This is a genomic window from Microbacterium sp. NPDC077184 (assembly GCF_040687055.1).
Lineage (GTDB): Bacteria > Actinomycetota > Actinomycetes > Actinomycetales > Microbacteriaceae > Microbacterium.
In genome coordinates this window covers 513,576-627,149 of the sequence record NZ_JBFBMM010000001.1, presented here as the reverse complement: position 1 = coordinate 627,149, position 113,574 = coordinate 513,576, and the positions used below count along the sequence as shown (strand labels likewise).

Annotated in this window: 109 protein-coding genes, 4 tRNA genes and 1 other RNA gene (1 of these 114 cut by a window edge); 43 read left to right on the top strand and 71 right to left on the bottom strand. The window is 71.3% G+C overall.

Translation table 11 applies throughout. The annotated features are described in order from the left end of the window. Positions 1-25: 25 nt before the first annotated feature. Entirely contained in the window at positions 26-511 is a 486-nt protein-coding gene (locus tag AB0O93_RS02965) for a GNAT family N-acetyltransferase (protein ID WP_363340350.1), read from the top strand. A gap of 6 nt (positions 512-517) precedes the next feature. Here the strand turns inward: AB0O93_RS02965 and ispD are convergent, their stop codons facing one another. Both ispD and AB0O93_RS02955 read right to left on the bottom strand, forming a co-directional pair. Continuing rightward, positions 518-1,726: a 2-C-methyl-D-erythritol 4-phosphate cytidylyltransferase gene (gene ispD / locus AB0O93_RS02960; protein ID WP_363340348.1), complete on the bottom strand. Its 1,209-nt coding sequence runs from the start codon at positions 1,724-1,726 to the stop codon at positions 518-520. A 36-nt stretch (positions 1,727-1,762) separates the two neighbouring features. After that, positions 1,763-2,245, bottom strand: a complete 483-nt coding sequence (locus AB0O93_RS02955; protein WP_053547905.1) for a CarD family transcriptional regulator — start codon at positions 2,243-2,245, stop codon at positions 1,763-1,765. Positions 2,246-2,393: 148 nt separating this feature from the next. Between AB0O93_RS02955 and AB0O93_RS02950 the strand changes: the two genes are divergently transcribed. After that, positions 2,394-2,912: a DNA modification methylase gene (locus AB0O93_RS02950; RefSeq protein WP_363340345.1), complete on the top strand. Its 519-nt coding sequence runs from the start codon at positions 2,394-2,396 to the stop codon at positions 2,910-2,912. 61 nt (positions 2,913-2,973) lie between these two features. On the opposite strand, the gene AB0O93_RS02945 is transcribed toward AB0O93_RS02950, so the two are convergent. Together AB0O93_RS02945 and AB0O93_RS02940 are read right to left on the bottom strand one after the other, a co-directional pair. Continuing rightward, the gene (locus AB0O93_RS02945; RefSeq protein WP_301135031.1) at positions 2,974-3,657 is read right to left on the bottom strand and encodes a response regulator transcription factor; all 684 of its coding nucleotides are present in this window, start codon (positions 3,655-3,657) and stop codon (positions 2,974-2,976) included. Beyond that, on the bottom strand, positions 3,654-4,889 hold the full coding sequence (locus AB0O93_RS02940; protein ID WP_363340340.1) for an ATP-binding protein: 1,236 nt from the start codon (positions 4,887-4,889) through the stop codon (positions 3,654-3,656). The genes AB0O93_RS02945 and AB0O93_RS02940 overlap by 4 nt, the downstream gene beginning before the upstream one ends. A 167-nt stretch (positions 4,890-5,056) precedes the next feature. Between AB0O93_RS02940 and phoU the strand changes: the two genes are divergently transcribed. Next, positions 5,057-5,749 carry a phosphate signaling complex protein PhoU gene (gene phoU / locus AB0O93_RS02935; protein ID WP_363340338.1) on the top strand — a complete coding sequence of 231 codons (693 nt, stop codon included), beginning with the start codon at positions 5,057-5,059 and terminating at the stop codon, positions 5,747-5,749. Positions 5,750-5,815: 66 nt separating this feature from the next. Here the strand turns inward: phoU and AB0O93_RS02930 are convergent, their stop codons facing one another. After that, on the bottom strand, positions 5,816-6,565 hold the full coding sequence (locus AB0O93_RS02930) for a phosphoglyceromutase (protein ID WP_363340336.1): 750 nt from the start codon (positions 6,563-6,565) through the stop codon (positions 5,816-5,818). Between the two features lie 79 nt (positions 6,566-6,644). On the opposite strand from AB0O93_RS02930, the gene AB0O93_RS02925 reads away from it, so the two are divergent. Then, positions 6,645-7,469, top strand: a complete 825-nt coding sequence (locus AB0O93_RS02925) for a class I SAM-dependent methyltransferase (protein WP_363340334.1) — start codon at positions 6,645-6,647, stop codon at positions 7,467-7,469. A 16-nt stretch (positions 7,470-7,485) separates the two neighbouring features. Here the strand turns inward: AB0O93_RS02925 and AB0O93_RS02920 are convergent, their stop codons facing one another. The 4 genes from AB0O93_RS02920 to AB0O93_RS02905 form a co-directional block, all read right to left on the bottom strand. Further along, the gene (locus AB0O93_RS02920) at positions 7,486-8,565 is read right to left on the bottom strand and encodes an FUSC family protein (RefSeq protein ID WP_363340332.1); all 1,080 of its coding nucleotides are present in this window, start codon (positions 8,563-8,565) and stop codon (positions 7,486-7,488) included. 71 nt (positions 8,566-8,636) lie between these two features. Further along, entirely contained in the window at positions 8,637-9,749 is a 1,113-nt protein-coding gene (locus tag AB0O93_RS02915) for a glycine cleavage T C-terminal barrel domain-containing protein (protein ID WP_363340330.1), read from the bottom strand. Further along, on the bottom strand, positions 9,749-10,345 hold the full coding sequence (locus AB0O93_RS02910) for an FABP family protein (protein ID WP_363340328.1): 597 nt from the start codon (positions 10,343-10,345) through the stop codon (positions 9,749-9,751). Before AB0O93_RS02910 ends, AB0O93_RS02915 begins: the two co-directional genes overlap by 1 nt. Before the next feature lie 133 nt (positions 10,346-10,478). Next, on the bottom strand, positions 10,479-10,769 hold the full coding sequence (locus AB0O93_RS02905) for a hypothetical protein (RefSeq protein ID WP_363340326.1): 291 nt from the start codon (positions 10,767-10,769) through the stop codon (positions 10,479-10,481). 128 nt (positions 10,770-10,897) lie between these two features. Between AB0O93_RS02905 and AB0O93_RS02900 the strand changes: the two genes are divergently transcribed. The 7 genes from AB0O93_RS02900 (at position 10,898) to pstB (ending at position 18,973) form a co-directional block, all read left to right on the top strand. Beyond that, on the top strand, positions 10,898-11,596 hold the full coding sequence (locus AB0O93_RS02900) for a response regulator transcription factor (RefSeq protein WP_363340324.1): 699 nt from the start codon (positions 10,898-10,900) through the stop codon (positions 11,594-11,596). 49 nt (positions 11,597-11,645) lie between these two features. Beyond that, positions 11,646-13,808: an RNA degradosome polyphosphate kinase gene (locus AB0O93_RS02895; protein ID WP_363340322.1), complete on the top strand. Its 2,163-nt coding sequence runs from the start codon at positions 11,646-11,648 to the stop codon at positions 13,806-13,808. Continuing rightward, a complete protein-coding gene (locus AB0O93_RS02890; protein ID WP_363340320.1) occupies positions 13,805-14,743 on the top strand; it encodes an NUDIX domain-containing protein in 939 nt (312 codons plus the stop codon). Before AB0O93_RS02895 ends, AB0O93_RS02890 begins: the two co-directional genes overlap by 4 nt. A 173-nt stretch (positions 14,744-14,916) precedes the next feature. Next, positions 14,917-16,035, top strand: coding sequence for a phosphate ABC transporter substrate-binding protein PstS (locus tag AB0O93_RS02885; protein WP_363340318.1), 1,119 nt, complete (start codon positions 14,917-14,919; stop codon positions 16,033-16,035). A 73-nt stretch (positions 16,036-16,108) separates the two neighbouring features. Then, entirely contained in the window at positions 16,109-17,047 is a 939-nt protein-coding gene (pstC, locus tag AB0O93_RS02880) for a phosphate ABC transporter permease subunit PstC (RefSeq protein WP_363340316.1), read from the top strand. A 1-nt stretch (position 17,048) separates the two neighbouring features. Further along, positions 17,049-18,155, top strand: coding sequence for a phosphate ABC transporter permease PstA (gene pstA, locus AB0O93_RS02875; RefSeq protein WP_363340314.1), 1,107 nt, complete (start codon positions 17,049-17,051; stop codon positions 18,153-18,155). A 38-nt stretch (positions 18,156-18,193) separates the two neighbouring features. Further along, positions 18,194-18,973, top strand: coding sequence for a phosphate ABC transporter ATP-binding protein PstB (gene pstB, locus AB0O93_RS02870; RefSeq protein WP_353998043.1), 780 nt, complete (start codon positions 18,194-18,196; stop codon positions 18,971-18,973). Between the two features lie 9 nt (positions 18,974-18,982). On the opposite strand, the gene AB0O93_RS02865 is transcribed toward pstB, so the two are convergent. The 4 genes from AB0O93_RS02865 to sigK all read right to left on the bottom strand — a co-directional run bounded on the left by AB0O93_RS02865 (position 18,983) and on the right by sigK (position 22,155). Beyond that, positions 18,983-19,870: an aminodeoxychorismate lyase gene (locus AB0O93_RS02865; protein ID WP_363340312.1), complete on the bottom strand. Its 888-nt coding sequence runs from the start codon at positions 19,868-19,870 to the stop codon at positions 18,983-18,985. Positions 19,871-20,040: 170 nt separating this feature from the next. Further along, entirely contained in the window at positions 20,041-20,679 is a 639-nt protein-coding gene (locus AB0O93_RS02860; RefSeq protein ID WP_363340310.1) for a DNA-directed RNA polymerase subunit beta, read from the bottom strand. A gap of 52 nt (positions 20,680-20,731) precedes the next feature. Then, positions 20,732-21,571: an anti-sigma factor gene (locus AB0O93_RS02855; protein ID WP_363340308.1), complete on the bottom strand. Its 840-nt coding sequence runs from the start codon at positions 21,569-21,571 to the stop codon at positions 20,732-20,734. After that, complete coding sequence (gene sigK, locus AB0O93_RS02850; protein WP_363340306.1) at positions 21,568-22,155, bottom strand: ECF RNA polymerase sigma factor SigK; 588 nt, start codon at positions 22,153-22,155, stop codon at positions 21,568-21,570. The genes AB0O93_RS02855 and sigK overlap by 4 nt, the downstream gene beginning before the upstream one ends. A gap of 206 nt (positions 22,156-22,361) precedes the next feature. On the opposite strand from sigK, the gene AB0O93_RS02845 reads away from it, so the two are divergent. The 3 genes from AB0O93_RS02845 to AB0O93_RS02835 all read left to right on the top strand — a co-directional run bounded on the left by AB0O93_RS02845 (position 22,362) and on the right by AB0O93_RS02835 (position 24,619). Next, entirely contained in the window at positions 22,362-23,027 is a 666-nt protein-coding gene (locus AB0O93_RS02845; RefSeq protein WP_363340304.1) for a fasciclin domain-containing protein, read from the top strand. Between the two features lie 235 nt (positions 23,028-23,262). After that, complete coding sequence (locus AB0O93_RS02840) at positions 23,263-24,501, top strand: serine/threonine-protein kinase (protein WP_363340302.1); 1,239 nt, start codon at positions 23,263-23,265, stop codon at positions 24,499-24,501. Positions 24,502-24,543: 42 nt separating this feature from the next. Further along, a tRNA-Lys gene (locus tag AB0O93_RS02835) sits at positions 24,544-24,619 on the top strand. Between the two features lie 62 nt (positions 24,620-24,681). Here AB0O93_RS02835 and AB0O93_RS02830 read toward each other — a convergent pair. The 13 genes from AB0O93_RS02830 to AB0O93_RS02770 form a co-directional block, all read right to left on the bottom strand. Further along, the gene (locus tag AB0O93_RS02830; RefSeq protein ID WP_363340300.1) at positions 24,682-25,134 is read right to left on the bottom strand and encodes a GNAT family N-acetyltransferase; all 453 of its coding nucleotides are present in this window, start codon (positions 25,132-25,134) and stop codon (positions 24,682-24,684) included. Beyond that, entirely contained in the window at positions 25,131-25,709 is a 579-nt protein-coding gene (locus AB0O93_RS02825; protein WP_363340298.1) for an isochorismatase family protein, read from the bottom strand. Before AB0O93_RS02825 ends, AB0O93_RS02830 begins: the two co-directional genes overlap by 4 nt. Before the next feature lie 31 nt (positions 25,710-25,740). Beyond that, the gene (locus tag AB0O93_RS02820) at positions 25,741-26,139 is read right to left on the bottom strand and encodes a hypothetical protein (protein ID WP_363340296.1); all 399 of its coding nucleotides are present in this window, start codon (positions 26,137-26,139) and stop codon (positions 25,741-25,743) included. A gap of 1 nt (position 26,140) precedes the next feature. Continuing rightward, positions 26,141-26,216 (bottom strand) — tRNA-Thr (locus AB0O93_RS02815). Between the two features lie 84 nt (positions 26,217-26,300). Continuing rightward, positions 26,301-27,860, bottom strand: a complete 1,560-nt coding sequence (locus AB0O93_RS02810) for an alpha/beta hydrolase (protein ID WP_363340294.1) — start codon at positions 27,858-27,860, stop codon at positions 26,301-26,303. Beyond that, on the bottom strand, positions 27,857-29,014 hold the full coding sequence (locus AB0O93_RS02805) for a DNA polymerase III subunit delta' (RefSeq protein WP_363340292.1): 1,158 nt from the start codon (positions 29,012-29,014) through the stop codon (positions 27,857-27,859). Before AB0O93_RS02805 ends, AB0O93_RS02810 begins: the two co-directional genes overlap by 4 nt. Positions 29,015-29,045: 31 nt before the next feature. Continuing rightward, on the bottom strand, positions 29,046-29,708 hold the full coding sequence (gene tmk, locus AB0O93_RS02800) for a dTMP kinase (protein ID WP_363340290.1): 663 nt from the start codon (positions 29,706-29,708) through the stop codon (positions 29,046-29,048). Then, a complete protein-coding gene (topA, locus tag AB0O93_RS02795) occupies positions 29,705-32,413 on the bottom strand; it encodes a type I DNA topoisomerase (protein ID WP_363340289.1) in 2,709 nt (902 codons plus the stop codon). The genes tmk and topA overlap by 4 nt, the downstream gene beginning before the upstream one ends. An 85-nt stretch (positions 32,414-32,498) precedes the next feature. Continuing rightward, positions 32,499-32,819: a helicase gene (locus AB0O93_RS02790; RefSeq protein ID WP_363340287.1), complete on the bottom strand. Its 321-nt coding sequence runs from the start codon at positions 32,817-32,819 to the stop codon at positions 32,499-32,501. Next, entirely contained in the window at positions 32,819-33,112 is a 294-nt protein-coding gene (locus AB0O93_RS02785) for a TadE family type IV pilus minor pilin (protein WP_363340285.1), read from the bottom strand. The genes AB0O93_RS02790 and AB0O93_RS02785 overlap by 1 nt, the downstream gene beginning before the upstream one ends. An 83-nt stretch (positions 33,113-33,195) precedes the next feature. Continuing rightward, positions 33,196-33,429, bottom strand: a complete 234-nt coding sequence (locus AB0O93_RS02780; RefSeq protein ID WP_363340283.1) for a DUF4244 domain-containing protein — start codon at positions 33,427-33,429, stop codon at positions 33,196-33,198. A gap of 41 nt (positions 33,430-33,470) precedes the next feature. Beyond that, a complete protein-coding gene (locus AB0O93_RS02775; protein WP_363340281.1) occupies positions 33,471-34,463 on the bottom strand; it encodes a type II secretion system F family protein in 993 nt (330 codons plus the stop codon). Next, positions 34,448-35,389 carry a TadA family conjugal transfer-associated ATPase gene (locus tag AB0O93_RS02770; RefSeq protein ID WP_363340988.1) on the bottom strand — a complete coding sequence of 314 codons (942 nt, stop codon included), beginning with the start codon at positions 35,387-35,389 and terminating at the stop codon, positions 34,448-34,450. Before AB0O93_RS02770 ends, AB0O93_RS02775 begins: the two co-directional genes overlap by 16 nt. A 666-nt stretch (positions 35,390-36,055) precedes the next feature. On the opposite strand from AB0O93_RS02770, the gene acs reads away from it, so the two are divergent. Beyond that, a complete protein-coding gene (acs, locus tag AB0O93_RS02765) occupies positions 36,056-38,029 on the top strand; it encodes an acetate--CoA ligase (RefSeq protein ID WP_363340279.1) in 1,974 nt (657 codons plus the stop codon). Positions 38,030-38,090: 61 nt separating this feature from the next. On the opposite strand, the gene AB0O93_RS02760 is transcribed toward acs, so the two are convergent. Both AB0O93_RS02760 and AB0O93_RS02755 read right to left on the bottom strand, forming a co-directional pair. Next, entirely contained in the window at positions 38,091-38,558 is a 468-nt protein-coding gene (locus AB0O93_RS02760) for a RidA family protein (protein ID WP_363340277.1), read from the bottom strand. A 4-nt stretch (positions 38,559-38,562) separates the two neighbouring features. Beyond that, entirely contained in the window at positions 38,563-38,775 is a 213-nt protein-coding gene (locus AB0O93_RS02755) for a DUF4177 domain-containing protein (RefSeq protein ID WP_053547872.1), read from the bottom strand. A gap of 104 nt (positions 38,776-38,879) precedes the next feature. Between AB0O93_RS02755 and AB0O93_RS02750 the strand changes: the two genes are divergently transcribed. The 5 genes from AB0O93_RS02750 to AB0O93_RS02730 all read left to right on the top strand — a co-directional run bounded on the left by AB0O93_RS02750 (position 38,880) and on the right by AB0O93_RS02730 (position 45,017). After that, on the top strand, positions 38,880-41,474 hold the full coding sequence (locus tag AB0O93_RS02750; protein ID WP_363340274.1) for a transglycosylase domain-containing protein: 2,595 nt from the start codon (positions 38,880-38,882) through the stop codon (positions 41,472-41,474). Continuing rightward, on the top strand, positions 41,475-42,404 hold the full coding sequence (locus tag AB0O93_RS02745) for a metallophosphoesterase (RefSeq protein ID WP_363340272.1): 930 nt from the start codon (positions 41,475-41,477) through the stop codon (positions 42,402-42,404). Between the two features lie 130 nt (positions 42,405-42,534). After that, the gene (locus AB0O93_RS02740; protein WP_363340270.1) at positions 42,535-44,064 is read left to right on the top strand and encodes a hypothetical protein; all 1,530 of its coding nucleotides are present in this window, start codon (positions 42,535-42,537) and stop codon (positions 44,062-44,064) included. Positions 44,065-44,080: 16 nt separating this feature from the next. Further along, a tRNA-Pro gene (locus AB0O93_RS02735) sits at positions 44,081-44,154 on the top strand. A 95-nt stretch (positions 44,155-44,249) separates the two neighbouring features. Further along, positions 44,250-45,017, top strand: coding sequence for an HAD-IIB family hydrolase (locus AB0O93_RS02730; protein WP_363340268.1), 768 nt, complete (start codon positions 44,250-44,252; stop codon positions 45,015-45,017). Between the two features lie 9 nt (positions 45,018-45,026). Here the strand turns inward: AB0O93_RS02730 and AB0O93_RS02725 are convergent, their stop codons facing one another. The 8 genes from AB0O93_RS02725 to AB0O93_RS02690 form a co-directional block, all read right to left on the bottom strand. Then, positions 45,027-46,280 (bottom strand): alpha-hydroxy acid oxidase, encoded by a 1,254-nt coding sequence (locus tag AB0O93_RS02725; protein ID WP_363340266.1) that lies wholly within the window; start codon positions 46,278-46,280, stop codon positions 45,027-45,029. A 32-nt stretch (positions 46,281-46,312) separates the two neighbouring features. After that, positions 46,313-47,029 (bottom strand): FCD domain-containing protein, encoded by a 717-nt coding sequence (locus AB0O93_RS02720; protein ID WP_363340264.1) that lies wholly within the window; start codon positions 47,027-47,029, stop codon positions 46,313-46,315. An 86-nt stretch (positions 47,030-47,115) separates the two neighbouring features. Beyond that, positions 47,116-48,135, bottom strand: a complete 1,020-nt coding sequence (gene galE, locus AB0O93_RS02715) for a UDP-glucose 4-epimerase GalE (RefSeq protein ID WP_363340262.1) — start codon at positions 48,133-48,135, stop codon at positions 47,116-47,118. Positions 48,136-48,161: 26 nt separating this feature from the next. Continuing rightward, a complete protein-coding gene (locus tag AB0O93_RS02710; RefSeq protein ID WP_363340260.1) occupies positions 48,162-48,815 on the bottom strand; it encodes a thymidine kinase in 654 nt (217 codons plus the stop codon). Between the two features lie 80 nt (positions 48,816-48,895). Beyond that, the gene (locus AB0O93_RS02705; protein WP_363340258.1) at positions 48,896-51,805 is read right to left on the bottom strand and encodes an immunoglobulin-like domain-containing protein; all 2,910 of its coding nucleotides are present in this window, start codon (positions 51,803-51,805) and stop codon (positions 48,896-48,898) included. A gap of 132 nt (positions 51,806-51,937) precedes the next feature. Beyond that, positions 51,938-53,413 (bottom strand): malate:quinone oxidoreductase, encoded by a 1,476-nt coding sequence (locus AB0O93_RS02700; RefSeq protein WP_363340986.1) that lies wholly within the window; start codon positions 53,411-53,413, stop codon positions 51,938-51,940. Between the two features lie 57 nt (positions 53,414-53,470). Beyond that, positions 53,471-54,541, bottom strand: coding sequence for an aspartate-semialdehyde dehydrogenase (locus AB0O93_RS02695; protein WP_363340256.1), 1,071 nt, complete (start codon positions 54,539-54,541; stop codon positions 53,471-53,473). 75 nt (positions 54,542-54,616) lie between these two features. Beyond that, on the bottom strand, positions 54,617-55,903 hold the full coding sequence (locus tag AB0O93_RS02690) for an aspartate kinase (RefSeq protein WP_363340253.1): 1,287 nt from the start codon (positions 55,901-55,903) through the stop codon (positions 54,617-54,619). Positions 55,904-56,163: 260 nt separating this feature from the next. On the opposite strand from AB0O93_RS02690, the gene AB0O93_RS02685 reads away from it, so the two are divergent. After that, positions 56,164-57,513: a threonine/serine exporter family protein gene (locus tag AB0O93_RS02685; protein ID WP_363340251.1), complete on the top strand. Its 1,350-nt coding sequence runs from the start codon at positions 56,164-56,166 to the stop codon at positions 57,511-57,513. Here the strand turns inward: AB0O93_RS02685 and recR are convergent. The 7 genes from recR to ffs form a co-directional block, all read right to left on the bottom strand. Beyond that, positions 57,510-58,103, bottom strand: a complete 594-nt coding sequence (recR, locus tag AB0O93_RS02680) for a recombination mediator RecR (protein ID WP_363340249.1) — start codon at positions 58,101-58,103, stop codon at positions 57,510-57,512. The two genes, AB0O93_RS02685 and recR, sit on opposite strands and share 4 nt — an antisense overlap. A gap of 2 nt (positions 58,104-58,105) precedes the next feature. After that, on the bottom strand, positions 58,106-60,244 hold the full coding sequence (locus AB0O93_RS02675) for a DNA polymerase III subunit gamma and tau (RefSeq protein ID WP_363340247.1): 2,139 nt from the start codon (positions 60,242-60,244) through the stop codon (positions 58,106-58,108). Between the two features lie 40 nt (positions 60,245-60,284). Continuing rightward, a complete protein-coding gene (locus tag AB0O93_RS02670) occupies positions 60,285-62,798 on the bottom strand; it encodes a glycosyl hydrolase family 65 protein (RefSeq protein ID WP_363340245.1) in 2,514 nt (837 codons plus the stop codon). Beyond that, positions 62,795-63,526, bottom strand: a complete 732-nt coding sequence (locus AB0O93_RS02665) for a beta-phosphoglucomutase family hydrolase (protein WP_363340243.1) — start codon at positions 63,524-63,526, stop codon at positions 62,795-62,797. Before AB0O93_RS02665 ends, AB0O93_RS02670 begins: the two co-directional genes overlap by 4 nt. Before the next feature lie 102 nt (positions 63,527-63,628). After that, entirely contained in the window at positions 63,629-64,855 is a 1,227-nt protein-coding gene (locus tag AB0O93_RS02660) for an acetate kinase (RefSeq protein WP_363340241.1), read from the bottom strand. Beyond that, on the bottom strand, positions 64,852-67,011 hold the full coding sequence (gene pta / locus AB0O93_RS02655; RefSeq protein WP_363340239.1) for a phosphate acetyltransferase: 2,160 nt from the start codon (positions 67,009-67,011) through the stop codon (positions 64,852-64,854). The genes AB0O93_RS02660 and pta overlap by 4 nt, the downstream gene beginning before the upstream one ends. Before the next feature lie 51 nt (positions 67,012-67,062). Then, positions 67,063-67,159, bottom strand: an RNA gene (gene ffs / locus AB0O93_RS02650) — signal recognition particle sRNA small type. Between the two features lie 258 nt (positions 67,160-67,417). Between ffs and AB0O93_RS02645 the strand changes: the two genes are divergently transcribed. The 4 genes from AB0O93_RS02645 to AB0O93_RS02630 all read left to right on the top strand — a co-directional run bounded on the left by AB0O93_RS02645 (position 67,418) and on the right by AB0O93_RS02630 (position 72,043). Continuing rightward, the gene (locus AB0O93_RS02645; protein WP_363340984.1) at positions 67,418-68,338 is read left to right on the top strand and encodes an AAA family ATPase; all 921 of its coding nucleotides are present in this window, start codon (positions 67,418-67,420) and stop codon (positions 68,336-68,338) included. Beyond that, complete coding sequence (locus AB0O93_RS02640) at positions 68,338-69,630, top strand: DUF58 domain-containing protein (protein WP_363340237.1); 1,293 nt, start codon at positions 68,338-68,340, stop codon at positions 69,628-69,630. The genes AB0O93_RS02645 and AB0O93_RS02640 overlap by 1 nt, the downstream gene beginning before the upstream one ends. Continuing rightward, positions 69,617-71,929: a DUF3488 and transglutaminase-like domain-containing protein gene (locus AB0O93_RS02635; protein WP_363340234.1), complete on the top strand. Its 2,313-nt coding sequence runs from the start codon at positions 69,617-69,619 to the stop codon at positions 71,927-71,929. Before AB0O93_RS02640 ends, AB0O93_RS02635 begins: the two co-directional genes overlap by 14 nt. A 26-nt stretch (positions 71,930-71,955) precedes the next feature. Next, positions 71,956-72,043 (top strand) — tRNA-Ser (locus AB0O93_RS02630). Between the two features lie 351 nt (positions 72,044-72,394). On the opposite strand, the gene AB0O93_RS02625 is transcribed toward AB0O93_RS02630, so the two are convergent. The 10 genes from AB0O93_RS02625 to AB0O93_RS02580 all read right to left on the bottom strand — a co-directional run bounded on the left by AB0O93_RS02625 (position 72,395) and on the right by AB0O93_RS02580 (position 80,032). Further along, positions 72,395-72,754, bottom strand: a complete 360-nt coding sequence (locus AB0O93_RS02625) for a monovalent cation/H(+) antiporter subunit G (RefSeq protein WP_363340232.1) — start codon at positions 72,752-72,754, stop codon at positions 72,395-72,397. After that, the gene (locus AB0O93_RS02620) at positions 72,751-73,008 is read right to left on the bottom strand and encodes a monovalent cation/H+ antiporter complex subunit F (protein WP_363340230.1); all 258 of its coding nucleotides are present in this window, start codon (positions 73,006-73,008) and stop codon (positions 72,751-72,753) included. Before AB0O93_RS02620 ends, AB0O93_RS02625 begins: the two co-directional genes overlap by 4 nt. Further along, positions 73,005-73,379 (bottom strand): Na+/H+ antiporter subunit E, encoded by a 375-nt coding sequence (locus tag AB0O93_RS02615; RefSeq protein WP_363340228.1) that lies wholly within the window; start codon positions 73,377-73,379, stop codon positions 73,005-73,007. The genes AB0O93_RS02620 and AB0O93_RS02615 overlap by 4 nt, the downstream gene beginning before the upstream one ends. Beyond that, complete coding sequence (locus AB0O93_RS02610; RefSeq protein ID WP_363340226.1) at positions 73,376-74,953, bottom strand: monovalent cation/H+ antiporter subunit D family protein; 1,578 nt, start codon at positions 74,951-74,953, stop codon at positions 73,376-73,378. Before AB0O93_RS02610 ends, AB0O93_RS02615 begins: the two co-directional genes overlap by 4 nt. Beyond that, positions 74,950-75,348 carry a cation:proton antiporter subunit C gene (locus AB0O93_RS02605; protein ID WP_363340224.1) on the bottom strand — a complete coding sequence of 133 codons (399 nt, stop codon included), beginning with the start codon at positions 75,346-75,348 and terminating at the stop codon, positions 74,950-74,952. Before AB0O93_RS02605 ends, AB0O93_RS02610 begins: the two co-directional genes overlap by 4 nt. Further along, positions 75,345-78,131 carry a DUF4040 family protein gene (locus AB0O93_RS02600; RefSeq protein WP_363340222.1) on the bottom strand — a complete coding sequence of 929 codons (2,787 nt, stop codon included), beginning with the start codon at positions 78,129-78,131 and terminating at the stop codon, positions 75,345-75,347. Before AB0O93_RS02600 ends, AB0O93_RS02605 begins: the two co-directional genes overlap by 4 nt. Positions 78,132-78,210: 79 nt before the next feature. Beyond that, on the bottom strand, positions 78,211-78,348 hold the full coding sequence (locus AB0O93_RS02595) for a hypothetical protein (RefSeq protein WP_310891409.1): 138 nt from the start codon (positions 78,346-78,348) through the stop codon (positions 78,211-78,213). 39 nt (positions 78,349-78,387) lie between these two features. Further along, the gene (locus AB0O93_RS02590) at positions 78,388-78,666 is read right to left on the bottom strand and encodes a hypothetical protein (protein ID WP_363340220.1); all 279 of its coding nucleotides are present in this window, start codon (positions 78,664-78,666) and stop codon (positions 78,388-78,390) included. After that, positions 78,666-79,079, bottom strand: coding sequence for an arsenate reductase ArsC (locus tag AB0O93_RS02585; RefSeq protein ID WP_363340218.1), 414 nt, complete (start codon positions 79,077-79,079; stop codon positions 78,666-78,668). Before AB0O93_RS02585 ends, AB0O93_RS02590 begins: the two co-directional genes overlap by 1 nt. A gap of 35 nt (positions 79,080-79,114) precedes the next feature. Beyond that, positions 79,115-80,032 carry a metalloregulator ArsR/SmtB family transcription factor gene (locus AB0O93_RS02580; RefSeq protein WP_363340216.1) on the bottom strand — a complete coding sequence of 306 codons (918 nt, stop codon included), beginning with the start codon at positions 80,030-80,032 and terminating at the stop codon, positions 79,115-79,117. 45 nt (positions 80,033-80,077) lie between these two features. On the opposite strand from AB0O93_RS02580, the gene AB0O93_RS02575 reads away from it, so the two are divergent. After that, positions 80,078-80,800: an MIP/aquaporin family protein gene (locus AB0O93_RS02575; protein ID WP_363340214.1), complete on the top strand. Its 723-nt coding sequence runs from the start codon at positions 80,078-80,080 to the stop codon at positions 80,798-80,800. Between the two features lie 3 nt (positions 80,801-80,803). Here AB0O93_RS02575 and AB0O93_RS02570 read toward each other — a convergent pair whose 3' ends face one another. The 3 genes from AB0O93_RS02570 to AB0O93_RS02560 are packed head-to-tail and all read right to left on the bottom strand — an operon-like array spanning position 80,804 to position 82,496. Then, a complete protein-coding gene (locus tag AB0O93_RS02570; protein ID WP_363340212.1) occupies positions 80,804-81,316 on the bottom strand; it encodes a bifunctional nuclease family protein in 513 nt (170 codons plus the stop codon). A 14-nt stretch (positions 81,317-81,330) separates the two neighbouring features. Continuing rightward, a complete protein-coding gene (locus AB0O93_RS02565) occupies positions 81,331-81,846 on the bottom strand; it encodes a GNAT family N-acetyltransferase (protein ID WP_363340210.1) in 516 nt (171 codons plus the stop codon). Beyond that, positions 81,843-82,496 carry an SDR family oxidoreductase gene (locus tag AB0O93_RS02560; RefSeq protein WP_363340208.1) on the bottom strand — a complete coding sequence of 218 codons (654 nt, stop codon included), beginning with the start codon at positions 82,494-82,496 and terminating at the stop codon, positions 81,843-81,845. Before AB0O93_RS02560 ends, AB0O93_RS02565 begins: the two co-directional genes overlap by 4 nt. A 144-nt stretch (positions 82,497-82,640) precedes the next feature. On the opposite strand from AB0O93_RS02560, the gene AB0O93_RS02555 reads away from it, so the two are divergent. The 4 genes from AB0O93_RS02555 to AB0O93_RS02540 are packed head-to-tail and all read left to right on the top strand — an operon-like array spanning position 82,641 to position 85,833. Then, on the top strand, positions 82,641-83,465 hold the full coding sequence (locus AB0O93_RS02555; protein ID WP_363340206.1) for an ATP-binding cassette domain-containing protein: 825 nt from the start codon (positions 82,641-82,643) through the stop codon (positions 83,463-83,465). Beyond that, complete coding sequence (locus AB0O93_RS02550) at positions 83,462-84,145, top strand: ABC transporter permease (protein WP_363340204.1); 684 nt, start codon at positions 83,462-83,464, stop codon at positions 84,143-84,145. Before AB0O93_RS02555 ends, AB0O93_RS02550 begins: the two co-directional genes overlap by 4 nt. Then, on the top strand, positions 84,142-84,864 hold the full coding sequence (locus tag AB0O93_RS02545) for an ABC transporter permease (RefSeq protein ID WP_363340202.1): 723 nt from the start codon (positions 84,142-84,144) through the stop codon (positions 84,862-84,864). Before AB0O93_RS02550 ends, AB0O93_RS02545 begins: the two co-directional genes overlap by 4 nt. 42 nt (positions 84,865-84,906) lie before the next feature. After that, entirely contained in the window at positions 84,907-85,833 is a 927-nt protein-coding gene (locus tag AB0O93_RS02540; protein WP_363340200.1) for an ABC transporter substrate-binding protein, read from the top strand. A 94-nt stretch (positions 85,834-85,927) separates the two neighbouring features. On the opposite strand, the gene AB0O93_RS02535 is transcribed toward AB0O93_RS02540, so the two are convergent. Together AB0O93_RS02535 and AB0O93_RS02530 are read right to left on the bottom strand one after the other, a co-directional pair. After that, positions 85,928-87,244: an LLM class flavin-dependent oxidoreductase gene (locus AB0O93_RS02535; protein ID WP_363340198.1), complete on the bottom strand. Its 1,317-nt coding sequence runs from the start codon at positions 87,242-87,244 to the stop codon at positions 85,928-85,930. Continuing rightward, positions 87,241-88,590, bottom strand: a complete 1,350-nt coding sequence (locus AB0O93_RS02530) for an aminotransferase class V-fold PLP-dependent enzyme (RefSeq protein WP_363340196.1) — start codon at positions 88,588-88,590, stop codon at positions 87,241-87,243. Before AB0O93_RS02530 ends, AB0O93_RS02535 begins: the two co-directional genes overlap by 4 nt. Before the next feature lie 210 nt (positions 88,591-88,800). Between AB0O93_RS02530 and AB0O93_RS02525 the strand changes: the two genes are divergently transcribed. After that, positions 88,801-89,673 (top strand): hypothetical protein, encoded by an 873-nt coding sequence (locus AB0O93_RS02525; protein ID WP_363340194.1) that lies wholly within the window; start codon positions 88,801-88,803, stop codon positions 89,671-89,673. Here the strand turns inward: AB0O93_RS02525 and AB0O93_RS02520 are convergent. From AB0O93_RS02520 to AB0O93_RS02510, 3 genes are read right to left on the bottom strand one after another with little or no spacing between them, the layout of a single operon-like run. Next, entirely contained in the window at positions 89,663-91,207 is a 1,545-nt protein-coding gene (locus tag AB0O93_RS02520) for a tripartite tricarboxylate transporter permease (protein ID WP_363340192.1), read from the bottom strand. The two genes, AB0O93_RS02525 and AB0O93_RS02520, sit on opposite strands and share 11 nt — an antisense overlap. Next, on the bottom strand, positions 91,207-91,878 hold the full coding sequence (locus AB0O93_RS02515) for a tripartite tricarboxylate transporter TctB family protein (RefSeq protein WP_363340190.1): 672 nt from the start codon (positions 91,876-91,878) through the stop codon (positions 91,207-91,209). Before AB0O93_RS02515 ends, AB0O93_RS02520 begins: the two co-directional genes overlap by 1 nt. Next, complete coding sequence (locus AB0O93_RS02510) at positions 91,875-92,855, bottom strand: tripartite tricarboxylate transporter substrate-binding protein (protein ID WP_363340187.1); 981 nt, start codon at positions 92,853-92,855, stop codon at positions 91,875-91,877. Before AB0O93_RS02510 ends, AB0O93_RS02515 begins: the two co-directional genes overlap by 4 nt. A 162-nt stretch (positions 92,856-93,017) precedes the next feature. Here AB0O93_RS02510 and AB0O93_RS02505 point away from each other — a divergent pair, with 162 nt between their 5' ends. The 3 genes from AB0O93_RS02505 to AB0O93_RS02495 all read left to right on the top strand — a co-directional run bounded on the left by AB0O93_RS02505 (position 93,018) and on the right by AB0O93_RS02495 (position 95,676). Beyond that, positions 93,018-94,298, top strand: coding sequence for an ATP-binding protein (locus AB0O93_RS02505; RefSeq protein WP_363340185.1), 1,281 nt, complete (start codon positions 93,018-93,020; stop codon positions 94,296-94,298). Next, positions 94,295-95,044, top strand: a complete 750-nt coding sequence (locus AB0O93_RS02500; RefSeq protein ID WP_363340183.1) for a response regulator — start codon at positions 94,295-94,297, stop codon at positions 95,042-95,044. The genes AB0O93_RS02505 and AB0O93_RS02500 overlap by 4 nt, the downstream gene beginning before the upstream one ends. 206 nt (positions 95,045-95,250) lie before the next feature. Continuing rightward, on the top strand, positions 95,251-95,676 hold the full coding sequence (locus AB0O93_RS02495) for a DNA starvation/stationary phase protection protein (RefSeq protein WP_363340982.1): 426 nt from the start codon (positions 95,251-95,253) through the stop codon (positions 95,674-95,676). A gap of 12 nt (positions 95,677-95,688) precedes the next feature. On the opposite strand, the gene AB0O93_RS02490 is transcribed toward AB0O93_RS02495, so the two are convergent. Continuing rightward, positions 95,689-97,125, bottom strand: coding sequence for a cryptochrome/photolyase family protein (locus tag AB0O93_RS02490; RefSeq protein WP_363340181.1), 1,437 nt, complete (start codon positions 97,123-97,125; stop codon positions 95,689-95,691). Positions 97,126-97,212: 87 nt separating this feature from the next. On the opposite strand from AB0O93_RS02490, the gene AB0O93_RS02485 reads away from it, so the two are divergent. Together AB0O93_RS02485 and AB0O93_RS02480 are read left to right on the top strand one after the other, a co-directional pair. Then, positions 97,213-99,393: a glycosyltransferase gene (locus AB0O93_RS02485; protein ID WP_363340179.1), complete on the top strand. Its 2,181-nt coding sequence runs from the start codon at positions 97,213-97,215 to the stop codon at positions 99,391-99,393. Then, on the top strand, positions 99,390-100,703 hold the full coding sequence (locus AB0O93_RS02480; RefSeq protein WP_363340177.1) for a glycosyltransferase: 1,314 nt from the start codon (positions 99,390-99,392) through the stop codon (positions 100,701-100,703). Before AB0O93_RS02485 ends, AB0O93_RS02480 begins: the two co-directional genes overlap by 4 nt. Positions 100,704-101,113: 410 nt before the next feature. On the opposite strand, the gene AB0O93_RS02475 is transcribed toward AB0O93_RS02480, so the two are convergent. After that, positions 101,114-102,046: a multidrug DMT transporter permease gene (locus tag AB0O93_RS02475; RefSeq protein ID WP_363340175.1), complete on the bottom strand. Its 933-nt coding sequence runs from the start codon at positions 102,044-102,046 to the stop codon at positions 101,114-101,116. After that, entirely contained in the window at positions 102,043-102,384 is a 342-nt protein-coding gene (locus AB0O93_RS02470; RefSeq protein ID WP_363340173.1) for a DUF2200 domain-containing protein, read from the bottom strand. The genes AB0O93_RS02475 and AB0O93_RS02470 overlap by 4 nt, the downstream gene beginning before the upstream one ends. Before the next feature lie 158 nt (positions 102,385-102,542). Here AB0O93_RS02470 and AB0O93_RS02465 point away from each other — a divergent pair, with 158 nt between their 5' ends. Beyond that, entirely contained in the window at positions 102,543-103,532 is a 990-nt protein-coding gene (locus AB0O93_RS02465; RefSeq protein ID WP_363340171.1) for a lytic transglycosylase domain-containing protein, read from the top strand. A gap of 108 nt (positions 103,533-103,640) precedes the next feature. Continuing rightward, complete coding sequence (locus AB0O93_RS02460; RefSeq protein ID WP_363340169.1) at positions 103,641-103,991, top strand: HNH endonuclease signature motif containing protein; 351 nt, start codon at positions 103,641-103,643, stop codon at positions 103,989-103,991. 32 nt (positions 103,992-104,023) lie between these two features. Here the strand turns inward: AB0O93_RS02460 and AB0O93_RS02455 are convergent, their stop codons facing one another. Beyond that, positions 104,024-104,578 (bottom strand): XRE family transcriptional regulator, encoded by a 555-nt coding sequence (locus tag AB0O93_RS02455; RefSeq protein ID WP_363340167.1) that lies wholly within the window; start codon positions 104,576-104,578, stop codon positions 104,024-104,026. A 69-nt stretch (positions 104,579-104,647) separates the two neighbouring features. On the opposite strand from AB0O93_RS02455, the gene AB0O93_RS02450 reads away from it, so the two are divergent. From AB0O93_RS02450 to AB0O93_RS02440, 3 genes are all read left to right on the top strand, one after another. Beyond that, the gene (locus AB0O93_RS02450; protein WP_363340166.1) at positions 104,648-106,207 is read left to right on the top strand and encodes a bifunctional NAD(P)/FAD-dependent oxidoreductase/class I SAM-dependent methyltransferase; all 1,560 of its coding nucleotides are present in this window, start codon (positions 104,648-104,650) and stop codon (positions 106,205-106,207) included. Between the two features lie 92 nt (positions 106,208-106,299). Then, entirely contained in the window at positions 106,300-106,452 is a 153-nt protein-coding gene (locus tag AB0O93_RS02445; RefSeq protein WP_363340164.1) for a hypothetical protein, read from the top strand. After that, complete coding sequence (locus AB0O93_RS02440; protein WP_363340162.1) at positions 106,449-106,676, top strand: DUF2945 domain-containing protein; 228 nt, start codon at positions 106,449-106,451, stop codon at positions 106,674-106,676. The genes AB0O93_RS02445 and AB0O93_RS02440 overlap by 4 nt, the downstream gene beginning before the upstream one ends. A gap of 8 nt (positions 106,677-106,684) precedes the next feature. Here the strand turns inward: AB0O93_RS02440 and AB0O93_RS02435 are convergent, their stop codons facing one another. The 3 genes from AB0O93_RS02435 to AB0O93_RS02425 form a co-directional block, all read right to left on the bottom strand. Beyond that, on the bottom strand, positions 106,685-108,058 hold the full coding sequence (locus tag AB0O93_RS02435; protein ID WP_363340160.1) for a Cpe/LpqF family protein: 1,374 nt from the start codon (positions 108,056-108,058) through the stop codon (positions 106,685-106,687). A 104-nt stretch (positions 108,059-108,162) separates the two neighbouring features. After that, complete coding sequence (locus AB0O93_RS02430; protein ID WP_363340158.1) at positions 108,163-108,876, bottom strand: hypothetical protein; 714 nt, start codon at positions 108,874-108,876, stop codon at positions 108,163-108,165. Further along, positions 108,863-109,447 (bottom strand): sigma-70 family RNA polymerase sigma factor, encoded by a 585-nt coding sequence (locus tag AB0O93_RS02425; protein WP_363340156.1) that lies wholly within the window; start codon positions 109,445-109,447, stop codon positions 108,863-108,865. Before AB0O93_RS02425 ends, AB0O93_RS02430 begins: the two co-directional genes overlap by 14 nt. A gap of 154 nt (positions 109,448-109,601) precedes the next feature. Here AB0O93_RS02425 and AB0O93_RS02420 point away from each other — a divergent pair, with 154 nt between their 5' ends. Next, on the top strand, positions 109,602-110,312 hold the full coding sequence (locus AB0O93_RS02420; protein ID WP_363340154.1) for a CHRD domain-containing protein: 711 nt from the start codon (positions 109,602-109,604) through the stop codon (positions 110,310-110,312). Continuing rightward, positions 110,309-110,983, top strand: coding sequence for a class F sortase (locus AB0O93_RS02415; protein WP_363340152.1), 675 nt, complete (start codon positions 110,309-110,311; stop codon positions 110,981-110,983). The genes AB0O93_RS02420 and AB0O93_RS02415 overlap by 4 nt, the downstream gene beginning before the upstream one ends. Before the next feature lie 51 nt (positions 110,984-111,034). Here the strand turns inward: AB0O93_RS02415 and AB0O93_RS02410 are convergent, their stop codons facing one another. The 3 genes in view from AB0O93_RS02410 to AB0O93_RS02400 are tightly spaced (at most 31 nt apart) and all read right to left on the bottom strand, a layout consistent with a single transcriptional unit that may run on beyond the window. After that, entirely contained in the window at positions 111,035-111,820 is a 786-nt protein-coding gene (locus AB0O93_RS02410; RefSeq protein WP_363340150.1) for a polyprenol monophosphomannose synthase, read from the bottom strand. A 31-nt stretch (positions 111,821-111,851) separates the two neighbouring features. Continuing rightward, entirely contained in the window at positions 111,852-112,502 is a 651-nt protein-coding gene (locus AB0O93_RS02405) for a sortase (protein ID WP_363340148.1), read from the bottom strand. Beyond that, on the bottom strand, positions 112,499-113,574 hold the 3' portion of the coding sequence (locus AB0O93_RS02400; protein WP_363340146.1) for a glycosyl hydrolase family 8. The gene runs 97 nt beyond the window's last position; only the last 1,076 of its 1,173 coding nucleotides appear in the window; its start codon lies beyond the right edge, outside the window; its stop codon occupies positions 112,499-112,501. The genes AB0O93_RS02405 and AB0O93_RS02400 overlap by 4 nt, the downstream gene beginning before the upstream one ends.

The following is a 113,574-nucleotide window of genomic DNA, read 5'->3' as shown; positions in this document are numbered from 1 at the left end:
AACAGTGCTGTGGGACGCTGAACGGATGCCGACACCGACGATCGTCGTCGACGACCTCAGCTCGCGCGAGACTCGCGACCTCCTCGCCCGCCATCAGGCGGCGATGCGCGCGCAGACTCCGGAGGACAGCTGCCACGTCCTGGACGTCGAGGCTCTGCGGGATCCCTCCATCACGGTCTGGGCCGCGTACCTCGAAGGGGAGCTCGCCGGCGTCGGCGCGCTGAAGATGCTCGACGCCGCTCGCGGGGAAGTGAAGTCGATGCGGGTGGAGGAGAGGTTCCTCGGTCGGGGCGTCGGACGCGCACTCCTCCGGCACATCGTGTCGCAGGCGCGCGGCCGCGGCCTGCAGAGCCTGTGGCTCGAGACGGGGTCGGGTGCGGACTTCATCGCCGCGCGGTCGCTCTACGTGAGCGAGGGCTTCACCGCGTGCGCGCCGTTCGACGACTACGTCGCCGACCCGCTCTCGGCCTACTTCACCCGCCGCCTCGAGGACGGTCACGTCACCGTCTGAGGCGGGTCAGGCCGGCAGCACCAGGGCCACGGCGAACGCCGAGACCCCGTCGCCACGACCGGTGAAGCCGAGACCGTCCGTCGTCGTGGCCGACACCGACACGGGGGCGCCCCCGAGCGCGGTCGATAGAACCCGCTCGGCCTCCTCGCGTCGTGTTGCGAAGCGGGGGCGACGCGCCTGGACCTGGACCGAGACGTTCCCGATCCGCCATCCCGCCTCCGCCAGCAGGGCGCGGGTGCGACCGAGGAAGGCGTCGGCATGGGCTCCCGCGTACTCCGGCTTGTCGGTCCCGAAGTGCGTCCCGATGTCACCGAGGCCCGCCGCGGAGAGCAGCGCATCGACGATCGCGTGCGCGATGGCGTCGCCGTCGGAGTGTCCCGACAGCGCGGACTCCCCCGGCCAGTGCAGACCGGCGAGCCAGAGGTCGCCGGCACCCCCGAACGCGTGCACGTCGCTGCCGAATCCGACCCGCGGGATGTCGGTCGGCGACGGCGCGATCGGCGCGGTGCCGCGTGGGAGCGGCGCGTCCTCGATGAGCGCGCGGGCGCGCAGCAGATCGGCGGGGGTGGTGATCTTGAAGGCGCGATCGTCGCCGGCGACCACGACGACCGTCTCGCCGCGGTCGGCGACGAGCGCGGCGTCGTCGGTGAACTCCGCCTCCGCGGCGGCGTAGGCGGATGCGAGGATGTCGCGCCGGAACCCCTGGGGCGTCTGGGCGGCGACGAGGTCGGAGCGGTCGATCGAGGCGACGACGCGCCCGTCGGCGACGCGCTTGACGGTGTCGACGACGGGCAGGGCGGGAACAGCGGCGGTGGCCCCCGCCTCGATGGCCGCGACGACCCGCGCGAAGACCTCGGGCGGTGTCAGCGCCCGCGCGGCATCGTGGACGAGGACGACCTCGACGTCGGCCCAGAGCGCACCGAGGCCCGCGGCGACGGATGCCTGACGTGTCTGGCCGCCGACGACCACGGTGACGCGGTCTCGACGGTCGCCGGCGGTCGCTGCGACCTCGGTGAGCGTGTCACCTTCGCGCCCCTCCGGTACCACGACCACCACCTGCGCCTCCGGAGCGTCGAACACTCCGCGCAGGGCGTGGTGGAGGATCGACCGGTCGTCGATACCGACGAAGGCCTTCGGTCCGCCCGCGGCGAGGCGGGCGCCGGAACCGGCGGCGACGACGATGACGGCCAGACGCGGAACGGGTGCGATGCTCACACCTGTCACGCTACCGGGGCGTGGCGACCGTGGCGGTCAGGACGCGAGGACCTCGTCGAGGATGACGCTCGCGCGCTCCTCGTCGGTCTTCTCGGCCAGGGCGAGCTCCGAGATCAGGATCTGCTTCGCCTTCGCGAGCATCCGCTTCTCCCCCGCGGACAGGCCGCGGTCCTGGTCGCGACGCCACAGGTCGCGGACGACCTCGCTGACCTTGATCACGTCGCCGGAGGCGAGCTTCTCGAGGTTCGCCTTGTACCGACGCGACCAGTTGGTCGGCTCCTCGGTGAAGGGGGCACGCAGGACCTCGAAGACGCGGTCCAGACCCTCCTTGCCGATGACGTCGCGGACGCCGACCAGGTCGACGTTCTCGGCAGGGACCTCGATGACGAGGTCTCCCTGGGTGACGTTGAGCTTCAGGTACTTCTTGGTCTCGCCCCGGATGATCCGGTCTTTGACCTCGATGATCGTCGCCGCCCCGTGGTGCGGGTAGACAACGGTCTCGCCAACCTCAAAAAGCATGGAGTTATGTCCTTTCGGCAAACTCCAGACTACCACAGCGTTTATACGCTAAGGTTCTCCGCCCCACCGCCCGGGCGTGCCACGCGGCCGCGCGGATCCAGCCCCTAGAATGCATGGGGAAGCCGTCACCCCCACATCAGGAGGATCCGTGATCTCGACACGCCGCCGCATCGGCGAAGGACGCCCCGCCAGGAGCCCGCGCCTGATCGCGTCGGTGGCGCTCGGCGCCGCCGTGGTCCTCGGCGCCACGGGGTGCACCTTCCTCACCCCGCAGTCCACAACCATCCAGTACTCGGCCGCCGAAGGCGTCAACGTCTTCGACTCCGGGCCGCTGGAGGTGCGCAACGCGTTCATCGTCGCCGACGAGACCGGCGCGGTCGGCAACTTCGTCGCCGCCGTCGTGAACCCGACCGACACCGCGCACACCCTCGTCGTCGAGCTGGGCGAGGGATCGACCATCGACCTCGAGCTGCGTGTCCCGGCCCGCACGACCATCAGCCTCGGGGCCGACGGCGAAGAGCCTCTTCTGGTCGAAGGGCTCGACACTCCTCCGGGTGCGAACATCCCGGGATACTTCCAGTCCGGCGATGCCGAGGGAATGCTGCTGGCCGTCCCGGTCCTCGACGGCGAACTCGAGTACCTCGCGCCCCTCGTCCCCCGCGACTGACATCCACACGAAGGGGCCGGCATCCACACGGATGCCGGCCCCTTCGTCGTCGCGGTCCGGGTCAGCCCTCAAAGCGGTAGCCGAGGCCGCGCACGGTGACCAGCATCGTCGGCGAGCCGGGGTTCTCCTCGATCCGCGAGCGGATCCGCTTGATGTGGACGTCCAGCGTCTTGGTGTCGCCGAAGTAGTCGCTCCCCCACACGCGGTCGATCAGCTGACCGCGGGTCAGGACCCGGCCGGCGTTTCGCATGAGAACCTCGAGGAGCTCGAACTCCTTGAGCGGCATGTTGATCTCGCGTCCGTCGACGGCCACCGTGTGCCGGTCGATGTCGAGGACGACGCGCCCGCCCTCCAGGACGCGTTCGTCGAGCTCGGCCTCCCGCTGGGAGAAGCGCCGCAGGACGGCACGCATCCGCGCGAGGAGCTCTCGCGACGAGTACGGCTTGGTGACGTAGTCGTCGGCTCCGAGCTCCAGACCGACCACGATGTCCACCTCGGAGTCCTTGGCGGTGAGCATCACGATCGGAACGGTCGCGCTGGAGCGGATCTGGCGGCAGACCTCCGTCCCCGGCATCCCGGGCAGCATGAGATCCAACAGCACGATGTCGGCCCCGCGCTCGCGGAAGGCGGCGAGCGCGGCGGGTCCGTCCTCGGCGATCTCCACGTCGTAGCCCTCGCGCCGCAGGAGATAGGCGAGCGGGTCGGCGAGGTCGGGCTCGTCCTCCACGATCAGGACGGCGGTCATGCGGTGTCTCCGTTCTCGATGCCCGACGGCGAAGCCGCCGGCACGGTCGTGGCGACCTTGCGCGCGCGCTTGGGGCGGCGGTCCGGTCGCTCGGGGCGGTCGTCGACGGGGGCGTCGACAGCCGGCAGTCGGATGGTGAAGGTCGAGCCACGGCCGGGGCGCGACCACAGCCGGACCTCGCCGCCGTGGCGCTGGACCGCGTGCTTGACGATGGCGAGCCCGAGCCCCGTCCCCCCGGTACGCCGGGCACGAGCCGGATCGGCACGGTAGAACCTCTCGAAGACGCGTTCCTGCTCGCCCTCGGCGATGCCGATCCCGCGGTCGGTGACCGCGATCTCCACGACGGCGTCGACGAGAGTGATCCCGACGCCGACCTTCGATCCGCGCGGCGAATAGGCGATGGCGTTCGCGATGAGGTTGCTCACCGCCTCGCCGAGGACCTGGGCGTCACCGCGCACGTACAGTCCGCGCTCGCCTCCGCGCACGACGCTGACCCCCGCAGAATCCGCGAGGATCGCGGTGGCGTCGACCGCGGAGGCGACGACCTCGTCGATGGCGACATCGCGTTCGTCGGTGAGCTCGTCCGAGGCCTGCAGGCGCGACAGGTTCAGGATGCGCGAAGTCAGCTGCGACAGGCGCGACGCCTCCGCCGAGAGCCTGCCGGCGAAGATCCGCACCTGGGGCGGATCGTCCGCCGCGGACTCGATCGCCTCGGCGAGAAGGCTCACCGCGCCCACGGGCGTCTTCAGCTCGTGGCTGGTGTTCGCCACGAAGTCCCGGCGCATCTGCTCGACGCGCTCCCGCTCGGTGATGTCGTGCAGCACGAGCAGGGTGAGCCGCGGGGAGATGCGGGTCGCCCGCGCGGCGACGAGCCGAGGCTCGGCAGGCGGCGCGCCGCGCTGGAGACGCAGCGACCCGGACCAGGAGGACTCGCCCCCGCGGATCACCCGGATCGCGTCCCGGAGCTCTTCGCTGGCGAGGGATCCGCCGCGGGCGAAGTGGAACGAGGCGGCGGACGGCGAGAGGGCGAGCACCGTGAAGGAGGCGTCCACGACGAGGGCGGCGTCATCCATCCCCTGGAGGACCTCTCGCACCCCCTCGGGGATCTCGCGTGACGTCTCGGCCCGCGCCCGATCCCTGACCCGGAGCGATGTCACCACGAGTGCGGCGAGGGAGCCCCCGATGACGATGCCGGCGAGGAGGGCGAGCAGCGCGAGCTGCAGCGAATCCATGGTCACAGCGTAAGGGTGCCGGCGCGCTCCGCGCGGACGGTCTCCCGGGCACCGTCCGGGGGTGCGGGTACTATTCACCGGGCAGGCACCGCCCGTTAACCTTCGCCGGTGATGATCGCCAGCGTCGCCAGGCGCACGCCTGCCCGGAATCCAGAAAGGTGCCACGGATGCGCGAAGTCTTCCACCAGTCCCTCGAGGACGTGCAGAACCGCCTCGTCGAGATCTCCGAGCTCGTCACCATCGCCATCGACAAGGCCACCCGCGCGTTCGGCACGAGCGACGTCGCCCTGGCCGAAGAGGTCATCGACGCCGACGCCGTCATCGACGAGAAGGCGCTCGCGCTCGACGAGATGGCCATCGAGATCCTCGCCCGCCAGCAACCGGTCGCCCGCGACCTCCGGATCGTCGTCAGCGCGCTGCGGATGTCGGCGTCGCTCGAGCGCATGGGCGACATCGCCGAGCACATCGCCCAGCTCACCCGCATGCGCTTCCCGGAGCGGGCCATCCCCAAGGGACTGAAGTCGACGTTCCTCAAGATGGGCGAGCTCGACGTCGAGGTGGCGCGCCGCCTGACCGAGCTGCTGCGCACGCAGGAGCTCGCGCTCGTCGAGGAGATCCGCAACGCGGACGACGATCTCGACGACCTGCACGTCGCCGTCTTCGAGAAGGTCCTCAGCGACAGCTGGCAGGGAGAGGCGGCAGCCACCGTGGATGCCACCCTCGCGAGCCGCTACCACGAGCGTTTCGCCGACCACGCCGTGTCGGTCGCCAAGAAGGTCGCCTACCTCTCGACGGGCGATTGGACCGCCCCCACCGGCGCGCTGGACGTCTCGACGGAAACCGTCACGGGCCTCGCCTGACACCCTGACGGAACGACGGAGCCGGATGCCTCGCGAAGAGGCATCCGGCTCCGTCGTTCCGTCAGGTCAGTTCTTGCCCTGGTTGGCCACCGCTGCGGCTCCCGCCGCTGCAGCCTCGGGGTCGAGGTACTCACCCGGACCGAGCGGGACGAGGTTCTCGTCGAGGCGGTAGACCAGCGGGATGCCGGTCGGGATGTTCAGCTCGGCGATGTCGGCGTCACTGATGCCCTCGAGGTGCTTCACGAGCCCGCGCAGCGAGTTGCCGTGTGCGGTGACGAGAACCGTCTTTCCCGAGCGCAGGTCCGGCGCGATCGCCTCGTCCCAGTACGGCAGCAGGCGGTCGATGACGAGCTTGAGCGACTCGGTGCGGGGCACGTCCCCGTCGATGCCGACGTAGCGGGGGTCGCCCACCTGGCTCCACTCGCTGTCGTCGGCGAGCTCGGGCGGCGGCACGTCGAACGAACGACGCCAGAGCATGAACTGCTCGGGACCGAACTCCTCGAGCGTCTGCGCCTTGTCCTTGCCCTGCAGGGCGCCGTAGTGACGCTCGTTGAGGCGCCACGAGCGGGTCACGGGGATCCAGAGGCGGTCGGCGGCGTCCAGGGCGATGTTGGCGGTCTGGATCGCACGGCTGAGCAGCGAGGTGTGCAGGATGTCGGGGAGGAGACCCGCCTCGGCGAGCAGCGAGCCGCCGCGAGCGGCCTCGGCCTTGCCCTGCTCGGTCAAGCGGACATCGACCCAACCGGTGAAGAGGTTGAGCTCGTTCCACTCGCTCTGGCCGTGGCGGAGGAGGATCAGCGTGTGAGGCGCAGTCATGCGCCCCATGATATCGGGCGCCTGCGCCGCGTCCCGGCGTCCGGCGGCGGCCCGACCGGCGCGCTGTCATGATGGGGGGATGGCGTCTGCTCGCGGTCCCGTGGGCCGCATCACGCGCGGGACGACCCACACCAATCGGCTCCGCCGCATCGATCGCTGGATCACCACGCGTCCCGAGCTGCGCCGACTCGAGGACCCCCTGGTGGTCGACCTCGGCTACGGCGCGAGCGGCGTGACCGCGCTGGAGCTGCACGCCCGCCTGGCCCGGGCGCGGCCGGACGTCGAGGTCAGAGGGCTCGAGATCGACCCCGAGCGGGTGGAGCGCGCGCGGACGCAGCTCGCCGAGGTCCGGGCGGGGCGGACGGCGTTCGCCGCGGATGCCCGCGTGGACTTCTCCCGCGGAGGATTCGAGGTGCCTCTCCCCGGCGGCCGACCGGCCGGGATCATCCGCGCCATGAACGTGCTCCGGCAGTACGACGAGTCGGATGTCGCGGCGGCGTGGGCGCAGATGGCCGGACGCCTCGCACCCGGCGGTCTGCTCCTCGAGGGCACGTGCGATGAGCGGGGACGGGTGTGCGCCTGGATCGCAATGGACGCCGCGGCCCTCCCCCGCACCCTGACGCTGTCCCTGCGCCTCACCGATCTCGAGACACCGCTGGTGGCCGCCGAGCGGCTGCCCAAAGCACTGATCCATCGCAACGTCCCCGGCGAAGGAGTGCACGGCTTCCTCGCCGACCTGGACGCCGAATGGGAGCGCGCCGCCGGGCTCGGCGCCTTCGGACCGACGCAGCGCTGGGTCGCCGCGGTGGCCGCCGTCGCCGCGCGCGGATGGCCGCTCCGCGAAGGTCGTCGGGCCCGTCTCGGAGAGATCACGGTGGCGTGGGAGGCCGTCGCTCCGCGGTGACGGCCGGCTCCGCGATTCAGATGCGCGGAACGGCGGCGCGGGCCTCATCCGGCGGCATCCCGGTGGCGACCAGGAGGTCGACCACGAAGGGCCGGATGGCGGCGATGAGGTTCTGGTCCCCGAGCGACGCGCCGGGTGTCACCTCGGCCGGGTCGAGGTGCGCGGCGACCGCGGCGAGCTGCGACCGCGCGACCGGCTCGAGCGAGATGTCGTCGAGGGCGTCGGTGAGCACCCGGACGGCGCGGAGCGTCTCGGCGAGGATGTCGGCGGCCACGGGCCGCGGAATGCCGTCGTCGCAGAGGTAGACCACGCGCCGGGCGATGACGCGCAGATTCCTCCCCGCCAACTCCACCGACTCCCGTACGCGCTCGTGGCGCGCGAGCTCCGAGCGCTGGCGACGCAGGAACGGCGAGATCCGCGCGATCGCGAGGCCCGACTCGACCGACGCCCGCCACCCGTCGGCGATCGGCTGGATCGCCCGGGCCTTCTCGAGACCGCGTTCGGCGCGACGCCGGTCGCCGCGGCGCAGGGCCTGGACGAGCGCGGTTCCGGCCCCCTCGATCGCCCCCAGCACGGCCCGCGCGTCGCGCACTTCGATGCGCACCGTGTCGCGCGGGATGAGGGCGGTCGCGAGCAGCGCCGCGACACCTCCGATGAGGCCGTCCACGAGCCGGAGGAAGGGGGCGTTGGCGGGGACGATCATGACGATCAGAGATTGGATCGCCGCCGCGATCGCGAATGCGGCCTGCGCGGAGAGGAAGCGGGCGACGACGAGGGTCACTCCGAGGGCGAGGGCGAGCTGCCACCACCCCGACCCCGCCACCAGAAGAAGGAGCTCGGCGACGATGATGCCCACGAGCATCCCGATCACGGTCTCGAGGACGCGACGCGGTCGCGCGTCGCGGACGAGGCCGAGACTCGACACGGTCACGGTCGCCGCCAGGAGCGGGGCGGGATGCCCGAAGACGTACGCGGCGACGGCGTACGCGGCGGTGGCGGCCACGACGATCTGGACGATGGGGATCGCGGAGTCCCGCACGCGGCGGAGCGCCGGTGTCGGGTCGAGGCGTGCCTGCCAGCCCGTGCGGATCGGCACGGTCACAGGTGCGGGGCCCTGCGGATCGGCGCCCCGGGCGCCGGTTCCGTCTCGCGAGCCGCGCCGCGGACTCACGTCGCCCGTGCGCGACGCGAGAGCCGGGTGATCCGCGGCACGTTCGCCGTCGCACCGGCATCCGGCGGCACGATGACCTCCTGCGCGGCGGCGATCCGCGCATCCTCGACGTCGACGGTCAAGGCCGCGTCGACGGGGACGCCGCGACGCAGCACCGCCAGCGCGATCGGCCCTTCCTCGAAGTGCCGGGCCGCCGAGGTGACGACGCCGACCTCGTCGCCCTCGCGGCGCACGGCGGCACCGCGCACGGGGAGGCCCGAGTCGCTGCCGTCGAGCTGCAGCGCGACCATCCGGCGGGGCGGATGGCCGAGGTTGTGCACCTTGGCCACGGTCTCCTGACCGCGGTAGCACCCCTTCGACAGATGGACGGCGGTGCGCATCCAGTCGGACTCGTGCGGGATCGCGCGCTCGTCGACCTCGCCGGACCAGCGCGGACGCCACGCGGCGACCCGCAGGGCGTCGGCCGCGAGGACGCCGGCGATGTCGACGGCGCCCGATGCCGCCTCCCGGGCGAACCGCCCGAGCTCCTCGACCGGGACCAGGGCTTCGGCCCAGCTCCGTTCGGCGCCGGGGTGCGGTTCGACGGCGGCGTATCCGTGTCCGCCCGCGCCGATCGCAGGCCACGGGTCGCGCCAGACGAGGGGAACCCCCGCCGGCGACGCGGGCGTGAGCCGGGCGAGGGCCTCGGGGTCCCCTCCGACGACGGCGACCTCGGCATCCGCCGACCGGGGCTGGACCCGCAGCCGGAAGCGCATCCGGGTGAGCCAGACGAGGAGACCCTCGGCGTCGGCGCGATCGACGATGAGCCACGCGGTCGCTCCGTCGTCCACCACGGCGGCGACGTGCTCGATACGTCCCTGCGGATCGAGCACGAGGAGCTCGGTGGACTCTCCCGGCGCGAGCCGTGCGAGAGCCTGCGAGGTCAGGGAGTCGAGCCAGGTGAGCCGGTCCTCGCCGTCCACGGCGATCACCGCGCGATCACCCAGCGGCGCCAGCGCGGTGCCGCGCGCGAGGGCGCGCTGCTCGGCCATCGGATTCCCGACGTGCTGAAGGACGTCGTCGACGATCACGGCGCCGGGAACGGCGGAGAAGGCGGCGGCGTGGGCCATCAGGCGACCTTCGCCAGACGGGCGGACGCGTGGGAGGCGAGTTCGTGGCCCAGAGCGGCGACATCCCACGCCCACAGCAGGTGCCCGTCGACCAGCCCGTACATGCGCGTCGCGGCCGCATAGGCCTTGGCCGTCGCGGGACGGACGACGGCGTCGGTGGCCAGGTCGATCCGCGGGCCGCGGATCTGTCCGAGATAGAGCTCGCTGATCCCGTCGGAGTGCACGATCGCGGCCTCGATGTCGAACCCGTCGGCGTCGTTGCGCAACCGCTCGACGTCCTCGACGGTCCGCGGATCCGCGGTCGCCGACGGCGGGAGCAGAGCGGGACCCGCATCCGCGTCACCGGCGGTCCGCGACAGACGCCAGTATCCGACCTCGGACACCAGGGGCGTCCGGCCGCCGTCCTCACGGTCGATCCACGCGGACGCCGCGTAGTTCAGGTAGTCGCCGCCGTCATGGCTGAAGCTCACGCGGTGCGTGAACTCCCCCGACATTCCGGCCCCGGCGTAGTCGATGACACCGCTCCCCTCCCACACGCCGATGAGCCAGGAGAGGGGGACGAGGTCGGCGGGCAGGTCGGTCGGAAGCTCGATCACGACGGCCTGCTCAGCGCTGGCCGCGGTAGAGGTTCTTCACCACCACACCGGAGACGAACACGATCCCCACCGATGCCAGGCCCAGAAGCCCCAGGAAGAAGATTTCGAGCGCGAGAAGGTCCATGTCGCTACTTTAGCCCGGCACGACCGCCGCCAGCCCGAATCCGAGGCTGACGATCCCGAGCACGGCGAGGGCGCCGACGACGCTCGCAGCGACCCGCACCGTGAATCCGTGCGAGCGCCCACCGGCGAGCTGGACCGCGAACGCGAGCAGGAGGCACGCGCCGAGGGCGACCGCCATCCACGCCGCGCGCAGGTCCGACGGGACGAAGAGGCCGATCGCGAGTCCCGCCACCGCGGCGGCGACCCACACGGAGAGGATGCCGGCGCGCGAACGACGCGGAATGATCTCGGTCACGGTCATCTCGCTATTGTCTCCCACGACGCTTCTCGCGCGCACCCCCCGGGAGGGCGCCCGCGCCGGACCGTTCGCGCGAACGTCCTAGACTGATCGCACACGACGCATTCCCCGAAGAGCCCGGAAGGCGACTTTTGGCCCAGCTGCTCGTCCTCAGCTCCGCACACGGCGGCGGCCCCGCCCTGCCTGCGCTCGAGCTGCTCAGTCACCGGGTGCGCCAGATCCCCGCCGAGCCGGCGCAGCTGGTGAACGCACCCAGCGCCGACATCATCTTCGTCGACGCACGCGTGGATCTCGTCGGCGCGAAGTCGCTGTGCAAGATCCTCAACACCACGGGCCTGGACGCACCGCTCATCCTCATCGTCACCGAGGGCGGCCTCACCGCCGTCTCCCCCGACTGGGGCGTGGACGACGTCATCCTCGTCACCGCCGGCCCCGCAGAAGTGGATGCCCGCGTCCGACTGGCCGTGGGACGTCAGAACGCCGAGCAGGTGTCGACCCGCATCCAGACCTCGGGCATCACCATCGACGAGTCCTCCTACTCCGCCAAGGTGCACGGCAAGCCGCTGGACCTGACGTACAAGGAGTTCCAGCTCCTCCACTTCTTCGCCACGCACCCGTCGCGGGTCTTCACGCGCGAGCAGCTGCTGAGCGAGGTGTGGGGCTACGACTACTTCGGAGGCACGCGCACCGTCGACGTCCACGTCCGACGCCTGCGGGCCAAGCTCGGCGACCTGGAGCAGCTCATCGGCACCGTCCGCAACGTCGGCTACCGCTTCAACGTCTACGAAGAGGATCAGCTCCCGGCACCGCGCGAGACCACCGGCGCCTGAGGCGGCATCCGTTCACACATTCGTCACCCGACCCTGACATGATGTGGGGGTGATCGAACAAGAGGTTCTCGACCCCGGAATCGACGCGGATGACGACGATTTCGACGTCTCCGAAGAGGCCGACGCGCTCCTCCCCGAGCATCGCTACCTCGACCGCGAGGTGAGTTGGCTCGCGTTCAATCAGCGTGTGCTCGAGCTGGCCGAGGATCCGAACCTCCCCGTCCTCGAGCGGGCGAACTTCCTGGCCATCTTCGCCAGCAACCTCGACGAGTTCTTCATGGTCCGCGTCGCCGGTCTCAAGCGCCGCATCGTCACCGGTCTCGCCGTTCCCACCAATGTCGGACGCTCCGCGGCGGATGTCCTCTCCGACATCTCCGCCGAAGCGCACCGACTGCAGCTCCGCCACGCCGAGGCGTGGACCTCGGCGGTCAAGCCCGCCCTCGCGGACGCCGGCATCCAGGTGGTGGCGTGGGACGCGCTGGGAGAAGACGACCGGGAGCGGATGTACGACTACTTCCACTCGCAGGTCTTCCCCGTCCTGATGCCGCTCGCCGTCGACCCGGCGCACCCGTTCCCGTACATCTCGGGACTCTCGCTGAACCTCGCCATCCGCATCCGCAACGCCCGCACCGGCCGGCAGGAGTTCGCACGCCTGAAGGTCCCCCCGATGCTCCCGCGCTTCGTCGAGCTCGTCCCGCAGGACGGCGTCGTCCGGTACCTCCCGCTGGAAGACCTCATCTCCAACCACCTGGACGACCTCTTCCCGGGGATGGAGGTGCTCGACCACCACGCCTTCCGCCTCACCCGCAACGAGGACGTCGTGATCGAGGAGGACGAGACCGAGAACCTCATCCAGGCTCTCGAGGCGGAACTCCTCCGCCGTCGCTTCGGCCCGCCGATCCGCCTCGAGATCACGGACGACATGGACGAGCTCACGCTCGATCTGCTGCTGAAGGAACTCGACATCACCGCGCAGGAGGTCTACCGCCTCCCCGGGCCGCTGGATCTCCGCGGGCTGTTCGACCTCGCGCGCATCGATCGGCCGGATCTGCACTACAAGCCGCACCTGCCGACGACCCCGGTGGCCTTCCAACCGGGTGACAACAACGAGCGGGCCGACATCTTCGCCTCCATCCGCAAGGGCGACGTCCTGGTCCACCACCCGTACGAGTCGTTCGCGACGAGCGTGCAGGCCTTCCTCGAGCAGGCGGCCAAGGACCCCCACGTCCTCGCCATCAAGCAGACGCTCTATCGCACGTCCGGCGACAGCCCGATCGTGCAGGCCCTCATCGACGCCGCCGAGGCGGGCAAGCAGGTCCTGGCGCTGGTGGAGATCAAGGCGCGTTTCGACGAGGCGAACAACATCCTGTGGGCCCGCAAGCTCGAGAAGGCCGGTGTGCACGTCGTGTACGGCCTCGTCGGCCTGAAGACGCACTGCAAGCTCGCCCTGGTCATCCGCGAGGAGAACGGGGTGCTCCGCAGCTACAGCCACGTGGGCACGGGCAACTACAATCCGAAGACGAGCCGGATCTATGAGGACTTCGGCCTTTTCACCGTCGACGATCAGGTCGGGCGGGATCTCACGCGCCTGTTCAACGAGCTGTCCGGGTACGCCATCGAGAAGAAGTTCAAGCGCCTGCTGGTCGCTCCCCTCCACCTGCGGAAGGGGCTCCTGAGACACATCGACAAAGAACGGCACAACGCCCAGGAGGGCAAGCCCGCGCGCGTGCGCATCAAGGTCAACTCCATGGTCGACGAGCAGATCATCGATGCGCTGTATCGCGCGAGCCAGGCCGGCGTCACCGTCGAGGTGTGGGTGCGCGGCATCTGCTCGCTCAAGCCCGGCGTCCCGGGGATGAGCGAGCACATCACGGTCCGGAGCATCCTCGGACGCTATCTCGAGCACTCCCGCATCTTCGCGTTCGACAACGACGGCGACCCGCAGGTGTTCATCGGCAGCGCCGACATGATGCACCGGAACCTCGACCGCCGGGTCGAGGCTCTCGTGCGCGTCGTGGATCCCGCACACGTGAAGGAGCTCTCCTCCCTGTTCGATCTCGCCATGAGCGACAAGACGAGCTCGTGGCATCTCGGTGCCGACGGCGAGTGGATCCGCCACAGCACGGATGCCGAAGGGAAGCTGCTCGTCGACATGCAGGATCGGTCGATGTCGGCGGTGCAGCGCCGCCGCCGTGCCCGGGCGGTGCGATGACGGAGACCGCGATCTACGCGGCCGGCGGCGTCGTGTGGCGGATCGTGGACGGCAAGCTCCGCGTGCTGCTGATCCACCGGACGAAGTACCGCGACGTGACGCTCCCCAAGGGGAAGGTGGATCCCGGCGAGATGCTCGCCGAGACCGCTGCCCGCGAGATTCAGGAGGAGACCGGCATCCGTGTGAATCTCGGAGTGCCGGTCGGCGTTTCCCGCTACCGTCTGCCGAGCAAGCGAACGAAGATCGTGCACTACTGGTCGGCCGAGGCGACCGAACCCGCCATCCGCGCGTCGTCGTTCGTTCCGAACAAGGAAATCGCAGCTCTCGAGTGGGTGAGCCTGAAGAAGGCCCGCGCTCGCCTCAGCTACCCCGTCGACGTGGAGATCCTGGAGAACTTCGCGCGTCTCGTCGATGAGGGCGTCCTGCAGACCTTCCCGATCATCGCCCTCCGCCACGCCAAGGCGCTCCCGCGGGAAGAGTGGGAGGGGAATGACGCGGCGCGACCCCTCGCTCCGCGGGGGAAGAAGCAGTCGCAGTCCATCGTCGGCCCGCTCCTGGCCTTCGGCGCACGGAAGATCATCTCGTCCCCCGCTGTGCGCTGTCACAAGACCGTCGTTCCGCTGGCGGCGGCGACGGGCAAGAAGATCGAGACCACACCGCTGATCAGCCAGGACGCGTGGGAAGAGGGGCGCTCCGACGCGCGCTCGGTCATCGGCGCACGCGTGCGGGCCCGCAAGCCCGCGATCCTCTGCTCGCACGGTCCGGTGCTCCCCGACATCCTCGCCGAGCTCGCGCTGGCGACGGGGACCCTCCGCGGGTCGTATCTCGGCAGTGCGTCGGCGCTGGAACCGGGTGCGTTCTCGGTCGTGCATCTGTCGGTCCAGAACCCCGGCTCGGGCATCGTGGCGATCGAGACGCACGCGCCGAAGGTGTGATCGCGCGCGCCGCGACGGCGCGGAACGGATCGCGGCCGGCCGTTCACCTTCCGTTCACCCGCACAGCGCACGCTCTTAAGAGTCCGTGCTTACCGTCAGGTCGTGCCCTGCACCGGGCCTCAACCCGAAACCCGATCGGGTTTCGTTTCTCTGACACGTGAAGGATTCACACAGTGAAGATCTCCCGCTTCGCCCAGGTCGGCGCCCTCGCCGCCGTCGCCTCTCTCACCCTCGCCGGCTGCGCCGCGAACGAGGGTGGCGGCTCGACCGACGCCGGCACCGGCACCGACACCGGCTCGAGCCTCTCCGGCACGCTGTCGGGCGGTGGCGCCTCCTCGCAGGAGGTCGCCGTCCAGACCTGGACCGCCGGCTTCCAGACCGCCAACGCCGACGTCACCGTGAACTACGACCCCGCCGGCTCCGGCGCGGGCCGCGAGTCGTTCCAGGCCGGCGCCTTCCAGTTCGCGGGCTCCGACCGCGCGTTCACCATGGACGAGATCGCCGAGGGCCCCTTCGACGGCTGCGTCGAGGGCTCCGGCATCATCGAGCTGCCGACCTACATCTCCCCGATCGCCGTCATCTTCAACCTCGACGGCGTCGACTCGTTGAACCTCTCGGCCGACGTCATCGCGGGCCTCTTCGCCGGGACGATCACGAACTGGAACGACCCGGCCATCGCCGAGCTGAACGAGGGCGTCGAGCTCCCCGACCTCGCCGTGACCCCTGTCCACCGCGCCGACGACTCGGGCACCACCGAGAACTTCACCGCCTACCTGTTCGAGGCGGCCCCCTCGGTCTGGACCGAGGAGCCCGACGGCGTCTGGCCGTTCAACAGCGGCGAGGCCGCCCAGGGCACGTCGGGCGTCGTCTCGGCGGTGGCCGGCGGCAACGGCACCATCGGCTACGCTGACGCCTCGCGCGCCGCGGAAGAGGGTCTCTCCACTGCCGCCGTTCAGGTCGGCGACGCCTTCGTGGAGTACTCGCCCGAGGCTGCCGCCGCGATCGTCGACGCCTCGCCGTTCGAAGAAGGCCGTGGCGAGGGCGACCTCGCGATCGCGCTCGACCGCACCTCGACCTCGGAGGGCGTGTACCCGATCGTCCTGATCAGCTACATGATCGCGTGCCAGGAGTACGCCGACACCGCCGCCGCGCCGCTGGTGAAGGGCTACCTGCAGTACGTCGCCAGCCCCGAGGGCCAGGACGAGGCCGCCGCCGCCGCCGGTAGCGCCCCGATCTCGGACACCCTGCGCGAGCAGGTCAACGCCGCGATCGACCTGATCGTCGTCGACTGATACCGTGTGGCCGGCCCGTCGCACCGCGACGGGCCGGCCATTCCTACGAACACCCACCCGAGAACAGGAAGCCATGACCACGACAGCCCCGGCCATCAAGGCCAAACAGCGGCCCGGTGACCGCTGGTTCTCGGGCACCGCGCTGGCCGCGGGATCGATGATCCTCGTCACCCTCGCCGCCGTCGCGATCTTCCTCATCATCCAGTCGATTCCGGGCCTCACGGCCACACCGGAGTCGGCGTCGCTGCTTCGGACGGACTTCTGGGGCTACGTCTGGCCGCTCGTCTTCGGAACGGTCTGGGCGTCGTTCCTCGCCCTCCTCATGGCCGTTCCCCTCTCGGTGGGCATCGCCCTGTTCATCTCGCACTACGCGCCCCGCCGACTCGCGCAGACCCTCGGCTACATCATCGACCTCCTCGCCGCCGTCCCGTCGGTCGTCTTCGGCCTGTGGGGCATCCTCGTCCTCGCGCCGGCCGTACAGCCCCTGTACGTGTGGCTCACCACGAACATGGGCTGGTTCCCGCTGTTCGGCGGCACCGCATCGGCGACGGGCCGTACGATCTTCACCGCGGCGATCGTGCTCGCGGTGATGGTGGTCCCGATCATCACCGCCATCTGCCGTGAGGTCTTCCTGCAGACGCCCACGCTCCACGAGGAGGCCGCGCTCGCCCTCGGCGCCACGCGCTGGGAGATGATCACCATGGCGGTCTTCCCCTTCGGCCGCAGCGGCATCATCTCCGCCTCGATGCTCGGACTCGGGCGTGCGCTCGGCGAGACGATGGCCGTGGCCCTCGTCCTCTCCGCCACCGGGGTCGTGACCTTCCAGCTCTTCACCTCGGAGAACCCCTCGACGATCCCGGCGAACATCGCCCTCACCTTCCCCGAGGCCTACGGCGCGAACATCAACGTCCTGATCGCGACGGGCCTGATCCTGTTCATCGTCACCTTCGCCGTCAACGCCGTCGCCCGCTGGGTGATCAGCCGGCGCAAAGAGTTCTCGGGAGCCAACTGACATGAGCGCCACCACCATCGCGCCGCCCAACCCCGCGAGCTCCACCCCGGTCGAGGACAGCCGCCGCATCACCAGCGGCAAGCTCCCCACCTGGGCGCCGTGGGCGCTCCTGGGACTCGCCGCCGGCGCCTCCGCGCTCATCTTCTTCATCGTCTCGCTGGCCTCGGGGGACTTCAACGTCCCCGGCTGGCTCGTGGTCAGCGCCCTGCTGTACCTCGCGACCGTCTTCACCGTGTCCGCCGTCGTCGAGGGCCGCCGCAAGGGCATCGACCGGCTCGTGACGGGTGTGGTGACCATCGCGTTCCTCATCGCGATGCTGCCGCTGGTGTCGGTGGCCACGACCGTCATCGTCAACGGCGTGGCGGCGCTGTCGGCGGAGTTCTTCACCAACTCGATGCGCAACGTCGTCGGCGAGGGCGGCGGAATCCTGCACGCCATCGTCGGCACGCTCCTGATCACTCTGGCGGCAGCGGTCATCTCCATTCCGATCGGCCTGTTCACCGCGATCTACCTCGTGGAGTACGGAGCGGGCAATCGCCTGGCACGCGGCATCACCTTCCTCGTCGACGTCATGACCGGCATCCCGTCGATCGTCGCCGGCCTGTTCGCCTACGCCCTGTTCGCGCTGTTCCTCGGACCCGGCATCCGTATGGGGATCATGGGCTCGGTCGCGCTGGCCGTCCTGATGATCCCCGTCGTCGTGCGGGCGACGGAGGAGATGCTGCGCCTCGTCCCCAACGAGTTGCGCGAAGCCTCGTATGCGCTCGGCGTGCCCAAGTGGCTCACGATCGTCAAGGTCGTCATCCCCACCTCGATCGCCGGCATCACCACCGGCGTGATGCTGGCCGTCGCCCGCGTCATCGGTGAGACCGCCCCTCTGCTGCTGACCGCCGGCATCACCGCGTCGATGAACTACAACCTCTTCGACGGCCGCATGGCGACCCTGCCGGTCTTCGCGTACTCGCAGTACATGAACCAGGGGATCCCGGCCTCCGCCTTCATCGACCGGGCCTGGGGCGCCGCCCTCGTGCTCATCGTCATCGTCATGGCGCTCAACCTCATCGCGCGGCTCGTCGCGCGCATCTTCGCCCCCAAGCTCGGCCGCTGAGTCCGCGCGGCCCGAATACCCGAATCCAGAGGAACAACGTGTCCAAGAGCATCGAAGTCAACGACCTGAACGTCTACTACGGCGACTTCCTGGCCGTCGAGGGCGTCACGCTCGACATCGAGCCGCGCAGCGTCACCGCCTTCATCGGTCCGTCCGGCTGCGGCAAGTCCACCTTCCTGCGGACCCTCAACCGCATGCACGAGGTCATCCCCGGCGCCCGCGTCGAGGGCGAGGTCATGCTCGACGGCATGAACCTCTACGGTCCTTCCGTCGACCCGGTGCTCGTCCGCCGTCAGGTGGGCATGGTCTTCCAGCGCCCCAACCCCTTCCCCACGATGTCGATCAAGGAGAACGTCCTGGCGGGCGTGAAGCTCAACAACAAGAAGCTCTCCAAGTCCGACGCCGACGCCCTCGTGGAGAAGTCCCTGCAGGGGGCGAACCTCTGGAACGAGGTGAAGGACCGCCTCGACAAGCCCGGCTCCGGCCTCTCCGGCGGCCAGCAGCAGCGTCTGTGCATCGCGCGCGCCATCGCGGTGTCGCCCGAGGTCATCCTGATGGACGAGCCGTGCTCGGCCCTCGACCCGATCTCGACCTACGCGATCGAGGAGCTCATCGGCGAGCTGAAGAACGACTACACCGTCGTCATCGTCACGCACAACATGCAGCAGGCCTCCCGCGTGAGCGACAAGACGGCGTTCTTCAACATCGCCGGCACCGGAAAGCCCGGCAAGCTCATCGAGTACGACGACACGACGACGATCTTCACGACGCCCTCCGTGCAGGCGACCGAGGACTACGTCTCGGGCCGCTTCGGATGAGCGCCGGACTCAGTCCCGCGGGCTGAGGAGGTAGTGGTTGAGGGATGCCGTCACCGCGGCATCCCTCTCCTTCTCCTCGCCGTCGATCGCGACGATCGGCGCCGCGAGGCGGATGCTCGAGACGACCCACGCCGCCTCAGCCGCGAGCAGCTCGTCCCGCGTGATCGAGGCGTACGCGACCTCGTAGCCCGTCGAGCGCAGGTGGTGGAAGATGCTCCGCTGGGTGGTGCCGTGGAGGATCCCGGCCGCCGGCTCGGGCGTGAGATAGCGCCCGCCCTGTCGCAGGATCACCGACGCGGTGGGACCTTCCAGGACGTACCCGTCAGAGGAGACGAACACCGCGTCGTCGGCACCGCGACGCCGGGCCTCGCGGATCGCCGCCATGTTGACGGCGTAGGACAGCGTCTTGGCACCGAGGAGGAGCCAGGGTGCGCGGCTCGGCACGTCCGCCGCGAACCCGCGGTCGAGCGTCACCACCCGGATGCCGTCACGGCGGGCGGCGGTGTTATCCGGCGCATCGGCGAGCGTGAGCCAGGCCGTCGGGGTCTCCTCCCCGTCGATCCCGCGGCTGAGGATGAGCTTCAGCACGCTCTCCCCCGCCGCCGGCGCGTGAGCGACGATGCGCGCGATGGCCGCGCGCCACTGCGCCGGGTTCGGCTCCGGGAGGTCGCACAGCGCCGCCGAGCGCGCAAGGCGCTCGAGATGGGCCGACACCTCCTGGGCGTGCCGTCCGACCATTCCCAGGGACTCGAAGACACCGTCTCCCCGTTGCGCGCTCAGATCGCCGATCCGCACGCTCGGATCCGCCGGGTCGAAGGACCGGATGGTGTCGGCGACGTCCGAGCGCGGATCATCGACGGGGATCGGGTCGAGCGCGAGGGCGTGACGCAGTGCCATCCCTCGAGCGTACGACGCCGACCCCGGCGGCGGGGAATGCCGGGGGGTGGGCCTGGCGTTACACTGGAACAGCCGGGCCGCAGTAACCCCGGGCTCCATCTTCTGCCGCTGCGAGCGGCCTCGCGCCGAGAGGCGTTCTGCGGCCCGGCACTTTCTCTGTCCGGACGGCGTCAGACGAGCGCGTCGCGGCGCCAGAGCGTCGCTGAGGCCGTGAGGTCGCCGGCGTAGTCGGAGAGCCGCAGCGCGCGCGTCGTGAACGCCGACGCACGATCCGACTCCGTGCCCTCGTAGTCGTCCGCGAGGTGGCTTGCTCCGGACGCCTGGACCCGACAGAACGCCGCGGCCCGCTCCAGCGCCACCGCGAAGTCCCCGACGAACAGGCCTCGGAGGATCATGTCGACCAATCCGACCAGTTCCTCAGGACCCGCGGGTGTCGGCGCCCCGGCCACGACCGGGTCCGCGGAGCGGAGCTCGATCCGACCGCGCTCGTACGTCATCGCGGCCGTCTGCGGGTCGTCATGCACCATGAGCTGCAGCAGATACAGGCGCCACAGCGTTCCGGGGAGCGACTTCGCCGGGGACCGCGACCAGAGTTCGGCGATGTCATCGATGCCGTTGCGGTCGGTGAAGGCGACGAGCCGCTCCACGACGGCCGCGTCGGGCTCCTCGCGGACACGCGCGACCAGCGCCCGGGCCGTCGAGTGCGCGACACGGGAGACCTCGGCCGGGTCGTCCGCCGCGAACAGGCGATCGAAGAGCTCAGCGGGTCGCCGGACGGGCTTGTGAAACCCTCGCGCGTCGTCAGTCATCCGCTCAAGGGTACTCCCGGACCACCGCGGCGGCCCGGCCTCGGACGATTCCTCAGGCGGTCGGAATAGCCACGATCGGGTCGGACGTCGGCTGACCCGTCGGAGATCCGCCCGCCGACTCCACGGTCAGCGCGATGACATCGCCCTCGGCGACCGCCGCATCCAGCAGGACGGTGGTCTGCGCGTCCTGCGGAGCGAACGTCCCGGCCGACACCGCACCGTCGGCGTCCACGACCCACATCTCGAACTCCTCGTCGGTCGAGATGCCCGGAAGATTGCTCGATACCAGGACGGCCTTGCCGAGCGACTCCGACCAGTGCGCCGTTGCGATGCCGCCGCCCGTCACCTCCGCGGTGATGGACTGCGCATCCGGAGCCGACTCGATCTCGGCGAGAGCGGCCACCGCCGGCGGGCGGTTCACGAACTCGTTGATCGATGCCGCCCCCCATCCCAGGGTCACCAGCAGCACCAGCGACGCCGCGAGAGCGAAGAGGCCCCGCGTCCAGTTGCGCCGCGACACCGTCTGCACGACCGAGGTCGACGGGGTCGGGTCCGCACGAGGAGGCGCGGCATCCGTGTCGGGGAGCGGCGGCCGCGGCGGCACGGCCGCGGCGAAGGCATGATGCCCGAAGACATCGGCGTCGGATGCCGAGTCCGCGCCGATCTGCGGTGTGGCGGCGATGCGCGCGAGAAGAGTCGAACGCGCCGTCAAGGGCGGCACCTCTTCACGCACGGTCTCGGCGAGGGAAGCGGCCGCCGCCATGTCGGCGTCGACGCGCTCCGTCCATTCCGGGTGCTGCCGCAGCGCGTGCTCGAACGCCGCGCGGTCGTCGGGTGCCAGCGTATTCAGCGCGTAGCCCGCCGCGAGCTCGAAGAACTCCTGCTCGTTCACACCGTCACCCCCATCTCCGCCCGTAGGCGCGTCAATCCGTCGCGCATTCTGGTCTTGATCGTCCCCAGCGGCGCTCCCACCAGCGCCGCGATCTCGCTTTGGCTGTATCCCCCGTAGTACGCGAGGGTGAGGGCCTCGCGCTGCGGGTCGGGGAGGGTCTTCAACGCCGTGGCGACCTGGCGGCCTTCGATGCGCAGCTGCGCCTGTTCGGCCACGCCGTCGTACGCGACGTCGAGATCGCGGAACCCCACCCGCACATCGCGATCGGTGCTCGCCTGCGACGCTCGCACGCGATCCACCGCCCGACGATGAGCGATCGTGAGAACCCACGTTCTCCCTTGCCCCTTGTTCGGAGCGAACCGCGCGGCGGATTGCCACACTTCCAGGAAGACCTCCTGCAGCACTTCCTCGCTCTGCGACCGATCGACGAGCACACGGAGAATGAGACCGAACACGCGCGGGGAGAGCATGTCGTACACGCGCGCGAAGGCGCCCTGGTCGCCCGCAGCCACACGCACGAGCAGCTCTCCGACGTGATCGACGGGTGCGCCGTCTTCGGGGACTTCCACACCGTCGATGACCATGGGTCCAAGCATGCCTCATCACGCGGTTCCACCTGGTATCCGCGGGGCTTCACACGGCATCCGTGAGCCAATCGTGAAAAAACTTCCCATCCGATTCCCCCGGGGTGCCGAAGACCCTGTGTACGCCAACCGGCGGCCCCCTCCCCAGGGGTTTGAGCAATCACACACACAGCGGTCCACACACGGATCACATACAGGAGGAAGTCATGTCCAGCATCACCACGAAGCGTGTCTCGTCGGGCTTCGCCCTCGCGGTCGCGGCGACGTTCGCACTGACGGCCTGCTCGGGAGCCGGCACCACTGCCGACACCACCGAGGAGCCGATGGAGACCACCGCCCCCATGGAGACCGAAGAGCCCATGGAGATGGACCCGGCCGCGATGCTCGTCGGCCCCGGCTGCGCCGACTACGCTGAGGCCGTGCCGGACGGCGCCGGCTCCGTTGAGGGCATGGCGCTCGACCCGGTCGCCACCGCCGCGTCCAACAACCCGCTCCTCACGACCCTGACCGCCGCGGTCTCGGGTCAGCTGAACCCCGAGGTCGACCTCGTCGACACGCTCAACGGCGGCGAGTTCACCGTCTTCGCTCCCGTGGACGACGCGTTCGCCGCGATCGACCCGGCCGTCATCGAGTCGCTCCAGACCGACACCGAGACCCTGACCAGCATCCTGACGTACCACGTCGTCCCCGGCCAGATCTCCCCCGACGACATCGCCGGCACCCACGCCACCGTGCAGGGCGCCGAAGTCGAGGTGACCGGCTCCGGTGACTCGTTCATGGTCAACGAAGCCAACGTCATCTGTGGTGGCGTGCAGACCGCCAACGCCACGGTGTACCTCATCGACTCGGTTCTGATGCCCCCGGCTGAGTGATCGAGATCTCACCGGTGCCTGGCCGGTGAATGGGGCGGCGCGGCCGCCGGAACCGTGCGAGACGGTACCGGCGGCCGCGTCGCACTTTCCCGAGGCTGCAGGCCAGCGCGGTTGCATACGCACGCGGCCGCCGTCAAGCCTCCGACCGGGATCCGTGCCCGGTTCTACATTTTGAAGACCACCGGGGCCCTCGCTTCCCCTCCCCCGCGGGGGTCCCGGTTCGGGGAGGGATGGCATGACGGATCTGCGCGGGTCGACGACACCGGTCACCGGAGACATCGTCGCGCGCCGGTATCGTCTCCTCGAACGCATCGGCGAGGGCGGGATGGCCCGGGTCTTCCGCGCGCACGACACCTACCTCGATCGTCCGGTGGCGATCAAGATCATGCGGGGCCCGGTCCACGACGCAGTGACCGCGGATCGTGTCCGTGCGGAGACGACCTCTTTGGCCTCCCTCAATCACCACAGCCTCGTCACGCTGTTCGACGCGCACATCGACGAAGAGGGCATCAGCTATCTCGTCATGGAGTACGTCTCCGGCATCACCCTCCGCGACCTCATCGCCGACGGGCCGGTCGCCCCGATCGCCCTGGCCGGGATCGCGACCGATCTCGCCGAGGCCCTTTACGTCGCCCATGAGGCCGGGATCGTCCACCGCGACCTCAAGCCCTCGAACGTCCTGCTCTGGCGTTCCCCGGTGCCGAGCCGCGACTGGCGCGCGAAGCTCGCCGACTTCGGCATCGCTCATCTGCTCGACGCCGGCGAGACGGCCGCGGGTCCGGTCATGGGAACCGCCGCGTACATCGCCCCCGAACAGGCGCGCGGGGCTCCGCCCGCCCCTCCCGCCGACATCTACGCCTTCGGGCTGCTCCTCATCGAAGCCCTCACCGGGGTGCGACCCTACGGCGACGTCGAAGGTGTCGGTGCGGTCGTTGCCCGCATGACCGCCGCCCCCGAGATCCCCCGCACCCTCGATGCCGGATGGCGCCGCCTGCTCCGCCGGATGACGTCGTTGCGACCGGAGGAGCGTCCGAGTGCCCTGGAGGTCGCCGTCATCGCATCCGGCTACGCCCAGGCCTCTCAGCCCGCGCCTCTCATCGACGAATCCACCGCACCCGTGGATGTGGCCGAGCTCGACGCGGGCCCCGTCCCCTCGCGACCGATCACCGATCAGATCCCGGTGACGCTCGTGGGCGCCGCCGCGGCGGCGGCAGCGGGGACCGCGCCGTCGTCTCGCGACACAGGAACCGCCCCGACGCACGGACCGCGCCGCGGGCGACAGCTCGGCCGGCTGGTGTCGGTCCTGATCGCCGGCCTCGCCGCGCTCCTCATCGCGATCGTGACGGTGGTGTGGGCGGCGTCCCTCCCGGAACCCGGATCATGGGGCCTCGACGACGGACCCGCCTCCGAAACGGAGGATGTCTCCGGCGGCGTCCCCGTCCTCGTGGACGCGCCCGTCGTCGACGGCCCGTAGACGCGCATCGCACCCCGTCACGCGAAGTAGGCTGGAAGCCACGGGCCTCTAGCTCAGTCGGTAGAGCATCGGACTTTTAATCCGCGGGTCGTGGGTTCGAGCCCCACGGGGCCCACCAGAAACGAAGGGCGTCGCTGCGGCGGCGCCCTTCGGCGTTCCCGCCCCGGGCGGCACGAGACGTCACGGGCTGTCGGGGCGCAGGACGTACTGGACGAAGCCGCTGTCCTCGGCGACCTGGTCGTAGAGGCCGCGCGCGGCCGCGTTGCCCGCTTGCGTCAGCCAGTAGACGTGTGCGCACCCGGCTTCCCTCGCCCAGTCCTCGACATGCGTGATGAGCGCCCGCCCGCTGCCGTGCCCGCGCGCGGTGGGATGGACGAAGAGGTCCTCGAGGTAGCAGACGTCCTCGCGACTCCACGTGCTCCCGTGCGAAAGCCAGTGGACGAATCCGATCGCCTGTCCGTCGGCATCCTGTGCGAGTGCGCCGTGGAAACCCGAGCCGGCATCGACGAGTCGATCGAAGGTGAGCGCCGTCTGCTCCGGGGTGAGCGTCTCGCGATAGAACTCGAGGTAGTCGTCCCAGAGCGGCAGCCACACGTCCCGGTCCTCGCGGCGGAGACGACGGATGCCGCTCACGGCGTGGACTCCGCCACCTCGGCTCCGGCACGCTGCAGCTCTGCGAGCGCCGCGGAACTCGACGCCTCGGCCACCCCCGCGACGAGATCGCTGAGGATCCGGACCCGGCGCCCGTGCGCGAGGGCGTCCAGCGCCGAGGCGCGCACGCAGTGGTCGGTGGCGAGACCGACGACATCGATGTCGAGGATGCCGTGCCGATCCAGCAGCTCCGACACACGTTCGCCGTCGTCGGTGGTGCCCTCGAAGAGGGAATAGGCGGGAATCCCCTGGCCTTTCTTGACGTGATGCGTGATCGCGGCGGTGTCGAGCTCGGGATCGTACGCCGCCCCGGCGGTGCCGCTGACGCAGTGCACCGGCCAGGAGTCGACGAAATCGGGTTCGGGGTGGAAATGCCCACCGTTGTCGTGGTCAGCGTCGTGCCAGTCGCGGGAGGCCACGATGACGGCGTAATCGTCCGCACGGGCGCGCAGGTACGCCGTGATCCGGCGGGCGACCTCGTCACCGCCCAAGACGGCGAGGGCCCCACCCTCGGTGAAGTCGTTCTGGACGTCCACGATGAACAGCGCCTTGGTCATGGTCCGAGGGTACGCCGAAGCGCCCCGACACTCAGCCGCGTGCGAAGAGCAGAACCAGTGACGCGACCATCGCGACGACGCCGAGGGTGAGCAGTCCCGCACCCAAGCGGACGACACCGCGGACGGCGGGCGAGGCCTGCGCCATCCGGATCCGCCCCCGCACACCGCGCCGGTAGAACACCTCCGCCATGTCGGCGTCACCGATCTCGGCATCCTGATCGGCGGTGAGAACGGCTTCGTTGACGCCACCGACCTCGTCATCGTGCCAGCGTGCGACCCGGCCGGTGTCGGTGTCGTCGATCACGGCGCGCACCGGAAGCCACGTCCCGTCGGCGACGTAGAGAATCAGGGCGATACCGAGCAGAAGCGCACCGAGCCCGATGCCGACCCACGAGAAGATCTCGAAGATCGCCTCGACCGTCTGATCCATATGGAGCCACCTAAGGGAATCGAACCCTTGACCTATTCATTACGAGTGAATCGCTCTGCCGTCTGAGCTAAGGTGGCGCGCGTCGCTCGCGCGATGCACGATCACCGATCTTACAGGGTCTGCGATGCGTCCGCGAACGCGCCGCCGACCCCGTGCCGGCCTCACTCGCAGCGGAGGCCGTTCTCGGGCACGACACCGTCGAGGAGGAACCCCTCCACGGCGGCGTCCACGCACGCGTTGCCCTTGTTGTACCCCGTGTGCCCCTCGCCCACGCGGGTCACGAGGACCCCCGATGCCAGCTGGGCGGCCAGGGCTTCGGACCACTCGTAGGGCGTCGCCGGGTCGTTGGTGGTGCCGACCACGACGATCGGCGGCGCCCCCTCGGCGGCGATGGCTGCGCGCGTCCCTGTCGGCGGGTAGGGCCAATCGGCGCACGAATCGGGACCGGACCAGTACGGGGCGACCGTCGGGGCGCGCTCGGCGAGCTCGGCCGCCGCGGCCTCCTCCTCCGCCTCCGTCACTCCCGCGGGATAGTCCATGCAGTTGTAAGCGCGGAAGGCCTCGGTCGAGTTGTCGAGGTACTCCCCGCCCACGCGGTTGTAGTAGAAGTCCGCCAGGATGAACGCGACTTCGGGGTCGCCGGCGAGGACCCCCGTCAGGGCCTGCGTGAGGAAGTCCCAGCTGTCCTGCGAGTAGAGCGCGGCCACGATCCCGGTCATGAGCGAATCGGCGCCGAGGACGCGACCGTCGACGTTCTCGAGCGGTGCGGCGTCCACCGTCGCCAGGAGCGTCGCGAGATCGGCCATCGCGTCGTCGACCGAGCCGCGGAACGGGCACGCATCCTGCGTGAGGCAATCGGCCATGTAGGCGCGCAGGGCGGACTCGAACCCGACGCCCTGGGTCGTGGAAACCTCCGTCACCGGGACGGATGGGTCGATGGCCCCGTCCAGGACGAGCCGACCGGCGCGCTCCGGGAACAGTTCTGCATACGTGGCCCCGAGGAAGGTGCCGTAGGAGAAGCCGATGTAGTTCAGCGCGGCGTCGCCGAGCACCCCTCGGAGGAGGTCCATGTCGCGCGCGGAGTTCTCGGTGGTGATGTACGGGAGGATGCCGTCGCTGTTCGCCTCGCACGCCTGCGCGAACGCGGCGTTCCGCTCGGTCAGCTCCGCCTCCCACTCGGCGGAACCGCGGGGATTGCGCGGCACATCGAAGAGGTAGGCGTCCATGTCCGCGGCGTCGAAGCATCGGACGGAGGTGGATTCACCGACGCCGCGGGGGTCGAAGCCGATGACGTCGTAGCTGTCGCGCAGCGCCTGCCCGACGGCGAACCCGAGGGAATCGCGGATGAAACCGACACCGCTCGCGCCGGGGCCGCCCGGGTTGGTGAGGAGCGACCCGATGGCCGTGCCGCTCTCGGCGCGGTTGCGGATGACGGAGAGGTCGATCTCGCCCGCGCCGGGGTCGGCGTAGTCGAGCGGGGCGCGCACCGTGGTGCACTCCATCGCGTCACCGCACGACGTCCACTCCAGGGTCTGCTCGTAGAACGGGCGCAGCTCTTCGGGGACGCCGGTGCTGTCGGGTGTCGCACTGGAGGTCGCGGCGGGTCGTTCCTCCGGGATCATCGCGTACAGGCATCCGCTCAGGACGAGCGTCGTCGCAGCGAGACCCGCCACGATGGCGAGGGGGCGGCCCGTTCGACGACGGGGTGACGTGGTGTTCACGGGGTCCTTCCGCTGGCGACGGTGATCAGCATGCTCTCGAGGGCGAGGGCGGGGGCGGCGTTCATCTCCAGGTTCTCACGCGTGCGACCGATCGCGTCCAGGACGACCAGGGTGCGCTCCGGCGACCACGTCCCGGCGAGGTGTCGGAGATCGGCATCCATCTCGCGGTTGATGAGGTCGTCGCGACCGAACTGGAGCATGACGACGTCGCGGAACATGGATTCGAGATCGGTGAGCACCCGATCGATGCCGTCGCGGAGGCTGCGCGTGGCGCGTCGCTTCTGCTCGTCCTGCAGCGCCGTCACCTGCGAGCGCACCGCCGGCGGCACCGGGCCGCCCTCGGGCACGCCGAGCGTGCGCAGCAGCGACGCCCGCTCGGCCTCGTCGCGCTCGGCGGTGAGGGAGGTGGCGTCCTCGGTCGCCGCCTGGACGATCCGTCCGGCCACCTCCACGGCGTCGCCGACCCCGCGCACGGCGAGCACCGCCCGGAGCGTGCGGTCGCGGCGGTCGCGCGCGGCCTCGTCGGTCGCGAGCCGCTGGGCCATGCCGATGTGGCGCTGGGCGTGACGCGCCGATCGTTCGGCGATCTCGGGGTCGGTTCCGGTGCGCGCGGAGATGAGGCGTGCGACGTCGGCGACGTCCGGTTCGCGCAGGCGCAGAGTGCGCACGCGCGAGCGGATCGTGGGGAGGAGGTCGGCATCGCTCGGTGCGCACAGGATCCACACGGTCCGCTCCGGCGGCTCTTCGAGCGCCTTCAGCAGCACGTTCGAGGTGCGCTCGGCCATCCGGTCCGCATCTTCCATGATGATGACGCGGAACCGGCCGAGCGACGGGGAGAAGTACGACCGCTCCACGAGCGCGCGCGCGTCCTTGATGGAGATGATCACGCCCTCGGTGCGCAGCGCCGTGAGGTCGGGGTGCGTTCCGGCCAGGACCTGTCGCTGTGCGTGCTCGTCGCCGGGCTCGGCGATCAGCGCGGCCGCGAAGGCGTGGGCGAGGGTCGAGCGCCCCGAGCCCGGCGGACCGGTGATGAGCCACGCGTGCGTCATCGCCGACGGGTCGTCGACGGCCTCGCGGAGGGTGGCCACCGCCTCGGGCTGGCCCCACACTTCGCTCCACGGCGCGGGGGCCGTGTCGAGGCGCGGGGAATCCATGGGCATCAGCCTAACCGCGGTCTCCGACGCCTCAGGGGGCGTCGGGGAGCATGCCGGCGACGCGGGAGCGGACCGCCTCGGCGAGGTCCGCCGCCGGGCGCGTCGCGTCGAGGACGAGGAAGCGATCGGGCTCAGCCTCGGCCAGCGCGAGGAACTCCGTGCGCACGCGGATGTGGAAGCCCTCACGCTCGGCTTCGAGGCGGTCGAAGGGCTTGTCGTCGGCATCCAGCCGTCCGCGGGCGACCCTCGGGTCGAGGTCCAGCAGGACGGTGAGGTCCGGGAGGAGACCTTCGGTGGCCCAGAGGGACAGGTCGCGCACCTCGTCGCGCCCGAGGACGCGCCCGGCACCCTGGTAGGCGACGGAGGAATCGAGGTACCGGTCCTGGATCACGGTGTCGCCGCGGTCGAGCGCGGGACGCACGACGGTGGCGATGTGGTGCGCGCGGTCGGCCGCGTAAAGCAGCGCCTCCGCGCGCGGCGCGATGTCGCCGCGATGGTGCAGGACGATGTCCCGCACCAGGACGCCGACCTCCGTCCCGCCGGGCTCACGGGTGCGGACGACCGTCCGACCGGACTGTTCCAGCCACTCCTGAAGAAGGGTGGACTGCGTGGTCTTGCCCGCCCCGTCGCCGCCCTCGAAGGTGACGAACAGTCCCGCGTGCGGCCGATCCGCAGCGTGCGCGGGAACGCTCACTTCTTCGCCGGGGCCTTCTTCGTCGTCGTCCGCCGCGCCGTGCGCTTGGGGGCGGGGCCCTTGGCGCGCTTGTCGGCGAGCAGCTGCACGGCGCGCTCGAAGGTGATCTCCATCGCGTCCTCGCCCCGCGGAACGGTCGCGTTGACCTCACCGTCGGTCACATAGGGACCGAAGCGGCCGTCCTTCAGCTTGATGGGCTTGCCGCTGGTGGGGTCCGCATCGAACTCCTTCAGCGCGCTGGATGCCGCGCGGGCGCCGTACTTCGGCTGGGCGTACACCGCGAGCGCCTCCTCGAGCGTGATGTCGAAGATCTGCTGCTCGCTGGAGAGGGTCCGCGAGTCGGTCCCCTTCTTCAGGTACGGACCGTACCGGCCGTTCTGGGCGGTGATCATCTGCTCGGACTCGGGGTCGATGCCGACCTCGCGGGGCAGCTCAAGCAGGCGGAGCGCGGTGTCGAGGTCGATCTCGTCGACCGACATGGACTTGAACAGCGACGCCGTCCGCGGCTTGGGCGCGGCGACCTTCTTCGCCCCGCGCTTCTTCGGTGCGGGCGTCTCGACGGCGGCCTCGCGGACCTCGCCGGTCTCGGGGTCGACCTCCTCCTCGGCGGGCGGATCGATCTCCTGCACGTACGGTCCGAAGCGGCCGTCCTTGACGATGATCAGCTTGCCGCTGGCGGGGTTCTCGCCGAGCACCCGGTCTCCCGCGACCGGCGCATCGATGAGTTCCTGGGCCTTGGCCGGGGTGAGCTCGTCGGGGGCCAGGTCTTCGGGGATGTTGACGCGCCGGGGCTCGCCCTCCGGGTTCTCCGGATCGGCGACCTCGAGGTACGGGCCGTACTTCCCGAAGCGGAGGACGGCGACATCCCCGATGGGCGTGGAGTTCAGGGCGCGGGCGTCGATCTCGCCCAGGTTGTCGACGATGTTGCGCAGCCCCACGTGGGCGTCGGAGCCGAAGTAGAACTCCTTCAGCCATGCGACGCGGCTCTGCTCGCCGCGCGCGATGGCGTCGAGGTCGTCCTCGAGCGCGGCCGTGAAGTCGTAATCGACCAGGTCGGGGAAGTGCTGCTCGAGCAGACGCACCACGCTGAACGCCAGCCAGCTGGGGATCAGGGCCTGTCCGCGCTTGACGACGTATCCGCGGTTGATGATCACGTCGATGATGCTGGCGAAGGTCGAGGGCCGGCCGATGCCCTTCTCCTCGAGCGCCTTGACCAGGCTCGCCTCGGTGTAGCGCGGCTTGGGGCTGGTGGCATGGCCCTTCGGCTCGACGTCGGAGAGCGTGAGGACGTCGCCGACCGACAGTACCGGAAGCGACTGATCGTCCTGCGCGTCGGATTCGTTGCGCTTCTCGTCGCGGCCTTCCTCGTAGGCCTCGAGGAAGCCCTTGAAGGTGTAGACGGTGCCGGAGGCGGTGAACTCCGCCCGTCGACCACCGGCGTCCACGGCGAGGGTGACGGTCGTCGTCTCGTACTTGGCGTCGGACATCTGGCTGGCCATCGTCCGCTTCCAGATCAGGTCGTACAGACGCTGCTCGTCGCGGTCGAGTTCACCGCCGACTTCCGCGGGCGTGCGGAAGGTCTCGCCGGTCGGGCGGATCGCCTCGTGGGCCTCCTGGGCGTTCTTGGCGTTGTTCCGATAGGTGCGGGGGTTGGCGGGCACCGCGGCGTCGCCGTACATCTGCACCGCCTGGGCCCGCGCGGCCTGCACGGCCTGGGTGCCCAGCGCCGTGGAGTCGGTTCGCATGTAGGTGATGAAGCCCTTCTCGTACAGACGCTGGGCGACACTCATGGCGTGCTTGGCGCTCATCGAGAGCTTGCGTCCCGCCTCCTGCTGCAGCGTGGAGGTGGTGAAGGGGGGCTTGGGGCTGCGGGTGCCGGGCTTGGCCTCGACCGAGGCGACGGATGCCGTCCCGGCGGCCTCGATGGCCGCGGCGAGCTCCCGGGCGGCCTGCTCGTCGAGGACGACGACGGCCTTCCGGAGCGATCCGGTGTCGTCGAAGTCGGTTCCCCTCGCGAGGGCCGCACCGTCGACGCGGGCGAGTCGAGCAGAGAAGGAACCGCCGGCCTCGGCGGCGGCCAGGGTCGCGATGTCCCAGTAGGAGGCCGAGACGAACGCCATGCGCTCGCGCTCGCGATCGACGACCAGGCGCGTGGCGGCGGACTGCACGCGACCGGCCGACGTGCCCTGCTGCACCTTGAACCACAGCACGGGGCTGACGTCCCAGCCGTACAGGCGGTCGAGGATGCGACGGGTCTCCTGCGCGTCGACGAGCGCGAGGTCGAGCTCGCGCGTGTTCTCGACGGCCGCGCGGATGGCGTCCTTCGTGATCTCGTGGAAGACCATCCGCTTGACGGGGACCTTCGGCTTCAGGGTCTCCAGCAGGTGCCACGCGATGGCTTCGCCCTCGCGGTCTTCATCGGTGGCGAGCAGGAGCTCGTCCGCCCCCTTCAGCGCACGCTTGAGCTCGGTGACGGTCTTCTTCCCGCGATCGCTCTCGACGTAATAGGGGTCGAAGTCGTTGTCGATGTCGATCGAGTACTTGCCGTACGCCTGCTTCTTGTCCGCAGGGATGCTCTTCTTGTCCGCGAGATCGCGGATGTGTCCGACGGAGCTGAGTACCTCGTAATCGTCACCGAGATACCCCTGGATCGACCTCATCTTCGTCGGAGACTCGACGATGACGAGCTTCTTGCCTTGTGCCAAGGGGGGCGTCCTTTCTTCGTCGCACACCATACACGGGGTGGGGTGGGGCGGATGCTGTGAGTCGGCGCCCCGGCCCGCGCGGCGCTCACCCGGGAGGCGGGCCCGCACGGGCGGTCGCAGAGGTCGCGAAGACGCCGAAGCGCGCAGTCACGGTGACGGTGACGATGAAGCCGTCGATGACGCACGCAGCGACCGACGCCCCCGCCGTCGCGGCGAGCTCGGCCGCGCGGTCGCACGGATCCCCGGCCGCGAGTCCGGTGACGGTGTCCGCGGCGGCGAGGGCCGAGGTGTCCGCCGCGCCGGCGAGGCGCTGGGAGTGGATCGCGGCCGCGCCGACCGCGGAGAGGCCGGCGACAAGGGTGGCGGAGGCGGCGAGGATGCCGATCACGGCGGCGGTCGACGCCATCAGCCGCCTCCCGCCAGCGCACAGCCGGTCGCGGCGAGGGTGAGGACCGCGACCGGCGCCCGGGCGGTGACGCACACGATGTCGTCGCGATGCTCGATCGTCGCGGTCGCGTCGTCCACGGCCGCGGCGACGACGGCGTGGACACGGTCCGCGCTCTCGCCGCGCGCGGCCAGGCGCGCCGCGTCGCTGACGGCATCCTGAAGTCGCACGCCGCGAGCCGTCGCACCGAGCGCGCCGATCCCGAGCGCCAGCACGATGACGATCGCCGGCAGGGCGACGGCGAACTCGGCCACGACCGATCCACGGTCACCCCGCCACGGCCGCCCGGAGGTCGCCCGCGACCGACGGGCGCGCGGCATCCGCCGCTCGAGGGGCATCACGCCACGGTCAGCGCGCGGCGGATGAGATCCGTCAGGATCCCGCGGACCTCATCGCTGCGCATGATGACCACGAGGAGCCCCGCGAAGGCGACCGCCGCCATGGTGGCGATGGCGTACTCCGCCGTGGCGGCGCCGTCGTCGTCGGCGAGCGAGCGCGCCGCGGGACGGTAGAGGCGCTCCGCGCGGCGGCGGGTGAGGGGCGGGAGGGTCGTTCGGGTCGACGGGAACATGGATTCTCCTTTATTCGGGTGAGGGAGGGTGACGGGCGGAGTCAGAGGGTGAAGGGCATCGTGCTGATGACGCTGAGGAGCATCGGGCCGACGCCGAGGAGGAGGAACGCGGGGAGCGTGCACACCCCCAGCGGCAGCAGCAGGCGGGTGGAGAGCCGCGCCGCGCGCAAGCGGCCGTCCACGCGCGCGCGATGACGGGCCAGCACGGCCCACGCCCGCAGCAGATCGACCGCGGGCACACCGGCGGTGCGCGAGAGCGCGAGCACCGCGTCGGTGTCGTCGCGCGGCGGTGGGTTCACGTCGCGCCCGGTGTCCGCCGGCGGGGTGGGACGCGCCCGCGCGACGAGCTCGACCGCGCGGTCGATGGACACACCGCCGCTCAGCGCGATGGCGAGGAGTTCAGCGCGGTGCCCCGGGACGGCCTCGCCTCCGCTCGCCGCGCGGACGAGCCGCAGGCTCCAGCGATGCGCGAGAAGGATGAGGACTCCCCCGAGGACGAGGCAGACGATCCCCAGCGGATGGGAGAACAGGATGCCGAGGGTGTCGAAGCCGAGGACGGCTCCGAGAACCACGGCGGCGATCGGCAACCAGGCGAGGAGCCGGGCGGTCCCCGCCGGTTCCGCCAGCGCGATCCGGACGTCGTCGGCCGCGGCACGCGCATCGCGGAGCGCATCGGCGAGCCCTCGGAGACTCTCCGCGAGGGGCGCTCCGACGACGGTCGCCACCTGCCAGGCGGCCCCCACCTCGCGCCACTCCCCCGTATCGGTGTCATGACGACCGCGCCGACGGCTCCGATGTCCGCCCGCGGGACGGGCGGGGACCCCGGCGTCTCCGATCGCGTCCGCAAGTGGGCGACCCGCCGACACCGCCGCCATGACGCGGGCGGCTCCGGCGTCCCCGGTTCCGGCGAGGTACTCCCACGCGCGGTGCGGAGCGATGCCCGCCTGCAGCAGGACGGCGAGCTGAAGGATACTCTCCGCCGCCGAGGTCATCTCAGCCGTGGCGGTCGGCCGGACCGTCACCGCGGCGGCCACGGCTCCTCCTCGATCTCCAGTCGCCCGTCGGGGCCGACGCGAGGTCGCCCGACACTCCGCAGGCGCCGGATGCCGGCGGCGTCCTTCTCCACATGGAGGATCCAGTGCAGGGCGCTGGACGCCTGCCGCGCGAGCGCCTGGTCGCTCAGCCCGGCGAGCGCGCCGAGCGCCTCCAGACGCGCGGCGACGTCCGCCAGCCCGTTCGCGTGGACGGTCCCGGCGCCGCCGTCGTGCCCGGTGTTCAGCGCGGACAGCAGCTCGCGCACCTCCTCGCCCCGGCACTCGCCGACCACCAGCCGATCGGGCCGCATCCGCAGCGCCTCCCGCACGAGGCGGGCCAGACCGATGCCGCCGGCCCCCTCGAGATTCGGCTGGCGCGCCTCGAGGCGCACGTGATGCGGGTGGACGAAGGAGAGCTCGGCGACATCCTCGATCGTGACGATCCGCTCGCGCTCGGACGCCGCGCTCAGCATCGCCGCGAGAAGAGTGGTCTTCCCCGCCCCCGCCGCTCCGGAGACGAGGACGTTCTCACGGCGACGCACGATCTCCTCCAGCCACTCCCGCCCCGCCGCGTCGAACATCCCACCCGCCTGCAGCACGCCGAGGTCTGCGCGCGTGCGCCGACCCACGCGGATGGACAGCGCGGTGCCTCCGCCGGACACCGGAGGGAGCACGGCGTGCACGCGGAGCCGCCCGCCGACACGGACGTCCACGCAGGGCGAGGCGTCGTCGATGTGCCGCCCGCCCGCCCCGATCAGAGCGACGGCCAGGTCGCGCACGTCGTCCTCGTCCCAGGACCACCCGGAAACCGGCTCGGCACCGCGGCCCCGGTCGACGTACAGCCCCCGCGCACCGTTGACGAACAGGTCGGTGACCTCGGCATCGCCGAGATGGCACGCCAGCTCCTCCCAGGCGGCGTGGCGCACGACGGGGAGCGGGGTGTCGTCGTCGCTCGGCGCGGGCTCCTTTGCGACCGGTCGGGAGAAGTCCGGCATCCGCGGGATCACGTCCGGCCACGCCCCGCTCGTCTGAGGACCCGCCCGGGTTCCGTCGCCCTCCTCCGGAAGGACAGGGTCGATCGGCGTCGGCGCGGGCATCTGCCACCACGTCGCCGGCGGCGCCGACGCGTCCAGCCAGGCCACCGGGTCGCGGACGGGATCCTGCCTGCGGGGCACGAAGCGTTCGGTCATGACGACGACGCTAGGAACACGGGCGCACGGGACGGGGGACGCGCGCCTCTTCGGTGGAGAACCGGTCCGGTCGCACCGCTGGGGAGGAGGGGAACCCGCGCAAAAAAAGAGGGGCGGCATCCCATGGGGGGAATGGGATGCCGCCTCGGGCGACACCACACTTCGGGGGGCGGGTCGGGTGTCGCCGATGCCAGAATCGATGTTCGGCCGAGTGACAGCCTATGCGACGCGCCGGAGGCGACCAAACGCCCCTTCGATGATTCTCACCGACCTCTCACCGATACCCCGCCGGTATCCGGCTCCCCACTATCGGAGGTAGTGCGCGCACCGGAGGCCTCGCTAGCCTTCGAGACAGACTCGCCGGATGCCGGCATCCGACCTCAGGCCGCAAAGGAGCGCGCGATGAGCACGCAGATCGACCACCTTCTGAACGAGACCCGCCGCTTCAGCCCGCCGGACGGATTCGCCGCGCAGGCCGTCGGATCCGCCGACCTCTACGCGCGCGCCGCCGAGGATCGCGAGGGGTTCTGGGCCGATCAGGCCCGCGAACTCCACTGGCACACGCCCTTCACCGAGGTGCTCGACTGGTCGACCCCTCCCTTCGCGCGGTGGTTCGGCGACGGCGAGCTCAACGTCGCCTACAACTGCCTGGACCGGCACGTCGAGGCAGGACACGGTGATCGTGTCGCGCTCCTGTGGGAGGGAGAGCCCGGCGACGAGCGCGCCCTCACCTACGCCGAGCTGACCACGGAGGTCTCCCGGCTCGCCAACGTGCTGGAGGGCCTCGGCGTCGGGGAGGGCGACCGGGTCGCGATCTACCTGCCGATGATCCCGGAGGCGGTCGCCGCGATGCTCGCGGTCGCGCGCATCGGCGCCATCCACTCCGTCGTCTTCGGCGGGTTCTCGGCCGACAGCCTGCGCTCGCGCATCGACGACGCCGGCGCGAAGGTGGTCATCACCGCCGACGGCGGCTACCGCAAGGGCAAGGTCTCGGCCCTCAAGCCGGCCGTAGACCTGGCCCTCGCCGACCGCAACGGCTCGGGCGTCCAGGAGAGCGTCGAGCACGTGATCGTCGTCCGCCGCGGCGGCAACGACGTCGACTGGGTCGAGGGCCGTGACCTGTGGTGGCACGACGTCGTCCCGGCGGCGGCGCCGACGCATGAGGCGCGCCCGTTCCCCGCCGAGACCCCCCTGTTCATCCTGTACACCTCGGGAACGACGGGGAAGCCCAAGGGCATCCTGCACACCTCCGGCGGCTACCTCACCCAGGCGGCCTTCACGAACCGCGTCGTCCACGACATCCACCCCGACACCGACGTGTACTGGTGCACCGCGGACGTCGGATGGATCACCGGCCACACCTACGTCACGTACGGCCCCCTCGCCAACGGCGCGACCCAGGTCCTCTACGAGGGGACGCCGGATGCCCCCCACCCGGGGCGCTGGTGGGAGATCATCCAGAAGTACGGCGTGACGGTGTTCTACACCGCCCCCACGGCGATCCGGTCGTTCATGAAGATCGGCCGACAGGTGCCGCAGGGTTTCGACCTGTCGTCGTTGCGGGTGCTGGGCTCGGTCGGCGAGCCGATCAACCCCGAGGCCTGGGTCTGGTACCGCGACATCATCGGGGCCGAGCGCACGCCCATCGTCGACACGTGGTGGCAGACCGAGACCGGGGCGATGATGATCTCGGCCCTTCCCGGCGTCACCGAGACGAAGCCCGGCGCGGCGCAGGTCGCCCTCCCCGGCATCGCGATCGACGTCGTCGACGACGACGGCGAGCACGTGGGGACCGGCAACGGCGGCCTGCTGGTGGTCACAGAACCCTGGCCGAGCATGCTGCGCGGCATCTGGGGAGACCCGGAACGGTTCGTCGAGACCTATTGGGAGAAATTCGCCGATCGCGGGTTCTACTTCGCGGGCGACGGTGCGCGCCTGGACGACGACGGCGACATCTGGCTCCTCGGCCGCGTCGACGACGTCATGAACGTCTCCGGCCACCGTCTGTCGACCGCGGAGATCGAGTCCTCGCTCGTCGCGCACGAGGCCACCGCCGAAGCCGCGGTCGTCGGCGCCTCGGACGAGACCACCGGCCAGGCGGTCGTGGCCTTCGTCATCCTCAAGCAGAGCTACCTCGACCGGCACTCCGCCGAGGGGGTGGCCACCACGCTCCGCGCCTGGGTCGGCGAGCAGATCGGTCCGATCGCCCGGCCGCGCGACATCTACATCGTCGGGGAACTGCCCAAGACCCGATCCGGGAAGATCATGCGGCGGCTGCTGCGCGACGTCGCCGAGGGTCGCGAGGTCGGCGACACCACGACGCTTGCGGACACGATGGTGATGAGCACGATCCAGGCGAAGATCACCACGAAGTGACGCATGCGTGAGGGCCGGCATCCGTCACGCGGAACGGATGCCGGCCCTCACGTGCCTCAGGTCAGACGAGCGCGAAGACGACCTCGACCTCGACGGGCGAGTCCAGCGGCAGGACGGGGACTCCGACGGCGGAGCGCGCGTGACGTCCCGCGTCGCCGAAGATCTCACCGAGCACCTCGCTCGCGCCGTTGATGACGCCGGGCTGACCGGTGAACTCCGGAACGGACGAGACGAATCCGACCACCTTCACTACGCGGCCGAGGCGGTCCACTCCGCCGGCGACGTCCGCGGCGGCGGCGATCGCGTTCAGCGCGCAGGTGCGGGCGTAGTCCTTCGCCGCGGCGGGATCGACGAGGCCGTCGCCCTCGCCGACCTTGCCCGTCGCGGGAAGTGCGCCCTCGCGCATCGGCAGCTGGCCGGAGGTGTAGACGAGGTCGCCGTGCACGGTCGCCGGGATGTACGCGGCGACGGGGGGCACGACACCGGGGAGACGGATGCCGAGCTCGGCGAGCCGCGCGGAGACGCTCACCGGCTCAGCCTTCGAACTGCCGCGCGGCCTGCGCCGCGGCATCCAGTCCGGCGTTGGCGTCTCCGCCGCCGACCGGGCGCTTGAAGTAGGCGACGAGCCCGCCCTCGGGGCCGGGGATCACCTGCACGAGCTCCCAGCCCTGTTTGCCCCAGTTGTTGAGGATGGCGGCGGTGTTGTGGATCAGCAGGGGCGTGGTGAGGTACTCCCACGTCGTCATCGCGACTCCTGGCGTGTTCGGCGGAATGAAGCGGAAGAACGGGGATCACGCGCAGGGCATGCCTGTCAAGGGATCGCCCAGGTATCTCCCTTACGATCAAGCCTATGCCTGATACCAAACGCACGGCCACCGGTGTGCTCGGGGGCCTCGCAGGACTCGTCGGCCTCAGCGCCGTCGCCGGCGTTCTCATCACCGCCACGGTGACCCCCGCGATCGCGGTGTCGGGTTACGCGGCCTCCAGCGCCATCACGATGTTCGACAACCTCCCCAGCGTCCTCGAGATCGACAAGCTCATGCTGCCGACGACGCTGTACACGAAGAACCAGGACTCCGGCGAGTGGGAGGAGTGGACGCAGTTCTACGACCAGAACCGCTCCCCGGTCGAGTTCGACGAGATCGCGCCGGTCATGTACGACGCGATGCTCTCCAGTGAGGATCCGCGCTACTACCAGCACGGCGGCGTCGACCTCATCGGCACGACGCGTGCGGTGCTCTCGAACGTCCAGGGCGGCGGCGAGACGCAAGGCGGATCGACGATCAGCCAGCAGTACGTCAAGAACATCCTCGTCCAGCGGTGCGAAGCCACCGCGGAGACCGAGGACGAGAAGCAGGCGTGCTGGTTCGAGGCGACCACCGCCGCGGGCACCGAGGGCATCCAGCGCAAGCTCCAGGAGATGCGCTACGCCATCGCCCTCGAGCAGCGGTACTCGAAGAACGAGATCATGCTCGGGTATCTCAACATCGCCAACTTCGGCGGCACGACCTACGGCATCGACGCCGCGGCCAAGCGCTACTTCGGGGTGTCGGCGGGCGAGCTGAACCTCGCGCAGGCCGCGACCCTCGCCGGCATCGTGCAGAACCCGAACACCTACCGCATCGACCTGCCCGGCAACGAGCGCAACGGCGCCGACAACGGCTACGCGCTGACCAAGCAGCGTCAGCAGTACGTGCTCAGCCGGCTCCTCGACGACGGGAAGATCACCCAGGAGCAGTACGACGAGCTCTTCGACGCCCCGATCGAGCCGAACATCACCACCCCGCGCACCGGCTGCACGGCGGCGGCGGGTGGCGAGTACTTCTGCCAGTACGTCCGCAGCGTCATCGAGAACGATCCCGCCTTCGGCGAGACCCCCGACGAGCGCCGTGAGGCCCTCCGTCGCGGCGGACTGAACGTCTACACCACGATCGACTGGCGCCTGCAGAACGCCGCGAACGCGTCGATGTCGACCTACGCCCCGACCTCGGTCGAGGGGATGAAGTTCGGCTCCACCGCCGTGAGCATCGACAACACGACGGGGAAGATCCTCGCGATGTCGCAGAACACGCGCTTCGACGAGACGATCACCGGCGACAACAACTTCAGCTCCATCGTGTTCGCCGGCGACCGCACCTACGGCGGCTCGCGCGGATTCGCCGCAGGGTCGACGTTCAAGCTCTTCACCCTCGTCGACTGGCTCGAGCAGGGCCGATCCGTCCGCGAAGTGCTGAACGGCGTCAACCGCGCGTTCCCGCGCATGACGAACTCGTGCACGGGAGATTGGGTCAACACCGAGAACACCACCATCGGCAACTTCGGCCGCGTGCCCGGTTACATCGGCACGCCGCTGCAGTTCACCGCGGCGTCGCTGAACTCGGGCTACCTCGCGATGGCGGCCGAGCTCGACCTGTGCGACATCGCCAACGTCGCGACGAAGATGGGCGTCACCACCGGTGACGGCGAGCCCATCACGATGGGCGTGGCCAACAAGGTCATCGGCGACGACAACATCTCCCCGATCGCGATGGCCGGCGCCTACGGCACCGTCGCCAACAACGGCATCTACTGCCAGCCGCGCGTCATCGAGAGCGTCACCGACTCCGACGGCAACGACATCCCGCTCCCCGAGCGCACGTGCGAGCAGGTGCTCGAGCCGGGGGTCGCCGCGACCGCGGCGTTCGCCCTCGAGGGCGTCATGAACGGCGGCGGCACCGGTGCGCAGGGCAACCCCTTCGACGGCACGCCGCTCATCGGCAAGACCGGTACGCACGAGGAGCTGCAGACGTGGCTCGTGGAGTCCTCGACGAACGTCTCCACCGCCGTGTGGGCGGGCAACATCGAGGGCGGCGGAGACATGTTCCGCAACTGGCACAACGGCATCCAGCTCTCCAATCTGCGCTACTTCATCGCGCGGGATGTCCAGGGAGCGGCGAACTCGCTCTTCGGCGGAAACCCGTTCCCCGCGCCGGACAGCAACCTGACGCGCCAGGTCCTCCGCGACCTTCCCAACGTCGTCGGTCAGTCCATCGACCAGGCGACCGCGACGCTCCGCAACGCCGGCTTCAGCGTGACCGTGGGCGAAGCGGTGGACTCGTCCGAGCCCGAGGGCATCGTCGCGGCGCAGAGCCCCGGCGCCGGTCGCGTCGCCGGCGGCACGTCGGTGACGATCAACCCGTCCAACGGTCAGGGCATCTCGGTGCCCGCCGTGTCGGGATCGCTGAGCGCGGCCATCTCGGCGCTGCGCAACGCCGGCTTCGGCAACGTCAGCCCCGGCAGCTGCCAGCAGGACGAGAACGCCGGCGGCGGCGAGCAGGCGACGGGCACGAACCCGGCCGCGGGCACCCTCGTGAACCGGAACACCGCGATCAGCGTCGACTACGTCAGCCGCAACTGCGGCGGCGGCGGCGAGAGCCCCGCGCCCGACTCCGACAGCGACGGATAAGTGACGCACACCGTCACGCGGACGGCCCTCACCGCCTTCGGGGCGGTGGGGGCCGTCGGCGTCGCCACGGCCGTCTGGGGCGTCGCCGTCGAGCGCTATCTCTTCACCGTCCGTGAGCACACTCTGCCCCTCCTTCCCGCCGGCTCCCGCGACCTGCGGATCCTGCACGTCTCGGACGCCCATATGGCGCCGTGGCAGCACCGGAAGCAGCAGTGGATGGCCGCGCTGGTCGAGCTGCACCCGGACCTGGTGATCAACACCGGCGACAACCTCGGCCACGCCGAGGGTCTCGTCGGCATCCGTCGGGCGTTCGCTCCGCTCCGGGGGATCCCCGGCTTCTTCGTCCACGGGTCGAACGACCACGTCGCACCGTCCCCCCGGAACCCCCTGAAGTACTTCACCGGCCCGTCGCGGCACCAGCCTAAGGCGGAGTCCATCGACGCCGACGCCCTCGACGCGTTCCTCGTCGACGACCTCGGCTGGACCGACCTCAACAACGCCGCGGGTGTCGTGGAGGCCGCCGGCATCCGGGTGGCGGGCTTCGGCGTCAGCGACGCGCACCGGCGATGGGACCGATTGGACTCCCTGCCCGCAGCGATCGCCGCGACGGAGAGCACGGATGCCGCGCTCCACGTCGGCGTGACGCATGCGCCGTACCGGCGCGTGCTGGACCGCTTCATCGACCTCGGCGCGGACGCGATCTTCGCCGGTCACACGCACGGCGGGCAGGTGCGCGTTCCGGGCTACGGGGCCCTCGTGGCGAACTGCGACATCCCGCTCCGCCAGGCACGCGGTCTCAGCGCCTGGGAGCACGGCGGGCGGGCCGCGCCGCTGAACGTGAGCGCCGGACTCGGACACTCGATCTACGCCCCCGTGCGGTTCGCGTGCCGGCCCGAGGCGAGCCTCCTCGTCCTCACCGCGCGCGGCTGAGCACCCCTCCTCCCCACCCACGGCGACCGGCGCCGCAGCGCGCGGTTATCCCCCGCGACGCTCTCGGAGCGATCGGCGCACGTCCGCGGAGCCCACGATCGGAGCACGAACCGATCGAAAGGCCCCGCCCATGTCCGCCTCTCCGCTCCGGCGTGCGCGCCGCATGCTCGCCCTGAGCATCGCCGCCGTCCTCGCCGCTGCCGCCCTCGTCCTCGCCGCCGCCCCGGCGGCCACCGCCGCGACCCAGGGCGCCGGATTCGGCGCCTGGCAGCCGACCTCGACCCACGGCTGGCACGGGTCGATGCGCGTCGGCGACGTGCACACCTACTGCATCCTGCCCGGGATCCCGCTTCCCACCGGCACCACGAGCGACCACGGCGTGCGCACCGAGGCCGCTGGCCTCAGCCCGCAGCAGCTCACCGGCATCAATCTGCTCGTCACCCGCTACGGCCAGACCGAAGACCCGGTGCAGGCGGCGGCGGTCGGCTGGGCGGTCAAGGCGATCGCCGACTGGGAGACAACCCTTCGCACGTTCGGCTACCGCGGAGACTCGCTCGCCGGGGCGATCGACTGGACCTTCTCGCGCCTCGCACCGGCCCACAATTCCCGCGTGCAGGAGCTCGCGCTCGCGTACTACGCGGAAGGCAGCTCTGTCACGGCCGGCGTCACGGATGCCTCGGGATCGGTGATGTTCCTCCGTGACGACACCGACCCCCTCGGTGGCGCCGTCCGTGTCGACGCCTCGACCCCGGACGCCCGCGGCACCCTGACCCTCACCGGCGCGGTCTTCGCCGACGACGGCGCCACCGAACGCCACGACGTCGTCCCCGGCGAGGAGTACGCGATCACCGTCGCCCCGGCGGCCGAAACCACGCCCGGTCGACCCCTCGACGTGTCGGCCCACGGGCGGTTCCGCGTCGACACCGTCGCGGCGGTCCGCCACTTCACTACCCCGGGCGGTCAGGACACCGCGGGACCCGCCGCGCCGGTCGAGTTCGAGGTGTCCGGACACGACACGACGCGGCATCCGCTGTTCTTCCCGACGATCTCCACGATTGCCGCCGCCTCCGCGCTCCCCGGCGAGAGCTTCGTCGACGATGTGACCGTCGAGGGCGACCTCGTCCACTGGCCGCGCACCGCGGAGGGCGATCGACTACCCGTCCGGGCGCACGCGTCGGTCTACCTCCTGGACGAGGAACCCGGCGAGCCATCACCCGATGTCCCGGAGGGCGCGGTCCTCGCGGGAGAGCTGAGCCTCGAGACCCGAGGGGAGGGACCGGCGCGCGTGGTTTCGAGCTGGACGATGGACACGCCCGGGTGGTACGTCGCGGTGTGGAGCATCACCCGGCAGGCGCAGTCGGCGGAGGTCGCGGCGCACCTCGCCGCCGATGCCGTCTACACGGAGGCGTTCGCCTCGCCGACGCAGATCACCCACGTGGAGAGTCCCCCGCCGCCGATCGAGACGGAGGAACCCGCCATTCCCGACACGCCCGTCGAACCGATCGTGCCGCCGGCGACCGCACAGCTCGCGGAAACCGGGAGCGACCCCCGCGGCCTCCGCGGAATCGCGGGGATCTCGGTGATCCTCCTGACCGCCGGCCTCACCGCAGCCGCCCTGGTGCGCCGTCGCCGGTTCGGAGATGCCGTTTCGATCAGGTAAGCTAGGGGGGTTGCCACGGGGTGTGGCGCAGCTTGGTAGCGCGCGTCGTTCGGGACGACGAGGCCGCAGGTTCAAATCCTGTCACCCCGACATACACTGTCTTCGACAGCAGTGAGGCTCCGACTCCTTCCCCACACGGAAGAGGTCGGAGCCTCACTGCGTATCACGTACCGGACGGAAGCCTCATGACCCTCGCGCCCCGCCTCGTCGCGTTCGACCTCGACGACACCCTCGCTCCCAGCAAGAGCGCCATCGACCCGCGGATCGGCGACCTTCTGGTCGCCCTCGCCGAGCGGGTGGAGGTCGCGATCATCTCCGGCGGCCAGCTCGCCCAGTTCACCGCACAGGTCGTGGACCGTCTCCCCGCGGCCGCGGACGACGTCCTGACCCGCCTGCATCTGCTCCCCACCTGCGGCACGCAGTACTACCGACTGAAGGACGGCGAGGTGGCGACGGTGTACGCGCGCACCCTCACCGACGACCAGAAGGAGCGCGCGCTCCGCGCCGTCGAGGAGCAGGCACGCCGCCTCGGACTGTGGGAGAGCGAGACCTGGGGCGACATCCTCGAGGACCGCGGCTCGCAGATCACATTCTCGGCGCTCGGCCAGAAGGCCCCCGTCGACGCGAAGGCCGCCTGGGACCCGACGGGTGAGAAGAAGAACGCCCTGCGCGCCGCCGTCGCCGACCTCCTCCCCGACCTGGAGGTCCGTTCCGGCGGCTCGACCTCCGTCGACATCACCGAGCGGGGCATCGACAAGTCGTACGGCATGACGCGCCTGTCCGAGCAGACCGGCATCCCGCTCGAGGACATGCTCTTCATCGGCGACCGCCTCGATCCGGACGGCAACGACTATCCGGTCCTCGCGATGGGCGTGTCCTGCCACGCCGTGGAAGGGTGGCAGGACACCGCGGCCTATCTCGAGCAGCTCATCCCGACGCTGCCCGTCCGCTGAGCGGAGGCCTCAGGCCTCCACCGGCGCCGTCGTCCCACGCGGCACGAGACGGGTGAGCTGCGTCACGTGGCGCGGCTCCAGCTCCTCGAGCGAGGACACCCCGAGGAGTGTCATCGTCCGCTCGATCTCGGTGCGCAGGATCTCGATCGTGCGGTCCACCCCCGCACGCCCGCCGGCCATCAGGCCGTAGAGATACGCGCGCCCGATCAGGGTGAACTTTGCCCCGAGGGCGATCGAGGCGACGATGTCGGCGCCGTTCATGATCCCGGTGTCGACCATGACCGTCGCATCCCGTCCGACCTCGCGGACGACCTCCGGGAGCAGGTGGAACGGGATCGGCGCGCGGTCGAGCTGGCGGCCGCCATGGTTGGACAGGACGATGCCGTCCACACCGCGATCGATGAGCCGTCGGGAATCCTCGACGTTCTGCACGCCCTTGACGACGATCTTCCCCGGCCACATCTCGCGGATCACGTCGAGGTCGTCGTAGCTGATCGTCGGGTCCATGGCCGCATTGAGGAGTTCGCCGACGGTGCCGCCCGTCGTCGACAGCGAGGCGAACTCGAGCTTCGGCGTGGTGAGGAAGTCGATCCACCACCAGGGGCGCGGGAGGGCATTGAGGATCGTTCCGACCGTCAGCTGCGGCGGGATCGAGAAGCCGTTCCGCTTGTCGCGCAGGCGCGCGCCCGCGATGGGGGTGTCCACGGTGAACTGCAGCGTGTCGAACCCCGCCTCCGCGGCGCGGCGGACGAGCCCGTAGGAGACCTCGCGGTCGCGCATGACGTAGAGCTGGAACCAGTTGCGCCCGTGGGGATTGGCACGTTTCACATCCTCGATCGAGGTCGTCCCGAGCGTCGACAGCGTGAAGGGGATGCCGGCGGCTCCCGCCGCCCCCGCACCGGCGGACTCGCCCTCCGTCTGCATCAGGCGGGTGAATCCGGTCGGGGCGATGCCGAACGGCAGGGCGCTGCGCCCGCCGAGGATCTCGGTCGAGGTGTCGACGACCGCGGCGGGGCGCAGGATGTCGGGATGGAACTCCACGTCCTGGAACGCCTGCCGGGCTCGGGCGAGCGAGAGCTCCCCTTCGGCGGCGCCGTCGGTGTAGTCGAACGCCGCCTTGGGCGTGCGTCGCTTGGCGATCACGCGCAGGTCGGCGATGGTGAGCGCCGCGTCCAGACGGCGCTTGGTGGCGTTCAGCTCGGGCTTCTTGAACTGCATGAGCTCGAGCAGCTCAGCAGGCTGGGGCAGTTGGCGGCGGACCATGGTCGTTCCTTCGATCGTCGGGGCGGGTGGGGTCACGCGGACGGCCGCGACAGCGCAGCCTGGGCGTAGTACCCGGAGATGTGGTCATGGATCAGGGTGCGGGCGGCGTCGGCGTCGCCGGCGTCGACCGCGGTGAGAATGGCTCGGTGCTCGGCGCGCAGCCGCCGCGCGGCGGCGTCCCAGTCGGCGATGCGCGTTGCGCCCGCCTGCACATAGGATTCGATCGCCGTGCGCAGGCCCGCCATCATCGCGGTGATGACGACGTTCCCGGAGGCTTCGGCCATCGCGAGGTGGAGCTGAGCGTCCAGCGCCAGGAACTCCTCGACGCTCAACGCGGGATCCTCCATCGCGGCGGCCACGGCGTGGGCGGCCGAGGTGTCGGACGAGCCAGCCGCGGCGAGCGCGGTGACGACCGCGGTCTCGAGCACCAGACGGGTGGTCACGACGTCGTCGAGGGGGAATCCCTGCGCCGCCACCTGCAGGCGGAGGAGTGCCGACATCCCCCCGCGGGGGGTGGCGATGATGATCGCGCCGGAACTCGGTCCGGATCCCGTCCCGGTCCGGATGAGCCCCATGACCTCGAGCACCCGGAGCGCTTCGCGCACGCTCGAGCGCCCGACGCCGAGGCTCGAGGCGAGCTCGCGCTCCGGCGGGAGATGGTCTCCGGGCTTCAGGCGCTGCTCCAGCAGGTCGGCCTCGATCGACTCGAGAACGATCTGCCACGCGCGTGCGGGTGACGCAGGCGGCATCCTTGCTCCTCCGTGTTGTGGTCGGACCACAGTACAAGGTGGTCAGACCACAGAGCAAGCCCGCGGGCGAATCCGTGCGCGACGAATCAGGCGGAGGCGAAGCCCCGCGGGTTCTGGGACTGCCAGCGCCATGCGTCGCGTGCGGCATCGTCGATGCCGTACTGCGTCTGCCATCCCAGCACCGTGCGGGCCTTGGCGGGATCGCAGTACGTCGCCGCGACATCCCCCGCGCGACGCGGGAGCACCGCCTTGGGAAGCTCGCGACCGGCGGCCTTCTCGAACGCCGCGATCAGCTGGTAGACGCTGACCGGCGTGCCGGTGCCGAGATTGAACACCTCGTAGCCCGGTTGCGCCTGCTCGAGGGCCGCGACGTGACCGGCGGCGAGGTCGACGATGTGGATGTAGTCGCGCAGGCCCGTGCCGTCCGGGGTGTCGTAGTCGTCGCCGAAGATCCCGACGCGCTCGAGGTCGCCGATGGCCACCCGCTGGACGTAGGGCATGAGGTTGTTGGGGATGCCCGCGGGGTCCTCCCCGATGAGCCCGCTCGGGTGGGCGCCGACCGGGTTGAAGTAGCGCAGCACCGTCACCGCGAGGTCCGGCTGCACGCGGGCGAGGTCTTCGAGGACGACCTCGTTCATGCGCTTGGACTTGCTGTAGGGGTTGGAGAGATCGACGCTCGTGGTCGATTCCTCGGTGAACGGCAGGTCGGCGGGGTCGGAGTACACCGTGCCGGTGCTGGAGAAGAGGAACGAGCGGATGCCGCGCTCGAGGCCGACCCGGAGGAGCGCGAACGTCGTATCGAGGTTGTTGGCATAGTAGTCCAGCGGCTTCTGCGTGGACTCCCCCACCGCCTTGTAGGCGGCCAGATGCACGATGGCGTCGAAGGGTCCGTGGGTGTCGAACACGCCCGCCACGACCGCGTCGTCGGACGCGTCGCCGACCACGAGCGGAGCCGTCTTGCCGGTGATCTGCGCGATCCGGTCCGCGGCGAGCGCGGAGGTGTTGGAGAGATCGTCCAGGAGGACGGCGTCGTGACCGGCGTCGAGAAGGGCGACCGCGGTGTGGGCGCCGACATAGCCGGCTCCGCCGGCGAGGAGAACACGCATACCTCCAGCCTAGCGATGACGCGCGCTCAGCCCAGGTGCCCTCCGGACTCCCGCAGGTAGCAGTCGGCGCACATCGACTCGTAGGTGACACGGTCGGCGGAGAGCTCGTCGATCGCGACCTGGTCGCCGTCGAACACGAAGCGCCCGCCCACGAGGCGGGCGTTGAAGAGCGCCTTGCTGCCGCAGCGGCAGATGGTCTTCAGCTCTTCCAGCGTGTGCGCGAGCTCGAGCAGTCGCCGCGAACCCGGGAACGCCTGCGTCTGGAAGTCGGTGCGGATGCCGTAGGCCAGCGCCGGCACTCCGTCCTCCACGACGATGCGGAGGAGGTCGTCCACCTGCTCGCGCGTGAGGAACTGCGCCTCGTCGATGAGCAGGCACGCCACGTCGGGAGCGGCGCCGGTGGCGGCGGACTCAGGGATGAGGGCATCCTCGAGTCGCGCGCGCACCCGAGCCCTGTGCTCCCGGAAGAGGGCGCGGAGGTCGTCCCCGGGGCGGATGAGGAAGTCCACCGTGCGACTCACCCCGAGGCGGCTGGAGATCTGATCGGCAGCCTTCGTGTCGATCTCCGGCTTCGCGAGGAGCACGTGCTGACCGCGTTCCTCGTAGTTGTAGGCGGCCTGGAGGAGAGCGGTCGACTTGCCGGAGTTCATCGCTCCGTAGCGGAAGTAGAGCTTGGCCACCGGAGAAGTCTATGGTCCGCACGTCGCAGGCCCCCGCCCTCGCCGAAGCGGAGACGGGGGCCTGCGGCCGGATGGGTCTCTCAGCGCGCTGCCGTGCAGGAGAACGCGGCGTAGGACGTCGTAATCGTCTTCCCCTCGACCGTGACGAGGACGTCGCCTGCCGGGATCGCGGCCTGACGCGCGGTGAAGGCGTACGACGCCGCCTTACCGGGCGCGACCGTCACCGTCCGCGACCCGAAGGCCGTGGACACCTGGGCGGTCGCGGCGGCGTCGGAGACGTTGCGCAGCGTCGCGCTGACCAGCACCTTGCCGGCGAGGCAGCGCGTCGCGACGGTGACCTCGATCGGAGCGGACGCGGTGACGGTGACCGTCGCCTCGACCGGCATCCGCGAGGCGTCCTGTGCCACGCCGCGCACGGTGAACGTGCCCGCCTCGGCGTAGTCGGCCGCGTCGACGTCCTCCCACTCGACGACGACCGTCTCGGTGGAGCCGTCGGCCTTGTGCAGCGTCGCCTGCGGCAGGACCGGAGCGGTTCCCGCCTCCGTCTCGACCGCGATGGCGTCGACCGACGCGACGGCGATGTCGGGTGCGTACTCCTCGAGGACCTTCTGATACTCGGCCCGGGTGACCGGGATGATCGTGCCGTGGCGGGGCTTGCCTCCATCGCTGTTCTGCGGCAGGTTCGCCCGCAGCTTCGCCCCCAGCGGCTGCCAGGAGTCGCCGTCGGCGAGGTCGTCGGAACCGAACGGGATGTAGTAGTTCGGACCCCCGTGGTAGGACGGCTGGTCGATGAAGAGGAACCAGTCGAAGCCGTTGACGTCTCCCGGGTTGGACGGGAAGATGCTCGGCCCCTCGCCCTGGTTGTAGGTTCCGCCGGGCTCGCCGTTCGGCAGGCCCGAGGCCACCCGCTCCTTGATGAGCGTCCACTGGTCCGCCGCTCCCGTGGTGCCGGGAAGGCTGCCGGAGACGGATGCCGTGAGGTTGGTCGACTTCTCCAGGCGGATCGTCATGGACGCCTCGTCCTTGGTGAAGCGGTAGTACGTGTCACCGATCTGCGCGACCGTGGAGTCGATCATGCCGAGGCCGTTGCCGCGGCGGACGTTGATCCACGGCTTGGCCTCCGAGAACGTCACGAAGTCGTCGGTCGTGGCGTACATCATCTGGTTGTAGGTGACGTCGGAACGGTCGGCGGGGTTCGCGGTCGGGTACATGTTCGAGGCCCAGAACACCACGTAGGTGTCCAGATCCTCGTCCCAGTACGCCTCGGGCGCCCAGGTGTTGCCGGCGAAGTCGGACGACACCTTCACGTGACGCTGCTCGGACCAGGTCACCAGGTCGTTGGACTCCCACACCTCGATGTGGGTGGACCCGGAGATCTGCGCGGTGCGGAACCCGCCGGGCAGCCCGTCGATCTTCAGATCGGTGGCGAGCATGTAGAACCGGTCGCCCTCGGGCGAGCGGATGATGAACGGGTCGCGCAGGCCCTGCGTTCCCAGCGTCGAGGAGAACAGGGGCTCGCCGTCGTTGAGGGTGTTCCATGCCAGGGCGTCGTTGCCGCGCGAGGCCGCGAGGCTGATCTGCTCGGCTCCGGCGCCCTCGCCGGTGAAGAAGGCCCACACGTACGCCTCGTTCGCGTCGCCCGCGGCAGGCATCGGCTGCACGCGGACGCGGAATTCGCGCGTCGAGGATGTCGATCCCGAGGTCGCGGTCGCCACGAGGACGACCTCGGCAGCGTCCGAGCCGGCTGCGGGGCGTGAGACCTCGACAGTGGCCGCGGTGTCGCGCACTCCGGTCCGGAGCGCGGCGTACGTGTCGCCCTCCGCGACGGTCCAGGCGATCGTCGAGCCGAGCGCACCCCGCGTGGACACCGAGAAGTTGGTGCGGATGTCGTCAGGCTGGGCGATGGACAGCTCCGCGAGGTCGGCGTCGACCTTCTCCTGGTCCGACAGCTCCGCCGGCACTGTCACCGTGTAGGTGCGGGTCAGGGCGTCCGGTCCGGCCCCGAAGGTCGCGGTCAGGGTCACCTGGGCGTCCGACGCGCCGGCGGCAGGACGGGTCACCGTCGCCGTGCCGCCGGAGATCGCCACTGCGGCGTCATCCGACGCCCACGCCACGGCGATGCCGTAGGAGGTGGTCGGGACGGTGAAGTCCGCCTCGGCGCGCTCCGGAACCGACACGGCGGCGACGGCGCGGTCCACGGCCTCGGACTGGTACATCGCGGCGACGTCGGTGGCGCTCATGGCGCTGCCGTACACGGCGAAGTCGTCGACGTCACCGGCCCAGTGCGGGTCGTTGTAGGTCGAGCGGGCGAGGTAGGCCACGACCTGGTTGCCGAAGGAGGACACGTCGCGGGCGATGGCGCTCGTGACGACGGGCTGACCGTTGAGGTAGCTGCGCAGCTGGCCGGAGGTGCCGTCGATGACGGTGGTGTACAGGCTCATGCCCTGCGGGGTCCGTACTCCGGAGTTGGGAGCGGCGGTCGAGCCCGCACCGATCTCCGTCGACCAGGGCGCCCCGGCGTTGACCGCGTTGGTGATGACCGACTTGACGTAGCCGTTGGGGTTGCTGGGGTTCAGCAGCCAGTAGCCGCTGGAGAACGACGCCCCCTGGGCGACCGGGGCCCCGATGAAGGCGGCGGCGACGTTTCCGGGACCGGAGCGGGGTGAGAGCCAGGTGGAGATGGTGAGGTCCTTCTGGCCGACGAGGTCGGCGGTCGGGATCTCGAGATACGCGGACGTCGAGCGCGATCCGCCGGGGAGGCTGAGGATGCCGTCACGCACCTCGCCGCCGCTCTGGCGGAGCATCGCGTCGTTGCCGTTGCCGGAGACGTCGGAGACGACCCCTCCGCTCGCGGCATCGAAGGTGTAGTGGATGATCGGGTCTGATCCGACATCGGCGTGAGCACCGGAGACCGGCACCACGAGCGCGGCGAGGAGCGTACCGGCGGCCGCCAGCATCGATGTCCTCTTCAACCGACGCGTGCGCGTCATCGCGACTTCCTTCCTCACGTCGGCAGCGACGTGGGCGTCTGGGCTTCCGCTGCTGTTAGCGGAAACAATCGGGCGATGAAACTCTGCCAGAGAGGTCACCGCGCCGTCAAGACGTCGGAGCCGAGACGCGCGTCAGGCGCGGAGCGCGAGGGTCTGCGCGGTCTCCTCGAGGACGTCGGCCGCGGCATCCGGTCGAGAGTTCAGCGTCGAGCCATAGCTCGGAATCAGAGCACGCAGCTGCGGCTCCCACTCGGCGATCCGATCCGGGAAGCAGGTCTTCAACAGCCCCAGCATGATCGACACCGCGGTCGAGGCGCCCGGGGAGGCACCCAGAAGCCCGGCGATCGACCCGTCGGCGCCGGTGACGACCTCGGTGCCGAACTGGAGGACACCGATCTTCTTGGGGTCCTTCTTCATCACCTGTGCGCGCTGCCCGGCGTCCAGGAGCTCCCAGTCCTCGTCCCGGGCCGAGGGCATGAAGTCGCGAAGGCTGTCGACCTTCTTGCCGTGGTCCTTCAGAAGCTCGCTGACGAGGTATTTGATGAGACCGGGGTTGTCCACCGCGACCTTCAGCATGGGGAGGATGTTGCCCGCCCGCACCTGGGTGACGATGTCGAGCATCGAGCCGTTCTTCAGGAACTTCGGGCTGAACGTCGCGAAGGGGCCGAAGAGGAGGGAGGCCTTCCCATCGACCACGCGGGTGTCCAGGTGCGGCACCGACATCGGGGGCGCACCGACGGATGCCTGGGAGTAGACCTTCGCCTTGTGCTTGGCGACGAGGTCGGGGTTGTCGGTCTTGAGCCACTGTCCGCCGATGGGGAAGACCCCGTAGCCGGAGATCTCGGGGATGCCGGAACGCTGCAGGAGCTTCAGCGCCCAGCCGCCCGCGCCGACGAAGACGAAGCGCGCACGGATCTCTCCCGGCGTGCGCCCGACCGCACGGCGGTATCCGACACGCCACGTGCCGTCCTTCAGTCGCTTGAGCTTTCGGACCTCGGTGTTGGTGCGCACATCGGCGCCGTTCTCGGCGAGCGCCGCGAACAGCTGGCGGGTGAGCGCGCCGAAGTCGACATCGGTGCCGGCGGGGACGCGGGTCGCCGCGAACGGTTCACCGGCGCGACGCTTGTGCATCAGCAGCGGCGCCCACTGGTTGATGACGCGCGAGTCCTCGGAGTACTCGATGCCGGCGAACAACGGCTCCTTCCTCAGCACCTCGTAGCGCTTGCGGAGGAACGCAACATCCTTCTCCCCCCGGACGAAGGTCATGTGGGGGGTGGCGTTGATGAAGGTGGAGGGTGCGTCGAGCACGCCGTCGTCGACGAGGGAGGACCAGAACTGACGGCTCTGCTGGAACTGCTCGTTGATCGAGATCGCCTTGGCGGGGTCCATGGATCCGTCCGCGCCCTCGGGCATGTAGTTCAGCTCGCAGAGCGCGGCGTGCCCGGTGCCGGCGTTGTTCCACGCGTTGGAGCTCTCCAGGGCGACGTCGTGGAGGCGCTCGAACACGGCGATCTTCCACGTGGGCTGCAGACGCGCCAGCAGGGTGCCGAGCGTCGCGCTCATGATCCCGCCGCCGATCAGCAGGACATCGACCGCACCCGCGGGCAGGGAGCTGTCGTCGGGGTGGGGCAGAGCGTCGGAGGGCGTTTCGGTCACCGTTCGATTCTAGGCGCGCGCGCCGAGCCGTGCCGCGACGACCTCGGCGATCTGCACGGCGTTGAGAGCGGCGCCCTTGCGGAGGTTGTCGTTGGAGATGAACAGCGCCAGCCCGCGTCCCTCGGGGGCTGCCTGGTCGGCGCGGATGCGGCCGACGAAGCTCGGGTCCTTGCCCGCGGCCTGCAGGGGCGTGGGGACGTCCGCCAGGGCGACGCCCGGAGCGTCTGCGAGGAGCTCGCGCGCGCGGTCGGGCGTGATCTCGCGGGAGAACTCCGCGTTGATCGACAGCGAGTGCCCGGTGAAGACCGGAACGCGCACGCAGGTGCCCGACACGCGCAGCTCGGGACGCTCGAGGATCTTCCGGCTCTCGTTGCGGAGCTTCTTCTCCTCGTCGGTCTCCTCCCAGCCGTCGTCGACGATCGACCCGGCGAGCGGGATGACGTCGAAGGCGATCGGGGCCACGTACTTCTCCGGCTGCGGGAAGTCGACCGCGGAGCCGTCGTGGACCAGGCGCAGCGTGTCACCATGGGCCAGCACACCCTCGACCTGCCCGAGGAGCTCCTGCGCCCCGGCGAGACCGGAGCCGGACACCGCCTGGTAGGTGGAGACGACGAGGCGCTCGAGGCCCGCCTCCGCGTCGAGGACCTTCAGCACCGGCATCGCGGCCATCGTGGTGCAGTTCGGGTTGGCGATGATGCCCTTGCGCGCTTCGTCGATCGCGTGGGGGTTGACCTCGCTGACCACGAGGGGGACGTCCGGGTCCATGCGCCAGGCGCTGGAGTTGTCGATGACGACCGCGCCCGCCTCCGCGAACCGCGGCGCGTGCGCCCGGCTCCCGGTGGCCCCGGCGGAGAAGAGGGCGATGTCGATGCCCGCGGGATCCGCGGTGGCGACGTCCTCGATCACGATGGTGTGACCGCGGAAGTCCACGGATGTGCCGGCGGAGCGGGCGGTGGCGAACAGGCGCAGCTCACCCAGCGGGAAGTCGCGCTCGGCGAGGATCTCGCGCATGACGGTGCCGACCTGGCCGGTGGCGCCGACGACGGCGACGGAGAGTCCTGAGTCTGCGATGCGGGTCATGACGGGTACCTCGGGTGTTCTCGGAAGCGAAGCCCACAGCCTATCGACGGCTGCCGGCGGGTGACGGCGGAAGGGTCAGCGGCCGGTGCCGGCGTAGACGGTGGCCTCGCCTTCGCCGTCCAGGCCGTAGGCGGTGTGCACGACGCGTGCCGCCTCGGCGAGGTCGTCGCCGCGCACGACGACGGAGATGCGGATCTCGGATGTCGAGATCATCTCGATGTTGACTCCGGAGACGCTGAGCGCCTCGAAGAGGGTCGCCGAGACCCCGGAGTGGGTGCGCATGCCGGCGCCCACGACCGAGAGCTTGCCGATCTGGTCGTCGTGCACGAGGCTGTCGAACCCGATCTCGGACCGGACCGCGTCGAGCGCCTTCAGCGCCGCCGCCGAGTCCGACTTCGGGAGCGTGAAGGAGATGTCGGTGCGTCCGGTCGCCGCGGCGGAGACATTCTGGACGATCATGTCGACGTTCGCGCCCGATCGCGCGACGACCTTGAAGATCTCCGCGGCCTTGCCGGGGACGTCGGGCACCCCGATGACGGTGATCTTGGCCTGCCCCAGGTCGGTGGCGACCCCGGCGACGATCGGCTCTTCCATCTTCTCTCCCTCTTCCCCGTCGGGGATGCTCATCCCCGCGCCCAGCACGTAGGTCCCGCTGCTGGAGCTGAATGTCGATCGCGCGTGGATGAGCACGCCATGGCGGCGGGCGTACTCCACGGCCCGGATGTAGAGCACCTTCGCGCCGTTCGCGGCGAGCTCCAGCATCTCCTCCGCCGAGACGATCGGCAGCTTGCGCGCCTTCGGCACGACACGCGGGTCGGCAGTGAAGATGCCGTCGACGTCGCTGTAGATCTCGCAGACGTCCGCGTCCAGCGCGGCGGCGAGCGCCACCGCGGTCGTGTCCGAGCCGCCGCGACCGAGCGTGGTGATGTCGCGCGTGTCGCGGTTGAAGCCCTGGAACCCGGCGACGATGACGACGGCGCCCTCGTCGAGCGCCTCGCGCAGGCGGATCGGGGTGACGTCCACGATCCGTGCGGACCCGTGGTCGGCGGTCGTGATCATGCCGGCCTGCGAGCCGGTGAAGGATCGCGCCTCGAAGCCCATGGAGTGGATCGCCATCGCCAGGAGCGCCATCGAGATGCGCTCACCGCTGGACAGCAGCATGTCGAGCTCGCGCGGCGCGGGGATCGGGGCGACCTCCGCGGCCAGTTCGAGCAGCTCGTCGGTGGTGTCGCCCATCGCGCTGACCGCCACGACGACGTCGTGACCGGCGCGGCGGGCGTCGACGATGCGCTTGGCGACCCGCTTGATGCTCTCCGCGTCGGCGACGGAGGAACCGCCGTACTTCTGCACGATCAAGGCCACGGTGTAACTCCTGGGAACGCCGCGAAGCGGCACGGGTACGGGCGGGCGCAGACGGATGCCGCGCCCGACGCTCCATCTTACGGACCCCGCGGATGCGCGATCGGGCATGTGACACCTGCCGCAGGTCGCCGCCCGCGTGCATGACTACCATCGAGGAGGCCCGCCGAGCAGGGGCAGCCGCAGGAAGTGTGGAGGCGATGGAACGACGTCGGCGGAGGGCTCTGCCCTCACTCGGGAACCTCGTGCGATCGACGGGATCGATGTCCGACCTCACCGAGACGATCCCCGTCATCGACGACGCCCTCGCGGTGCGCATCCTCGACCTCGCCGTCCGCATCGGCGAGACGATGCTCGTCACCGGGGCGACGGCGAGCGACGTCACCCTCACGATCGTGCGGGTCGGCAAGACGTACGGGCTCGACCCCGTCCACGTGGACGTCACCTACAACTCGATCACCGCGGCGTATCACCGCAGCGGAGCGCCCCGACCCATCACCATCCTGCGCGTCGTCCGCGGGGCCGTCCCCGACCACGAGAAGCTCCAGCGCCTGCAGGCTCTGGTGACCGAGGTGCGAACCGGTCTCGACCTCGACGCCGCGGTGACGCGGTATCGCGAGATCCGCCGCACCCCGTTCGCCTACCGTCCTCTCATCGTCATCTCCGCGCAGGCGCTGCTCGCCGTGGGCGTGGCGGTGATGTTCGGCGTCACGTGGCTCGTGATCGCCCTGGCGTTCCTCGCCGCCGCGCTGGCCGCCCTCACCCAGCACCTGCTGACGAAAGCGAGTGTGCCGTTCTTCTTCAGTCAGATCGCCGGAGCCTTCGTCCTCACCCTGGTGGCGGCGCTGTCGCCGCTGCTCGAGATGACCAGATGGGAGGCCGCCGAAGGGCTGCGCCCCTCGGTCATCGTCGCCTCGGGGGTGGTGCTCATGCTCGCGGGCCTCACCGTGGTGGGCGCCGCCCAGGACGCGATCGACGGATTCGCGCTGACCGCCACCGGGCGGATACTGGAGCTCACCATCCAGACCCTCGGCGTCGTGGTGGGCATCCTCGCCGGTCTCGAGACCGCACGCCTGCTGGGGCTGGGCGTGGATCCGCCCGATGACGTCCTGCCCTTCGGTCCCGTCCCCCTGCAGTTCTTCGGCGCCGCCCTGATCGCGATCGCGGTCGCGGTCTACAACGGCGCCGGCGTGCGCATCATCGTCGTGAGCGCCTTCCTCAGCCTGGTCGCGTGGTTCGGGTATCTGATCGCCTCCTCCACCGGCCTCGACGTCGCGGCGGCGAGCGGGATCGGCGCATTCCTCGGCAGCTTCGTCGGGATCGTGCTCGCGTACCGTCTGCACGTCCCGTCCGTCGCGATCACGACGGCCGCGATCCTCCCGATGGTTCCGGGGGCGGCGGTCTTCCGGGGTCTGCTCAGCATCGTGGAATCCGGCGGCTCGGCCGAGCTGCTGCTCCAGGGCTTCAGCACGCTCGCCGTCGCGGCGACCGTCGGCATCAGCCTGGCCGTGGGCGCCTCGCTCGGCATCTACATCGGCCAGCCCGTCCGCGAATCGCTGTCGAGCGTCGCCCGGGCGCGCGCGCACGTGCGCGGGTGGCGCAAGCCGGATTAGACCGAGCGGCGTCCCTCGAAGGCCCGCCCGAGCGTGACTTCGTCGGCGTACTCGAGGTCGCCGCCGACGGGAAGACCGGAGGCCAGCCGGGTCACCCGGATCTCCAGCGTGTGCAGCAGCCGCGACAGGTAGGTCGCCGTCGCCTCCCCCTCCAGGTTGGGGTTGGTCGCGAGGATCACTTCCTGCACGGTCCCGTCGGCGAGGCGCTGCATCAGGGGGGCGATGCGCAGATCGTCGGGGCCGATGCCCGCGATCGGGCTGATCGCTCCGCCGAGGACGTGGTACAGCCCGCGGAACTCGCGCGTGCGTTCGATCGCCGCGACGTCCTTGGCGTCCTCGACCACGCAGATGAGGGTCTGATTGCGACGAGGGTCACGGCAGACCGCGCAGCGCGGCTGCTCCGAGACGTTGCCGCAGATGTCGCAGAAGCGCACGCGCTCGCGCACGTCCACGAGGAGCTGGGCGAGATGGGAGACGTCGAACTGCGGCGTCTGGAGGATGTGGAACGCGATGCGCTGCGCCGACTTCGGCCCGATCCCGGGAAGTCGGCCGAATTCGTCGATGAGGTCCTGGACGATGCCCTCGTACATGATCAGCTGAACCTCGTCGGCGGCTCGTAGGGCTCTTCGCGCACGAATGTCGCGCCGAGCACCTGGCGGACCACGGCTTCGCCGTACCGCTCGACGCCGTCGGAGCGCGGCGCGGCCCGGTGCGTCACGGTCGGGGCGGGCGGAACGACCACCGGGGGCACGTCGATGTCGGCGGGCGCGTCGAGGTCGTCCTCTTCCTCGCGGGCGGTCTCGGAGGCCACCGGGTCGGTGTCCGCGGGCACCGACCCCGCGGGGGCGAGGGTGGCCACGCGGGCCGGAGCGCGGGTCGCGGCGACGTCTTCGGGCTCGTCGTCGACGGGGAACTGCGCCGCCGGGATCGAGGCGCTCGGACCGGGATCCGGAGGCGGAGCGTCGTCGTCGGACGGGATCGGCGCCACCGCCCAGTCCGTCACCGGCGCGGCCGATGCCGGCGCGGACGGGGTGTGCGCCCGCGGCCCTCCTCCGCGCGCCGGGCGGTCCGCGTCGCGGCGGACGTCCGGGCCGCCCGCGGGCGCCGGCGTGCCGTCCGGTCGGGGTTTCGGCATGTCGGGTGTCGCGGCGTCGTGGCGGGCGAGGTACTTCACCCGGACGCCGAGGACGGCGAGGATGGCCTGCCGGAGGTCTTCGCTCGGGCCCTTGCCCGCCTGCAGCTGCTTGAACTTCGCCACGTCGCCCGCGCTGGTGAACGACAGGCTGAGCACCTCATCTGCGTACGCCAGCACGGTCGCACCCGCGGCGAGCAGCCAGGACGAACGGCTGATGGTCTCGAGACGGCCGAGGATGTCGGGCCACGCCGCGCGGACGCGCTCCTCGGTCACGGGCCCCGCGGGCGGATCGGGCTCGGGCTCGGGTGCCGGCGGCGCGACCGTGGCGGACGAGTCGCCCGCCGGTGCCGAGGAGGGCGACGGCGACGCGGAGACCGCCTCGACCGCCGGGGGAACGGGGGCCGGGGCGGCCGGCGCGCGCGGCGCCTCGGCCCGCGGTACGGCGGACGCGGATGCCGGAACCGCGGCCGTGGAATCCGTGGGCGCGACGGCCGCGCCGCCGCGGGCGAGGACGCGGGCGACCATGAGCTCGAGCTGCAGCCGCGGCGAGGTGGCACCGGTCATGTCGTCGAGCGTCGCGATCACGAGATCGGCGACCGCCGAGAGGCGGGCCGTCCCGAAGGACCCCGCCTGCTTCGTCATGCGGGCCAGGTCGTCTTCGGACACTCCGCGCAGCACCGCCGCGGCGCCGTCGCCCGTGGCGGCGACCACGATGAGGTCGCGCAGACGCTCGAGGAGGTCGTCGACGAAGCGTCGCGGGTCCTGCCCGGTCTGGACGACGCGGTCGATCGCGGCGAACGCGGCGGCGGCGTCCTGCACCGCGAACGCGTCGACCACCTCGTCGAGGAGTTCTGCGTGGGTGTAGCCGAGGAGGGCCACCGCCCGCGCGTAGGCGACGTGCTCGGCGTCGGACCCCGCGATCAGCTGGTCCAGGAGCGAGAGGGTGTCGCGCGGTGACCCGCCGCCGGCGCGCACGACCAGCGGGAGCACTCCCGGGTCGACCCGCACACCCTCTTGGGCGCAGAGCTCTTCGACGTAGCCGAGCATCGCCGCCGGCGGGACGAGCCGGAACGGGTAGTGGTGCGTCCGGGAGCGGATCGTGCCGATGACCTTCTCGGGCTCGGTCGTGGCGAAGATGAACTTCACGTGATCGGGCGGCTCTTCGACCAGCTTCAGCAGCGCATTGAATCCCTGCGGGGTGACCATGTGCGCCTCGTCGAGGATGAAGATCTTGAACCGGTCGCGGGCGGGTGCGAACACCGCGCGCTCACGGAGGTCGCGCGCGTCGTCGACACCGTTGTGGGAGGCCGCGTCGATCTCGACGACGTCGAGGGATCCGCCGCCGCCGCGACCGAGCTCCACGCAGCTGTCGCATCGGCCGCACGGGGTGTCGGTCGGCCCTTCGGCGCAGTTCAGGCAGCGCGCGAGAATGCGCGCCGACGTCGTCTTGCCGCATCCGCGCGGACCCGAGAAGAGATAGGCGTGCCCGACGCGGTCGCCGCGCAGCGCCGTCATGAGCGGATCGGTCACCTGGGACTGCCCGATCATCTCGCCGAACGCTTCGGGGCGGTAGCGGCGGTAGAGGGCGGTGGTCACCCCCACAGCCTACGGCGTGCCTGCGACATCGCCACCGGGATCAGGCGTCCAGACCCAGGCCGACGTCGTCCGCCGTGTCGATGACCGGGATCGTGCTGGTCACCGTCGGAACGGACGCCGAGAGGATGCTTCCGTCCTCGCGCCGCGCGTCGGCCAGCTCCTTCAGCGACGGGCGCCCCGGGATCACGGGACCCTGGTCCTCGAGCGGCACCACGACCTCGTCGTTCGGACCGATGACGTACCCGACCCCGCGGACGCTGAAGGCGAGCGGATCGCCGGCGCCGGCGCGCAGGCGCAGCGCGTCACGCGTGACGGTGACCTCCAGTCGTGTGCCGTGCCAGTGCAGGGTGAAGGCGAGCTCGGGCCAATCGGCGGGCAGACGCGGATCGAAGGACAGCTCGCCGAAGTGGTCGCGCATGCCGCCGAACCCGCTCACGAGGGCCGTCCACACCCCGCCCGCCGAGGCGACGTGCACCCCGTCCGCGGCGTTGTGGTGGAGGTCGGCGAGGTCGACGAAGATCGACTGCCGGAAGTAGTCCAGCGCGAGGTCCTGGTATCCGACCTCGGCGGCGAGGATCGACTGCACCACCGCCGACAGCGTCGAATCCCCCGTGGTCAGCGGGTCGTAGTACTCGAAGTCGGCCAGCTTGTCCTCGGGCGAGAAGTGGTTGCCCTGGAGGAACAGCGCGAGCACCACGTCGGCCTGCTTGAGGACCTGGTAGCGGTAGATCACGAGCGGGTGGAAGTGCAGCAGGAGCGGACGCTTCTCGGGCGGCGTGTTCTCCAGATCCCAGATCTCGCGCTCGAGGAACACATGGTCCTGCGGGTGGATGCCGAGGGCCGGGCTGAACGGGATGTGCATGGCCTCGGCCGCGCGCTCCCAGTCGTCCTCCTCCCCCGGTTCGAGTCCGAGACGATCGACCATCACGCGGTAGACCTCGCCGTCGCGCTCGGCCATCTCGCGCACGGTGCGCGCGGCGAAGCGGAGGTTGAAGCGCGCCATGACGTTCGTGAACAGGTTGTCGTTGACCACCGTGGTGTACTCGTCGGGTCCGGTGACACCGTGGATGTGGAAGCTCTCCTCACCGGTGTCGTCGCGGCGCCAGAATCCGAGCGTCGTCCACAGCCGCGCGGTTTCCACCGCGATGTCCACGCCCTCGCGGTGCAGGAACTCCTCGTCGCCGGTCGCGCGGACGTACTTCGCCAGGGCGAAGCTCACGTCGGCGTTGATGTGGTACTGCGCGGTGCCGGCGGCGTAATAGGCCGAGGCCTCCTCGCCGTTGATGGTCCGCCAGGGGAAGAGGGCTCCCGCCTCGTTCAGCTGATACGCGCGCTTCCGTGCCGCCGGGAGCATCAGGTAGCGCATGCGCAGCGCGTTCCGAGCCCACTGCGGCGTCGTGTACGCCAGGAACGGGAGGACGTAGATCTCGGTGTCCCAGAAGTAGTGCCCCGAGTACCCGGACCCGGTCATCCCCTTGGCGGGCACTCCCTGACCGTCCGCGCGCGCGGAGGCCTGCGCGAGCTGGAACAGACACCAGCGCGTGGCCTGCTGCAGGTCGTCATGGCCACCGATGCGCACGTCCGAACGCTCCCAGAACGCCGCCATCCAGGCGCGCTGGTCGGCGACGATGCCGTCGATCCCGACCCGCAGCGCACGGTCGATGGTGCGCCGCCCCCGGTCGACGAGCTCGCGCGCCGGCACGCCGCGGGACGTGTGGTACGCCACGAGCTTCGTCACCCGCGTGGGGACACCCGCCTTCGCGAACACCCGGAAGACGTTCTTGGCGATGTCCGGTTCGACGAGGTGCCGCGCTTCGACCTCGTTCTCGGTCTCCACGACGTGATCGGCGACGACGGAGATCGTCATGCCCGACTCGGTCGCCTCGTACGCCAGCGCGGATCGGTCGCCGTCCTGCCAGTACTCCTGCGGCTGCAGGACGCGTTCGCTGATGCGCTCCGCCTTGCGCGGATCGAATCCGGCCTTCTTCGGCGCCGACGGCGTGCCGCCGTAGACGTCCTCGCCGTCCTGACGGTTGATGAGCTGGCTGCTCACCGTCACCGGCGCATCGGCGTTGAGGACCGTGACCTCCACGCTCATCAGCGCCAGATGCTTCTCGTCGAAGGAGATGAGCCGCGTGAAGTCGATCAGCACGTCCTTGCCCGACGGCGTCATCCAGCGGATGCGGCGCGTGAGGATGCCGTCGCGCATGTCGAGGACGCGCTCGTACTCGCGGACGTCGGCCACATCCAGCGAGAGCGGCTCATCGTCGACGTACACCCGCAGCACCTTGGCGTCGGGGGCGTTGATGATCGTCTGGCCGACCTCGGCGAAACCGTACGCCTGCTCGGCGTGGCGGATCGCGAAGGTCTCGTGGAAGCCGTTGATGAACGTCCCGTGCTCCTGCGCGAAGCGTCCCTCGGGGTGGTTGCCCCGCATGCCGAGGTAGCCGTTGCCGAGGGCGAAGAGGGTCTCGGTGACCCCGACGTCGTCGAGGCGGAAGGAGGTCTCGACCAGACGCCAGGGGTCGACGGGGAAGCGATCGCGGTCGATCATGCGACGAACTCCTCGAGATCGGTCACCACGACGTGCGCACCGGCCGCGCGCAGGTCGTCCGCACCCACCCCGCGATCCACGCCCACCACGAGCGCGAATCCGCCGTCGGCGGCCGAGCGGACGCCGCTGATGGCGTCCTCCACAGCGGCGCTGCGGGCGGGATCGACACCCAGCATCCGGGCGGCTTCGAGGAAGACGTCCGGCGCGGGCTTGGACGCCAGGTGGTCGCGCTCGGCGATCACGCCGTCCATCACCACCTCGAACCGGTCGCGGATGCCGGCCGCGGCCAGCACCTCCTCGGCGTTCTTCGAGCTGGAGACCACGGCCACCGGCATCCGCTTCGCCACGAGCTGATCGAGAAGACGAAGGGAGCCGGGGTAGGGCGCGATGCCCTCGGCGCGCAGCACGCGCTCGAAGACGGCGTTCTTGCGGTTGCCGATGCCGCAGACGGTGTCGGCGGTCGGCGGATCGGACGGGTCGCCCCACGGCACTTCGATGTCACGGGAACGCAGGAGCGCCGCGACGCCGTCGTAGCGCTTCTTGCCGTCGAGGTGGTCGAAGTAGTCCCGCTCGGTGTAGGCGGGGCTGATGTCCCACGCCGCGAAGAGCTCTTCGAACATCGTCTGCCATGCGTGCATGTGCACTTCGGCGGTCGGGGTCAGCACACCGTCCAGGTCGAACAGGACGGCGTCGTAGGACAACAGATCGGGCAGGTCGTGGGGGGGCACGGCGACACCTTCGGGCGAGGGGACGGGACAACAACGAGCGGCGCCTCATCAGGCCGTCGATTCAGCGTAATGCCCCCGCCGCCGCGGCGACAGCGGGTGTCCTCAGCCGCGCGCGACCGACAGGGTCTGGCGCGCGATCTCGAGCTCCTCGTCGGTGGGCACGACGAGAACGGCCACCCGCGAGGCATCCGTGGATATCCGACGGATGCCGCGCTCGGGTGCGGTGTTGCGCTCCGGGTCGATCTCCACGCCCGCGAAGCCGAGCGTCTCGAGCGCGCGCGCCCGCACGAGTGGCGCGTTCTCGCCCACGCCGGCGGTGAAGGAGATGACGTCGGCGCCGCCGAGCTGCGCCAGGTACGCGCCGGCGTAGGAGCGGAGGCGATGGACGTAGACCTCGAAGGCGAGGATCGCCGCCTCGTCGCCCCGCTCCATGGCGTCCTTGATGTCGCGCTGGTCGGATGCGCCGGCAAGACCCAGCATGCCGCTGCGCTTGTTCAGGAGGTCGTCCAGGTCATCCACCGACATCCCCTCGCGCCGGGCGAGCTGGAAGAGCACCGCCGGGTCGAGGTCGCCCGAGCGCGTGCCCATGACGAGGCCCTCGAGGGGGGTGAAGCCCATCGAGGTCTCCACGGAGCGTCCCCCGTCGATCGCGGTCACCGAGGCGCCGTTGCCGAGGTGGAAGACGATCTGACGGAGATCCTCGAGGGGCCGCCCGAGGAAGCGCGCGGCCTCCTCCGAGACGAACTTGTGCGAGGTCCCGTGGAATCCGTAGCGACGGATGCGGTGCTTCGCGGCGAGGTCGCGGTCGATGGCGTAGGTGTAGGCAGCCGGAGACAGCGTCTGGTGGAAAGCGGTGTCGAACACCGCCACGTGCGGGACGTCGCCGAAGGCGCTCTGGGCAGCGACGATGCCCGCGAGGTTGGCCGGGTTGTGCAGCGGCGCGAGCACCGCGAGATCCTCGATGTCGGCGCGGACCTGCGGCGTGACGAGGGTGGGTGCGAAGAAGCGAGCGCCGCCGTGGACGACGCGGTGACCCACCGCGACCGGGGGGTTCTCGGCCAGCGACGGCCCGTCCGCGGCGAAGGCGTCGAGCATCACCTGGAAGCCCGCGGTGTGGTCGGGGATCGGGAGTTCGCGCGCGGACGTTGCGCTCTGCATCGTCGCGGCGGGGCCGTCGGTGCGCGCGGCGTAGACGGTGTGGCGCGCCTGGCCGACGTCGGCGCCGATGCGCTCCACCAGTCCCGCGGCGAGCACGCGCTCGGCATCCGCATCCAGCAGCTGGTACTTGAACGACGACGATCCGCTGTTGACGACGAGGACGACGCTCATCGGGGTTCTCCCTGTTCGGTGTCGGCGTCCTCGGCCTGGGCCTGGATCGCGGTGATGGCGATGGTGTTGACGATGTCTTCGACCAGAGCTCCCCGCGAGAGGTCGTTGATCGGCTTGTTGAGCCCCTGCAGGACCGGCCCGATCGCCACCGCACCCGCCGAGCGCTGCACGGCCTTGTAGGTGTTGTTGCCGGTGTTGAGGTCCGGGAAGACGAACACCGTCGCCCGTCCCGCGACCTGCGAACCGGGCATCTTCGCCGCGGCCACAGCGACGTCGGCCGCAGCGTCGTACTGGATCGGACCTTCGACGAGGAGCTCGGGCGCGCGTTCGCGCACCAGCGCCGTCGCCTCGCGGACCTTCTCCACATCGGCTCCCGACCCGGACTCCCCGGTCGAATAGGAGAGCATCGCCACCCGCGGCTCGATGCCGAACTGCGCGGCGGTGGCGGCGGAGGACACCGCGATGTCGGCGAGCTGGGGGGCCGTCGGGTCGGGGATCACCGCGCAGTCGCCGTAGACGAGGACGCGGTCGGCGAGCGCCATGAGGAAGACGCTGGAGACCACCGAGACCCCCGGCTTGGTCTTGATGATCTCGAAGGCCGGCCGGATCGTGTGCGCGGTCGTGTGGGCTGCTCCCGACACCATGCCGTCGGCGAGGCCCGTGTGCACCATCATCGTGCCGAAGTACGACACGTCCGTGACGGTGTCGGCGGCCTGTGCGGCGGTGACGCCCTTGTGGGCGCGCAGGCGCGCGTACTCCTCGGCGAAGCGGCTGACGTGGACCGCGTCGAACGGGGAGAGGACCTCGGCATTCTGGATGTCGATGCCGAGCTCGATGGCCCGCGCGCGCACCTCGAAGGGCTCCCCGAGGATCACGAGGTCCGCGATGCCGCGCTTGAGCACGGTGCCGGCCGCGCGCAGCACCCGGTCGTCATCGCCCTCGGGGAGGACGATGCGCTTGTGCGATGCGCGGGCGCGGTCGATCAGCTGGAACTCGAACATCAGGGGCGTCACGACGGTGGCCCGCGCCATGCCGAACGCGCGCAGCAGCTCCTCCGTGTCCACGCTCGTCTCGAACAGCGACAGCGCCGTGTCGTAGCGACGCTGGGAGTCGGCGGCCAGGCGCCCGCGGGTGTTCATGACGCGGACGGCCGTATCGTAGGTGCCGAGCTCGGTCGAGATGATCGGGACGTTCGAGCCGAGGCCGTCGATGAGGCGGCGGACCGGCTCGGGCAGATCGAAACCGCCGTTGAGGACGATGCCGGAGATCGACGGGAAGGTGCCGGAGGCATTCGCCAGGAGGGCGGCCAGAAGCACCTCGGACCGGTCGGCGGGGATCACCACCACCGCGCCCTCGAGGAGGCGCGGGAGGACGTTGACCATCGACATCGCCGCGACGACGACCCCGAGGGCCTCGCGGGTGAGCAGCTCCGGATCGCCGGCGATCAGCTCGCCGTCGACGGCACGCAGGATGCCGCGCATCGACGGCGCGACGAGGAAGCGGTCCTCGGGGATCGCCCACACCGGCACGTGCGCAGCGTCCAGACCCCGCTCGGACGTGAGCGAGCGGCGGACGGCCGCGATGACCTCGCCCCGTTCGTCGTCCTCGACGCGGTTGGCGATCACCGCGAACAGCTGCGCGCGGCCGTGGACGAGCTCGGCGAGGGCGAGATCGGCGATCTGCCCCATCTCGGCCGGGGTGCGCGGGAGCGTCGCGCCGAGCTGCTCGGCCTGCCCCTGCGCGGCGCGACCGCCGAGGACGAGGAGGACGGGGGCGCCGAGGTTCGCCGCGATGCGGGCGTTGTACGCCAGCTCCGCGGGGCTGCCGACGTCGGTGTAGTCGCTGCCGACGATGACGACGGCGTCGCACTGGGCCTCCACGGCCTTGTACCGCTCCACGATCGTCGACAGCGCGGCATCCGGATCCTGGCGCACATCGTCGTACGTCACGCCGACGCACTCCTCGTACGCCAGGTCGACGCCGTCGTGGTCGAGCAGCATCTCCAGCACGTAGTCGCGCTCGCGCGTCGACCGCGCGATCGCGCGGAACACACCGACACGGGAGGTCGCGCGGCTCAGGGCGTCAAGGACGCCGAGGGCGACCGTGGACTTGCCGGAATGACCTTCTGCGGACGTGATGTAGATGCTCTGCGCCACGCGCTCCAGCCTATGGGGCGGACGGGGAGCGGTTCCTGAGAAGGCCGGGAAAAGTAAGACTCTCCGCGAACCCGGCAGAGCCTGGTTACCCTTGCTACGTTTCCGTCCTGGGGGAGTTGGCCTGGATGCCGCCTCGCGGAGAGCTTCGGACAGTCTACCCCCGCTGGCGCCGTCGCGCCGAACCGGCGACGAAGCCCGGCAGCCGATGCAGGCATCTCCCAGGCCCCGCACCGTGATCCGGTTGTTACCATCGAGGAGTGGGTGAGGACGCCCGCGTCCGCCCGATCCGCCGCCCGAACGGCGCGCTAGGAGGCCCTCCGTGACCGACATCGCCCCCGCTCCCACGCGGCGCCGCGGAGAGGGTCCCAGCGACTTCGCGGCCCTCACCTCCGCCGTCCTGACCTCCATCGGCGCGGTCATCGACGGCAAGCCCGACGCGATCCGCAGTGCCCTGGTGTGCCTCCTCGCGGAGGGGCATCTCCTGATCGAAGACGTCCCCGGCGTCGGCAAGACGATGCTCGCCCGGGCACTCGGGGCGTCGGTGGACGCGAGCGTCCGACGTATCCAGTTCACCCCCGACCTCCTCCCCGGCGACGTCACCGGTGTGAGCGTGTTCAACCCGGTCGAGCGGGAGTTCGAGTTCAAGTCCGGCGCGATCTTCGCCAACATCGTCATCGCCGACGAGATCAACCGCTCCTCGCCCAAGACGCAGTCGGCTCTCCTCGAGGCCATGGAGGAGCAGCAGGTCACCGTCGACGGACGCACGCACCGCCTCCCCTCCCCCTTCCTCGTGGTCGCGACGCAGAATCCGCTCGAGATGGAGGGCACCTACGCCCTTCCCGAGGCCCAGCGCGACCGGTTCATGATGCGCATCTCGATGGGATACCCGGATGCCCGCGCGGAGGCGCTCATGCTCCGCCAGCGCGAGACGACCAATCCGCTCGACGCCCTGATCCCGGTGGTGACCTCCCGGCAGGTGGAGGACCTCATCGCCGCGGCCCGCGCGGTGCACGTCGCGCCGGCGCTCGAGGACTACGCCGTCGCCCTGGCGCAGGCCACGCGCACCCATGGTGACCTGCGCCTCGGCGCGAGCCCCCGGGCGACCCTCCAGCTCGTGCGCGCCGCGAAGGTCTGGGCGGCCCTCGACGGCCGCGACTTCGTGATCCCGGACGACATCACCGCGCTCCTCGGTCCCGTCTTCGCCCACCGACTCCTCCCCACCCGCGCGGCGGGAGGGGCACGCGGCACCGGCGCGGCCGATGCCGTGGCAGCCATCCTCGACCGGATCGCGGCGAGCGTGCGCGTGCCGATCGCCGCCCGCGTCTGATGACGCTTCCCGCGGCATCCGTCGTCCCGGCCCGCGCGCGTCGCGCGTGGCCGCTGACCGTCCGCGGAACGGGCGCGGTCGTCCTCGCCGGCGTCTCGGCCGTGCTCGCGCACGAGTCCGGCATCGTCGAACTGCTCTACTTCGGGATCCTCCTCGCCGCGATGCCGGCGCTGGGCTTCCTCTCCCTCCTCCTCGTGCGACGCACCGAGCCCGCGCGACGGGTCATCGACCCCGAGACCGTCACCGTCGGGCGGCCGAGTCGCGTGCGCGTGCGCGTGGGACTGCGGAGCGTCCTGCCCGTCCCGCCCGGAACGTGGCGGGACGATCTCGGCGGCGGACTCGACGGGACCGCATCCGGCATCCTGCCCGCCTTCGCGTCGGGCCTGCGGGGCGGCACACCGGACGAGCGGGCGATCGACTTCGTCTACACCGTCACGGGGAGCCGGCGCGGCGTCCACGAGCTCGGACCGCTCGCGGTGACCCTCACCGATCCGTTCGGACTCGTCCGTCGACGGGTGCGCTTCCCGTCCCGCACCGCCGTCACGGTCGCGCCCGCAATCGTGGACCTCATCGGCCTCACCGACGCCCCGGGCGAGTCCGGCGGCACCCTGCACGCCACCACCGACCGTCTCGGCCAGGGGGCGGACAACCTCGTCGCGCGGCCCTACGCGCCGGGCGACTCGATGCGGCGCATCCACTGGCGGGCGACCGCGCATCGCGACCAGCTCATGGTGCGCCAGGAGGAGAGCGAGTCGACGCCGGAAGCCTCCGTGGTCCTCGACCGCGGTGCCCTGCGGTGGAGCGTCGAGGCGCAGGACCTCTCGGGAGAGGATGCCGCGTTCGACGCCGCGGTGTCGGCCTGCATCTCGGCCACCGCGCGCCTGGTGCGCGACGGATACGCCGTCGAGGTCGTCGACGAGGAGGGCGGCATCCTCGCCGAGCGGATCGAGAGCGGCGACAGCGCCGAGGTGGAGGAGCTCCGCACCCGCCTCGCCCTGATCACCGCGCACCGCGACACCGGGCTCGCCGCCCTGACCCGGCAGTTCGCGAACGCCTCGACGGGGCCGGTGGTGGTCGTCACGGGTCGCTTCGACACCGGCGACGCCGCCGCGCTCGCGCCGCTCGCCCCGCACAGCGCTCTCCCGCTGCTGCTGTGCACCGACCCGTTCGGCGATGCCGTCGAGGTCGCGGCATCCGCCGGCTGGCGTGTCGGGGTCCTCGGGCGGGACGGCGATGTCGCCGCGGCCTGGGCGGACGCCGCGCGGAGAGGGGCGCGGCATGTCGCGCACTGAGACGGCGTCGGAGGCGCGGAGCGAACGGGTCGCGGAGAGACGGGGGCGACGCCCGGGCCTGATCACGCTGGGCCTCGCCGCGCTCGGCACGCTCGTCGCGGCGCTCATCCCGGTCTTGCGCGTCGTGGAGATGGGGGCGTGGTTCCTCGGCGCCGCGACGCTCGCCACCGGCATCCTCGGCGCGGGTGTCCTCGTGCGTCGCACCGGGATCGCCCCCGCGTGGGCCAGCCTCGTCGGGGCGGTGGTGTGGGTGCTCTTCCTGACCGGTGTCTTCCTCGGCGACACCGCACTGCTGTGGGTGATCCCGACGCCGTCGACCGTCGATGCGGCCGCGCTCGTGATCCCCGCGGCGATGGACGAGATCGTCCGCGGCTCCGCGCCGCTGGACGCCACCTTCGCCCTGTCGTTCGTGATCGTCGGCGCGATGGGGCTGCTCGCCCTCATCACCGACCACGTCGTGCTGACCGCGCGGATGCCGCTCCTCGCCTCGATCGGTATCGTCGCCGTCTCGCTCATCCCGGCCATCGCCGTTCCGGGCCGCGTCGACGTCACGGCGTTCGTCGTGCTCGCCGGAATGATCCTCTTCCTCCTGCGCGCCGACACGCGTGCGCGCGAGCTGCCCCTCGTCCGGGCCGCCGAACGGCGCGCGGGGGTGCCCGCCACCGCGCTCGGCATCGCCGCGGTCGGGCTCGTCGTCGCCGTGGCGGTGACCCCGATTCTCCCGCAGCCGAGGGCGGCCGTCGCCACCGGGAGCGGGTTCGGGCCGGGTATCGACGCCACCCTCGCCCTCGGGGACGACCTCCGCCGTCCCGCGGACGTCGAAGTCCTGCAGGTGCGCAGCGACGCCTCCGTGCCGCCGTACCTCCGCGCAACGACGCTCTCCACGTTCGAAGGCGACGAGTGGGAGCCGGACCGGGTGCGGACCGTTCCGCTGGAGGAGGAAGGGGCGCTCGGCGCGGTGTCCGTGGCCGAGGACATCACGCTCGCCTCCACCGCGACCACCGTGGACGTCGTGAACCTCAACTCGATCTGGCTGCCGGTGCCCTGGCCCGCGGTCGGCGTCGACGGCCTCGACGGCGACTGGGGCGCCGCGCCCGCCAACCGCACGGTCATCGCGCAGTCGGGAGAGTCGCAGGGGCAGGAGTACACGGTGCGCGCCGACGTTCCGCGCCCCACCCTCGAGCAGGCCCGCGCCGTCCCCTCAGCCGGTACGGAAGACGATGACCTGCGCGCCCTGCCCGCCGACATCCCGGAGATCATCCCGACGCTCGCGCAGGAGGTCACCGCCGAGGCCGCTACCGACTACGACCGACTCATCTCGCTGCAGCGCTGGTTCCGCGGCGGCGAGTTCGCGTACTCCCTCGATGCGCCCGTGGAGGAAGGGTTCGACGGCAGCGGAGCCGAGGCGGTCGCGGAGTTCCTCGAGCAGCGCGAAGGGTACTGCGTGCACTTCGCCTCGGCCTTCGCCCTCATGGCGCGGACGATGGACATGCCGAGCCGCATCGTCATCGGCTATCTCCCGGGCACGGCGAACGGCGACGTCATCGACGCGCAGACGGTGTACTCCGTCACCAGCAACCAGCTGCACGCGTGGCCCGAGGTCCACTTCGAGGGGATCGGCTGGATCCCCTTCGAGCCGACCGCGAGCCTCGGCGTCCCCACGGGCTTCTCCTCGGGTACCGGCATCCCCGGATCCGTCACGGAGAACCAGGCCGAGACCGACCCGCAGGCCCCCGAAGCGACGCCGGGCGCGCCCGTCGACGCCGACGATCCGGCCGAGTCCGACGCGCTCTCCCCCGGCGCTGTCGGCGGGGCCGACGGACAGAACCCGCTTCCCACGATCGGCGCCGTGCTACTGGTGCTCGGCATCCTCGCCCTCCCGGCGCTCGTGCACCGCGTGCGGCTCGGCCGGCAGCGCGCCCGCGCCGAGGGCGGAGACGTGTCGGCCGCCTGGGCGATGGTGCAGGATGCCGCCATCGACGTCGGCATCGGCATCCCGCCGAGCGAGAGCCCGCGGGCGTTCGCCACGCGCCTGAGCGATCGGCACGGCGCGCCGGGCGGAGCCGCGTCGACGCTCGCTACCGAGATGGAGCGGGCCAGCTACGCACCGCCCGGGTCGCTCGATCCCGGATCGGGAGAGGTGGCCCTGGCCGCTGCGGAAGACGTCCGACGTGCGGTGCGGGCGGGGGCCTCCCCCGCGCGGCGGGTGCTCGCGGCGCTCGTGCCGCGCTCGCTCGTGGTGCGCCCGGGAAGCGCCTACGCCACCGCGCGGTCGAAGGACCCCCTCGCGGCACGGTAGGATGGACGACGGCCCTCCGGGGTCCTGGAGGATTCGCCTAGTGGCCTATGGCGCACGCTTGGAAAGCGTGTTGGGTGCAAGCCCTCAGGGGTTCGAATCCCCTATCCTCCGCCATTATCTTCCCGTCACCCGCGCCCGTCCGGTCGCACGACTCAGGGCGCGCTACGTGGGCCGAACTCCTCAGAAACGCCGTGCGGGACCGGTCCCGGGGCCTCGAGGGTGCCACCGACGCCCGGATCCGAGGAGTTCGGTACGGCCCGGCGCCCGCACCCCGCCGCGGCGGCATCGGCCCAGCTCACCCGAGACCGCGCGAGCCGAACTCCTCACAAACGCCGTGCGGGACCGGTCCCTGGGGCCTCGGGAGGCCCGCCGAGGGCGAAAGGGAGGAGTTCGGCCCGGGCGCCGTGCCGCGGCGAACGGCTCAGGCGCGGTGGGCGAACCCGCGTGCACCCTCGCGCACGGCCGTCACGCCGGCTCGCCGCTCCCATCGGTCGTGTCCTCGTCCGGCGTGAGCTCGTCGTAGCCGAGACGCTTGCGCGGCGAACGGGAGAGGTACGCCGCCCGCGCGATGGCGATGCTGCCGACCGCGGAGGTCGTGAGCTGCATCGCGATCGCAAGGACGACCTTCACGAGGTCGGGCACCGTGGGCTGCACGAGGAACGCCCCACCCACCACGAGCGCGATGCCGAGTCCTCCGGCGGTGCCGACCGCGGAGACCCGTGTGAAGGCATCCGGGAAGCGGATCACCCCGAGCGCGGCCGTGGCGAACACGAGCGCCCCGAGGACGACGAAGACGTTGCCGATGACGGCGAAGATGTCGCTCATCGCTTCCCCCTCGTCAGCGCCCGGGCGAGCGACAGGGCGGCGAGGAAGCTGACCACCGTCGCCACGAGCACGATGTCGAACGCGAAGGTGGCGGCGACCCGCACCCCGATGACCGCGATCAACCCGACCGCGCCGAAGAGCAGCAGGTCGGCGGAGACGACACGATCGGCGTCGTCCGGGCCCCTCAGCATCCGGTAGGTGGTCACGAGCATGGACAGGGCCAGGATGCCGATGGCGATGTCGAGGCCGATCATCGGGCGTCCCCCTTTCGGCGCAGGGCGCGGAGCAGGCGATCCTCGATCCGAGCGACCTCCGCGCGAAGCGCGTCCGGCCCGTCGGAGTACATGCCGTGCACGAAGAGCACCCGTGCGTGCGTGCGGGATTCGACCGTCGTGCCGAGGGTGAGGGTGCCCGGGGTCAGGGTGACCAGCGCCGCCAGGGCGGTGATCTCGACATCCGTCTCGCATCGCGTGGGGACCCGCGCGATCCCGGGCGTCGAGTCCTGCCCGGGGGTGAGGTTGTCGCGGAGGACGGAGAAGTTCGCGACGATCACCTCTTTCGCGAACCACGCCGCGAAGCCGAAGAGTCGGAAGGGCCACGTGAGCCAACTGGTGAGCTGCGTCATGATCCGAGCACCGCCTCGACGTATGCGGAGGTGTCGAGCAGGCCGTCCGCGGCGATCTGCGCGAGGCCGAGGAGCAGTTCAGCTCCGAGGCCGAGGCCCAGGGTGATCACCGCGAGCACGATCGCCGGAGCGGCGAGCGACGCGCCGATGCGGGGGCGTGTGCGCGTCAGCGTGTCGGTCGCGGTCGCGCCGGCCGTCCCGCTTCCGGAGTCGGCGACGGATGCCGCATCCCCCGACGTCGCATCGAGCGACGGCGCGGCCTCCGAGGTCCGCGATCCCCAGAACATCCCGGACCAGATCCGCAGCATCGCCAGCAGGGTCACCAGGCTCACGAGGATCATCACGACGACCGCCACGATCTCCCCGGCATCCTGCGCCGCGAGGATCAGCGAGAGCTTCGCGACGAAGCCGGAGAAGGGGGGAAGCCCCGCGAGCGATAGCGCCGCGACGAAGAAGGCCGCCGCGATCAGGGGTTCGGCCTTGGCCACCCCCACCCCGCGGAAGGCACCGAGCTTGTCGGTGCCGTACCGGACCTCCACGGCGCCGGTCGAGAGGAACAGCGACGCCTTCGCGATCATGTGGTGGATGAGGTAGAAGATGCCCGCGACCAGCCCGAGCGGAGTGAACAGCGCGAGTCCCAGGAGGATGTAGCCGATCCCGCTGACCATGTTGAACGCCAGCATCGATCGACTGCTGTTCTCCCCCGCCGCTCCGAGTGCGCCGACGATCATGGTCACGGTGAACACGGCGATCCCGATCCAGAGGAAGCGCGGATCTCCGTCGAAGACGACGGCGTAGATCCGGTAGATCGCGAAGATCGCGATCTTGGTGTGGAGCCCGGAGAAGAGGGCGGTGATCGCGGGCGAGGTCGTCGGGTAGGCCCGGGCGAGCCAGCCGTGAACCGGCACCACGGCGGCCTTGATCCCCAGCGCGAACAGACACACTGCGGTGGCGATGGCCACGGTCTCGTCAGAGGCGGCCATCCCCGACAGCTCCGCGATGTTCACCGTGCCGGCCGTGCCGTAGAGGAACCCGACACCGACGAGGAACACGGTGGAGGTGAGCAGGTTGAGCGTCACGTAGAGGCGCACGCCGGCGATCCGACGGATCGGCGCACGGTCGGGAGCGGCGAGGAGGAACAGCCCGTAGGAGGGCAGGAGCATGACCTCGATGAAGACGAAGAGATTGAACAGGTCCGCCGTCAGCAGCGCACCGTTGACGCCGGCGAGGAGCACCAGCAGCATCGGCGCGAAGAAGCGCGACTGCGCCCGCCCGGAGGCCACCGCGAACCATGCGCACGTCAGCGTGAGGATGCCGGTGACGGTGAGCATGAGGGCGGTGAACATGTCCGCGGCGAAGGGGATCGCGATGCCCGCGACCCATCCCCCGACGCCGTGCGCGATCGCGCCGCCGCCGAGGAAGTCGAGGATCAGCAGGATGCCGCCCGCCGTCGACGCGGCGATGGTGACCATCATCACGATGACGTGGATGTGGCGGCGGGTCGGGGTGACGGCGAGCAGGCCGGCGAAGATCATCGGCAGGCCCACGAAGAGGGGAAGGAGGGCGGCGCTCACGAAATGATCCCCCTCTCGGCCGCGCGGACCTCATCCGGGTGCACGCCGTCGTCCTCCGGCTCGGAGTCATCCTCCGCATCCGGCTCGGTGCCGTCGGAGGTGTCGTCGTCATTGTCGCCGGTGACGGCGAGGACGAGCATGAAGATCGTGAGCGAGAACGCGATGACGATCGCGGTCAGCACGAACGCCTGCGGCAGCGGATCGGCGATCGTGCTCGGGTCCGCCGGGGTGCCGAACGGTTCGCCGCGCCGCGCCGTGCCGCCCGCGGCGAGCAGGACGAGATTCGCGGCGTTGCCGAGCAGGATGAAGCCGAGGATCACCCGCAGCATCTCGCGCTGCAGGAAGAGGTAGACGGCGCCGGCGACGAGGATGCCGGCGGTGAGGGCGACGGTCATCGCGAGGCCACCTTTCTCGAGGCGCGGTCCGGGGTCGGGTCGGGTTTCGGATCCGGCTCGGATCCGCCCTCCTCCCGCTCGGTGTGGTGCTGCCGACCGAGGAGGTTGAGGGCGGTCAGCACGACGCCCACGACGGCGAGGTACACGCCCACGTCGAAGACGAGCGCCGTGGTGAGCTTGGTGCCGAGGATCTCGATGCTGAGCGGCCGGAGGAACGACCCGCCGAAGTACCCCAGGAGGCCCGTCCCCGCGCCGACGACGATGCCCGAGCCGATGAGAGCGAGGAACGGCCAGCGGATGCGCGCCGCCGACTCGCTCGGCGCGGCGAGGTAGAGCAGCGCGAAACCGGCGCCGCCGATGAGCGCGGCGATGAAGCCGCCACCCGGCTCCTGATGGCCGCGCAGCAGGAGGATGACGGAGAGGACGACGATGACGGGCACGAGCACCCGCGCGACGGTACGGACGAAGACGCTGTTGGCCGCGGCATCCGACAGGGGGGTGCCGCGGAGGAGCCGGGCAGATCGCACCGGCGTCGGGCGGCGGGAGTACAGGAGGGCGGCGATGGCGATCCCCGCGACGCCGAGGACGGTGAGCTCGCCGAGCGTGTCGAAGGCGCGGAAGTCCACGAGGATCGTGTTGACGATGTTCGCCCCGCCGGTGAGCGTCTCGCCCTCGCTGAGGTAGAACTCCGCCGCCGGCGACATCCCGCGCCGTCCGGTGAGCGCCCAGACGCCGAGGGTCGTGGCCGCTCCCGCGCCGAGGGCGAGGACGACGGGCAGGATGCGGCGGCGCTTCGCCCGCGGCGGCGAGAACTCCCGCGGCAGGCGACGCAGAAGCAGCACCATGACGCAGACCGTGAGGATCTCGACGAGGAGCTGGGTCATCGCGACGTCGGCGGCCCCGAGGACGAAGAACCACACCGTCATGCTCGCACCGACCACACCGGTCACGACGATCGCGGCGATGCGCGTGCGGGCGCGGACGGCGGCGACCGTTCCCGCAGCGACCAGGGCGAGCAGCAGCCAGTCGATCGGTTCGGTCGGGTCACCGACCACCGCGGGCAGCCGCGGGACGGTGAAGACTCCGACGGCGGCGATGACGATGAGCACGGCAACGGGGATGGCGAGGTGTCGCGCGGGCTTCGTCGTGCCGGCTGCGCGTCCGACCAGCCCGCCGAGACGCACGGTGCCCGCCCGCGCGGCGTCGACGACCGCCAGTCCCGAGACGGGCGAACGCAGCAGATCGGTCACGCGCCCGACGCGCGCGCGGCCCACGACCATCGCCGTTCCGAGCGCGATGACGGTCGCCGACACCGCCAGCGGGAGGTTGAACCCGTGCCAGAGCTCGAGATACGCGTCGACGGGAGCGCCGACAGCCGAGGTCGCGGCTCCCGCGACGAGGGCATCGAGCAGGAAGGGCAGGACTCCCAGGACGAGTCCGGCCGCGGCGAGGAGGCCGGGCGACCCCCAGAAGAGCGCCGGCGCCTCCGGGATGGTCCGCGTCGCGCTCCGCCCGCCGAGCGCGCCCAGGACGATGCGTCCGGAATAGGCGAACGTGAACACCGCGCTGAGTGCGCCGACGACCGTGAGCAGCACCGGGAACCACACCGGCCCCGGGGCTTCGATGAACGCCGCGAACATCGATTCCTTGCTGACGAAGCCGAGGAGCGGCGGGATGCCGGCCATGGACGCCGCGGCGAGCGCGAGCGCGCCGATGGTGATCGGCATCCGGATCCGGAGGTTCGCGAGCTCACGGATGTCGCGGGTGCCGGCTTCGTGGTCGATGACCCCGATGAGCATGAAGAGCGCCGCCTTGAACAGCGCGTGCGCGACGGTGTGGACGACGGCGGCGGTGAGGGCCTCGGGGGTGCCGACGCCGATCATCGTGACGAGGAGTCCGAGCTGGCTGATCGTGGAGTAGGCCAGGAGCGCCTTCAGGTCGGTCTGACGGAGCGCGGTGACCGCCCCGAAGACGGCCGTGATGAGGCCGGAGGTGATCAGCAGGGTCGACCAGACGAGTTCCCCCGCGAGCGCCGGGGAGAACAGCAGCGCGAGGTAGATGCCCGCCTTGACCATCGCGGCGGCGTGCAGGTACGCCGAGACCGGGGTGATGGCGACCATCGAGTCGGGGAGCCACGCCTGGAACGGGAACTGCGCGGACTTGGTGAACACCGCTCCCGCGAGCAGAACGGCCACGGGGATCGTGAACGCCGGCTGGGTCCACGCGTCGGAGACGAGGACGTCGGTGATCCGGGTCGTCCCGGTCCCCACCCACATGACCACGACCGCGGCGAGGAGGCTGAGGCCTCCCGCGGCGGTGACGAGGAGGGTGCGGATCGCCGGCTCACGCGCGTCCGTGCCGGACCGCGCGATGAGGAAGAACGAGCAGAGCGTCGTCGCCTCCCAGGCCACGAACATCAGCACGAGGTCGTCGGCGAGGACGAGGAGCAGCATCGCCGCGGCGAAGCCGGTCATCAGCACGAAGAAGGACGCGTTCGGGCCCCTCGGCAGGTACCGGGCCGAGTAGATCAGCACCAGCGCGCCGATCACCAGCACGATGAGCGAGAACAGCAGCGAGAGCCCGTCCAGGCGCAGGCCGATGCCGACCCCGAGGGTCGGCATCCACGGCACCCACACCGATCCGGAACCGACCGCCACGAGCATCGCGGCGGCCACCGAGAGCGGGATCGCCAGCCACCACCCGGCTGCCCGGCCCGCGGCGCGCGCGACCGGCGCGGCGACGGCGCAGGTGGCGCCGACAAGAATCAGAGATGCCCACAGCATCCGCGTACCTCATCCGTCATGACTTCACCGGTCGGGACGCGGTCATCTCGCCACGCGTGCGATGACCCCGATTCGGCGCTTACCGAAGAGCGGATGCCGGCGCGCTGCCGGACAGGTTCGCACCCCAGCGGGAGATGTAGCCGTTGGTGCCGGTGTGCAGCGGGACGGAGAACGCCGGCGCGGGGGCCGGAGTCATCGTCTCACGCAGGAATCGCACCGCGCCATCTTACCGGAGCCGGTCGGACATCGGCTCCGCTCAGACGACCGCGGCGACCCCTTCGGTCGCGCCCAGCTCGTCGAGGAGGACCGCGATCCGCGCGCGGATGTCATCCCGGATCACCCGCACCTCGGCGAGCGACAGGTCGGCGGGGTCGGTGAGCTCCCAGTCCAGGTAGCGCTTGCCCGGGTAGATCGGGCAGGCGTCTCCGCAGCCCATCGTGATGACCGCGTCCGCGGCTCGGACCACGTCGTCGGTGAGGGGCTTCGGGAACTCCTCCGACACGTCGATCCCGACCTGCCCGCGCCCGGCGCCCATCAGGCGGTCCGGGCCGGGAGGAGGTCGGCGACGAGCGCCTCGACGCGGCGACGGATGTCGTCGCGGATCGGGCGGACGGCCTCGAGGCCCTGGCCGGCCGGGTCGTCGAGCTCCCAGTCCTCGTAGCGCTTGCCGGGGAAGATCGGGCACGCGTCGCCGCAGCCCATCGTGATCACGACGTCGGACTCCTTGACGGCCTCGACCGTGAGCACCTTGGGCGTGTTCGCCGCGATGTCGATGCCCTCTTCGGCCATCGCCTCGACGGCGACGGGATTGATCGAATCCTTCGGCGCGGAGCCCGCCGACAGGACCTCGATCTCACCCCGGCCGAGCTCGCGCAGGTAGCCGGCGGCCATCTGCGAGCGGCCGGCGTTGTGGACGCAGACGAACAGGACGGTGGGGGTGGAGGTCATCGGGTCTCGCTTTCTCTCACGGGAAGCATAGACCTTTATCTATCGATTGGGTGAACGGCGAGCGAACGCTCCGAGAGAAGTTCACCCAGAAGCGCGCGCACCCGTCGTTCGATGTCATCGCGGATCGCGCGGATCCGCTCGGGCGATGCCCCGACGGGGTCTTTGAGATCCCAATCCAGGTACCGGCGCCCCGGGTAGACCGGGCATGCATCGCCGCAGCCCATCGTGATGACGACATCCGCGGCGCGCACCGCGTCGTCCGTGAGGGGCTTGGGAAACTCGCCGTCGAGAGCCGCCCCGATCTCGTCCAACGACGCCGCGATCGCCGAACGGACCTCGGCGGCGGGACGAGAGCCGGCGGTCCGGACGCGAACGGCATCCCCCGCGAGACGCCGAAGGATCGCCCCGGCCATCTGCGAGCGTCCGGCGTTCTGGACGCAGACGAACAACACGGTGGGCACAGCATCCGAGGACCGCTCCGCGTCACCGGCACGCGCGAGCGCTTCCAGTCGGGATGCCGCGAAGGAGGCCGATCTGCTCGCGAGCAGGGGGCGCGGCCCGGCGGCTGCGAGGAGGTCGTAGCTCTCACCGACGACCGCGCGGACCGTCTCACGGGCGAACACCCCGCGGAACCGGATGTCGAGGTCGGACGCGATGCGATCGAGGTCCGGCGCGGGGCCGTCGACCGCATCGCCGGCCCCCAGGACCGCATCCACGCGCTCGGCGACGTCGGGGGCGATGGAGTACCAGACGCGGCGTCCGTCGGGGTCGCGATGGACGATGCCGGCGTGAGCGAGCGCCTTCATATGGTGACTCACGGTCGGCTGCCGGAGGTCGAGCGCCCGGGCGAGATCGCCGACGAGCGCACGCCCGTCGGCCGTGGTTCGGATCAGCGCGAGGATGCGCACGCGCGTCGGGTCGCCGAGAACGCGCATCTGCTCGACGGAATCCATAGACGCCAGTCTATCCGCGCGGAAACCATCGACTATGGTCTATGCGTGCCCGAACGGTCCTCTCGCCTGAACCCCTCCACGCGCGCCCTGGCCGGCGAGTCCCTCGGCAGTGCCGGACTCGCCGTCGTCGTCATCGGCTCCGGAATCGCCGCGCAAAGCCTCTCCCCCGGCGACACGGGCCTCCAACTCCTGGAGAACGCCCTCGCGACGGCCTTCGGCCTGACGGTGCTCATCCTCGTCTTCGCGCCCGTCTCGGGGGCGCACTTCAACCCGGTCGTGACCCTGGTCGACATCCTGCTGCACCGCCGGTCGTGGGCGACGGCGGCGGGATACCTTCCCGCCCAGATCGTCGGCTGCATCACCGGCGCGGTGCTCGCGAACCTCCTGTTCGACGTCCCCGCGATCGCGTGGAGCACGACCGACCGGTCGGCGGCGAACCTCCTGCTCTCGGAGGTCGTCGCGACCGCAGGACTCATCACCGTCATCTTCGCGCTCGTCCGCACCGGACGCTCGGCGTGGGCGGCGCCGGCGGTCGGCGCCTACATCGGCGGCGCGTACTTCTTCACGTCGTCGACGAGCTTCGCCAACCCCGCCATCACGATCGGACGCATGTTCAGCGACACCTTCGCGGGGATCGCCCCGGCATCCGCCCCGGCGTTCATCGGGGCGCAGCTGATCGGCGCGGCCGTCGGACTGATGGTGGTCCGCCTCCTCTTCCCGGTCGCCGCGCCGGATCCGACGACCGCCCCGACGGCGGCCACCGCGTGAGGCTCAGCCGCGGAAGTCGTCGGGGTCGACGTCCTCCAGGAACCGCTTGAATTCGTCCACGCTCTCCTCCGCATCCACCGGGACGCCGTCCTCGTCCTCCGCGGTGACGGTGTCGATCACGCCCGCCTCGGCCAGCACCTCGTCGGCGACGAAGATCGACGCTCCGGTGCGCGAAGCCAGCGCCACGGCATCCGACGGCCGGGCATCGACCACGCGAGACCCGACAGGGGTGTCGAGGACCACGTCGGCGTAGTACGTGCCCTCGTCGATGCGCGTCACCTCCACCCGGTCGACGGTCGCGCCGAGGGTGTCGAGGATATCGCGCATGAGATCGTGCGCGAGAGGACGCGGGACGGGCGCGCCCTCGACGGCAACGAGGATCGACGTCGCCTCCTGCGCGCCGATCCAGATCGGCAGGATCCGCCCCTCCCCGGGGAGGTCCTCGAGGGGCTTCAAGAGGATGACGTGCTGCTGGGCGGCGTCGAGAGCCACCCCCGCCACGCGGACCTGCACCATGCGATCGCTTCCTCTCAGTCTCGGGGTCCGTTCAGCGCCGCGAGGGCGGCGAGCCGGTCCCCCGTCATCCGCTGCGTCGTCCACTCGCTCATCGGCTCGGCGCCGATCGCGCGATAGAACTCCACGGCCGGAGTATTCCAGTCCAGCACCGTCCATTCCAGTCGCGGGAACCCCCGCTCGGCGCAGATGCCCGCGAGGGCCGACAGGAGGCTCTTGCCGTATCCGCGACCGCGCTCCGACTCGTGGACGAAGAGGTCCTCGAGCCAGATGCCGTGACGGCCCGTCCAGGTCGAGTAGGTGAGGAACCACACGGCGATGGCCTTCACCTCGCCGTCGCGCTCCACCACGTGGGCGAACGCTCGGGGTTCGGCGCCGAAGAGCGTCTCGGTGAGTGCTTCGACGGTGTTCTCGACGGCATCCGGCTCGCGTTCGTAGACGGCGAGCGCCTGGATGCAGCCCAGGATGCCGGGGGCGTCGGCGGGCGCGGCGGCGCGAAGGATCGCGCCGTCCGAGAGGATCCGCCCGGTCACGACGCGGCGTCGGCGATCGCGTCCGCGATCGGCTGGTCACCGGTGTTGAACGAGATGGTGCGGCCGACCGTCCGCTCGTCCGCGAGGACGGCGGCGATCACCGCGGCGACGTCGGCACGTGCGACGGAACCGGACTCCTCCGCGCGGACGTCGATGCGCCCGGTCGGCTCGTCGAGGGTGAGGGAGCTCGGCGCGACGATCGTGTAGTCCAGCCCGCTCTCGCGCAGGTGGGTGTCGGCGGCGGCCTTGGCCTCGGCGTAGGTGTAGAAGTCGTTGTCCTCGGGGACGCCGTGGTCGGGGCCCGCACCGAAGTACGACACCATCACGTAGCGGCGGACCCCGGCGTCCACCGCGGCGTCGATGGAGCGGATCGCGGCATCACGGTCCACCGCGCGGGTGCGCTCGGGGTCGCCGCCACCGGCGCCGGCGGCCCAGACGACCGCGTCGTTGCCGCTCACCAGGTTGGTCAGCTGGTCCCGGTCGAAGGACTGCACGTCGGCGACGAGCGGGGTCGCACCGGTCGCGGTCACGTCGCTCTCGTGATCGGGATTGCGGATGACGGCGGTGACGGTGTCGCCGCGGTCGACGAGGAGGGGTTCGAGCAGCAGGGCGATCTTTCCGTGGCCGCCGATGAGCAGGACGCGAGACATGAGGGCTCCTTCCGAGGGTGGTCCGAGCCTAGCCGCGGCGCATCCGCGCGAATCGGGCCTGGCGTATGACGCCGTGTTGTGTCAAGGGGGGCGGGGTGTCGGTGCAGTGTGGTTTGCTGTCCCCACGCTCCGGAAAGGGCCCGTATGTCGATCGAGTTCCGCTCCGTCACGAAGAGATTCCCCGATGGCACCGTCGCGGTCGACGCGTTCGACCTCGTCATCCCCGCCCACAAGACCACGGTCTTCGTCGGGTCGTCGGGGTGCGGCAAGACGACCCTCCTGCGGATGATCAACCGCATGGTCGACCCCTCCGACGGGGATATCGCCATCGACGGTGAGAGTGTGCTCGACAAGGATGCCGTGCGGCTTCGTCGCGGCATCGGGTACGTGATGCAGAACTCCGGGCTCATGCCGCACTTCACCGTCGTGGAGAACATCACGACCGTTCCGGTGCTGGAGGGCACGCCGCGGAAGAAGGCGCGGGAGCGCGCCCTCGACCTCATGGACACCGTGGGCCTCGACCGTGCACTCGCCGACCGGTACCCGAGCCAGCTCTCCGGCGGGCAGCAGCAGCGTGTCGGTGTGGCGCGCGGACTCGCCGCCGATCCGAACATCCTCCTCATGGACGAGCCGTTCGGCGCAGTGGATCCGATCGTGCGGACCGATCTGCAGCAGGAGCTCATCCGCCTGCAGAGCGAACTCGGCAAGACCGTCGTGTTCGTCACCCACGACATCGACGAGGCGTTCCTCCTCGGCGATCAGGTCGTGATCCTCGAAAAGGGCGCGAAGATCGCCCAGGTCGGCTCCCCGAGCGAGATCATCGAGAACCCGGCCACCGACTTCGTCGCGAACTTCATCGGCGTCGACCGCGGCTCGCGCGCACTGACGCTGAAGAAGACCGATCGCGGAACGGTGGTGGTCGACAGCGCCGGACGCACGCAGGGGGCGATCGTGGGAGACGCTCCGTGACCTGGGTCCTGAACAACCTCGACCTCATCTGGGAGCTGACGGTGGTCCACCTCCGTCAGTCGGTGATCGCGATCATCCTCGGATTCCTGCTCTCCATACCGCTCGGGTGGGCGGCGTGGCGCTTCCGGATCGCCCGCGGCGGCATCCTCAGTGTCACGGGTCTGCTGTACACGATCCCGTCTCTCGCGTTGCTCATGATCATTCCGCCCCTCATCGGACTGCCGGTGTTCAACGAGGTGAATCTGATCATCGCGCTGGCGGTGTACGCGATCGCCCTCATGACACGGTCCGTGACCGACGGCCTCGATTCGGTCGACCCCGCCGTCCGCCTCTCCGCCACCGCGATGGGGTATAGCACCGCGCGCCGGTTCTGGGCGGTCGACTTCCCGCTCGCCGGCCCGGTCATCCTGGCCGGCCTTCGGGTGACCGCGGTGAGCACGATCGCCCTCGCCACCGTCGGGGCCCTCATCGGAGTGACCAATCTCGGGTACCTCTTCACGAACGGCCTGCAGCGCCGCATCATCGCGGAGGTCGTCGCCGGCATCGTCGCGGTGGTGCTCATCGCCCTCGTCATCGACGCCCTCCTCATCGCCGCCGGACGCATCGCGATGCCGTGGACCCGCGCCCAACGGCGTCGGGCGCGCGGCAGCGCCGCACCGCAGGAGGTGAGCGTCGCGTGAACCTCATCCTGGAGGCCTTCGCCTGGATCTTCTCCGGCGACCCGGGCCGCGGGCTCGCCCCGATCCCGGTCGCCCTCGGCGAACACGTGTGGTTCACCGTGGTCTCGGTTCTCGTCGCCGCGCTCATCGCCGTCCCGGCGGGGTGGGCCATCGGCCACACCGGCAAGGGGCGCGACATCGCCGTGGCGATCTCGGGCGCCGCGCGCGCGGTGCCCTCCTTCGGCCTGCTGATCCTACTGGTGCTCCTCCTCGGCGTGCTGCGCAGTGCGGAGGCGGCCGTCATCACGTTCGTCCTGCTCGCGATCCCCTCGATCCTCGCCGGGGCCTACGCCGGGTTCGAGGCGATCGATCGGAAGGTCATCGACGCCGCCCGCGCGATGGGGATGACGCCTTGGCAGGTGCTGTGGAAGGTAGAGGTGCCGCTCGGCCTCCCGCTCCTCGTCGCGGGGCTGCGGGCGGCGACCCTGCAGGTCGTGGCCACCGTCACCATCGCTGCCTACGTCAACCTCGGCGGCCTCGGGCAGTACATCATCGCCGGCATCCCGCTCCGCCGCTTCGACATCGTGCTCGGCGGCGCGATCCTCGTCGCCGCCCTCGCGCTCGCGCTCGACGGCCTCTTCGCCCTGTGGCAGCGCGTGGCCACGCCCGCCGGCATCCGTGCGGCCACTCGCCACCACTCCGGTCCCGCGCGCTCGAACCGGCGCGCCGCGACCGCCTGAACGTCCCCCTCCCCGCACCATCACACAACAGAGGAAGATCACATGTTCACAGCAAAGAAGTCCCGCCTCGCCCTGGCGGCGGCGCTCCTGACCGGTGTGTCGCTGGTGGCCGCCGGGTGCGCCTCGAGCGACCCGCTGGCCCCCGAGACCGACGCGCCCGCCGCGGGCGGCGAGACCAGCGAGACGATCGTCATCGGTTCGCAGGCCTACTACTCCAACGAGATCATCGCCGAGATCTACGCTCAGGCGCTCGAGGCCGGTGGCTTCGAGGTGTCTCGCGACGCCTTCAACTCCGGTCAGCGCGACGCGTACATCCCGGCCCTCGAAGCGGGTGAGATCACCCTGTTCCCGGAGTACTCGGGCAACCTCCTGCAGTACTTCGACCCCGAGACCGAGGCGCGCACCGCGGACGAGGTCTACGCCGCGCTCCCCGATGCGCTCCCCGAGGGCCTGAGCGTCCTCGACCAGTCCACCGCGACGGACCAGGACTCCTACACGGTGACCGCCGCGTTCGCGGAGGAGAACGGCCTCGTCGAGATCGGCGACCTCGCCGACGCCGCCGGTCCGATCACCCTCGGCGGACCCCCGGAGCTCGCCGAGCGTCCGTACGGTCCGGCGGGCCTGGAAGAGGTCTACGGCGTGACGGTGGAGTTCTCCCCCACCGCCGACACCACCTTCGAGGCGCTGGAGGCGAACACGATCCAGGTCGCGAACATCTACACCGCCGACCCGCGCATCCAGACCGGCGACCTCGTCGTCCTCGAGGACCCCGAGGGCCTGTTCCTCGCCTCGAACGTCGTCCCGGTCGTCAGCGGTGAGCTGCCCGACGGCGCCGCCGAGATCATCAACGAGGTCAGCGCCGCACTGACCCCCGAGGGCCTCGTCGCCCTGAACGTCCAGAGCACCGAGGACCAGGAATCGACCCCCGACATCGCCGCCGCGTGGCTGTCGGAGAACGGGCTCGTCTGAGCTTCGATCCCGACCGAACGGTCCGAACGCCCCCGGCCCGCGCGCAGCGCACCGGGGGCGTTCGGCATCCTCCCCGACCGGCGCGCGTCGGGCCTCAGAACGCCCGGAGGTTGGCGTGCAGCCCGCCCGGGGCGAACTCCCGACGCAGGATGCCGCGGCGCCGGAGGATCGGCACCAGGTCGTCCAGCATCCGATGCACGGTGACCGGGTGCAGGTCTCCCCACAGCAGCACGCCGTCGTTGCCCCACTCGCCGAGCTCCTCGATGAGGTCGGCGAACTCGTCCGCCGTCCCGACGAAGCCGGAGCGATCCGACATCCGCCCGAGGGTCGACAGCGCCGTCAGGTGTGCGCGCAGCGGGGCCGTAGTGATGTCGCGGTCGCCGAGCAGGCGTCGGATGCTGCCCTGCGACACGTGCTCGCCGAAGATCCCGGCGGGAAGCGGCGCGTCGAGGTCGAGGGCCGTCAGGTCGGTCTCGAGGTCGCTGGACTGGCGGCGGGCGATCTCGCGGAGCGCCGCATCGTCCGGGCGCGCGGAGGCCGCGACGATCCGGTCGGCCTCCTCCGCGCTCGAAACCAGCACCGGCTGGATCGCGAAGAGGATGCGGATGTCGGATGCCGCCCGTCCGCGCTCCGCCGCGGCGGCGTGGATGCGCGCCCGGTAGTCCCGGACGCTCGCCTCCGTGAGCGGGGCGAGCGCGAGCTGGATGTCGGAGTTCGCGCCCGCGAACGCCAGGCCGCGCCCGGATCCGCCGGGTGAGGCGATGACCGGCTCACCACGCTCGAAGGGCAGCGCGTTGAGGGGTCCGTCGAAGGCGTAGTACTCCCCGCGATGGCGGACGGCGTCGAGCTTGCGGCCGTCGGCGTAGACGCCCGAGACCGGGTCGGCGACGAGCGCACCGTCCCGCCAGCTGCGCCACAGCGCGCGCAGGCCCCCGAGCCACTCCTCGGCGCGGTCGTAGGCGGCATCGTGCCCGAGCGGCGGGGCGTCGCCGAAGTGCCGGGCGCTGCCGGTGTCGGTGACGACGTTGAGACCCAGGCGGTGATCGCTGAGGTGCTGGAGCGTCGCGAACTGCCTCGCCGCGGTGTACGGGAGCGTCGCGGCGGGGTTCACCGTCGGGATCACGCCGAGGTGCTGCGTCGCCTGGAAGAGGTAGGGGGCGAGGAGCAGCGGATCGTGCTTGGGCCCGCCGAACGCGTGGCGGACGCGCAGGTCGATCGTGTCGGCCGACCCGAGGGACGGGGCATCCTCGATCAGGAGGAGGTCGAACCCCGCCCGTTCGAGTTCACGCGCGGACTGCCGGTAGAGCTCGGGAGCGGTCCATCGCCAGTCCCAGTCCAGGTATGGATGGCCCCAGCCGTGGGGGCCGAATCCGCGGGCGAGGAACCACCCGAAGTGCTGCAGGCGACTCACGCCGGCACCGGTTCCGCCGCCGTCCGCCCCGCAGACACCTGCTCGGCACCGACCCGTCCGGTCTCTGCCGCCGACAGCGCACCCGCGAGATCGGCGATCAGATCGTCGACGTCTTCGATCCCGATCGACAGACGCACGGTGCCGGGGTGCACCCCGACGGCCGCGCGCTCGACCTCGGACAGATGGGCATGGCTGGTGGAGGCGGGATGCAGCGCGAGCGAGCGCACGTCGCCGAGGTGGGTCATGTGGGTGATCAGCGCGAGCGCCTCGATGAAGCGCCGCGCCGCCGCGAGGCCGGTCTCCGCGTCGCCCGCGAGGGTCACCGTGAAGACGGATCCCCCGCCGCCCGGCAGGTAGCGCTCGGCGAGGCGATGCGAGGGATGGCCGGGAAGTCCCGGGTGATCCACGCGCTCCACGCCCGGCTGCGCGGCGAGCCAGCGGGCGACGCGGAGGGCGGTGGCACTCTGTCGCTCGACGCGCAGGCTGAGGGTCTCGAGCCCCTGGCCGATGAGGAACGCGTTCAGCGGCGACGGGGTGGGGCCGAAGCGGGGCGCGAGGTCGTCGCGGGCGTAGGCGATCCGCGCGTCGCCGCCGGCACGGTCGACCGCGCTCGGTCGCCCGTCCCTGCCGCGCGTGACCAGGTGCGGGTAGCGTCCGGCCGCCGCCACGGGGTCGAACCGACCACTGTCGACGATCACGCCGCCGAGCACGCTGCCGTGGCCGGCGAGGAACTTGCTCGCCGAGTGCACGACGACATCCGCGCCGTGCTCGATCGGGCGGAGGAGATAGGGCGTGGCGAAGGTGCTGTCCACGACGAGCGCGATGCCGTGGCGACGCCCCACGGCGGCGACTGCGGCGATGTCGAGGACGCGGCCGGCGGCGTTGGAGATCGACTCGGCGAAGAGCGCACGGGTGTGCGGACGGATGCCCGCCTCCCACGCGCGCGGGTCGTCGATGTCGTCGATGAAGTCGACCTCGATGCCGAACCTCTCGAGGTTGTCGCGCAGGAGTCCCCGCGTGCCCTCGTAGATGTGGGTGGAGGCGAGGATGTGGCCGCCCGCCGAGACGAGGCTGAGGAGGGCGATCGTGGTCGCCGCCTGCCCGGAGGCGACGAGCAGCGCGCGTGTTCCGCCCTCGAGGTCGGCGAGCGTGCATTCGACCTGGTCGACGGTGGGGTTCCCGACCCGGGTGTAGGCGAAGCCGTCCGCACCGCCGAAGAGCGCGGCGGCATCGTCGAAGCCCTCGAAGCGGAACCCCGCGGTCAGATAGATGGGTGTCGCGCGCGGCTCCGCAGATCGCACCCGCGCACCGTGCACCTGCCGCGTCGTGAATCCCGCGTGCCCCATCGTTCCCTCCTCCCCGGGCGGCGCACACACCCGCGCGCTCCGTCAGAGCATCTTGAGGCCGCCCGCGGGCACACCCCAACTTCCCGCGTCGCCGTGTTACGACAGCCGCCCGTCCCCTGGGCCGCGCCGCGAGCGACCCCGGGCGCGCGGCGCGCGAGGCCGGGGTTCCTCCCCCTGCCCCCGGGGCGCGGCGCTCGCTAAGGTCGGGCCATGTCCCCCGACACCGCGCGCTCCCCCGACACGCTGCGCGAACCCGGCGCGTCCGCGATGGCGCAGTGCCTCGCGGTGCAGGAGCGCGCCCGCCCCCGGTCGGCGTGGGCACGCCTCGTCGGGCGGAGCCCCGTGTGCGAGGACGCCCTGCCGTGGTACGTCGGGGCGGTGGCGGAACGTCAGGTCGCCGCGCGCCTGGACAGACTCGGACCGGACTGGGTCTCCGCCGCGGGCGTCGGCCTCGACGCGCACGCTCCGCCGGTCGAGCTCGTCCTCGTCGGCCCGAACGGGGTCTACACGGTGACCACGAAGTTCCTCCAGGACGCCCGCGTGCGGGTCGGGAGCCTCCGCCTCCTCGTCGACGGGACGCGGATGCCGTACGTGCGGGCCGCGCGGGAGGAAGCGGCCCGCGTCCGCTCCGTGCTGTCGGCACCGCCGCCGTTGCCCCGGTCCGGGCACCCGGCCCCGCCGGCTCCGGCGGTGGCCGTCACCCCGCTCATCGTCGTGGTCGGGGCGCGTCGCGTCGAACTGGTCGATCCCCCACGCGACGTCGTCGTGCTGCGCGACCGGGCGCTCACCCGGTGGCTGCGCCGCCGTCCCCGGACTCTGGAGGGGGTCGCCCGCGCCATCGTCGTCGATCGCCTCGCCGCCGCGGCATCCGCTCCTCTCGTCCTGAGCGGCCGAGGCGCCGCGACGACCGAGACCGACCTCACCCGCCCACCCGACGTCGTCGCCTTCGCCGCGCTCCGCCGGCAGGTGCGCACCGCCGCCGCGGTCCGTGGGCTGTGGCTGGCGCTGTTCGTCGTGGTGGCCGCCGCCGCGCTCGGCCTCGGAGCCCTCCACGTCGAAGGGCTCCTCGGCTTCACCGACTGACCGGGATCCTCTCCGCCTTCGCCGTCGCCCGCGCGCGCGAGGCGTGGCGGGAGTGCTGGATCACGCTGAGGGCCACCGTCACCACGAGGAGGGCGTAGAGCACGATCGTGATCGGCGAGGAGACGAGGACCGCCGGGTCGCCCTCGGACACCGCCAGCGCCCGGCGCAGCTGCGTCTCGGCGAGGGGTCCGAGGATGGCGGCGATCAGCACTGGGGCCAGCGGGATCGAGAAGTGCCGCATGGCGAATCCGACGATGCCGATGCCGAGCGCCATCCACAGGTCGACCGGCCGCGAGGCGATGGCGTAGACGCCGAGCATCGCCACGACCGTGATCCCGGCGTAGAGGTAGTGACGGGGAATCAGGAGGAGCTTGGCCCACACCGCCGCGAACGGGAGGTTGATGATCAGCAGGATGATGAGGCCGAGGAAGAGGCTCGCAAGCAGCGGCCACACCAGGTCGCCGCTCCGCTCGAACAGGAGGGGTCCGGGCTGCATGCCGTACTGCTGGAAGGCCGCGATCATCATCGCCGCGGTGGCCGAGGTCGGCAGCCCCAGCCCGAGGAGCGCGCCCATCGCCGAGCCGGCGGTGGCGTTGCCGGCGGCTTCCGGAGCGGCGACGCCCTGGATCGCCCCGCGCGTGCCGAAGTCGGTGTCGCCGCGGCGGCGGGCGAGCCGCTTCTCCGTGCCGTAGGCGAGGAAGGTCGGCACCTCGGATCCGCCGACGGGGATCGCGCCGAACGGGATGCCGTACGCGGTGCCGCGGAGGAACGCCGGGAGCGTCGCCTTCCACTCGCGCCACGACAGCAGGGGCGAGCCGGTCGGCTTCACCAGGCGCGCCGGGCCGTGACCGCGACGGATGTGGGAGGCGACGTGGATCACCTCCCCGAGGGCGAGGAGTCCGACGGTGACCACGATGATCGAGATGCCGTCGAAGAGGACGGGGCTTCCGAGCGTGAAGCGCTCGGTGCCGCTCATGCCGTCGATGCCGACCAGAGCGAGGGCGAAGCCGAGCCCGAGGGCGACGAGGCCGCGCACGATCGAGTCGGCGACCACCGCGGAGATCGCCACGAAGGCGAACACCGCGAGGGCGAAGTACTCGGCGGGACCGAAGACGGTGGCGAGCTGCACGATGTACGGGGAGAAGAAGACGACGAGGACGCACGCGATCGTGCCGCCGATGAAGGCGCCGATCGCCGAGGTCCCCAGCGCCTTCGCCGCCCTGCCGTCCTTCGCCATGCGATGACCCTCGAAGGTGGTGGCGATCGCGGAGGAGTTGCCGGGTGTGTTCAGCAGGATGCCGGAGGTGGAATCGCCGAAGAGCCCGCCGAAGTAGATGCTGGCGAACATGATGAACGCGCCGGTCGGATCGAGGCTGAACGTGACCGGCAGCAGGAGCGCGACGGCCATCGCCGAGCCGAGGCCGGGGAGCACGCCGACGGCGGTGCCGAGGATCGCGCCGATGACGAGGAAGAGGAGGTTCTGCGGGGTGAAGGCGACCGCGAACCCCTCCATGAGGTTGCCGAGCTGATCCATCAGAGGATTCCTTCCAGGAAGCCGGCGGGCAGCGACAGCCCGAGTCCGGCGCCGAACGCCAACTGCACGGAGGCCGACATGATCACGCCGATGGCGATGTCCATGAGCGGGCGGCGACTGCCGAAGGCCCACGCGATCATCCAGAACAGCGCCGCCGCCGACAGCAGCCAGCCGACGAACGGCAGGACGAGGATGAAGCCGGCGAGCGCGCCGATCGTGATCGCGACGGTCTTCACGTCGAGGGAGCCGCGGGTCGCGGCGCCGGAGCCCGCACCGCCGCCGGAGTCTTCGGGCGAGACCACGCGGATCTCGCTCGTCGCATCGATCCCGCCGAGGCCGCGCAGCATCTCGTCCGAGATCTCCACGGGGTCATCGGCGACGTGCGGACGCTGGGGTGCGCGGAGGATGTCGATGGCGAGGGCGACCCCGACGACGTAGAGGAACACCGCGACGATGATCGGGAAGAAGGTGGGGCCGGGGAACGCGGTGCCCTCCGGGATCTCCATCGTGACGATGCCGGCGGTGAGCGCCACCGCCAGCGCGATCACGCCGGCGACGACGATCAGCTCGCTCCGACCGGTGTACCAGCGCGGCATCCGCTGCACCCGAAGGGTTCCCGTGGTGGGCGGGGCCGGGTCGTTCCCCGGCCCGAGGTCGATTCCTGCGCTCACAGTCCGAGCTCCTCGATGATCTGCGCCGTGCGGCGGCTTTCCTCCGAGATGAAGGCGGCGAACTCCTCGCCCGCCATGAAGCTGTCCACCCAGCCGTTGCGCCCGAGCACCTCGGCCCACGCCTCGGTCTCGCGGAGCTCGGTGAGCATCGCCACCAGCTCGTCGCGGACCTCGTCGGAGACCCCGGGAGGGGCGACGTAGCCGCGCCAGTTCGACATGGCCACATCGATCCCCTCTTCGCGGAAAGTGGGGACGTCGATGCCGGGCACCGGCTCCGCCGCCGACATCCCGAGGGCGCGGAGGTTGCCGGAGGCGATCTGGTCGCGGAACTCGTTGTAGCCCGAGAGACCCGCCTTGGCGGTGTTCGACAGGAGCGAGGTCACCACCTCACCGCCGCCCGGGTAGGCGAGGTAGTTGACCGCGGCGGGATCGGCCCCGGCCTCCTTCGCGAGCATCCCGGCGAGGAGGTGGTCGATGCCGCCGAGGGAGCCGCCGGCGATCGCCGTGCCGCCGGGGTTCGCGGCGAGGTCCGCGGCGAAGTCGGCGAGCGTCTCGTACGGCGAGTCGGCGGGGACGACGAGGACGTTGAAGTCGTCCGCGAGGCGTGCCACCGGGACGACGTCCTCGAGGGTCACCTGCGAATCGTTGATGAGGATGCCGCCGACCATGACACCGCCCGTGACCATCATGAGGTCGTGCCTGTCGCCCATCTCGGCGACCTGCGCGAGTCCGATCGTGCCGGATGCGCCGGGGACGTTCACGACCTGCACGCCCTGGGCGATGTTGTCGGCGCGCATGACCTGCTGCGCCTCGCGGGCGAACGCATCCCATCCACCGCCCGGGGCCGCGGGGGCCACGAGGGTCACCTTCGTGCGGGGACTGGCCGCACCCCCGGTTCCGGCGGCGTGGACCGCCGCGGTGAGGAAGAGCGCTCCGGCGAGCACTCCCACGATCGTTCCGGTGATTCTCCGACGCATCTTCGCCTCTTCGCCTCCCTCGCGGACGCCGTCGTGGCCGCGAATGTGGGAGGTAGACTCGCACCGCGCGCCTTCCGGCGGGCAGGCGAGACGACTTTCGCTCATTGATGCTCACGGCGACGACGTCCGGGACGGCGCGGGCAGCACGCGACGGAGGAGCCGATGACGACCTCGACCGGCATCCGTCGCCTGCGTCTGCTGCCGATGCTCGTGGTGCAGTGCCTGGTGGTCCTGGCGTGTGTGGCGATCACGACCCTCGTCGCGACCTCCGTGCAGGAACGGACACTCCGTCAGGTCACGACCGAACGGGTGCTCGACGTCTCCCGGAGCCTCGCCGCGCTCGACCAGGTGCGGACGGCGGTGACCGACGACCGCACCGCTGCGATGGCGGAGCTGCAACCCCTCGCCGATCTCATCGAACAAGCCGCCGGCGTCGACTACGTCGTCATCACGGATGCCGAGGGCATCCGCCTGACGCACCCCACGCCCTCCCAAAGGGGTCTCGAGGTCTCGACCGACCCCGCCGACGTCCTCGCCGGTGAGACGTTCGTCGGCACCGAGACGGGGACGCTCGGACCGACGCTCCGCGCGAAGGTGCCCGTGACCGCGGACGGCGTGGTCGTCGGGACGGCGTCGGTCGGCATCCTGGAGAGCGAGATCGCGGCCGATTTCGATCAGGCGATCGCCGCCCTGCTGCCGTGGGTGCTCGGATCGGTCGTGGCCGGCTGCGCGATCAGCGCGGCGCTCGTGGTCGCGCTGCGCGGACGGGTTCGCCGCCTTGAGGACCGCGCACGGGAGGCCGAGACGCAGCGGCGCATCGCGGGCGCCCTCCGGGACGCGACGCATGAGTTCCGCACGCGCCTGCACGTCATCCGCGGACTCGTCGCCGAGGGGGACGCCGATGCGGCGCTCCAGTACGTCGACGGGATCGCCCCGGTCTCGACCCCGGGCCGGGACGCGCCGGACGTCGCCGACCCCGCCCTCCGCGCGCTCGTCTCGGGCCTCGCCGACGACGCCGTCGGCGCCGGTGCGGCGCTCGAGCTCGATCCGCTCACGACCGTGACGCCCGCGGTGATGACGGATGCCGATCTCGTCGTCATCGCGAACCTCTGCCGCAACGCGATCGAAGCCGCGAGCACGCGTCCCGCCGGCGCGGGGCGCGTGCGGCTCCTGGTCGTCGCGGACGCGCACGCCGTGCACATCGTCGTCGACGACGACGGCCCCGGCATCCCGGATGCCGGGCGCCTGCGCATCTTCGAGCGCGGCGTGACGACGAAGACGCCCGAGGGCACGGCGGCCGCGCCGGACCGCGGTGTGGGCCTCGACATCGTCCGCCGCGAGATCGCGGCCCGCGCCGGGACGATCGAGGTCGGGCGGTCCGCGTGGGGCGGCGCCCGCTTCACCGTCGACATGCCCGCCGCCCCGGCGGAGGTCCGGCGGTGAGCGCGGGGAGCCCGACGGGCGGGGGGCCGGCGACCGGAGCGCCGCCGATCCGCACCCTCATCGTCGACGACGACCCCGCGGTGGTGCGTCTGCACACCGCGTACCTCGCCGAGTTGCCGCGCTTCCGCCTCATCGGCACGGCGCGGACGGGCGCCGCCGCCGCCCGGCTCGCCGCTGACCGCGCCGTCGACCTCGTGCTGCTGGACATGAACCTCCCCGATTTCAGCGGCATCGAGGTGCTGCACCGGCTCCGCCTCGTCCGGGAATGGGATGTCGACGTGCTCGTCATCAGCTCCGCGCGCGACACCTTCACCGTCCGCCAGGCACTCGCCGCGCACGTGGCGGGGTACCTCGTGAAGCCCTTCACGAAGGAGGCGTTCGCGGCGCGGCTGAGCGAGTACGCCGATCGACGGCCCGCCCGCCCGAGCGAGACGGCCGTGGGCCTCGGACAGGGGCAGATCGACGGGCTCGTGGCGCCGCCGGGCGCGGTGCCCGCCGCCGCGGCATCCGATCCCCTGTCGCTGCCCCTCCCCAAAGGACTGTCGGCGTCGACGCTCGCCCGCGTCGTCGCGGCGCTCGACACCACCGTGCCGGTGAGCGCGCGAAGCCTCGCCGACGACCTCGGCGCCTCCCGCGCGACCGTCCGCCGCTACCTCGATCACCTCGCCTCGACCGGCGGCGCCACCGTGTCGCACCGCTTCGGCGCGCGCGGGCGACCCGAGGTGCTCTACCGCCTCACCCCGTGAAGCGGCGCCGATCGACCGTCGGCTAGCACGTCGTCGGTGCTCCCACAATCCCCGACACGGCCCCCGGGTTCAGGTCTACCGTCGACCTCGTGACCACGAACACGACGAAGACCAACAAGCGCCGCCCCGCGCGTCGGGGCGCCGAACTGACCGCCGAGCAGAACGCCGAGCAGGGGTTCCAGGCCTCCGAGCAGCTGAGCGAAAGCATGCAGAAGGTCCTCGTGGACCTCATCGAGCTGTCGCTGCAGGGCAAGCAGGCCCACTGGAACGTCGTCGGCCGCAATTTCCGCGACACGCACCTCCAGCTCGATGAGATCATCGACGCCGCGCGCGAGTTCGCCGACACCATCGCCGAGCGCATGCGCTCGCTCCACGCCCTTCCGGACGGCCGCAGCGACGTCGTCGCCGAGACCACGACGCTGCCGGAGTTCCCGCAGGGCGAGATCGACACGACCGAAGTCGTGGACCTCATCACCGAGCGCCTGGACGCCGTCTGCACGACGTGCCGCGAGGTGCACGACGGCATCGACGAGGAAGACCCCACGAGCGCCGATCTCCTGCACGAGATCCTCGGCCGCCTCGAGCAGCTGTCCTGGATGGTCAGCGCGGAGAACCGCTCGCCGAAGCGCTGAGACCTTCCGGCCTCACTCCCCGTGCCGCTTGCGCATCTGCGCGAGCGGCACGGCCATGCGGTGGTTCTCCCGTAGGCGCTCCTCGTGCTCTTCGAGGAAGTCCCAGTACGCGGTGGTGAAGGTCGACTCGCGCGCCGCCTTCTGCGTGGGCCACCACGAGCCCATCCGCTGCAGGTAGGCGCCGCCGGAGATGTACGGCTTCGTGGCCACTCCCCCGCCGTCGGCGTACTGGCTCATCCCCTGGACGTTGGGGACCATGACCCACTCGTAGGCGTCGACGAAGAGGGCGCTGAACCACTCGAACACCGCGCGCGGGGCGTAGCCCTGCAGCAGGAACCAGTTGCCGAGGACCATGAGGCGCTCGATGTGGTGGGCGTACCCGGTCTCGAGCACCCGTTCCAACACGGTGCGCACGGGCACCGGCAGGTCGTCCGGGATGCCCTCGCCGTCGTACCACCACGGCTCGAGCTCCCGGCGCAGCGCGAAGTGGTTGGCATCCCGCAGATGCGGCCACGCGCGGTACGCGCCGCGCGTGTACTCGCGCCAGCCGATCACCTGCCGCACGAAACCCTCGAGGGAGTTCAGCGGCACGCCCTCGGCATCCGTCGCCGCCTCGATCACCTCGTCGACCGTCAGCAGCCCGATGTTCAGGGCGGGGCTGAGGATCGAGTGGAAGAGGAACGGCTCGTCCGCGGCCATCGCGTCCTCGTACGGGCCGAACTGCGCGAGGCGGCGCGCCACGAAGTCGGCGAGCCAGCCGCGCGCCTCCTCCGGCGTCACGGGAAGCCAGAACCGCGCGGGATCGCCCGGGTGATCCGGGAACCGCTCGGCGATCTCGGCGATCGCCCCCCGCGTGATGTCGTCGTGCTCCAGCGGCGGGAGCGGCGGGATGTCGAGCCCGCCCTTCGGCAGCGGCTCGCGATTCTCGGCGTCGAAGTTCCAGCGTCCGGCGGCGGGCTTCGCCCCGTCCATGAGGATGCCGGTGCGCCGGCGCTGCCAGCGGTAGAAGTCCTCCATGCGCGCGCTCTGATGCCCCGCGAACCAGTCGTCGAGCTCGGCGGCGGGGGTGAGGAAGAGCGCGTCGGGGTACACCCGCGAGCGGAGGCCCTCCTCCTCGCAGAGGCGTCGCAGGCGCGCGTCGACCCCGCGGTCGGTGGCGCTCATCCAGGCGAGGCCGTCGATGTCGTGGGCGCGGACGAGCTGCCGCACACCGTCGGCGAACGCCCGACCCTCCGCCAGCGGCATCCGCTCGACCCGGCGTCCCGCCGCCTCGAGGGCCGCGGCGGTGTGGCGCATCGCCGAGAGGATCAGCACCATCTTGTGCGCGTGATGCGGACGCCGCTCGAACACCGCCGGCGACTCCACGAAGAAGAAGACGTCGATGTCGTCGTCGTCGAAGGCGGGATGGGCGTCGAACTGCTGCGTTCCGAGGATCAGTGCCGCCTTCACCAGGCCATCCTGACACCCGCGGCGAGCACGGGGACGCATTGTTGTCAAGCGACCCTCACCCCCTCCGGCAGTGGATACGCTCGCGCCATGGGAACCCAGATGGCGATCGATCGCATCGCCCAGGCGCCGACCATCGTCTCGGCTCTGCGCGCCGCGGAGGAGCTCGCGGTGGAGGCCGGCCGCGACCCGGGCGTGCGCACACGTCGTCTTCTCACCGCAGCCCTCGGGGGCGACGACGACATCATCGTGCTCGCAGCGGTCCACGCCCTCGCCGAGATGCAGGACGCGGATGCCGGGGCGCTCCTCTGCGAGCTGCTGCGCGACCCGCGCCCGTGGGTGCGCGAGCACGCCGCCTGGGCGCTCGGCCAGTCGATGCCGCAGATGCACGCGATCGCCGCGCTGGCCCGCCTCGTCTCCGACGGCGGGTTCACCGGGATGCTCGCCCAGCAGACCCTGGAGAAGTGGTCGGCCCCGGCCGGCGAGACCCTCGTCATCGCGCTCGAGTCGGCGCTCCTCGGCGACTGGGACGATGGCGCGCGCACACGGCTCGTGGAGACGCTGGGCCTGGTGCGGCATCCGTCCGCCGACGCGCCCCTGCGGCGGTTCGCCTTCGACACCGCCGAGAGCGACGGGGTCCGCGAAGCCGCGATCGCCGCCCTCGGCCAGCGCGCCGACGCCCACGGGCAGAGCGAGCTCGAACGACAGCTCGACACCCTCGTCGACGCCGGGGGGCGCCTCGGTGACGTGGCGCGACTCGCCCTGATCGACCTCGATCCGCCGCCCGCCGCCGCCCCGCGCGAGGGCCTCACCGTGGCGCAGCTGTTCCTCCACGCCGACATCGACCCCAGCCTGTCGTCCGCCGGCGCGGGCGACAACGGCGGAATCGCGACCCTCCTCGTGCGCCTGGGCAACGCCCTGCTGTCGGCCGACGGCGCCCCCGCCGGCCTCGACGGTCTCGACGGCGCCGGGGTCACCCGGGTCCTCACCCTCTCGCGCGGCTCCGTGCAGGCGGCCGGCGGCGACCTCCTCGCCGTCGCGGGGACCGCCTCCGGCCACGTCTACGGCCGCGTGCCGCTCGGCACCGCCTCGACGGGATCGGCCGCGGCGTGGCCGTTGCGCGTGGCCGCGCGCCGCGGCATCCGTCGGCTCCTGCGTGCGGCGGGGCGCGTGGACGTCCTGCACCTGCGCATGGCCGACGTCGGGTCGCTCGCGGCCGCCGACGTCGCGCGCGAGCTCGGCATCCCCACCGTCTTCACCGTCGCTCCCGACCCGCACAGCGTCATCGCCTCGATGGACCGCTCGGGCGCGCTGACCCGCTCCGGATTCGGCGCGGTGGACCAGCGCGAGCACTTCTGGTTCCGCACGCGGCTGGTGCAGGGACTGGCCGCATCGGCATCCCACACCGTGTTCTTCCCCCGTCCCGAACTCGCCCGCGACATGCGCGAGCTCGTCGGCATCGACCTCGACGAGCACCCGGATCGGCGCACCGTCGTCGCCGAGGGCGTCGACCTCGAGGTGATCGACCGGGCCGTCGCCGCGGCGGCGTACCCGGGAGCGAGCCCCGATCTCGCCGAGATGCTGGACGCCCTCCCGGCCGAGCGCCGGCGCCTGCCGCTGCTCCTGTCCGTCGGGCGGCTCCACAAAGTCAAGGGGATGGCGACGCTGGTGGCGACGTGGGCGGGATCCGCGCTCTCGGAGCGGGCCAATCTGCTCATCGTCGGCGGCGATCTCGACAGCCCCTCCCCCGATGAGCGCGAGCAGCTGGACCTCATCGCGCAGGCCGTGCCCGAGGAGGAGTGGTCGACGCGCGGCCTGCTCATCGCCGGGCACCGCCCGAATGACGTCACCGCCCGCTGGCTCGCCGCAACGCGTCTCGGCATGCCGGGACGCGCTGCGCCGGGGGGCGCGTACGTCTGCGCGAGCATGAAGGAGGAGTTCGGCCTCGCACTCCTGGAGGCGATGGCAGCCGGACTCGTCGTGGTCGCACCCGACGGCGGCGGACCCGCCACCTACGTGCTCGACGGCGACACCGGCTTCCTCACTGCGACGTGGGATTCCGCGCGCTTGGCGGAGGCGGCGTCCGCGGCGCTCGATCGCGCCGCGGACGCCGCGGCGGACGCCGACGGCGACCTCGCCCGACGCGCCCGCCGGATCGTCGCCGACCGCTTCACCATCCAGGCGATGGCGCGAGCCCTCGCCCCCGTCTACCGCGGCGTCGCGGCGGCGGAAGAGGAGATCGTGCGCGCCGCGACCGGGATCCCCGCATGACCCTGCTGGTCATCAGCCCGGATTACGCCTCCCATCTCCTCCCCCTGGCGACGCTCGCCACGGCGTGGACGGATGCCGCCGAGAACGTCGTGGTCGCCACCGGACCCGCCACCGAACCGCTGGTCCATCGCTTCGGCTTCCGGCGGGTCGATCTCCCGCTCGGGCGCGGGGCGAACGCGGGCGTCATCCGCGCCGAGGACCAGGTCGCCGAGGAGGCCGACTCGCTCGCCGGGTTCTTCGCCGCCACGCGGCGCGGCATGGTCGAGACCCTGACCTATCAGGCGCGCGAGCGTCTCACCGACCTCATGTGGGACCCGGTGGGCCGGGCGCAGGCGACCCGGCGGGTGGTGGAGCAGGTCGCGCCGAGCGCGATCCTCGTCGACCACCTCGCCTTCGGTGCGCGCCTCGCGCTGCACACGGCCGGCATCCCCTACGCCGATGTGGTGCTCGGTCACCCCACCGCCCTGCCCGTGGGAGACGAGGTCTACGGATATGCGCCGTCGTGGCCTTCCGCCCTCTCCGCCGACGCCGGAAGCCTCGAGGCGCTCCGCGCGATCTGCGACGAGGTGTCGTCGCGCTTCACCGCGCAATGGAACACCGCGGCCGCCGAACTCGACCCCGGCGCGACGCCCGTGGCGGACGCGTTCCGCCTGCACGGCGAGACCGTGCTCTACAACTATCCCGCCGAGCTCGCGGAGGGCGATGAGCGGGTCCTGCCGCCGCACGTCTTCCTCGGATCGGCACAGCGCGTCGAGCCCCGCGACGACGAAGTGGAGTCGTGGCTGGCCGTGAAGGAGCCGTTCGTCTATGTCAGTCTCGGCAGCTTCCTCTCCGTGCGCGACGATGTGCTCGCCCGCCTGGCCGAGGCGTTGCGCGCACTGCATTCCGCGACCGGCATACGCGCCGCCATCGCGTCGGGGAGCACGCCGATCGAGCGGCTCGGACCGATTCCGGAGGGCTGGCTCGTCCGCGAGTACCTCCCGCAGGTGCGCCTGCTCTCGCACGCCCGCGCGGCCGTGACGCACGGCGGGAACAACTCCGTGACCGAGGCCGTGGGACAGGGGGTACCACTCCTGGTGCTCCCCATGTCGACGGATCAGTTCGCCGGAGCCGCCGCCCTCGAGCGGACCGGAACGGGCATCGCCGCCGACCCGAACGCCGCGGGTCCCGATGAGCTCCGCGCAGCCCTCGAGACATTGTGCGCCGACGACTTCCCCGGGCGAGCATCCCTCGCCGCGATCACGGAGGGTCAGCGCCGCGCGCCCGGCCCGCGCCGCGCCTTCGAGGCCGTCACCGGCACCACCTTCTGACCCCGCCCCGGCGCCGGCACACCGCGCCCGCGCACCGGCCGATCGCGTACCGAACTCCTCCGATCCGGCGCTCACCGTCCCGAAATCAAACCCGTGCGGCCCCCGGGCCCCGTTCTTGAGGAGTTCGGCCCGCCCGGCCCCGCACCCGCCCCGGGCCATCCCCGCCGCCCCGGGCCTCCCCGCCCGCCCTGTACCCAACTCCTCCGATCCGCGGCCCGGCGCCCTCAAACCAGCCCCACACGCGGCCCGCAGGTCCGTCCTTGAGGAGTTCGGCCCGCCCCAGCCCCGCACCCGCCCCCGGGCGCCCCGCCCTGTACCCAACTCCTCCAATCCGGCGCCGGAGGCCCGCAACCGACGCCGGGCGGGCCCGAAGGCCCCGATTCTGAGGAGTTCGGTACGGCCCGGCCGGGTCAGGTCACGCGGGCGGATGCGGCGTCGACGGCGGCGTCGGTCGCGCCGCCCGCGCGGGCAAGGAGCCACACGCCCGCGAGGGCCCCCGCCCCCGCGAGAACGAAGACCACGAAGCTCCAGGCGGGCGCGCCGGCGGCCTCGCCGAGCACGGTGATGCCCATGACGACCGCGACGAACGGGTCGACCACCGTCAGCCCCGCCACGACCAGCTGCGGCGAGGCGACCGTGTGCGCGATCTGCACGAACGTTATCGAGAGGGCGCCGGCGACCACGATGGCCAGGAGGCACGCGAGGGTCAGGAGGTTGTTCTCGTCCAGCCGGTAGTCGGCGCCGACGACCGCCGTCTGCACGCGGAGGATCACCGTCTTCCCGAGCGTGGCGACGAACCCGGAGAACAGCCCTCCGAGGATCACGTACCCGCCCGCCCGCAGCCCCCGCCCGCGGCGCACGGCGAACGCCGCGCCGGTCGCGGCGAGCACGACGCCGAGCACCGCGAGCACGGCGATCAGCTGCGCATCGGTGATCGTCGCCTGCGTGCTCACCGCCGCCGCGACCGACACGAACACGCCGAGGCTCACGACGCTCAGCGCGATCGCACCGATCTCACCGAGCCGGGGCGGCGTGCGGGTGATCACCGCCGTCAGGAGGGAGGAGAACACGAGCGCCGCGACACCCACCGGCTGCACGACCATGAGGGGTGCGAAGGCGAGCGCGGCGAGCTGCGCGAGGATGGCGAGTCCGAAGAGCATCGAGCCGATCAGCCACGACGGCTGCCGGGCGAGGGTCCACAGCGCCGCCGCACCCGCACCCGGATCCGCACGCACCCGCGCCGCCACCCCGAGGGACTGCAGGTGATTCCCGACGGTGAGCAGCGCCGCGGACAGCAGCGCGAACCCGATGCCGAGGTAGGGGAACGACGCGATCGTGGTCACCGGCGCAGCACCTTCTCCAGGGTCTTGCCGCGCGCGAGCTCGTCGACGAGCTTGTCGAGGTAGCGGATCTGCTGCATCAGGGGGTCGTCGATCTCCTCCACACGGATGCCGCACACCACCCCGGTGATCAGCGAGGAGTTCGGGTTGATCCGGGCGTCGGCGAAGAAGTCCCGGAAGGTCACGCCCTCGTCGAGGATGCGCGCGAGCTCGTCGGAGTCGTACCCGGTGAGCCACGTGATGACGGCGTCGAGCTCGGCCTGCGTTCGCCCCTTGCGCGCGAGTTTGGCGACGTAGAGGGGATACACGGAGGCGACGCTGTCACTGAAGATCCGGTGCACGAGCGCCATCCTAGGGTCCCCCTTTCTGAGTGTCGCGTCCAGCAAACACACGGGAAGCGCCCAGACGGGGTGGGCAGACTCGGGGACTTGTGCCCGCCCGAGGGCACCGTGCGCCGGATTTCGCGGCGCGGACATTCCCACGGATTCGGTTGTTTTCTATGCGCTCCACGTCTGCAGATGCCCTCACTCGCCGCTCCCGCCGGGCCCACCGCCGCGCTCAGCGCCGCGCCGGAATCGTCGCCGCCGCCGCGGCGTTCAGCCTCATCGCCGTCGCCGGCGTGACGGCTCTCCCGACGTCTGAGGCCGAGGCCTCGACCTCGTCCTTCGGCGACTTCACCCTCGCCTCCTTCTCCACCACCGTCGAGCCGACCCCCGTGGTGAGCCTCTCCGGCACCGATGAGATCTCCACCGCGGTGCGGACGGCCCTCGCCGATGCGGATGCCGCACTCGAGGCATCCGTCGAGGTGTCTTCGCAGGTGGAGGCCTCGGGTCTCGACCTCGGCGACGCCGAGACCGACATCGACACCGATGCGCTGGAGGATGCCGCCGACCGCCTCACCGCGTCGCTCGACCTTCCCGCCCCGCTCCTCCCCGGCATCGCCGAGCAGGTCGCCGACGCCGTCTCGGCTGTCGAGAAGCGCGTGGATGCGGTGCGGACCGACCTCGAAGCGGCGCAGAAGGCCGAGGCCGAGCGCCTCGCCGCCGAGGCGGAGGCCCAGCGCATCGCCGAGGAGGCGGCCGCCGCTGCCGCCGCCGCCGAGGCAGAGGCCGCCGAGGCTGCGGCCTCGACCGGTTCGTCCTCGGCATCCGCCGCCCCCTCCCGCCCCGCGGGCGTCTACACGCCGGCCGGCGACGCACAGTCGATCGCCTACGGCATGCTCGGCGGCTATGGCTGGGGCGACGACCAGTTCGGCTGCCTCGTGGAGCTGTGGAACAAGGAGTCCGGCTGGAACTCGCAGGCCTACAACGCCTCCAGCGGCGCGTACGGCATCCCGCAGGCCCTCCCCGGCAGCAAGATGGCTTCGGCCGGCGCCGACTGGGAGACCAACGCGGCCACCCAGATCTCGTGGGGCCTCGGCTACATCGCCGGTCGCTACGGCTCGCCGTGCGGCGCGTGGCAGCACTCGCAGTCGGTCGGATGGTACTGATCCCGCACACTCTCCGCGCACCGTGAACGGCGCCGGGGGACGCCGCGAGTCGGCGTTTCCCGGCGCCGTTTCCGTCTGCGGGCGGGAGCCGAACGTAGTGTGGGCCGCATGGCCGCCCCCGGATCCCGTCGCGCGCGGGCGGCGCGTCGACGCACACGCCGGGTCGCGGCATCCGGGAGCGATCTGACGGATGCCGAGTGGCAGCGGATCCTCGACGCGTGGCGTCGCTGCGCCTACTGCGGCGCCGACGGCGTCGCCCTGCAGCGGGACTGCGTTCTGCCCATCTCGCGCGGGGGCCGCTACACGCTCGAGAACGTCGTCCCGGCATGCCGCTCGTGCAACGCGTCGAAGTGCAACGCGGAGGTGACCGGGTGGATGCGGCGCCGACGCCTCGATGAGCCGGCGTTCCTGCGCGCGTGGGTCGAGATCGGCCGCGAGCTCCGCGCCCCGATCGCCTGAACGCGCGCGCCCTGAACGGCGGACGCCCGGCGTCAGCCGTCCGACGTCCGGGTGTGCAGCCGCTCCCCCTCGGCGTTGAAGATGCTCAGCACCTCGGCGCGACGCGGCCCGGGCGCCCACATAGCGTGCGGCTCGCGGGTGTCGAACTGCGCCGCCTCCCCGCGTCCGAGATCGAGCTCCTCGTCGCCGAGACGCAGCCGCAGACGCCCCGAGAGGACGTAGAGCCACTCCCAGCCGTCGTGTATGCGCGGCTCGGGAGCCTCGCTCCGCGGCTCGTAGACGATCTTGAAGGCCTGCACGGGTGATTGCTCGGCGGTGAGCGGCGCGATGATCATCCCCTCCGCGCGGCGTGCGGGGCGGCGCACCCGTGGATCCCGCGCGGGCTCGACGAGGAGATCGTCGATACGGATGCCGAGGGCCCGCGTCACCGGGAGCAGGAGCTCGAGGCTCGCCTGGCGTTTCCCGGACTCCAGCCGCGACAGGGTGCTGGGCGAGATCCCGGCTGCGCGCGACAGGTCGTCGAGGGTCCACTCGCGGGCGCGCCGGGCTTCGCGCAGGCGCGGTCCGAGTCGGTCGAGTTCGCTCACGGCATCCTCCTCTTGCTGATTCCGCATATCAGCTTGCCATCATTGCACTCCTGCTCGCACGATGGGCACATGCACACCTGGGATGCCCTCATCGTCGGATCCGGACCCGCGGGCCTGGCCGCAGCACTCATGCTCGGCCGCGCGCGCCGCCGCGTGCTGGTCGTGGACGACGACCTGCCACGCAACCGCTTCGCCGGGCATATGCACGCGGTCGTCGGGTTCGACGGCATCGCGCCGACGGAGCTCGCCGCCCGGGGCCGCGCGGAGGCCGCCCGTTACGGGGTCGAGTTCCGGAGCGCCCGCGTCACGAGCGTCGCCGACACGACACCGGCGCGGGATGCCGGGCTCCGCGTGACGATCACCGGCGGCGACACCCTGACGGCGCGCGTCGTGATCGCCGCGAGCGGCATCGCCGACGAGCTCCCGGCGATCCCGGGCCTCGCCGAGCACTGGGGGACGCATGTGCTCCACTGCCCGTACTGCCACGGCTGGGAGGTGCGGGACCGCAGGCTCGGCGTGCTGCTCACCTCGCCGCTCGGCGTCCATCAGGCCGACCTCGTGCGGCAGTGGAGCGCCGACCTGACCGTGTTCACCCAGGGTCTCGCCCTCGACGACGAGGCACGGCATCGCCTCGAGGCACGCGGCTCCCGCATCGTCCCGTCGCCCGTGACGGCGCTCACGAGCGCGGACGGCGCCCTCACCGGCGCGACCCTCGCCGACGGCACGTCCGTGCCCCTCGACGCCCTGTTCGTCGCGGCGATCCCGCGCCCGCGTGACGCGTACCTCGACGCGCTCGACCTCCCCCGCGACGACGAGGCTCCGGGTCGCCCGATCGCGACCGACCCGATGGGCCGCACCGCGCACCCGCGGGTGTGGGTCGCGGGCAACGTCGTCAGCGCATTCGCCAACGTCCCCCTGTCGCTCGGCCAGGGGTCGATGGCGGGCGCGGGCGCGAACATGACCCTCGTGGAGGACGAGATCCGGGCAGCCCTGGCGACGGATGCCGCACCCCCGGCCGATCCGGCGGCCCACTGGGAGGCGCGCTACGCCGAGCGGCCCGCGATCTGGTCGGGCCGGGTCAACGCCGCCCTCGCCGACGTGGTCGCCGCCCTTCCCCCGGGTCGCGCGCTCGACCTCGGGTGCGGGGAAGGCGGAGACGCGGTGTGGCTGGGCCGCGCCGGATGGCAGGTCACGGGGCTCGACATCTCACCGACGGCAGTCGAGCGTGCCCGTCGCGCCGCCGACGATGCGGGGGTGGGCGAGAGGACGCGGTTCGTCGCGACCGACCTCGCCGAGATCTCCGCGTTCGAGCCCGCCGACCTGGTTCTAGCCAGTTTCCTGCACTCCACGGTCGACCTCCCTCGCACGGAGATCCTCCGTCGCGCCGCGGCCGCCGTCGTCCCCGGGGGCCGCCTGCTCGTCATCGGTCACGCCGAGCCGCCGCCGTGGGCGCGCCACCACGGCCGGCACGCGCCGATGTCCACGCCCAGCGAGGATCGCGCGGCGCTCGCCCTCGACCCGACAGAGTGGAGCGTCGAGATCGAAGAACTTCGCGACCGCGCCGCGACCTCACCCGACGGCGAGACGGTGACCCTCCGCGACGGGATCCTGCTCCTGCGTCGGCGCTGACGCCGACCCGGAAACCGGATCGGGCCTACCGAGCGCGGGGGCCGCGCGTCAACCCCCTTCGGCCGGACGCTCGGATTTGGTGGACTACCGCCATGACCGACGCTTCGATCCCGCCTCGCACCCCCGGTCCCGAACCGGACACCTCCACCGCCGCGCAGTCGGTGCACGTCGACGACGACCTCGACCCCGAAGACGCCCCCGCCATGGTCGACGAGGGCGACGACGTCGAGGGGGTCCAGCCGTGAGCGCCCCGAAGCCCCTTCAGAAGGGCGACCGGGTGAGCTGGAACACGCCGCAGGGGCGGACGCAGGGACGCATCGTCGAGCGGCGCACGTCCGACTTCACCTTCGCCGACCAGGACTTCATCGCCACCGAGAAGGAACCGGCGTACATCGTCGAGTCGGAGAAGTCCGGCAAGAAGGCCGCCCACCAGCGCGCGGGCCTGCGGAAGATCGCCGCGAAGGACTGAGGCGGGCGCTATCCGTCGCCGTCCTCAGCGAGGAGGGCGGCGGCGTCTTGCGCGAAACCGAACACCGTCGTGAGCGCCGGCATGTCGGCGGGATTCTCCGTGGCGGCCGTGACGACCACGACCGTCGCCGGTCGCCCGGGCGCCTCGAGCAGCCATGACCCCGCGAGCACGCCGACCGAGCTCCCGCCCTTGTAGGCGGCGACGTCCCAGGCCTCGTCGAACGCGACCCCGGGATTCGCCGACAGGATGCCGCGCACCGGCGCCCCCGCCTCGGTCTCGGTCGCGGCCTGCAACGCCGCGTGGACGGCCACCACGTCGGCGTGCGTCGCGAACCAGTCGGCACCGTCGGTCCAGGCCGCCTGCCCCGCGTCGATCGCCGACACCGGAGGCACCCCGGCGGGGAGGTCCGCCAGCACCGCTTCCCGTTCCGCCGGACCGGATGCCGCGCTCCAGCGCTCCGCGAGGGCGTCATCTCCCCATCCGAGCCAGAAGAGCGCACGCGTGGATGGGAAGGGCACGTCGATGTCGAGCCGCGAGTACCCGGTCTCGGCGAGGGCGGCGGTGACGGCATCCGTGCCGACCGCGCGCATGAGGGCATCCGTGGCGGTGTTGTCGCTGATGGCGATCATCTTCTCCGCCGCCTCCTGCACGGTGACCTCGGCACCGTCAGGGAGGTTCTGCAACTCTCCGCTCGGGAGGCTCCGCACCTCGGGGTCGATCGTGACGGTGTCGTCCCACGCGAGCGTGCCGGCCCCGACGGCGTCGACCACCGCGAGGAGCACCCACAGCTTGAACACCGATCCGATCGGATGCGCGCCTCCCGGTCCGATTTCGAGCACGGGTTCGTCGGCTCCGAGCTCGGTCACCGTGAGCGAGACGACGCCTGTCTCCTCCACCTCCGCGCTCAGCGCATCGAGGTCCGCCGCCGGGGTGCGGTCGGGGGCGGGCTCGGCGAAGAGGAGTCCGGTCATCCGCCCGGCGGCGCTGACGGCGACCGACATGTCGAACGCCGTCGACCCGGCCGCGATGCCCGCCACGGCCTGCGCGTCATCGCCCTCGTAGGAGGTCACCGTCCACGGCCCGAGCGTCCGGAGCTCGGCGAACACCGCCAGCAGGTCGTCGGCCGACAGCTCTGCGAGCGCCGTCTCGTCGAAGCGGGCTTCGATCTCGCCGGCGCTGCTCGGCTCGCCCGCGTTGATCTCGTCGAGCACCCACTGCGCCTGCGCACCGACGGGGGTGTCCGGGATCGCCACCGGCGTCGGGGTGGAATCGGCGCCCCCTCCCCCCGGTGCGCAGGCTCCGAGCGCGAGGGCGGCCGCGGCGAGCGCGGCCCCGATGACGACGCGGACAGGACGGGGAGACGGATGCCGGGGAGTGGACATGCCTCCAGCCTGCCGCGCCGCGGGGGCTCCCACCTCCCCCGCGCGTCGGAGATCGCTCCCCCGGGCGAGGGGTCGCGCCGGGCCTGCCCGAACCCGCGCCCGGCTCAGGCGTCGGGCAGCTCCGCCCCGGCGACGACGTCGGAGCCCGCATCGCGGATCTCCAGGCGCACCGCGTCCTCGCGGAGGAGCGCGGCGTTCAGCCGGCAGACGATCGGCACCTCCGACCCGAGCATCTCCCCCGCCGAGTATTCGGCGCCGTCCGCGCCCACGAAGACCACGGCGTACGTCTCTCCCACGGCGAGACCCTGGATCTCGAGGAGCGCCTCCGTGCCCCACGTGTGGGCGATCACGTCGGCGTCGACATCGATGCCCGGGTCGGCGCGCATGGTGACGGGCTCGATCGCCCCGAGCGTCCCCGCGGGGCCGGTCGGCGCAGGCTCGGCGATCGTCGGCCCGGGATCGGATGGCGCGAGCGAGGCGATCCCCACCCCGGTGACGACGCCGACCACGAGGCAGGCGGCGGCGAGGAGCGGCGCGAATCCGCGTCGCGCGGGGGCCGGGGCGGCGGAGCCGACGGAGGACGCGACGCCGGTCGCCCCGAGAACGCGTTCGCGGAGGGCGGCGCTCACCGGCAGCTCCCGCCAGCCGTCTCCCTCGATCGACACGCGCTCGGCGACGCTCCGCAGCGAAGCGATCTCCTCGTCGATCCACGAGTGCACCGTCCGCAGCTCGTCGAGCTCGACCCGCTCGATGGGGGTGAGATCACCCGCCACGGCGGCCGCGATCAGTTCTTCGATCCGTTCGTCACGCGCGCGCATCGTCGTCCTCCGTCTGCTCCAGGTGTCCTCTGAGCGCCCGCAGCGCATGGTACGCGCGGGTCCGCCACGTCGCGACCGGAACGCCGGTCGCCTCGGCCAGTTCGCGGTAGGTCCGCCCGTGGAGGTGCACGGCGACGACCGCTTCCCGGTGCGCGTCCGACAGGCGCGCCAGCGCCTCGACGAGCGCCAGCCGCTCCAGCGGATCGGCCTCGCCCGCGGTGATCTCCTCGAGCTCGGCATCCGAGCCGATCCGCGGCATGCGGGCACGCTGGCGCAGGGCGTCGGCGATGACGTTGCGCGCGATGGCGAAGAGCCAGGTGCGTTCCGTGGCCCGATCGGCGTCGAATCTCTCGCGCGCCCGCCAGGCGCGCAGGAACACCTCCTGCACGCAGTCCTCCGCGACGCTGCGGTCGCGGACGGCGTTCACCGCGAACCCGAGGAGGGCGCCGGCATGCGCGTCGAAGGCAGCGGTGGTGTCGAACGAGGCGTCGGTGCGCGTGTGCCCGGGACCGCCGGCATCCGCATCGTCGACCGCGCGGGTCGGCGGCGTCCGTCGTCGCGCAGCGTGCATGCGGTGCTCCTCTCGATCCGCTCCCCGGGGGATACGTCCGTTGCCGGCGAAGCGTTCATCGAGAAATTCGTAGGCACACGATGAACGGATGCCGCATGCCCGGCGTATGTCCCCGCAACGGATGCATCCGGCATCCCGTCGAAAGGTTCAGGACATGCTGAAGAAGACATCGCCGCTGGCCGTCACGATCGGAGTCGCTGCCGCCGCCGGCCTGCTCCTCACCGGTCCCGCCGCGCACGCCGACACCGAGGTCGACGAGCCCTCGTCGTTCACGAGCGCCTTCACCGTGATGGCCACCCCCGACAACGTCGTCAACAGCGACGGCGAAGCCGCCCCGGGCGAGGAGGGGGCGAGCGGGACGTTCACGTTCCGCATCAACTCCGACGAGGAGATCATCTGCTACGACATCCGGTTGGAAGGCGTCTCGGGCGACTACGAGAGCCCGGCGCGCACCGCCACCCACATCCACCAGGCCGACGCCGGTCAGTCCGGGCCGCCGCGGATCGCGTTCCCGAACCCCGAGCCGGTCGGTGACGGCCCGCGCACGTCGTCCGGCTGCATGCAGGGCCCCTTCACCACGGGAATCGAGAACGACGGCGTCGACACCGGCGACGGCTTCTCGCTCGCCGAGATCGAGGCCAACCCCGCCGGCTTCTCCGCCGACTCGCACACCGTCGACTTCGTCGCGGGCGTCGTGCGCGGCCAGCTGACCGAGATCCCGGTCGGCGGCGTCGACACCGGCGCGGGCGGCACCGCCGCGACCTCGTCGTCGACGGGCATCGTCGCCGGAGCCGCGGTGGGTGGCCTCGCCCTCGCCGCTGCCGCCGGTCTCGTCGTGTGGCGTCGCCGCACGGCCACCTCGTGACCGCATCGCCCTCAGCGCCGGGGCGTTCCGCGCACATGCGCGGGGCGCCCCGGCGCGGTCGTGCGCGTGGCGCGGCGATCACCGCGGCGGTGCTCCTGTCGATCACGCTGACGTCGTGCGCGACCGGCGAGACGACGGATGCCGCGTCCGCGCCGCCCGCGACGGCTTCCGCCTCCCCCGCCCCGTCGCCGCCGGCCACCCCGGCGCCCGCGCCGTCCCCGAGTGCCGAGCAGCCTCCGCCGACGCAGGTGACGATCCCCGCGATCGAGCTGGACGAGCCGCTCATCGACCTGGGTCTGCAGGCGGACGGGTCGATGGAGGTGCCCGTCGACTTCGACGACGTCGGCTGGTACACCCCCGGCGGTCGCCCGGGCGGGCGCGGGCCCGTCGTCATCGCCGGGCATGTGGACTCCCCGACCGGCCCCGCCGTCTTCCTCCGCCTGAAGGAACTCGTCCCGGGCGACACCGTCACCGTGACCGCCGCCGACGGCACGCCCCACGACTATGTCGTGACCGAGGTGCGGGATGTCGCGAAGAACGCGTTCCCCACGGCCGAGGTCTTCGGCGCCACCGCGACCGACACCCTGCGGCTCATCACATGCGGCGGCCTCTTCGACACCGCCGCGGCGTCCTACACCGACAACCGCGTCGTCTTCGCCGAACGCGTGTGAGGGTCGGGGCGCGGAGCCCCGACCCTCGTTCGCGCATCCCGCCGGACGCGCTCAGCGCGGCAGCACGCGGTGCGACACCGCGCGCACCGAGGGCAGTGCGCCCCGGCCGCGGACGACGCGCACGGCGTTCTGCATCGCGCGGCGCAGTCCCCACACCGTCACACGGATGAGGGACTCGCCCACGATCGCCCCGCTCATCTTGGACTCGCCGTGCTCGCGCTCGACGAAGACGATCGGAACCTCCACGACCCGCAGCCCCCGCTGCAGCGCGCGCCACACGAGGTCGACCTGGAAGCAGTAGCCCTGGGACGCCACATCGGCGAGATCGAGTCGCCGGAGCGCGTCGGCGCGGAACACCCGATAGCCGCCCGTGGCGTCGCGCACGTCGATCGCGAGGACCGTGCGCGCGTACGCGTTTCCACCCCGACTGAGCAGCTCGCGCCGGCGGGGCCAGTTCACCACGCGACCGCCCGGGACCCAGCGCGAGCCGAGCACCAGGTCATGCTCGACGAGCTGATCGACCATGCGCGGCAGGTCCTCGGGGCGGTGCGAGCCGTCGGCGTCCATCTCCACCAGTGCCCAGTAGCCGCGGGCGAGTCCCCACGCGAAGCCCGCGAGGTACGCGCCGCCGAGTCCGTCCTTGACGGTCCGGTGGAGGACGTGGACCTCCGGATGCCGCTCGGCGAGCGCGTCGGCGAGCTCTCCCGTGCCGTCCGGCGAGGAGTCGTCGACGATGAGGACGTCGGTGTGGGCGTTCGCGGCGAGGACGCGCGCGACGATCGGCTCGAGGTTGTCGATCTCGTTGTAGGTCGGTATCACGACCAGGGTGTTCAGCACGGTTCGGGCTCCTTCGGGTGAGGCCGGGTGATCAGGGGGCGAGCGAGGCGAAGAGGATGAGGTTGTCGGTGTAGTGGCCGGTGGCGGGGTCGAACGACCCGGCGCAGGTGATCAGTCGCAGCTGCGGGGTCGGGACGTTCCGGTACACCGCGTCCGTGGGGAACGTGGCCTTCTCGGACTGCATCCGCCCGGTGACGACGAAGCGCACCTCGGAGCCGTCCGACATCTCCACGACGACCTCGGCGCCGTCGGCGACGGTCGGGAGATCCGTGAAGACGGCAGGACCGGTCGGCGAGTCGATGTGCCCGGCGATGATGGCCGGTCCCACCTCCCCCGGGACGACACCATCGGTGTACCAGCCCGCGAGGTCGTAGTCCTCGGGGTCGGTGAGTTCGCCGCCGGCGCCCAGGACGAGGTCCTCGAGAGAGGACGAGACGCCGATCGAGGGGATCGTGATGCGGACGGGGATGCCGCGATCGGCGTCCGGTGTCGCCGCGGCGGGATCCTGAAGGCCACCCGCGGCGAACGGATTCTCCTCCTCGGAGGCGACGGCGGTCGGCGCCGCGTCCGCGCGGCCGGCAGAGGTCGCCGACACGATCGCGACGGTGCCGGCGATGACGGCGATGATCGCCACGGCGACGACCGCCCAGACGATCCGCCCTCGCGTCAGCACGGCGCTCACGACACACCCCGCTCGGAGCCGCATCCGCCGATGGGCGTGTCGCCGAGCATCGCCGCCGCGAGCATGGCCCACGCGCGGCCGTAGTAGGTGGGATGCTGGTCGGCGAACTCCGCGGCGGCGGCGAGATCGGTCCGCGCGGCGGACGCATCGCCGGTGGCCGCAGCAGAGGCGGCGCGAGCGGCGAGCGCGAGCGGGGACGTCTCCTCCGTCAGTGCGCCGCCGCCGAGGTCCATGCGGGCGGCCGGGGTCTCCTCGTACGACAACGTCGGCAGGATCTGCCCGGCCAGCGCGAGATCGGACTCCGTGCACGACTCGGCGTAGCGGAGCGCGAAGCGCGCGGCGTCGTACCCGTACTCCACACCCGCGCCCCCGCCGAAGGGGCCCGGCATGGGCTCGACGGCGCCGTCCGCGGTCAGCTGCACCCAGTCGGCGGGAAGGGGTGCCGTCTCGAGCACCGCGGTGGTGACCGCCGCACTGCCGTCGGCGAGCTCCTGCCACCGAGCATCCCCCGTCGCCTCGGCGAGGATCGGGTAGGCCGCCGGTGATGCGTAGCTGGGGTTGTAGGGCACCGGATCGCGATCCGTGGCCCACAGGCCCGGCAGCAGCACCGTGCCGAAAGCGGTGTCGGCGGTGAGCTCGTCGAGGAGCGCCGTGGCCAGCTCCACACCGTCGGCGGTGAGGTCTTCGCGGCCGAAGAGGGTTCCCGCCTGGACGAGGGCCCGCGCGGTGTCGAGGTCGGCGTCGGAAGCCGGCTCGTCGTCGACGACCGCCCCGTCGTCCCAGCGCCACGCGAGCAGCGCGTCCGGGCGGACGAGCTCGGCGCGCGTCCAGTCCCAGATCTCGTCGAAGGTCGTCTCGTCCCGCGCGACGACGGCGGCGAGCAGCCCGTAGGCCTGGCCTTCGCTCACGGTGTCGCCACCCTGGTCGCGGCGGACCACACGCCCGTCGTCGACCCAGTCGGCGAGGAACGCCTCCGCGTGGGCGACGGCATCCGTCCCCGACACCGCAGAGGTCTCCTCCGGGCTGACGGGAGCGGAGGACGAGGGGGGCTCCGGCGAGGCCGTCACGGCAC

Coding starts and splice junctions, on each gene's coding strand:
- AB0O93_RS02530 (WP_363340196.1), bottom strand. CDS start 88,590: ATGGGGCACGCGGGATTCACGACGCGGCAGGTGCACGGTGCGCGGGTG.
- pstC (WP_363340316.1), top strand. CDS start 16,109: ATGACCACGACAGCCCCGGCCATCAAGGCCAAACAGCGGCCCGGTGAC.
- AB0O93_RS02755 (WP_053547872.1), bottom strand. CDS start 38,775: ATGACGACGTGGGAGTACCTCACCACGCCCCTGCTGATCCACAACACC.
- AB0O93_RS02505 (WP_363340185.1), top strand. CDS start 93,018: ATGACGACCTCGACCGGCATCCGTCGCCTGCGTCTGCTGCCGATGCTC.
- acs (WP_363340279.1), top strand. CDS start 36,056: ATGAGCACGCAGATCGACCACCTTCTGAACGAGACCCGCCGCTTCAGC.
- AB0O93_RS02450 (WP_363340166.1), top strand. CDS start 104,648: ATGCACACCTGGGATGCCCTCATCGTCGGATCCGGACCCGCGGGCCTG.
- galE (WP_363340262.1), bottom strand. CDS start 48,135: ATGCGTGTTCTCCTCGCCGGCGGAGCCGGCTATGTCGGCGCCCACACC.
- AB0O93_RS02600 (WP_363340222.1), bottom strand. CDS start 78,131: ATGCTGTGGGCATCTCTGATTCTTGTCGGCGCCACCTGCGCCGTCGCC.
- AB0O93_RS02465 (WP_363340171.1), top strand. CDS start 102,543: ATGCGCTCCACGTCTGCAGATGCCCTCACTCGCCGCTCCCGCCGGGCC.
- AB0O93_RS02445 (WP_363340164.1), top strand. CDS start 106,300: ATGACCGACGCTTCGATCCCGCCTCGCACCCCCGGTCCCGAACCGGAC.
- AB0O93_RS02790 (WP_363340287.1), bottom strand. CDS start 32,819: ATGGCGTCGACCGCCGCCGTGATCGGCATCCTCGCCGCCTCCGCCACC.
- AB0O93_RS02705 (WP_363340258.1), bottom strand. CDS start 51,805: ATGACGCGCACGCGTCGGTTGAAGAGGACATCGATGCTGGCGGCCGCC.
- AB0O93_RS02725 (WP_363340266.1), bottom strand. CDS start 46,280: ATGGTCCGCCGCCAACTGCCCCAGCCTGCTGAGCTGCTCGAGCTCATG.
- AB0O93_RS02435 (WP_363340160.1), bottom strand. CDS start 108,058: ATGTCCACTCCCCGGCATCCGTCTCCCCGTCCTGTCCGCGTCGTCATC.
- AB0O93_RS02865 (WP_363340312.1), bottom strand. CDS start 19,870: ATGGCACTGCGTCACGCCCTCGCGCTCGACCCGATCCCCGTCGATGAT.
- AB0O93_RS02730 (WP_363340268.1), top strand. CDS start 44,250: ATGACCCTCGCGCCCCGCCTCGTCGCGTTCGACCTCGACGACACCCTC.
- AB0O93_RS02495 (WP_363340982.1), top strand. CDS start 95,251: ATGCAGAAGGTCCTCGTGGACCTCATCGAGCTGTCGCTGCAGGGCAAG.
- AB0O93_RS02540 (WP_363340200.1), top strand. CDS start 84,907: ATGTTCACAGCAAAGAAGTCCCGCCTCGCCCTGGCGGCGGCGCTCCTG.
- AB0O93_RS02520 (WP_363340192.1), bottom strand. CDS start 91,207: ATGGATCAGCTCGGCAACCTCATGGAGGGGTTCGCGGTCGCCTTCACC.
- AB0O93_RS02640 (WP_363340237.1), top strand. CDS start 68,338: ATGACGCTTCCCGCGGCATCCGTCGTCCCGGCCCGCGCGCGTCGCGCG.
- AB0O93_RS02780 (WP_363340283.1), bottom strand. CDS start 33,429: ATGTTCCCGTCGACCCGAACGACCCTCCCGCCCCTCACCCGCCGCCGC.
- AB0O93_RS02925 (WP_363340334.1), top strand. CDS start 6,645: ATGGCGTCTGCTCGCGGTCCCGTGGGCCGCATCACGCGCGGGACGACC.
- AB0O93_RS02930 (WP_363340336.1), bottom strand. CDS start 6,565: ATGACTGCGCCTCACACGCTGATCCTCCTCCGCCACGGCCAGAGCGAG.
- AB0O93_RS02485 (WP_363340179.1), top strand. CDS start 97,213: ATGGGAACCCAGATGGCGATCGATCGCATCGCCCAGGCGCCGACCATC.
- AB0O93_RS02625 (WP_363340232.1), bottom strand. CDS start 72,754: ATGAGCGACATCTTCGCCGTCATCGGCAACGTCTTCGTCGTCCTCGGG.
- AB0O93_RS02940 (WP_363340340.1), bottom strand. CDS start 4,889: ATGGATTCGCTGCAGCTCGCGCTGCTCGCCCTCCTCGCCGGCATCGTC.
- AB0O93_RS02570 (WP_363340212.1), bottom strand. CDS start 81,316: ATGGTGCAGGTCCGCGTGGCGGGGGTGGCTCTCGACGCCGCCCAGCAG.
- AB0O93_RS02430 (WP_363340158.1), bottom strand. CDS start 108,876: ATGCGCGCGCGTGACGAACGGATCGAAGAACTGATCGCGGCCGCCGTG.
- AB0O93_RS02720 (WP_363340264.1), bottom strand. CDS start 47,029: ATGCCGCCTGCGTCACCCGCACGCGCGTGGCAGATCGTTCTCGAGTCG.
- AB0O93_RS02740 (WP_363340270.1), top strand. CDS start 42,535: ATGTCCGCCTCTCCGCTCCGGCGTGCGCGCCGCATGCTCGCCCTGAGC.
- AB0O93_RS02605 (WP_363340224.1), bottom strand. CDS start 75,348: ATGACCGTCGCCCTCACCGCCGGCATCCTCGTCGCCGGCGCCGTCTAC.
- AB0O93_RS02560 (WP_363340208.1), bottom strand. CDS start 82,496: ATGTCTCGCGTCCTGCTCATCGGCGGCCACGGAAAGATCGCCCTGCTG.
- AB0O93_RS02510 (WP_363340187.1), bottom strand. CDS start 92,855: ATGCGTCGGAGAATCACCGGAACGATCGTGGGAGTGCTCGCCGGAGCG.
- AB0O93_RS02425 (WP_363340156.1), bottom strand. CDS start 109,447: ATGCACGCTGCGCGACGACGGACGCCGCCGACCCGCGCGGTCGACGAT.
- AB0O93_RS02825 (WP_363340298.1), bottom strand. CDS start 25,709: ATGACCAAGGCGCTGTTCATCGTGGACGTCCAGAACGACTTCACCGAG.
- AB0O93_RS02905 (WP_363340326.1), bottom strand. CDS start 10,769: ATGACCGTGACCGAGATCATTCCGCGTCGTTCGCGCGCCGGCATCCTC.
- AB0O93_RS02955 (WP_053547905.1), bottom strand. CDS start 2,245: ATGCTTTTTGAGGTTGGCGAGACCGTTGTCTACCCGCACCACGGGGCG.
- AB0O93_RS02460 (WP_363340169.1), top strand. CDS start 103,641: ATGGCCGCCCCCGGATCCCGTCGCGCGCGGGCGGCGCGTCGACGCACA.
- pstA (WP_363340314.1), top strand. CDS start 17,049: ATGAGCGCCACCACCATCGCGCCGCCCAACCCCGCGAGCTCCACCCCG.
- AB0O93_RS02750 (WP_363340274.1), top strand. CDS start 38,880: ATGCCTGATACCAAACGCACGGCCACCGGTGTGCTCGGGGGCCTCGCA.
- phoU (WP_363340338.1), top strand. CDS start 5,057: ATGCGCGAAGTCTTCCACCAGTCCCTCGAGGACGTGCAGAACCGCCTC.
- AB0O93_RS02420 (WP_363340154.1), top strand. CDS start 109,602: ATGCTGAAGAAGACATCGCCGCTGGCCGTCACGATCGGAGTCGCTGCC.
- AB0O93_RS02555 (WP_363340206.1), top strand. CDS start 82,641: ATGTCGATCGAGTTCCGCTCCGTCACGAAGAGATTCCCCGATGGCACC.
- AB0O93_RS02635 (WP_363340234.1), top strand. CDS start 69,617: ATGTCGCGCACTGAGACGGCGTCGGAGGCGCGGAGCGAACGGGTCGCG.
- AB0O93_RS02685 (WP_363340251.1), top strand. CDS start 56,164: ATGTCCGACCTCACCGAGACGATCCCCGTCATCGACGACGCCCTCGCG.
- AB0O93_RS02615 (WP_363340228.1), bottom strand. CDS start 73,379: ATGACGCAGCTCACCAGTTGGCTCACGTGGCCCTTCCGACTCTTCGGC.
- AB0O93_RS02860 (WP_363340310.1), bottom strand. CDS start 20,679: ATGACTGACGACGCGCGAGGGTTTCACAAGCCCGTCCGGCGACCCGCT.
- AB0O93_RS02965 (WP_363340350.1), top strand. CDS start 26: ATGCCGACACCGACGATCGTCGTCGACGACCTCAGCTCGCGCGAGACT.
- AB0O93_RS02580 (WP_363340216.1), bottom strand. CDS start 80,032: ATGGATTCCGTCGAGCAGATGCGCGTTCTCGGCGACCCGACGCGCGTG.
- AB0O93_RS02670 (WP_363340245.1), bottom strand. CDS start 62,798: ATGATCGACCGCGATCGCTTCCCCGTCGACCCCTGGCGTCTGGTCGAG.
- AB0O93_RS02840 (WP_363340302.1), top strand. CDS start 23,263: ATGACGGATCTGCGCGGGTCGACGACACCGGTCACCGGAGACATCGTC.
- AB0O93_RS02820 (WP_363340296.1), bottom strand. CDS start 26,139: ATGGATCAGACGGTCGAGGCGATCTTCGAGATCTTCTCGTGGGTCGGC.
- AB0O93_RS02945 (WP_301135031.1), bottom strand. CDS start 3,657: ATGACCGCCGTCCTGATCGTGGAGGACGAGCCCGACCTCGCCGACCCG.
- AB0O93_RS02805 (WP_363340292.1), bottom strand. CDS start 29,014: ATGGATTCCCCGCGCCTCGACACGGCCCCCGCGCCGTGGAGCGAAGTG.
- AB0O93_RS02585 (WP_363340218.1), bottom strand. CDS start 79,079: ATGACCTCCACCCCCACCGTCCTGTTCGTCTGCGTCCACAACGCCGGC.
- AB0O93_RS02890 (WP_363340320.1), top strand. CDS start 13,805: ATGACGGAGACCGCGATCTACGCGGCCGGCGGCGTCGTGTGGCGGATC.
- AB0O93_RS02845 (WP_363340304.1), top strand. CDS start 22,362: ATGTCCAGCATCACCACGAAGCGTGTCTCGTCGGGCTTCGCCCTCGCG.
- AB0O93_RS02695 (WP_363340256.1), bottom strand. CDS start 54,541: ATGACCCGCATCGCAGACTCAGGACTCTCCGTCGCCGTCGTCGGCGCC.
- AB0O93_RS02915 (WP_363340330.1), bottom strand. CDS start 9,749: ATGGCCCACGCCGCCGCCTTCTCCGCCGTTCCCGGCGCCGTGATCGTC.
- sigK (WP_363340306.1), bottom strand. CDS start 22,155: ATGGTCATCGACGGTGTGGAAGTCCCCGAAGACGGCGCACCCGTCGAT.
- recR (WP_363340249.1), bottom strand. CDS start 58,103: ATGTACGAGGGCATCGTCCAGGACCTCATCGACGAATTCGGCCGACTT.
- AB0O93_RS02525 (WP_363340194.1), top strand. CDS start 88,801: ATGTCCCCCGACACCGCGCGCTCCCCCGACACGCTGCGCGAACCCGGC.
- AB0O93_RS02480 (WP_363340177.1), top strand. CDS start 99,390: ATGACCCTGCTGGTCATCAGCCCGGATTACGCCTCCCATCTCCTCCCC.
- AB0O93_RS02660 (WP_363340241.1), bottom strand. CDS start 64,855: ATGAGCGTCGTCCTCGTCGTCAACAGCGGATCGTCGTCGTTCAAGTAC.
- AB0O93_RS02590 (WP_363340220.1), bottom strand. CDS start 78,666: ATGGGCGCCGGGCGCGGGCAGGTCGGGATCGACGTGTCGGAGGAGTTC.
- AB0O93_RS02620 (WP_363340230.1), bottom strand. CDS start 73,008: ATGATCGGCCTCGACATCGCCATCGGCATCCTGGCCCTGTCCATGCTC.